Annotated in this window: 109 protein-coding genes and 2 pseudogenes (1 of these 111 running past the window's edge); 44 read left to right on the top strand and 67 right to left on the bottom strand. The window is 60.1% G+C overall.

Annotation, left to right across the window (positions count from 1 at the left end):
• Nucleotides 1-29: 29 nt before the first annotated feature.
• A complete protein-coding gene (locus CRO23_RS08870; RefSeq protein ID WP_016927220.1) occupies nucleotides 30-1319 on the top strand; it encodes an arsenic transporter in 1290 nt (429 codons plus the stop codon).
• A 14-nt stretch (nucleotides 1320-1333) separates the two neighbouring features.
• The gene (gene arsC / locus CRO23_RS08875) at nucleotides 1334-1759 is read left to right on the top strand and encodes a glutaredoxin-dependent arsenate reductase (protein WP_016927221.1); all 426 of its coding nucleotides are present in this window, start codon (nucleotides 1334-1336) and stop codon (nucleotides 1757-1759) included.
• Between the two features lie 32 nt (nucleotides 1760-1791).
• Here the strand turns inward: arsC and CRO23_RS08880 are convergent, their stop codons facing one another.
• Genes CRO23_RS08880 through fdhD form a run of 3 tightly spaced genes read right to left on the bottom strand, consistent with a single transcriptional unit; the run spans nucleotide 1792 to nucleotide 4607 of the window.
• Nucleotides 1792-2754 (bottom strand): Dyp-type peroxidase, encoded by a 963-nt coding sequence (locus CRO23_RS08880; protein ID WP_097101798.1) that lies wholly within the window; start codon nucleotides 2752-2754, stop codon nucleotides 1792-1794.
• 34 nt (nucleotides 2755-2788) lie between these two features.
• Nucleotides 2789-3706 carry a bestrophin family protein gene (locus tag CRO23_RS08885; RefSeq protein WP_016927223.1) on the bottom strand — a complete coding sequence of 306 codons (918 nt, stop codon included), beginning with the start codon at nucleotides 3704-3706 and terminating at the stop codon, nucleotides 2789-2791.
• Nucleotides 3707-3764: 58 nt separating this feature from the next.
• Complete coding sequence (gene fdhD / locus CRO23_RS08890) at nucleotides 3765-4607, bottom strand: formate dehydrogenase accessory sulfurtransferase FdhD (protein WP_097101800.1); 843 nt, start codon at nucleotides 4605-4607, stop codon at nucleotides 3765-3767.
• A 295-nt stretch (nucleotides 4608-4902) separates the two neighbouring features.
• Between fdhD and CRO23_RS25245 the strand changes: the two are divergent.
• The 8 genes and pseudogenes from CRO23_RS25245 to umuC all read left to right on the top strand — a co-directional run.
• A pseudogene (locus CRO23_RS25245) lies at nucleotides 4903-5093 on the top strand (DNA polymerase V); the annotation flags it as partial.
• 14 nt (nucleotides 5094-5107) lie between these two features.
• On the top strand, nucleotides 5108-5353 hold the full coding sequence (locus tag CRO23_RS08900) for a hypothetical protein (protein ID WP_016927225.1): 246 nt from the start codon (nucleotides 5108-5110) through the stop codon (nucleotides 5351-5353).
• A 56-nt stretch (nucleotides 5354-5409) separates the two neighbouring features.
• Nucleotides 5410-5583: a hypothetical protein gene (locus tag CRO23_RS25050; RefSeq protein WP_016927226.1), complete on the top strand. Its 174-nt coding sequence runs from the start codon at nucleotides 5410-5412 to the stop codon at nucleotides 5581-5583.
• 33 nt (nucleotides 5584-5616) lie between these two features.
• On the top strand, nucleotides 5617-6117 hold the full coding sequence (locus CRO23_RS08910) for a recombinase family protein (protein ID WP_079449959.1): 501 nt from the start codon (nucleotides 5617-5619) through the stop codon (nucleotides 6115-6117).
• 74 nt (nucleotides 6118-6191) lie between these two features.
• A complete protein-coding gene (locus CRO23_RS24885) occupies nucleotides 6192-6545 on the top strand; it encodes a hypothetical protein (RefSeq protein ID WP_141398614.1) in 354 nt (117 codons plus the stop codon).
• Nucleotides 6546-6877: 332 nt separating this feature from the next.
• Nucleotides 6878-7057, top strand: a pseudogene (locus CRO23_RS25400) (SOS response-associated peptidase family protein); the annotation flags it as partial.
• Between the two features lie 188 nt (nucleotides 7058-7245).
• Complete coding sequence (gene umuD / locus CRO23_RS08925; RefSeq protein WP_047574693.1) at nucleotides 7246-7680, top strand: translesion error-prone DNA polymerase V autoproteolytic subunit; 435 nt, start codon at nucleotides 7246-7248, stop codon at nucleotides 7678-7680.
• Nucleotides 7681-7682: 2 nt separating this feature from the next.
• Nucleotides 7683-8999, top strand: coding sequence for a translesion error-prone DNA polymerase V subunit UmuC (gene umuC, locus CRO23_RS08930; protein ID WP_049299075.1), 1317 nt, complete (start codon nucleotides 7683-7685; stop codon nucleotides 8997-8999).
• 27 nt (nucleotides 9000-9026) lie between these two features.
• Here the strand turns inward: umuC and aceE are convergent, their stop codons facing one another.
• Complete coding sequence (aceE, locus tag CRO23_RS08935; protein ID WP_097101804.1) at nucleotides 9027-11702, bottom strand: pyruvate dehydrogenase (acetyl-transferring), homodimeric type; 2676 nt, start codon at nucleotides 11700-11702, stop codon at nucleotides 9027-9029.
• Nucleotides 11703-11856: 154 nt separating this feature from the next.
• Between aceE and CRO23_RS08940 the strand changes: the two genes are divergently transcribed.
• The gene (locus CRO23_RS08940) at nucleotides 11857-12294 is read left to right on the top strand and encodes a MarR family winged helix-turn-helix transcriptional regulator (RefSeq protein ID WP_028128123.1); all 438 of its coding nucleotides are present in this window, start codon (nucleotides 11857-11859) and stop codon (nucleotides 12292-12294) included.
• Here CRO23_RS08940 and CRO23_RS08945 read toward each other — a convergent pair whose 3' ends face one another.
• Nucleotides 12295-13374: a transketolase-like TK C-terminal-containing protein gene (locus CRO23_RS08945; RefSeq protein WP_097101806.1), complete on the bottom strand. Its 1080-nt coding sequence runs from the start codon at nucleotides 13372-13374 to the stop codon at nucleotides 12295-12297. It lies immediately after the preceding gene.
• A gap of 305 nt (nucleotides 13375-13679) precedes the next feature.
• On the opposite strand from CRO23_RS08945, the gene CRO23_RS25360 reads away from it, so the two are divergent.
• Nucleotides 13680-15029: a colicin-like pore-forming protein gene (locus tag CRO23_RS25360; RefSeq protein WP_016927233.1), complete on the top strand. Its 1350-nt coding sequence runs from the start codon at nucleotides 13680-13682 to the stop codon at nucleotides 15027-15029.
• Nucleotides 15030-15081: 52 nt separating this feature from the next.
• On the opposite strand, the gene CRO23_RS08955 is transcribed toward CRO23_RS25360, so the two are convergent.
• From CRO23_RS08955 to CRO23_RS08975, 4 genes are all read right to left on the bottom strand, one after another.
• The gene (locus CRO23_RS08955; protein WP_016927234.1) at nucleotides 15082-15498 is read right to left on the bottom strand and encodes an RbsD/FucU domain-containing protein; all 417 of its coding nucleotides are present in this window, start codon (nucleotides 15496-15498) and stop codon (nucleotides 15082-15084) included.
• A gap of 49 nt (nucleotides 15499-15547) precedes the next feature.
• Nucleotides 15548-16312: an SDR family NAD(P)-dependent oxidoreductase gene (locus tag CRO23_RS08960; RefSeq protein WP_097101808.1), complete on the bottom strand. Its 765-nt coding sequence runs from the start codon at nucleotides 16310-16312 to the stop codon at nucleotides 15548-15550.
• A 21-nt stretch (nucleotides 16313-16333) separates the two neighbouring features.
• Nucleotides 16334-17569 carry an MFS transporter gene (locus CRO23_RS08965; RefSeq protein ID WP_016927236.1) on the bottom strand — a complete coding sequence of 412 codons (1236 nt, stop codon included), beginning with the start codon at nucleotides 17567-17569 and terminating at the stop codon, nucleotides 16334-16336.
• 270 nt (nucleotides 17570-17839) lie between these two features.
• Entirely contained in the window at nucleotides 17840-18874 is a 1035-nt protein-coding gene (locus CRO23_RS08975; RefSeq protein ID WP_016927238.1) for a LacI family DNA-binding transcriptional regulator, read from the bottom strand.
• 295 nt (nucleotides 18875-19169) lie between these two features.
• Here CRO23_RS08975 and kynA point away from each other — a divergent pair, with 295 nt between their 5' ends.
• Together kynA and sbmC are read left to right on the top strand one after the other, a co-directional pair.
• Complete coding sequence (kynA, locus tag CRO23_RS08980) at nucleotides 19170-20012, top strand: tryptophan 2,3-dioxygenase (RefSeq protein WP_016927239.1); 843 nt, start codon at nucleotides 19170-19172, stop codon at nucleotides 20010-20012.
• A 23-nt stretch (nucleotides 20013-20035) separates the two neighbouring features.
• On the top strand, nucleotides 20036-20503 hold the full coding sequence (sbmC, locus tag CRO23_RS08985; RefSeq protein ID WP_097101810.1) for a DNA gyrase inhibitor SbmC: 468 nt from the start codon (nucleotides 20036-20038) through the stop codon (nucleotides 20501-20503).
• A 181-nt stretch (nucleotides 20504-20684) separates the two neighbouring features.
• Here sbmC and CRO23_RS08990 read toward each other — a convergent pair whose 3' ends face one another.
• The 35 genes from CRO23_RS08990 to CRO23_RS09165 form a co-directional block, all read right to left on the bottom strand.
• Complete coding sequence (locus CRO23_RS08990; protein ID WP_079449861.1) at nucleotides 20685-21059, bottom strand: hypothetical protein; 375 nt, start codon at nucleotides 21057-21059, stop codon at nucleotides 20685-20687.
• A 6-nt stretch (nucleotides 21060-21065) separates the two neighbouring features.
• Nucleotides 21066-25526, bottom strand: a complete 4461-nt coding sequence (locus CRO23_RS08995; protein ID WP_170913130.1) for a glycohydrolase toxin TNT-related protein — start codon at nucleotides 25524-25526, stop codon at nucleotides 21066-21068.
• 2 nt (nucleotides 25527-25528) lie between these two features.
• Entirely contained in the window at nucleotides 25529-25969 is a 441-nt protein-coding gene (locus CRO23_RS09000; protein WP_016927243.1) for a DcrB-related protein, read from the bottom strand.
• Between the two features lie 55 nt (nucleotides 25970-26024).
• On the bottom strand, nucleotides 26025-27953 hold the full coding sequence (locus CRO23_RS09005) for a type VI secretion system Vgr family protein (protein ID WP_097101812.1): 1929 nt from the start codon (nucleotides 27951-27953) through the stop codon (nucleotides 26025-26027).
• Between the two features lie 143 nt (nucleotides 27954-28096).
• The gene (locus CRO23_RS09010) at nucleotides 28097-29542 is read right to left on the bottom strand and encodes a serine/threonine protein kinase (RefSeq protein WP_028130691.1); all 1446 of its coding nucleotides are present in this window, start codon (nucleotides 29540-29542) and stop codon (nucleotides 28097-28099) included.
• Between the two features lie 49 nt (nucleotides 29543-29591).
• Nucleotides 29592-32246, bottom strand: a complete 2655-nt coding sequence (tssH, locus tag CRO23_RS09015; protein WP_097101814.1) for a type VI secretion system ATPase TssH — start codon at nucleotides 32244-32246, stop codon at nucleotides 29592-29594.
• A 56-nt stretch (nucleotides 32247-32302) separates the two neighbouring features.
• Nucleotides 32303-33373, bottom strand: a complete 1071-nt coding sequence (tssG, locus tag CRO23_RS09020) for a type VI secretion system baseplate subunit TssG (protein WP_016927247.1) — start codon at nucleotides 33371-33373, stop codon at nucleotides 32303-32305.
• The gene (tssF, locus tag CRO23_RS09025) at nucleotides 33370-35256 is read right to left on the bottom strand and encodes a type VI secretion system baseplate subunit TssF (RefSeq protein ID WP_049188373.1); all 1887 of its coding nucleotides are present in this window, start codon (nucleotides 35254-35256) and stop codon (nucleotides 33370-33372) included. Before tssF ends, tssG begins: the two co-directional genes overlap by 4 nt.
• Nucleotides 35257-35260: 4 nt before the next feature.
• Complete coding sequence (locus tag CRO23_RS09030; protein ID WP_049299094.1) at nucleotides 35261-35836, bottom strand: type VI secretion system baseplate subunit TssE; 576 nt, start codon at nucleotides 35834-35836, stop codon at nucleotides 35261-35263.
• 2 nt (nucleotides 35837-35838) lie between these two features.
• Entirely contained in the window at nucleotides 35839-36660 is an 822-nt protein-coding gene (locus tag CRO23_RS09035; protein ID WP_303621657.1) for a type VI secretion system accessory protein TagJ, read from the bottom strand.
• A gap of 15 nt (nucleotides 36661-36675) precedes the next feature.
• Nucleotides 36676-37662: a hypothetical protein gene (locus CRO23_RS09040; RefSeq protein ID WP_049299096.1), complete on the bottom strand. Its 987-nt coding sequence runs from the start codon at nucleotides 37660-37662 to the stop codon at nucleotides 36676-36678.
• A 28-nt stretch (nucleotides 37663-37690) separates the two neighbouring features.
• Nucleotides 37691-38464 (bottom strand): PP2C family protein-serine/threonine phosphatase, encoded by a 774-nt coding sequence (locus CRO23_RS09045; protein WP_015378289.1) that lies wholly within the window; start codon nucleotides 38462-38464, stop codon nucleotides 37691-37693.
• Nucleotides 38464-40194: a type VI secretion system-associated FHA domain protein TagH gene (gene tagH / locus CRO23_RS09050; protein ID WP_097101818.1), complete on the bottom strand. Its 1731-nt coding sequence runs from the start codon at nucleotides 40192-40194 to the stop codon at nucleotides 38464-38466. Before tagH ends, CRO23_RS09045 begins: the two co-directional genes overlap by 1 nt.
• Before the next feature lie 530 nt (nucleotides 40195-40724).
• A complete protein-coding gene (locus CRO23_RS09060) occupies nucleotides 40725-41486 on the bottom strand; it encodes a DUF4225 domain-containing protein (RefSeq protein ID WP_016927255.1) in 762 nt (253 codons plus the stop codon).
• Between the two features lie 61 nt (nucleotides 41487-41547).
• Nucleotides 41548-41901, bottom strand: a complete 354-nt coding sequence (locus CRO23_RS09065; protein ID WP_050487581.1) for a T6SS amidase immunity protein Tai4 family protein — start codon at nucleotides 41899-41901, stop codon at nucleotides 41548-41550.
• A gap of 12 nt (nucleotides 41902-41913) precedes the next feature.
• Nucleotides 41914-42372 carry a T6SS amidase immunity protein Tai4 family protein gene (locus CRO23_RS09070; RefSeq protein WP_016927257.1) on the bottom strand — a complete coding sequence of 153 codons (459 nt, stop codon included), beginning with the start codon at nucleotides 42370-42372 and terminating at the stop codon, nucleotides 41914-41916.
• Nucleotides 42369-42872, bottom strand: a complete 504-nt coding sequence (locus tag CRO23_RS09075) for a type VI secretion system amidase effector protein Tae4 (RefSeq protein WP_071525932.1) — start codon at nucleotides 42870-42872, stop codon at nucleotides 42369-42371. The genes CRO23_RS09070 and CRO23_RS09075 overlap by 4 nt, the downstream gene beginning before the upstream one ends.
• Nucleotides 42873-42922: 50 nt before the next feature.
• Entirely contained in the window at nucleotides 42923-43405 is a 483-nt protein-coding gene (locus tag CRO23_RS09080; protein WP_004961372.1) for an Hcp family type VI secretion system effector, read from the bottom strand.
• 304 nt (nucleotides 43406-43709) lie between these two features.
• Nucleotides 43710-45215, bottom strand: a complete 1506-nt coding sequence (tssC, locus tag CRO23_RS09085) for a type VI secretion system contractile sheath large subunit (RefSeq protein WP_016927259.1) — start codon at nucleotides 45213-45215, stop codon at nucleotides 43710-43712.
• A gap of 3 nt (nucleotides 45216-45218) precedes the next feature.
• Nucleotides 45219-45755 (bottom strand): type VI secretion system contractile sheath small subunit, encoded by a 537-nt coding sequence (tssB, locus tag CRO23_RS09090; RefSeq protein WP_016927260.1) that lies wholly within the window; start codon nucleotides 45753-45755, stop codon nucleotides 45219-45221.
• 121 nt (nucleotides 45756-45876) lie between these two features.
• Nucleotides 45877-46908 carry a type VI secretion system protein TssA gene (gene tssA, locus CRO23_RS09095; protein WP_016927261.1) on the bottom strand — a complete coding sequence of 344 codons (1032 nt, stop codon included), beginning with the start codon at nucleotides 46906-46908 and terminating at the stop codon, nucleotides 45877-45879.
• A 23-nt stretch (nucleotides 46909-46931) separates the two neighbouring features.
• Nucleotides 46932-47651 carry a type VI secretion system-associated protein TagF gene (gene tagF / locus CRO23_RS09100; protein WP_028128112.1) on the bottom strand — a complete coding sequence of 240 codons (720 nt, stop codon included), beginning with the start codon at nucleotides 47649-47651 and terminating at the stop codon, nucleotides 46932-46934.
• 18 nt (nucleotides 47652-47669) lie between these two features.
• Nucleotides 47670-51305, bottom strand: coding sequence for a type VI secretion system membrane subunit TssM (gene tssM, locus CRO23_RS09105; RefSeq protein ID WP_016927263.1), 3636 nt, complete (start codon nucleotides 51303-51305; stop codon nucleotides 47670-47672).
• Nucleotides 51305-52507: a DotU family type VI secretion system protein gene (locus CRO23_RS09110; RefSeq protein ID WP_016927264.1), complete on the bottom strand. Its 1203-nt coding sequence runs from the start codon at nucleotides 52505-52507 to the stop codon at nucleotides 51305-51307. The genes tssM and CRO23_RS09110 overlap by 1 nt, the downstream gene beginning before the upstream one ends.
• 21 nt (nucleotides 52508-52528) lie before the next feature.
• Nucleotides 52529-53875: a type VI secretion system baseplate subunit TssK gene (gene tssK / locus CRO23_RS09115; protein ID WP_028128110.1), complete on the bottom strand. Its 1347-nt coding sequence runs from the start codon at nucleotides 53873-53875 to the stop codon at nucleotides 52529-52531.
• A 40-nt stretch (nucleotides 53876-53915) separates the two neighbouring features.
• Complete coding sequence (gene tssJ / locus CRO23_RS09120; protein WP_042705419.1) at nucleotides 53916-54446, bottom strand: type VI secretion system lipoprotein TssJ; 531 nt, start codon at nucleotides 54444-54446, stop codon at nucleotides 53916-53918.
• A 29-nt stretch (nucleotides 54447-54475) separates the two neighbouring features.
• On the bottom strand, nucleotides 54476-54976 hold the full coding sequence (tagV, locus tag CRO23_RS09125) for a type VI secretion system accessory protein TagV (protein ID WP_016927267.1): 501 nt from the start codon (nucleotides 54974-54976) through the stop codon (nucleotides 54476-54478).
• 48 nt (nucleotides 54977-55024) lie between these two features.
• The gene (locus CRO23_RS09130) at nucleotides 55025-55417 is read right to left on the bottom strand and encodes a DUF4150 domain-containing protein (protein ID WP_004934933.1); all 393 of its coding nucleotides are present in this window, start codon (nucleotides 55415-55417) and stop codon (nucleotides 55025-55027) included.
• A gap of 16 nt (nucleotides 55418-55433) precedes the next feature.
• The gene (locus CRO23_RS09135) at nucleotides 55434-56069 is read right to left on the bottom strand and encodes a DUF3540 domain-containing protein (protein WP_016927268.1); all 636 of its coding nucleotides are present in this window, start codon (nucleotides 56067-56069) and stop codon (nucleotides 55434-55436) included.
• Nucleotides 56070-56099: 30 nt separating this feature from the next.
• Nucleotides 56100-57167: a pentapeptide repeat-containing protein gene (locus tag CRO23_RS09140; RefSeq protein WP_016927269.1), complete on the bottom strand. Its 1068-nt coding sequence runs from the start codon at nucleotides 57165-57167 to the stop codon at nucleotides 56100-56102.
• A complete protein-coding gene (locus CRO23_RS09145; RefSeq protein ID WP_097101820.1) occupies nucleotides 57164-59716 on the bottom strand; it encodes a DUF2169 family type VI secretion system accessory protein in 2553 nt (850 codons plus the stop codon). The genes CRO23_RS09140 and CRO23_RS09145 overlap by 4 nt, the downstream gene beginning before the upstream one ends.
• 171 nt (nucleotides 59717-59887) lie before the next feature.
• The gene (locus CRO23_RS09150; protein ID WP_049299109.1) at nucleotides 59888-60388 is read right to left on the bottom strand and encodes a hypothetical protein; all 501 of its coding nucleotides are present in this window, start codon (nucleotides 60386-60388) and stop codon (nucleotides 59888-59890) included.
• An 86-nt stretch (nucleotides 60389-60474) separates the two neighbouring features.
• Nucleotides 60475-60864 (bottom strand): DUF3592 domain-containing protein, encoded by a 390-nt coding sequence (locus tag CRO23_RS09155; protein ID WP_016927272.1) that lies wholly within the window; start codon nucleotides 60862-60864, stop codon nucleotides 60475-60477.
• A 10-nt stretch (nucleotides 60865-60874) separates the two neighbouring features.
• The gene (locus CRO23_RS09160; RefSeq protein ID WP_016927273.1) at nucleotides 60875-63214 is read right to left on the bottom strand and encodes a type VI secretion system Vgr family protein; all 2340 of its coding nucleotides are present in this window, start codon (nucleotides 63212-63214) and stop codon (nucleotides 60875-60877) included.
• Between the two features lie 512 nt (nucleotides 63215-63726).
• The gene (locus CRO23_RS09165) at nucleotides 63727-64659 is read right to left on the bottom strand and encodes a LysR family transcriptional regulator (RefSeq protein WP_049299114.1); all 933 of its coding nucleotides are present in this window, start codon (nucleotides 64657-64659) and stop codon (nucleotides 63727-63729) included.
• A gap of 97 nt (nucleotides 64660-64756) precedes the next feature.
• Here CRO23_RS09165 and pcp point away from each other — a divergent pair, with 97 nt between their 5' ends.
• Complete coding sequence (pcp, locus tag CRO23_RS09170) at nucleotides 64757-65404, top strand: pyroglutamyl-peptidase I (RefSeq protein WP_079451586.1); 648 nt, start codon at nucleotides 64757-64759, stop codon at nucleotides 65402-65404.
• A gap of 45 nt (nucleotides 65405-65449) precedes the next feature.
• Here the strand turns inward: pcp and CRO23_RS09175 are convergent, their stop codons facing one another.
• The 3 genes from CRO23_RS09175 to ydgT form a co-directional block, all read right to left on the bottom strand.
• Nucleotides 65450-66481, bottom strand: coding sequence for an NADP-dependent oxidoreductase (locus CRO23_RS09175; RefSeq protein WP_016927277.1), 1032 nt, complete (start codon nucleotides 66479-66481; stop codon nucleotides 65450-65452).
• A gap of 84 nt (nucleotides 66482-66565) precedes the next feature.
• Complete coding sequence (uspC, locus tag CRO23_RS09180; protein ID WP_016927278.1) at nucleotides 66566-66985, bottom strand: universal stress protein UspC; 420 nt, start codon at nucleotides 66983-66985, stop codon at nucleotides 66566-66568.
• Nucleotides 66986-67182: 197 nt separating this feature from the next.
• Entirely contained in the window at nucleotides 67183-67398 is a 216-nt protein-coding gene (gene ydgT, locus CRO23_RS09185; RefSeq protein ID WP_004934895.1) for a transcription modulator YdgT, read from the bottom strand.
• Nucleotides 67399-68742: 1344 nt separating this feature from the next.
• Between ydgT and flhD the strand changes: the two genes are divergently transcribed.
• The 15 genes from flhD (at nucleotide 68743) to CRO23_RS09260 (ending at nucleotide 84770) form a co-directional block, all read left to right on the top strand.
• Nucleotides 68743-69093, top strand: a complete 351-nt coding sequence (gene flhD, locus CRO23_RS09190; RefSeq protein WP_004934891.1) for a flagellar transcriptional regulator FlhD — start codon at nucleotides 68743-68745, stop codon at nucleotides 69091-69093.
• Nucleotides 69093-69677 (top strand): flagellar transcriptional regulator FlhC, encoded by a 585-nt coding sequence (flhC, locus tag CRO23_RS09195; RefSeq protein ID WP_016927281.1) that lies wholly within the window; start codon nucleotides 69093-69095, stop codon nucleotides 69675-69677. The genes flhD and flhC overlap by 1 nt, the downstream gene beginning before the upstream one ends.
• Before the next feature lie 145 nt (nucleotides 69678-69822).
• Nucleotides 69823-70713 (top strand): flagellar motor stator protein MotA, encoded by an 891-nt coding sequence (gene motA, locus CRO23_RS09200; protein WP_047730452.1) that lies wholly within the window; start codon nucleotides 69823-69825, stop codon nucleotides 70711-70713.
• The gene (gene motB, locus CRO23_RS09205; RefSeq protein WP_097101822.1) at nucleotides 70710-71774 is read left to right on the top strand and encodes a flagellar motor protein MotB; all 1065 of its coding nucleotides are present in this window, start codon (nucleotides 70710-70712) and stop codon (nucleotides 71772-71774) included. The genes motA and motB overlap by 4 nt, the downstream gene beginning before the upstream one ends.
• The gene (cheA, locus tag CRO23_RS09210) at nucleotides 71771-73780 is read left to right on the top strand and encodes a chemotaxis protein CheA (protein ID WP_097101824.1); all 2010 of its coding nucleotides are present in this window, start codon (nucleotides 71771-71773) and stop codon (nucleotides 73778-73780) included. Before motB ends, cheA begins: the two co-directional genes overlap by 4 nt.
• 32 nt (nucleotides 73781-73812) lie before the next feature.
• Entirely contained in the window at nucleotides 73813-74313 is a 501-nt protein-coding gene (gene cheW, locus CRO23_RS09215; protein ID WP_004934876.1) for a chemotaxis protein CheW, read from the top strand.
• Between the two features lie 195 nt (nucleotides 74314-74508).
• The gene (locus CRO23_RS09220; RefSeq protein WP_004934873.1) at nucleotides 74509-76179 is read left to right on the top strand and encodes a methyl-accepting chemotaxis protein; all 1671 of its coding nucleotides are present in this window, start codon (nucleotides 74509-74511) and stop codon (nucleotides 76177-76179) included.
• Between the two features lie 76 nt (nucleotides 76180-76255).
• Nucleotides 76256-77872 (top strand): methyl-accepting chemotaxis protein, encoded by a 1617-nt coding sequence (locus CRO23_RS09225; RefSeq protein ID WP_097101826.1) that lies wholly within the window; start codon nucleotides 76256-76258, stop codon nucleotides 77870-77872.
• 37 nt (nucleotides 77873-77909) lie between these two features.
• Nucleotides 77910-78782, top strand: a complete 873-nt coding sequence (cheR, locus tag CRO23_RS09230) for a protein-glutamate O-methyltransferase CheR (protein ID WP_025159837.1) — start codon at nucleotides 77910-77912, stop codon at nucleotides 78780-78782.
• Nucleotides 78782-79831, top strand: a complete 1050-nt coding sequence (locus CRO23_RS09235; RefSeq protein WP_016927288.1) for a protein-glutamate methylesterase/protein-glutamine glutaminase — start codon at nucleotides 78782-78784, stop codon at nucleotides 79829-79831. The genes cheR and CRO23_RS09235 overlap by 1 nt, the downstream gene beginning before the upstream one ends.
• A 102-nt stretch (nucleotides 79832-79933) precedes the next feature.
• On the top strand, nucleotides 79934-80323 hold the full coding sequence (gene cheY, locus CRO23_RS09240; protein WP_004934862.1) for a chemotaxis response regulator CheY: 390 nt from the start codon (nucleotides 79934-79936) through the stop codon (nucleotides 80321-80323).
• Nucleotides 80324-80333: 10 nt separating this feature from the next.
• Nucleotides 80334-80978, top strand: a complete 645-nt coding sequence (gene cheZ, locus CRO23_RS09245) for a protein phosphatase CheZ (RefSeq protein WP_004934858.1) — start codon at nucleotides 80334-80336, stop codon at nucleotides 80976-80978.
• Between the two features lie 165 nt (nucleotides 80979-81143).
• Entirely contained in the window at nucleotides 81144-82295 is a 1152-nt protein-coding gene (flhB, locus tag CRO23_RS09250) for a flagellar biosynthesis protein FlhB (protein WP_016927290.1), read from the top strand.
• The gene (gene flhA, locus CRO23_RS09255; protein ID WP_016927291.1) at nucleotides 82288-84366 is read left to right on the top strand and encodes a flagellar biosynthesis protein FlhA; all 2079 of its coding nucleotides are present in this window, start codon (nucleotides 82288-82290) and stop codon (nucleotides 84364-84366) included. The genes flhB and flhA overlap by 8 nt, the downstream gene beginning before the upstream one ends.
• A complete protein-coding gene (locus CRO23_RS09260; protein WP_097101828.1) occupies nucleotides 84366-84770 on the top strand; it encodes a flagellar protein FlhE in 405 nt (134 codons plus the stop codon). The genes flhA and CRO23_RS09260 overlap by 1 nt, the downstream gene beginning before the upstream one ends.
• 2 nt (nucleotides 84771-84772) lie before the next feature.
• Here CRO23_RS09260 and CRO23_RS09265 read toward each other — a convergent pair whose 3' ends face one another.
• The 5 genes from CRO23_RS09265 to flgA form a co-directional block, all read right to left on the bottom strand.
• A complete protein-coding gene (locus CRO23_RS09265; protein ID WP_015378258.1) occupies nucleotides 84773-85075 on the bottom strand; it encodes a helix-turn-helix domain-containing protein in 303 nt (100 codons plus the stop codon).
• A complete protein-coding gene (locus tag CRO23_RS09270; RefSeq protein WP_033640023.1) occupies nucleotides 85068-85442 on the bottom strand; it encodes a type II toxin-antitoxin system RelE/ParE family toxin in 375 nt (124 codons plus the stop codon). Before CRO23_RS09270 ends, CRO23_RS09265 begins: the two co-directional genes overlap by 8 nt.
• 230 nt (nucleotides 85443-85672) lie before the next feature.
• The gene (locus tag CRO23_RS09275; protein ID WP_016927294.1) at nucleotides 85673-86107 is read right to left on the bottom strand and encodes a flagella synthesis protein FlgN; all 435 of its coding nucleotides are present in this window, start codon (nucleotides 86105-86107) and stop codon (nucleotides 85673-85675) included.
• 39 nt (nucleotides 86108-86146) lie between these two features.
• Nucleotides 86147-86458 (bottom strand): flagellar biosynthesis anti-sigma factor FlgM, encoded by a 312-nt coding sequence (gene flgM / locus CRO23_RS09280; protein WP_016927295.1) that lies wholly within the window; start codon nucleotides 86456-86458, stop codon nucleotides 86147-86149.
• A 129-nt stretch (nucleotides 86459-86587) separates the two neighbouring features.
• The gene (gene flgA, locus CRO23_RS09285; RefSeq protein ID WP_048795391.1) at nucleotides 86588-87241 is read right to left on the bottom strand and encodes a flagellar basal body P-ring formation chaperone FlgA; all 654 of its coding nucleotides are present in this window, start codon (nucleotides 87239-87241) and stop codon (nucleotides 86588-86590) included.
• A 160-nt stretch (nucleotides 87242-87401) separates the two neighbouring features.
• Between flgA and flgB the strand changes: the two genes are divergently transcribed.
• The 11 genes from flgB (at nucleotide 87402) to flgL (ending at nucleotide 97557) form a co-directional block, all read left to right on the top strand.
• Nucleotides 87402-87815 carry a flagellar basal body rod protein FlgB gene (flgB, locus tag CRO23_RS09290; RefSeq protein ID WP_015378256.1) on the top strand — a complete coding sequence of 138 codons (414 nt, stop codon included), beginning with the start codon at nucleotides 87402-87404 and terminating at the stop codon, nucleotides 87813-87815.
• Nucleotides 87816-87820: 5 nt separating this feature from the next.
• Nucleotides 87821-88225, top strand: coding sequence for a flagellar basal body rod protein FlgC (flgC, locus tag CRO23_RS09295; protein WP_004934826.1), 405 nt, complete (start codon nucleotides 87821-87823; stop codon nucleotides 88223-88225).
• Nucleotides 88226-88237: 12 nt separating this feature from the next.
• Nucleotides 88238-88915 carry a flagellar hook assembly protein FlgD gene (flgD, locus tag CRO23_RS09300; protein ID WP_016927297.1) on the top strand — a complete coding sequence of 226 codons (678 nt, stop codon included), beginning with the start codon at nucleotides 88238-88240 and terminating at the stop codon, nucleotides 88913-88915.
• A gap of 54 nt (nucleotides 88916-88969) precedes the next feature.
• The gene (gene flgE / locus CRO23_RS09305; RefSeq protein ID WP_016927298.1) at nucleotides 88970-90193 is read left to right on the top strand and encodes a flagellar hook protein FlgE; all 1224 of its coding nucleotides are present in this window, start codon (nucleotides 88970-88972) and stop codon (nucleotides 90191-90193) included.
• A 12-nt stretch (nucleotides 90194-90205) separates the two neighbouring features.
• Nucleotides 90206-90961, top strand: a complete 756-nt coding sequence (locus tag CRO23_RS09310) for a flagellar basal body rod protein FlgF (RefSeq protein WP_016927299.1) — start codon at nucleotides 90206-90208, stop codon at nucleotides 90959-90961.
• An 18-nt stretch (nucleotides 90962-90979) separates the two neighbouring features.
• Nucleotides 90980-91762, top strand: coding sequence for a flagellar basal-body rod protein FlgG (flgG, locus tag CRO23_RS09315; RefSeq protein WP_049299126.1), 783 nt, complete (start codon nucleotides 90980-90982; stop codon nucleotides 91760-91762).
• Between the two features lie 83 nt (nucleotides 91763-91845).
• On the top strand, nucleotides 91846-92547 hold the full coding sequence (gene flgH / locus CRO23_RS09320; protein WP_004934817.1) for a flagellar basal body L-ring protein FlgH: 702 nt from the start codon (nucleotides 91846-91848) through the stop codon (nucleotides 92545-92547).
• Nucleotides 92548-92557: 10 nt separating this feature from the next.
• Nucleotides 92558-93658: a flagellar basal body P-ring protein FlgI gene (locus CRO23_RS09325; protein WP_004934816.1), complete on the top strand. Its 1101-nt coding sequence runs from the start codon at nucleotides 92558-92560 to the stop codon at nucleotides 93656-93658.
• The gene (gene flgJ, locus CRO23_RS09330) at nucleotides 93658-94602 is read left to right on the top strand and encodes a flagellar assembly peptidoglycan hydrolase FlgJ (RefSeq protein WP_049299127.1); all 945 of its coding nucleotides are present in this window, start codon (nucleotides 93658-93660) and stop codon (nucleotides 94600-94602) included. The genes CRO23_RS09325 and flgJ overlap by 1 nt, the downstream gene beginning before the upstream one ends.
• A 286-nt stretch (nucleotides 94603-94888) precedes the next feature.
• Nucleotides 94889-96538: a flagellar hook-associated protein FlgK gene (gene flgK, locus CRO23_RS09340; RefSeq protein ID WP_016927301.1), complete on the top strand. Its 1650-nt coding sequence runs from the start codon at nucleotides 94889-94891 to the stop codon at nucleotides 96536-96538.
• Between the two features lie 59 nt (nucleotides 96539-96597).
• Entirely contained in the window at nucleotides 96598-97557 is a 960-nt protein-coding gene (flgL, locus tag CRO23_RS09345; RefSeq protein WP_016927302.1) for a flagellar hook-associated protein FlgL, read from the top strand.
• 272 nt (nucleotides 97558-97829) lie between these two features.
• On the opposite strand, the gene sra is transcribed toward flgL, so the two are convergent.
• The 14 genes from sra to fliF all read right to left on the bottom strand — a co-directional run bounded on the left by sra (nucleotide 97830) and on the right by fliF (nucleotide 109060).
• On the bottom strand, nucleotides 97830-97964 hold the full coding sequence (gene sra / locus CRO23_RS25055; RefSeq protein WP_087763075.1) for a stationary-phase-induced ribosome-associated protein: 135 nt from the start codon (nucleotides 97962-97964) through the stop codon (nucleotides 97830-97832).
• Nucleotides 97965-98316: 352 nt separating this feature from the next.
• Entirely contained in the window at nucleotides 98317-99099 is a 783-nt protein-coding gene (gene fliR / locus CRO23_RS09355) for a flagellar biosynthetic protein FliR (RefSeq protein WP_033640028.1), read from the bottom strand.
• A gap of 2 nt (nucleotides 99100-99101) precedes the next feature.
• Entirely contained in the window at nucleotides 99102-99371 is a 270-nt protein-coding gene (gene fliQ / locus CRO23_RS09360) for a flagellar biosynthesis protein FliQ (RefSeq protein WP_004934803.1), read from the bottom strand.
• Nucleotides 99372-99392: 21 nt separating this feature from the next.
• Nucleotides 99393-100154 (bottom strand): flagellar type III secretion system pore protein FliP, encoded by a 762-nt coding sequence (gene fliP / locus CRO23_RS09365; protein ID WP_004934802.1) that lies wholly within the window; start codon nucleotides 100152-100154, stop codon nucleotides 99393-99395.
• Nucleotides 100151-100555, bottom strand: coding sequence for a flagellar biosynthetic protein FliO (gene fliO, locus CRO23_RS09370; protein WP_097101832.1), 405 nt, complete (start codon nucleotides 100553-100555; stop codon nucleotides 100151-100153). Before fliO ends, fliP begins: the two co-directional genes overlap by 4 nt.
• Nucleotides 100555-100971 carry a flagellar motor switch protein FliN gene (gene fliN / locus CRO23_RS09375; protein WP_004934799.1) on the bottom strand — a complete coding sequence of 139 codons (417 nt, stop codon included), beginning with the start codon at nucleotides 100969-100971 and terminating at the stop codon, nucleotides 100555-100557. Before fliN ends, fliO begins: the two co-directional genes overlap by 1 nt.
• Complete coding sequence (gene fliM / locus CRO23_RS09380; protein WP_004934798.1) at nucleotides 100964-101968, bottom strand: flagellar motor switch protein FliM; 1005 nt, start codon at nucleotides 101966-101968, stop codon at nucleotides 100964-100966. Before fliM ends, fliN begins: the two co-directional genes overlap by 8 nt.
• Nucleotides 101969-101973: 5 nt before the next feature.
• Nucleotides 101974-102459, bottom strand: a complete 486-nt coding sequence (gene fliL, locus CRO23_RS09385) for a flagellar basal body-associated protein FliL (protein ID WP_016927307.1) — start codon at nucleotides 102457-102459, stop codon at nucleotides 101974-101976.
• Nucleotides 102460-102624: 165 nt separating this feature from the next.
• Nucleotides 102625-103854 (bottom strand): flagellar hook-length control protein FliK, encoded by a 1230-nt coding sequence (locus CRO23_RS09390; RefSeq protein ID WP_016927308.1) that lies wholly within the window; start codon nucleotides 103852-103854, stop codon nucleotides 102625-102627.
• Entirely contained in the window at nucleotides 103851-104297 is a 447-nt protein-coding gene (fliJ, locus tag CRO23_RS09395; protein WP_016927309.1) for a flagellar export protein FliJ, read from the bottom strand. Before fliJ ends, CRO23_RS09390 begins: the two co-directional genes overlap by 4 nt.
• 21 nt (nucleotides 104298-104318) lie before the next feature.
• Nucleotides 104319-105680 (bottom strand): flagellar protein export ATPase FliI, encoded by a 1362-nt coding sequence (gene fliI, locus CRO23_RS09400; protein WP_004934781.1) that lies wholly within the window; start codon nucleotides 105678-105680, stop codon nucleotides 104319-104321.
• Entirely contained in the window at nucleotides 105680-106384 is a 705-nt protein-coding gene (fliH, locus tag CRO23_RS09405; protein WP_097101834.1) for a flagellar assembly protein FliH, read from the bottom strand. Before fliH ends, fliI begins: the two co-directional genes overlap by 1 nt.
• Nucleotides 106377-107369, bottom strand: a complete 993-nt coding sequence (gene fliG / locus CRO23_RS09410) for a flagellar motor switch protein FliG (RefSeq protein WP_004934775.1) — start codon at nucleotides 107367-107369, stop codon at nucleotides 106377-106379. Before fliG ends, fliH begins: the two co-directional genes overlap by 8 nt.
• A complete protein-coding gene (fliF, locus tag CRO23_RS09415; protein ID WP_048794699.1) occupies nucleotides 107366-109060 on the bottom strand; it encodes a flagellar basal-body MS-ring/collar protein FliF in 1695 nt (564 codons plus the stop codon). The genes fliG and fliF overlap by 4 nt, the downstream gene beginning before the upstream one ends.
• Nucleotides 109061-109375: 315 nt before the next feature.
• Here fliF and fliE point away from each other — a divergent pair, with 315 nt between their 5' ends.
• Nucleotides 109376-109690, top strand: a complete 315-nt coding sequence (fliE, locus tag CRO23_RS09420) for a flagellar hook-basal body complex protein FliE (RefSeq protein WP_079449956.1) — start codon at nucleotides 109376-109378, stop codon at nucleotides 109688-109690.
• 318 nt (nucleotides 109691-110008) lie between these two features.
• Nucleotides 110009-112027: a glycosyl hydrolase family 28-related protein gene (locus CRO23_RS24890; protein WP_115436185.1), complete on the top strand. Its 2019-nt coding sequence runs from the start codon at nucleotides 110009-110011 to the stop codon at nucleotides 112025-112027.
• Between the two features lie 50 nt (nucleotides 112028-112077).
• On the opposite strand, the gene CRO23_RS09430 is transcribed toward CRO23_RS24890, so the two are convergent.
• Nucleotides 112078-112677: an FMN-dependent NADH-azoreductase gene (locus tag CRO23_RS09430; RefSeq protein WP_097101836.1), complete on the bottom strand. Its 600-nt coding sequence runs from the start codon at nucleotides 112675-112677 to the stop codon at nucleotides 112078-112080.
• A 128-nt stretch (nucleotides 112678-112805) separates the two neighbouring features.
• Here CRO23_RS09430 and CRO23_RS09435 point away from each other — a divergent pair, with 128 nt between their 5' ends.
• A protein-coding gene (locus tag CRO23_RS09435; RefSeq protein ID WP_079449840.1) for a LysR family transcriptional regulator crosses the window boundary here: on the top strand, nucleotides 112806-113199 show its start. 524 nt of this gene lie beyond the right edge of the window; only the first 394 of its 918 coding nucleotides appear in the window; it begins with the start codon at nucleotides 112806-112808; the stop codon falls past the right edge of the window.

Below are 113199 nucleotides of genomic sequence, written 5' to 3' on the forward strand. Positions count from 1 at the left end.
TGTAAACTTAAAAGGGCGGAAGGGCAGCGATGATAGTGGCAGGGGCGATCTTTATTCTGACGTTGATCTTGGTCATCTGGCAACCGAAAGGGCTGGGTATTGGCTGGAGTGCGTCGATCGGGGCGGGATTGGCATTATTGAGCGGCGTGGTGCACGTCGGCGACATCCCCGTGGTATGGCAGATAGTCTGGAATGCGACTGCGACCTTTATCGCCGTCATCATCATCAGCCTGTTGCTGGATGAAAGCGGCTTTTTCGCCTGGGCCGCCTTGCACGTCGCGCGCTGGGGCAACGGCAGGGGCCGCTGGCTGTTTACCTATATGCTCCTGTTGGGCGCGGCTGTGGCGGCGCTGTTCGCCAATGATGGCGCCGCGTTAATCCTCACGCCGATCGTGATCGCCATGCTGTCGGCGCTCGGTTTTCGTCCTGCTGCGGTGCTGGCTTTCGTCATGGCGGCGGGCTTTATCGCCGATACCGCCAGCCTGCCGCTGGTGGTGTCCAACCTGGTGAATATCGTTTCGGCGGATTTCTTTCACTTGGGCTTTACGGAGTATGCGGCGGTGATGGTGCCGGTCAACCTCGTCGCCGTGGCGGCGACGCTGGTGATGTTGCATCTGTTCTTCCGCAAGGATATTCCGCCGGGCTATGCGCTGACGCGTTTACCGGCGCCGCGGGAAGCGATTCGCGATCGCGCGACGTTTCGAGCCGGTTGGGCGGTATTGGCGCTGTTGCTGATTGGCTTTTTCGCCCTGGAACCGCTCGGCGTGCCGGTGAGTTTGGTCGCCGCCAGCGGCGCGCTGGTGCTGCTGGCGGTTGCGAAACGCGGGCGGGCGATCGATACCGGTAAAGTGCTGCGCGGGGCGCCCTGGCAGATCGTGATTTTCTCGCTGGGCATGTATCTGGTGGTCTATGGGCTGCGCAATGCCGGCTTGACCGATCTGCTGTCCGGCGTGCTGGATGCGCTGGCGCGGCAGGGGCTGTGGGCGGCGACGCTCGGCACCGGCTTCCTGAGTGCGTTTCTCTCTTCCGTCATGAATAACATGCCGACGGTGCTGGTGGGGGCGCTGTCGATCGACGGCAGCGGCGCAGAAGGCGTCATCAGGCAGGCGATGATTTACGCTAACGTCATCGGCAGCGATCTCGGCCCTAAAATCACCCCGATCGGCAGCCTGGCCACGTTGCTGTGGCTGCATGTGTTGGCAAGGAAAAACATCGTCATTACCTGGGGCTATTATTTCCGCGCAGGACTGGTGATGACGCTGCCAATTCTGTTCGTCACCCTGGCAGCGCTGGCGCTGCGGCTGTCCGTTTTATCCTAACCGGAGAAACCGTCATGAGCAGTATCAAGATTTATCACAACCCGGCCTGCGGCACGTCGCGCAATACGTTGGCGCTGATCCGCAACAGCGGCGTTGAGCCGGAGGTGATTCTGTATCTGGAAACGCCTCCCAGCCGCGAACGGTTGATTGCGTTGCTGGCCGACATGAACATGCCGCCGCGCGCGTTGTTGCGAAAAAACGTCGAGCCTTACGCCGAGCTGCAGCTGGACGACAGCGCCTGGAGCGACGAACAACTGATCGACTTCATGGTGCAACAGCCGATCCTGATCAATCGCCCCATCGTGGTGACGCCGCTTGGCACGCGCCTATGCCGTCCGTCGGAGGCGGTGTTGGAGATTCTGCCGGATCCGCAGCGCGGCGCCTTCAGCAAAGAAGACGGCGAGCCGGTGATCGATGCGCAGGGCCGCAGGATAACCTAAGGCTGATCGCTGCGGCCCCGCATTTCGGCCAATCAGTGCAGTTCGGCGCCGCTGCGATCGGCCAGCGCTTCCAGCAGCGGGGCGGAAGGCACGAAGAACAGGGTGCCGGTCACCGCGCGGCTAAAATCGAGCAGCCGATCGTAGTTGCCGGCCGGGCGGCCGATAAACATGTTTTCCAGCATCTGCTCGATCGGCTGCGGGGAGCGCGCATAGCCGATAAAGTAGGTGCCGAACTCGCGCAGGCCGGGGCGGCCGAACGGCATGTTGTCGCGCAGAATTTTCACCTCGTTGCCTTGCTCGTCGGTGATGGTGGTCAGCGAACTGTGCGACGACGACGGTTTGACCGCTTCATCCAGCTCGATGTTGGACTGCTTATGGCGGCCGATGATCTTCTCCTGCGTTTCCACGCTGAGCGAATTCCAGCCCTGCATGTCGTGCAGGTATTTCTGCACCAGCACATAGCTGCCGCCGCTGAACGCCGCGTCTTCGTCGCCGATCACCGTGTAGTCGAAGGCTTCGTGCCCTTCCGGGTTCTCCGTGCCGTCGACGAAGCCGATCATGGCGCGCTGATCGAAGTAACGGAAGCCGTGCACCTCCTCGATCACCGTCACGGCGTCGCCGAGCTTGGCGGTCAACTGAGAGGCCAGTTCAAAACACAGATCCATTTCATCGGCGCGGATATGCAGCAGGATGTCGCCAGGCGTGGCGACGGCGACGCGTTCCCCGCTGCCGATCGGGCTGAACGGATGCAGCTGGCGAGGGCGCGGCGCGCCGAACAGCGTATCCCAGGCCTGGGAGCCGAAGCCGCAGACGCAGGTGAGGTTGCCCGCCGGCGCGCGTTTGCCGACCGAACGCACCACGGCGGCGATGTCGCCGCACCAGGCGCGCACCGCCGCCAGATGGGCGGGAACGGGCGACAGGGTGGCGACGATAAAGATGGCATGGCGCGTCACCGGCGTGAATACGGCTTGCGGCAGGGGGGTATTTGCATTCATTGCATTCGGCTCCAGTGTGTTCGGGTGAAATAGCTCAGATCAAATTAAAGTGCTCGTCGGGTTTCATCGGCGGCGGCAGCGGGCTTTGGTCATTCATTTCCAGCAGGTTGCGCTCGATGGTGTTGCAGATGGCGTTTAACGGCAGATGGTTGGCCGACACGCCAAACGGATCCTCCAGCTCTTCGGCCAGTGAGTCCCAGGATAAGAAGGTATAGGAAATGAACACCGAAACAAACGGTGTCATGTAATGCAGGTCGGTCACCAGGGCAAAAGGCAACAGGCTGCAGAACAGGTAAACGGTGCGCTGCAGGATCAGGGTATAGGCGAACGGCACCGGCGTGCTGGCGAGCCGTTCGCAGCCGCCGAGGGCGTGGGACAGTTCGCTCAGCTTGTTGTCGAGCAGCTCGAAAGTGATGTCGCTCAGCAGCCCCTGTCGGCGCAGCTTGCCGATCTCCTGGCCCAGCATCAGCAGGATGCGGTTGGTCGGCATCGGGCTGGCGATCACCTCGGCCAGCTCTTTGCTGCTGAGATTGTGGTACAGATCGGCGGTGGGATCGGTGGCGCGCAGTTGATGCTTCAGGCTCCAGCTGAAGGCGATCAGCAGCTTGGCGACCTTTTGCTGCACCGCCGGTTCGTCCGGCAGCAGGCTTTTGATCTGTCGCAGCAGGGATCGCTCGGTAATCAGCAACGAGCCCCACAGGTTGCGCGCTTCGACAAAGCGGCTGTAGCCGGCATTATTGCGAAAGCCGAGAAAAATCGCGATGGCGATGCCCAGCAGGCTGAACGGCGCGATGGTTAAATGCACGCCGAGCTGTTCGTACCATTGGTAGCTGATCACCGCCACTATCGACATCAGCACGTTCAGCGACAGACGAAAGGTGATCTTTGACAGCACGGAACCGTGCCAGGCGAACAGGCGAAAAAACCAGTTCTGGTGCGGGCGAATTATCATGAAGTGGATGCTTCCTGGTGTCCTGCTATTGAGAATAGTCGATTCTTATCCGGCGGCGTTAGGCCGCCGTTGTCGATTGCCAGAGCCGCTGCGGGTGCGTATAGACGGTGGCGCGCCCCGGCTTGCTGAAGCCCACCAGCGTCAGGTTGCTGCGCTCGGCCACCTCCACCGCCAGGCGGGTGGCGGCGGAAACGGCGAACAGGATCTCGACGCCGCACATGGCGGATTTTTGCACCATTTCATAGCTGGCGCGGCTCGACACGAGCGCCGCACCCTGCAGCCACGCCTGTTGGCTGCGGTAGCCCAGCAGCTTATCGAGCGCCACGTGGCGGCCGACGTCTTCACATCCGCCGCTGAGCGCGCCGTCCGGCTGGATCCAGGCCGCCGCGTGGGTGCAGCCGGTCAGTTTACCCACCGTTTGCACGTCCTGCAGCTGCGCCAATGCCCGGTCGAGCAGCGCCAAATCGAAACGTTGCGTGAAAGGCAGCGGCGCGATGGGCTGAGCAACCTCCTGCAGCTGTTCCACCCCGCAGACGCCGCAGCCGGTGCGGCCGGCCAGGCTGCGGCGCTTCTCTTTCAGCTGCATAAAGCGGCGGCTCGAGAGTTCCACATGCACTTCAATGCCGTTGCAGGCCGGTTGCTGGCGGATGTCGTAGATGTCGTCGGGGGAGGCGATGATGCCTTCGGACAGCGAAAAACCGATGGCGAAGGCCGCCAGATCTTTTGGCGTCGCCATCATCACCACGTGGGAAATGCCGTTGTACACCAGGGCGACCGGCACTTCTTCCGCCAGCCAATCCTGCTGCGCCTGAGCCAGATCGTTGCGCTGCCAGACCGCGTGGCGCGACAGGCATTCCTGTTTGATATCGTCGGTTTCTGCGAAGAGTAGGTGCTTGTTCATAACGTTCTCGTGACCGTCGGTGACGAGGCGCCGACGAGGATGAATTCTTATTAGCAGGTGTGGGGATTATACAGGATTCTGATCCCGCTCGCGTAGGGAATCACGCCCTGCAGGTTATCCACAGTTTTGGTGGATAACGTGTGTGCAAGGGGCAGTGAAACACTTAGCAGGCGTAAAAAAAAAATCGCTCAGAAAATTATTATATTACGCGACAAAGCGCGATCCGCAGGGGGATAGGGGGTTGCACGCGTTCGCGTTTTGTTTATGCCTTGCTGTATAAATATACAGTTTGGTTATGATTATGCTGAGCAATTCAAGGTTGTATGCTTTTTCACCAGGTGAGCCCCTGACGTTACCGCTGTTTGCCGATCGCGTGGCCTGCAGTTTTCCCTCCCCGGCGCAGGACTATGTCGAGAGCCGGCTGGATATCGGCAAACTGCTGGTGCGGCATCCTAATGCCACTTATTCGTGCGCGCCAGCGGTGAGATGGAGCGAGCAGGATGGATCAGGCACTGAATTTTTCACTCAGCTATGCGCAGCTGATCCGGGAAGCAGAAGATGCGATTAAAAAATGCAATCTGAACCAGGGCGGGATGGGTTACACCCTAGAGTTGGGTAAGGCTTCTGTCATTCTGAGTTTCTGGTACGGTCTGGCGCTGCAGGGCTATCCGGGCACAATAATGGATGAACGTGTTGATGCCGACCGGCTGCGCCTGCATGTCCTCATCTATAAGAGAGAGGAGTGACATCGTGGCAACGGTTAACGTCCGCCGGCCGTCGCCGCTGTAGAGACGGATGCTGATTGTGCTGGCCGAACCTGCGCGCCCCCTGCCTGCTGCTGTGGCGCGCGGACGGAACGTTCATAAAGCTGGAAGGTGACGCGCTGCAGGTCGCCGGCGGGTATCAGGCCGCGTATGATGCCGGACTGCCGGTGCAGATCCAGGTGAATGACGGCCGTATCCGGGCAAAGGAATAGACGCTGGGGTTGGAGCCTGTCCTCATCGGCGCTATGCTGGAGACTGATGCGGAAGTATGCCGCCCCCAAACGGTAACTGATATTTTGCTGGTTGAGCAGATAGACCGCCTGACCCGTCTCAGCAACAGTGACTGGATGACGTTGAAAAAGCAGATTGAGCAGCATGAGTTACGGATTGTCAGCCTGGATGTCCCTACCTCATGGCAGGCGCTGTCAGAGAAAGATCCTTCACAGGCGGACCCGATCACCCGTGCAGTAATAACCGCCATCAATAACATGCTAATCGACCTGATGGCCGCGATGTCACATAAGGACTGGTTGAGTCGCCGCCAACGGCAAAAGCAGGGAATTGAACGGGCGCATACGTTGGGTAGATACCGGGGAAAGCAGGCAGATCAGGAACGACATCAGAAAGTCCTGTACTACCGACAGATTAAGAAACTGAGCATCCGAGAAACAGCAGACGCGACAGGCTACAGTACTTCCCAAGTTTGTCGCATTCAGGCCTTCTATAAAGAAGTTGAGACTGATTAAAAAGCAGCCTTAATGTACAATAATTTTCGATATCCAAACTGACCCATGAACAATCAATGAGTTAGAGGTGAAAGATGATTTCATACAAAAAAATCATACCTGCTCTTGTCATATTCGCTTTATCTAATGCTGTGGCATATGCGAATGATTTCGACAAATCAAATGAAGCGATGGCAATTTCAGCAATAGGTTTTTCTGGCTCAAATGCTCGTGTTGCACATGATGTTTGTGGGGCAACCAATGAGAAAATTGATAAATATAAAAAACAAATAAAAGACTCATTAACTAGAACATTAAAGTATGAACAGTCAGGATTCGATACGCATTGGGATAATGGTTGGAAAAATGCTGATTTTTTGGTTAAGTCATTAAGTAATGATGAAGCCTATAAAAAAAGAATATTGCCGAGAGGTTTTAGATGGAATTAATAATCCGGAAATGAATTAAGGATTATTCCTTATTCGGGGTTCTACGCCGGAACCCCAGATTTTTCCGTCCGCTAAAATTATCCCCGGTTGAGCAGCTTTATACCGTCAGCTCGCAGTGGACCATCAGGGGAAATGTGGCGGTACAGCGTTTGTCGGGTTATCCCAAGCTCCTGGCATAACGTACTGACTTTCGTCTCTGGCCGTCCCATTGATGCCATTGCCAGTCGCAATTTTATTGGCGTCATTTTGTAAGGCCGTCCGCCGTTCCTCCCGTGGGCTCTTGCTGAGGCAAGGCCTGCCGCTGTTCTTTGCGGCGCTGTACGCAGCAGAGACCGACGGCCGCGCGCGACTGGCTCGACACCCGCTTAGCCCCGCCCTCTGGTCAAATGCAGGCTGACGTGTACAGCCTGCAGGCAGAGGATTTCGTCTGGCAACCGGTATCGCCCGCCGTCGGCGCCGTTCGCAATGACAATCCCTCACTCATCCTGCCCATCGATACGCCAACGGTCTGAGTGCCGCATTATCCACAGTTTTGGTGGATATCATGTGTGCAAACACACGTGAAGAACGCCAAAAGCTGCAGGAAAAATCGCTCAGAAAATTATTATATTACGCGGGAAAGCGCGATCCGCAGGGGGATTGGGGGTTGCACACGTTCGCGTTTTGTTTATGCTTAACTGTATAAATATACAGTTTGGTTATGATTATGCTGAGCAATTCAAGGTTGTATGCTTTTTCACCAGGTGAACCCCTAACGTTACCGCTGTTTGCCGATCGCGTGGCCTGCGGCTTTCCTTCCCCGGCGCAGGACTATGTCGAAGGCCGGCTGGACATCGGCAAGCTGTTGGTGCGGCACCCCAACGCCACCTATTTCGTGCGCGCCAGCGGCGAGTCGATGATCGACGGCAATATTCAGGATGGCGATCTGCTGATTGTCGACAGCGCCCTGACGCCGGAGCATGGCAATATCGTGATCGCCGCGGTGGATGGCGAATTCACCGTCAAAAAACTGCAGCGTCACCCCGACGTGCGGCTGTTGCCGATGAACCCCGCCTACGCGCCGATCGTGTTCGACGACGAAGCGCAGCTGGAGATCTTCGGCGTGGTGACCTTTATCGTCTACGCGGCGCTGTAACCATGTTCGCCCTGGTAGACGTCAACAGCTTCTACGCTTCCTGCGAGACCATTTTCCGGCCCGACCTGCGGGGGCGACCGGTGATAGTGCTGTCCAACAACGACGGCTGCGTGATCGCCCGCAGCGCCGAGGCGAAGGCGTTGGGCGTGCCGATGGGCGCGCCTTATTTCAAAATCAAAGAGGAGATGCGCCGTCGCAACGTTGCGGTGTTCTCCTCCAACTACGCGCTGTACGCCGATATGTCCCGCCGGGTGATGGACACGCTGGAGGAGATGGCGCCGGCGGTGGAGATTTATTCGCTGGACGAAGCCTTTCTGCGGCTGGACGGTGTGGCCCACTGCGAGGCGCTGGAGCCGTTCGGCCAGCGGGTGCGCGATCGCATCCGGCGCGAGCTGCATTTGACGGTCGGGGTCGGCATTGCGCCGAGCAAAACGCTGGCCAAGCTGGCCAACTTCGCTGCCAAGAAATGGCGCGGCACCGGCGGCGTGGTGGATTTATCCGATCCGGTGCGCCAGCGTAAACTGCTGGCGCTGCTTCCGGTGGAAGAGGTGTGGGGCGTGGGGCGCCGCCTGACTCGCCAGCTGCAGGCGATGGGTATTCACACCGCGCTACAGCTGGCGGACTGCGATACCCGGCTGGCGCGTAAAACCTTCAGCGTAGTGCTGGAGCGCACGATACGCGAGCTGCGCGGCGAATCGTGCCTGCAGTGGGAAGATGAGGCGGCGGCGAAAGAGCAGATCATCTGTTCCCGTTCGTTCGGCCAGCGGTTGACACATTATCCGCACATGCGCGAGGCGATCTGCAGCTACGCCGAACGCGCCGCCGAAAAGCTGCGGCAGGAAAAGCGCTACTGCCGCAACGTCTCGGTGTTTATCAAAACCAGCCCGCATTCGGCGGGCGAAGGGTATTACAGCAATATGGGCACCGCCCGGCTGCAAACGCCGAGCAACGACAGCCGCGACATCATCGCCATGGCGGTGCGCGCGCTGGAGAGCATCTGGCAGGAAGGGCGGCGTTACCTGAAGGGCGGCGTGGTGCTGGGGGATTTCAGCGCCGCCGCCATGGCGCAGATCGACCTGTTCGACGACTGCCCGCCGCGCCGCAACAGCGAACGGCTGATGGCGACTCTCGATCGCCTGAATCAGGAAGGGCGCGGGCGCGTATGGTTCGCCGGGCAGGGGATCGTCAAGCCGTGGCAAATGAAGCGCGACATGCTGTCGCCGGCCTACACCACCCGGCTGGCGGATATTCCGGTGGCGCGGCTGGGGGAGCGGGCGCCGCGCACCGCTGAATCGAAGGAAGAAAAACGCCGCGGGTGACAACCGGCGGCGTGGGTAGGCCGAGTGTTACTTCACCGTCGCCGGATCCGGCTTATCGGGGGCGATGCCATACAGTACCATGGCGCGGTTGACCTCGCTGCGGGCGATACGGCCTTCGTCAGCCAGCAGCTTCAACGCGGCGAGCGCGATGAAATGGCGGTTGACCTCGAAGAACTCACGCAGCGCCTCGCGGGTGTCCGAGCGACCAAAGCCGTCGGTGCCCAAGGCGATAAAGGTACGGTCGGGCAAGAACGGTTTGATCTGATCGCCGACGATCTTCATATAGTCCGTTACCACCACTACCGGGCCGGGATGCGCCGCCAGCAGGCTCTGAATATAAGGAACTTTCGGCGGATCTTCCGGATGCAGCAGGTTCCAGCGTTCGGCCGCCATGCCGTTGCGGCGCAGCTCGCTCAGGCTGGTGGCGCTCCAGATATCGCTGGCGACGCCAAAGTCCGCCGCCAACAGCTCCGCCGCCGCCAGCGCCTCGCGCATGATGGCGCCGCTGGCGACCAGTTGAGCGCGCGGGCTCTCTTGGTTTGCCGCTTCGTTCCGTTTGAGCAAATAGGCGCCCTGGATAATCCCGTCCTCCACGCCCGCCGGCATCGACGGCTGCGGGTAGCCCTCGTTGAGCAAGGTGATGTAGTAGTAAATATCCTCTTGTTCAACGAACATTCTGCGCATGCCGCTCTGGACGATCACCGCGAGTTCATAGGCATAGGTCGGATCGTAGGAGACGCAGCTGGGGATCACCGAAGACAGCACGTGGCTGTGGCCGTCGTCATGCTGCAAGCCTTCGCCCATCAGGGTGGTTCTGCCGGAGGTGGCGCCGAGCAGGAAACCCTTGGTGCGCGCGTCGGCCGCCGCCCAGGCGAGATCGCCCACCCGCTGCAGCCCGAACATGGAGTAGAAGATATAGAACGGGATCGTCGCGACATCGTGGTTGCTGTAGGCGGTGCCGGCGGCGATCCAGGTCGATATTGCGCCGGATTCGTTGATGCCTTCCTGCAAAATCTGGCCGTCTTTGGCCTCTTTGTAGTAGCTGAGCTGCCCGGCGTCTTGCGGGGTATACAGCTGGCCGAGCCAGGAATGGATGCCAATCTGGCGGAACAGGCCTTCCATGCCGAACGTGCGCGACTCGTCCGGCACGATGGGCACGATCAGTTTGCCGATGTTGGCGTCTTTGAGCAGCACGCCGAGGATATTGACGAAAGCCATGGTGGTCGACATGTTGCGTTCGCCGCTACCCTTCAGGAGGCCGTCGAAGCGCGATAGTTCCGGTATCGCCAGCGGAGCGGATTGGCCGAAGCGGGCAGGGATGTAGCCGCCCAGCGCGGTGCGCGTCGCGGTGATGTACTTCGCCGCCGCGCTGTCGGGTTCGGGCTTCAGGTAAGGGATCTCTGCCAGTTGGGCGTCGGAGATGGTCAGCCCTAAACGGTCGCGGAAGGCTTTCACCGCATCCTGGCTCATTTTTTTCAGCTGGTGGTTGATGTTCTGCCCTTCACCGGCTTCCCCCATGCCAAACCCTTTGACGGTTTTGGCCAGCACCACCGTCGGCCTGCCCGTGGTATGTACCGCCTGATGGTAGGCGGCGTACACCTTTTGCGGATCGTGGCCGCCGCGGTGCAGCGCCCAGATCTCATCGTCGCTCAGGTCGGCGACCAGCTCGAGCAATTCCGGGTACTTGCCGAAGAAATGCTCCCGCACATAGGCGCCGCTTTGCGACTTGAAGGTTTGGTAATCACCGTCGACGCACTCCATCATGCGCTGCATCAGCAATCCGGAGCGGTCTTTTTGCAGCAGTTTGTCCCAGCCGCTGCCCCAAATTACCTTGATCACCTGCCAGCCGGCGGCTTTAAAGGTGCCTTCCAGCTCCTGAATAATCTTGCCGTTGCCGCGCACGGGGCCATCCAGCCGTTGCAGGTTGCAGTTCACGACGAAGATCAGGTTATCGAGTTTTTCTCGCCCGCCCAGCGCAATCGCCGCCAGTGATTCCGGCTGATCCATCTCGCCGTCGCCGAGAAACGCCCACACCTTTCTCCCCTGGTGCGGTTTCAGTTCGCGGTATTCCAAATAGCGCATGTAGCGCGCCTGGTAGGCGGCGGTCAGCGGCCCCAGCCCCATCGAAACGGTGGGATATTGCCAGAAATCCGGCATCAGCCGCGGGTGCGGGTAGGAGGAGAGGCCGCGGCGTGTGGATTCGCGGCGAAAGTTGTCGAGCAGTTCCTCGTCGATGCGGCCTTCGAGATAGGCGCGGCCATAAATGCCGGGGGCGGAGTGGCCCTGGATATACACCATGTCGCCGGCAAACTCATCGGTGCGCCCGCGGAAAAAGTGCGTGAATCCCACATCGTAAAGCACCGCGGCCGACTGATAGGTGGCGATATGCCCGCCGACGTTGGAATGTTTGCCGGCGCGCAGCACCATCGCCATGGCGTTCCAGCGAATAAACGCATTGATGCGCGCTTCAGCGGCCAGATCGCCGGGATACGTCGGTTGCTTATAGGCCGGGATCGTATTCACGTAGGGCGTGGTGACCAGGCTGAAGAAATCACCGTGTTTTCGCTGATCGGCTTCGGCCATTCTTTCCAACAAAAAATGCGCGCGTTCACGGCCGTCGATGTCAGTGACACCTTCAAATGCCTCAAGCCATTCAGCCGTCTCCTGTGGGTCAAGATCTGCTTTTACCGCGGGTTGGTTCATAAAGGCTCCAAATGTACTTACCTGATAAGGCGCTGAGCGATACAGGGATTTAGTGAGTTGCAGGTGCAAGAATTGCAAATGCAACAATGGCGAAAGCCACTCTATCCCTTTACAATTGCAATTGCAACTCACCGGTTTTAACGAGAAAAATGACATGACAGATAAACAACCCGACCTGTGGTTCTCCTTTGTGCGCGCGCATCGGGCGATGATCAGAAAGATAGAGGCGAAGTTGTCGGAGGCGGGGCTGCCGGTTTACGCCTGGTATGACGTGTTATGGGGATTGGAAAGCGGGGAAAACGGCACACGCCGCATGCATGAGCTGGCGGACGTGTTGGTGATTGAGCGTTACAACCTGACCCGCCTGATGGATCGCCTGGAAAAAGAGCGGCTGGTCACGCGTTTTCGATCGGATGACGATCGCCGGGCCTCCTTCGCGACTATCACCGAGGAAGGCAAGGCCCTGCGGAAAAAGATGTGGGAGATCTACCGTTCGGTGGTCAACACCCACTTTCTCAACCAGTTCAGCGAAGAAGAGATCGCACGCTTCTCCGACGCGTTGAACAATGCGATGCAGCTGGCCAGAGAATGATCAGGCATCGGGCGTGATGTGCAGAACGCGCAGCGCATCGGCGATCAGCGCCGAAGGGATTTTCTGCTCGTCGGCCAGCAGTTTGAGGGCGCAGAGCGCAATCCATTCCGCCTGCGGATAGTGAATTTCGCCCCGGGTGCGAGAATCCGAACCCACCGCGGCAAAGCGTGCGGGAATGAACCGCTTGAGCTGGTTGGCGAGCAGATGCGAATAGTCGGTGACGGCGACGACGGGGGCATTCCCGGCGCCCAGACACGTTTTCAGATGGCATTCGCCGCCGCTGTCCTGGCGCTGCATGTCGGCGAGTTCGGCGTCCTGCGCCAACCGCGTGTAGCTGGGGCAGCTCCAGATTTCGGCCGCGATACCCCAATTTTTCAACACCTCAGCCGCCTGCTGAACGCGGGCGAGCGCACGGCCGGCGCCGCACAGGCGAACCTGCAACGGCGAGTCCGCCGCCGCCGCGACACGATACATCCCCTTGAACGCCTGTTCTGCGACAAACGGCTCCCCTGAAGAGAGGGGGCCATTGTCTGCGTTGGTCGCGAGATACACCATCTTCCTCGTTCCCTCCAGATAGAGCGCGCGCAGGGCGTGATGGAGTATCGCGCCGGTTTCTCTTACATTGGCCGGATCGAAAGGCAACCAGCCCGGCATGGCCGTGAGCTGAAGCGGGAACCAGGCCTGAACGCCTTTCGGCAAATCGGCACTGCCGGTATCTGCATCGCTGATGAAAATCCCCTTGCGATTGGTTTCCGGCTCAAGCCCGCGGAGCATGTCCACCGAGGGCGTGTTGACGCAGTAAAACAACGGCTTCTCATAACGCTCTGATTGATGGCCAAACCAGAGCGGCCAGGCGGTGGCGTAGCGGGAACTCGGCGGCTCGGCGCGCCTTCTGCCGTCGATAAGCCAGATGTCGCCGCTGGCGTTGAGTTCGCTCAAGGCTTCCGCCGTCCAGGCGGTGGAAGAGGGAAGCGACGCGCCGGCGTTCTGGCTGACGGAGGCCATCTTGCGGATACAGGCTTCGGCCAGAGTTCTGGTCCTGGCGGAGGCGGCAGGCATTGTTATACGTTGAGGCGACATGCGGAGCATTCCCTTTAAGTTGCAAGTGCGATGATTGTAATTGCAATTCACGGCATGTGCCAATGACTTCTGAACAGGTCGCAGCCATCCAGGCGTGACCCGCGGCGATATATTCAGGTTATGCAGACGCGATCCTATTTGTTTCACCGACCAGACAGCCGCCATCCGTTGTCCTTATTTCTGCGGTTTTTTATAAATGACGGGCAGCTAAAAACGGTTTGCCGATAGGGATAATGCGCGTGTCAATCCGCGTTAAACGAGAATATCGGCATCTTAAAAATAAAACGAAATAAGGATGAAAGCATATGCCTGGATTTAATTATGGTGGTAAAGGAGATGGAACTAACTGGAGTTCTGAACGCGGTACGGGCCCTGAGCCGGGGGGCGGCGATAAAGGCCATTCCGGCGATCGCGATCGCGGCGGCGCCGGCGTTGGCAACAGCCCGGAACAGCAACAGATAGCGGCGATCCAAAACGATCCGGCGCTGCGCATGAAACTGGAGGCGGTGATCAAGGCGGCGCGCAGAATTAACCCGGATGCGAAATTGCATATTGAAAGCGTCAGCCCATCCGGCACGCTGAGCCTTTCCGCCACCGGTTTGACGGCCGATCAGGCGAAGCACATTGGCCTGGGGGGGCTGGTGATGGGGGTCAACGCCAAGGGGGTGACAGTGGCGATCGGGGATATCGAAACCGGCCATGCGCGCAAGCCCTCACCCCCTGGCAAAGGCGGCAACAATGGCCTGAATGCCGGGCAGATCGGCGCCTCTTCCTTAGGCAGTTTCGTGACAGACTCGCATCGCGATCGGCCCGTCAGCGGCTGGCATGGCAACGGCAAAACCGGCGAATTCTCGACGACCCGCACGACCGGGAGTTACTACGGTTTTCATCATTTGAAGGTGGAAAAGCAAGACGGAGTGGCGACCTACAACCTCTACTATAAGGCCAATAAGAACCGGCCCGCGTTTATCGCCGTGGTGAGAGGGGATAACCTGAATGCCATGGAGGTGAAATATGCCAACGGCAAGCCGGTAAAATCGCCCGGCTCGGTAAAAACGATCGTTAAGGAGTTCGTCGAATATCAAAATGCGGAATTAAAAGCCATCAAGGATGGCGTCAGCCTGGCCGCAGGTATCAATAAAGATATCGCGGAAAAGATCGGCGCGAAATACGCCAAACTCGCCAAGGATTTGGAGGCGGGAATTCAAGGAAAATATATCCGCAACGTGCAAGATGCGGAGAAAACCTACGAGCAATTGACGAAGGGCCTGAACAAAAAGCTCAAGGCGCAGGACAAAGCGGCGATTGTCGCCTGGCTGAAAATGATCGATGCGGAACAGTATGCCCGCAATGCGCGGGTATTGGGCAAGGTCTTCACCGGGGTGGACTGGGCGATCAAGGGCGCGGATCTGGTAAACGCCGCGATTGAAGGTTTCTCTACCGGCAACTGGAAAGCGTTCCGCAACCAGCTCGAAGCGCTCGGGTTGTCGATCGGCGCAGGGTATACGCTTTCCGCTATCGCCGCGTTTTTCGCGCCGACGCTGGTGTCGTCGACGGTGGGCATTTTCGCCTTCGCTTACCTGTTTGGCTGGGCCACCAGCTATATCGATGCGGAACGTGCGGGGGAGCTGGAGAAGTGGGTCGCTGACCTGTAACGGCATGAGGGGGCTGGCCCCCTCATTTTATCCCTCACACCCTCTACCTCTTTCACACCACCGGCGCCACCGTCAGCAGCAGGTTGGCGAAACGGCGTTGTTCGCCGGAGGCGATCACCAGCAGCGTCCGATCCGATTTGACCGCGGCGTAAAATGCCTCGCGCGGCAGGTATTCTATCGGGCAATGCTCTGGCAGCAGCTGCCGGTATTCGGCTTCGATGGTGTTGGTGAAGTCCGGCGGGCAGGCCATCAGCGCCGCGCTTTCCACGTTGATGCAGGCCAGCAGTTTTTCCAGGATCGGCGGGGCGGCGAGCGTGCCGGGCGCCAGGTTCAGATAGACCACGGTGGCGTCTTTCGGCGCGTGGGTCACGCAGGCGTAGTTGCCGTCGGCGATCAACACCTGGGTTTTATGCCCGCATTGCGCCAGCGCGGCAAGCAGCGGCGGGTGAGTGATGGCGGATTTGATCATAAAGCGATTCCTGAATGGGCGGGCGGCAAGCGCGCCGCCCGCAGCTGAATTACATGCGGTAGATGCCGCCGTTGATGTCGAGAGTCGCGCCGGAGATGAAGCCGTCGTATTCCGCCGCCAGGAAGGCGATGGCGCGCGCCACGTCGTCCGGTGCGCCTGCGCGGCCCAGCGGGATGGCGCGAACGGTTTCCTCCGCCGATGCCTGGGTAGTGTGGCGATTGTGGAAACGGGTGCCGAGGATCAGGCCGGGCGCGACCGCATTCACCCGGATGCCGTGCTCGCCCAGCTCCGCCGCCAGCGAGCGCGTCCAGGTGAGTACCGCGCCCTTGGTGGCGGAATAGACCAGCGAGCCGGCGTGCCCGCCGGCGCGGCCCGCCTGTGAGGCCAGGTTAACGATGCTGGCGCCGTCCGGCGCCGCTTTCAGATGCGGCAGCGCGCTCTGGGTGACGTTCAGCATGGTGGTCATGTTCACGTCGATCACGGTTTGCCAGAAGGCGCGGTCGATCTCGCCCAGCCATTTGCGCCCGACGATGCCGCCGACGTTATTGATCAGGATATCGATGCCGCCGAGAAACTCGGCGCCGGCCGAGACGCAGCGCTGCGTTTCGTCGGTATCGATGAGATCGGCGTAGCCGTAGGCGGCCTTTTGCCCCAATGAATGGGCCAGCGCCACCAGCGCTTTGGGGCCGCTTTCGTCGCTGTGGTAGTGAAAATAGATGTCGCAACCGGCCTTGATCAGCCGCTCTGCGGTGGCGCGGCCGATGCCCTGTTCCGCCCCGGTGATAAAGACCTTTTTGCCCGCAAGATCGCCCATGATTGACTCCTTATTGGTTCGTTAAGAATTGATGACGCCTTCACGCTGTTTGGCGCAGTAGAAAATGCAGATCAGCCCGGTGGCCAGCAGGCACGAGGCCAGGAAAAACAGCCCCGGCGCGCTGCTGCCGGTCAGATCGTTCAGCACGCCCACCGCATAGGGGGCGACGAAACCGCCGATATTGCCGATGCAGCTGACCACCGCCAGCCCGGCGGCCGCGGCCGCGCCGGTGGAGATATTGGCGGGCATGGATAAAAACGGCGGCACGGCGGTGTAGATGCCGATGGCGGCGATGCACAGGAACGACAGCGCGACGAGCGGGTCGTATTTAAAAAACGTCACCGCCCCCATCAGGCCGATGGCGGCGACCACCATGCTGAGGCCGGCAAACACGCCGAGTTTTTTGGTTTTGCTGGCCCACAGGCTCCACGGATACACCAACAGCGCAGCCAGGCCGTAGGGAATGAGCGCCAGCAGGCTGACGCGGAAGATATCGCCGCCGGAGAGGGCGCTGATGATCGACGGCAGCCAGGTGCCGAAGCCGTAAATGCCGCACACCATGCCGAAGTTGAGCAGCGCGTAGAGCAGGTATTTCTTGTTTTTAATCCCTTTCAGGAAGTCGGCCAGCGTGATTTTAGAGCCGGATTTGGAGCGGCCGGCGTTGCTCATCAGCCAGGCCTTTTCCTCCACGTTCAGATAGCCGACATCTTTGGGCGAGTTCTTGATCAGGAACGGGATCAGCAGGCCGATGACGATCGGCGGCAACCCTTCGAGGATGAACAGCAACTGCCAGGGGGCGAATCCGAACCAGTCATGCTGAATATTGAGAATAAAGCCGGAAATCGGCGAGCCGACGGCGTTGGACAGCGGCTGGACGATGATAAACATGCCGAGAATTTTAGTGCGGTACTTTTCCGGGAAGAAGACCGTGAAGTAATACACCACCGAGGGAAAGAAACCGGCTTCGCACACGCCCAGCATAAAACGGCAAATATACAGCTCCAGCGGCGTGCGCACAAAACCGAGCAGGGTCGCGAAGATGCCCCAGGAAATTAATATTCTGGCGAACCAGATGCGCGGGCCAAATTTAATGGTGCCGGCGTTGCTGGGTATTTCAAACAGGAAATAGCCGATAAAGAAAATTCCGGAGGCGAAGCCGAAAGCCGAGGCGGTCAATCCCAGATTATCTTCCAGCGCTTTGGCGGCGTAGGCCATATTGTTGCGGTCGAGAAAGGCCAGGAAATACAACAATATCATGAGGGGCACAATATGCAGCGTCAATTTCCTGATGGCGCTGCGTTCAATATCCTTTGGCATTGTTTTTTTCATCATGGTTTTTCCCATGTGGTTAATCGGAATAATAGCGTCCCGGCCCAAAGCCATGAGCGGAGAGCTGAATAACAACGTTGCGTGCATAAAAGCGTCGCGCCGTTTATTTATTGCGACGATTCTATTTTTTCTGCTTTTAGCTGTGGCGATCCGGACGATGCCGACTGCGCATCGTCTGGGAAAGTCGTTTTTACCGTATTAACCGGCGGCTTTGACCGAGCGCCGGCTGATGACCGTCGGCGGAAAGAGAAACTCGCCGGGCGGTTTCGAATCATTGTTGATGCGGCCGATCAGGCGTTCGACCATCAGCTGCGCCATCTCCGCCAGCGGCGGGCCAATCGACGTCAACCCCGGTTCGGCCAGGCCGGCCAGCGCGATATTGTCGATGCCGATCACCGAGATGTCTGCGGGCACCTGGACGCCGGCGGCGCGCAGGCCCACCATCAGGCCGATGCCCAACGCATCGTTAATCGCCACGATGCCGTCCGGGCGCGGCGCCAACGCGAGAACGCGCGGCGCCAGCGTCAGCCCCAATTCGAACATTTCCGTGTCGCCGTAGGCGCTGGTGGCTTTGCCTTCGATCACCCGTTGGCGTTCGCTTAGACTGTGCCCCAGCGCGCTCAGAAAACCGTCGATCTTGTGGCTGCGCCCGACGGTCAGCGTCGCTTCGGTGGCGAACACGATGTGTCGGCAGCCGCGCTCGAGCAGGTGCTGCGCGGCCAGGCGCCCGGCGGCGATATTGTCCATCGACACGCTGTCGAACAACCGGGTATCGGTGGCCATCGGCTCGGCGAACGGGCTGTCGTAGCTGACAATCTTCATGCCTCGCTCGGCGGCCCGAACAAAATGAGTCTGGCGAATGTCGCTCGCCGCCACGATGATGCCGCGCACGCCGTGCAGGAACATATCGTCGATAAACGCGGCTTCTTCCTGTTCCTGTCGGTAGGCGTTGCCGAGCAAGACGCGGTAACGGTGAGCCCGCGCCGCGCCGTCGACCGCATGCGCCAGCGCCGAAAAGCTCGGGTTGACGATCGACGGCAGCAGCAGGCCGATGATCTTCGCCTGCGGCGCGGGCGCCGCCGCTCGGGCCGGCCGGTATCCCAGGGTTTCCATCGCCCGTTCGATGCGCTCACGGGTCTGCGCGCTCATCTGGTGGCTGCGATTGTTCAGCAGGTTCGACACGCTGCTGATGGACACGCCGGCCAACCGCGCCACATCACGAATATTTGCCATTTGCCGATACCTTGCTGCCTGCCGTTAGCCTGCAATCTATAAGGGAAGCCGGCCGCAGGCAAGCCGCAACCGGGGCGCTGCGCGCATGGGATTGCGCATTTGTGAGAGTCGTCAGGCGGCAGCCGTGTTGTTTACTAAACAACAAAGGGGCAGGGGGCATGTGTTAACGCAGATGAGTGAGATCTGCGAAGCACCTCTCGTTTATCGTCCTTCGGGGCGGCGGGTTCTGTACTATTGTTTTCTCTTTGCGGCACGTTCCAGGCCGATGGGGCGCTGGGCGCAACGGAGATCACAGATGAACAAACGGGACTTAGAAAGCGCGATTGTTACCGATTTTTCCAAACGCATGAGCTATGGCGACTACCTGTGCCTGGACTCGCTGCTGGACTGCCAGCACCCGCTCTCCAACCCGCCGCATCATGACGAAATGCTGTTCGTGATACAGCACCAAACCTCCGAACTGTGGATGAAGCTGATGCTGCACGAGCTGCAGGCGGCGTTGCGGCTGGTGCAGCAGGACAAACTCAGCCACTGTTTCAAAATCCTCGCGCGCGTCAAACAGATCCAGCGGCTGCTGTTCGAGCAGTGGGCGGTGCTGGAAACGCTGACGCCGTCGGAGTACGTCGAGTTTCGCGACGTGCTGGGCAGCTCATCGGGCTTCCAGTCGCACCAATACCGGTCGATCGAGTTCCTGCTCGGCAACAAGAATGCGGCGATGCTGGCGGTGTTCAGCAACGACGCGGAAAAGCACGCCGCGCTGAAGGCGATCCTCGAAGCGCCGAGCCTGTACGACGAATACTTGCTGTACCTGGCGCGCCACGGCCTGCCGATCCCGCAGGAGTGCCTCAAGCGCGACTGGACGCAGCCCTACCAGCGCAACCCGGATCTGCTGCCGGCGTTTAAAGTGATCTACGACAACCCGCAGACCTACTGGGAAGCCTATGAAATGGCGGAGAAGCTGGTGGATATCGAAGAGAGTTTTCACCTGTGGCGTTTCCGCCATATGAAAACGGTGGAGCGGATCATCGGCTTTAAGTCGGGCACCGGCGGTTCCAGCGGCGTCAGCTTCCTGAAAAAGGCGTTGGATCTGACCTTTTTCCCCGAGCTGCTGGATGTGCGCACCGAAATCGGCGCCTGAGATAACGAAAGAGGATAAGGGCGATGAGCGTGAGGATTATCGATAAGGCGGCGGAGAGGGTGGTGGGTGTCAGAGTCGTGGGGCCGTATCCGCAGACGATCCCGCAGGGCTCGCAGCAACTGCTGGCATGGCTGCAGCGCCACGGCGTGCCGTTTGGCAAATGGCTGGTGCTGTATTGGGACGATCCGGCGGAAGTGGCGCCGGAAAAGCTGCGCGCCGACGTGGTGATGAGCGTGGCGGACGATTTCGCGCTGCCGGCGGGCAGCGAGGGCGTTACCGTGCAGACGCTGCCCGCCGGGCAGTACGCGGTCTACCACGTGCGCATCAGCGATGGCGATTTCGAGCGGGTGTGGGGCGAGTTCTATCAGAAGCTGCTGCCGGCCAGCGGCTACCAGCCGGTTGAGGGGGTGAGCTACGAACACTATCTAAACGACTGCGAGGCCGACGGCTATTTCGACCTCGAGATTTACCAGACGGTGAAGAAGTGGTGAAGGGGCTAACGGCGCGGTAGCGTATCAAAAGGCTCTTTGGGAGCCTTTTGATGGGGTATTTAAAGACTCATTTAAAAGTGGAAAGGTCATAAGAATAATTATTCCATGTCTATATCATGGAATGTATGTTTAAGGTTTTTTATAAAATCTATTGTTTGCAGTAAGCGAACTTAATAGAGTGCTAGTGAAAAATGAAACCCAGCAACTTTATCTTATATCTTGCTGGTTGTGATTCACCCGTCGCCGTGATTATTGTTATTCTTTTTTTGTGCATGTCCGACTCTACTGGTTGAACATAGATATCCAGATTTTCATTTTTATATGAAGGTATTGGGTCATATGGATACTCTATGACTTTTATTCCGCTTATTTTTTCTGCGATCGCCTTCCTGATGTTTTCATCTATATCCCATATGGGTATCGCAGAGCTGTTATCATAAAGTACTTTTTCGTTAGAGTTAGGGATGGATACTTCTTTTTTAAATAAGTGAAACTGCTCTTCGTTACCATCAAACAGTTGCTTATCTTTCTTCACGCTAACGTATTTTTCGCTCATAATTCCTCAAATTGGCCGGATTCGGCCTTCTGCAAGAAGTTGACTGATGGATTTGGACAGTTCAAATTGTGTTCCTCCACCAGCTTGGTTAAACCACGGTATAGCAGGCCCCATATCTGCTTGGATTGGTTTAACCACCTCATATACTCGATACGGTTTTTCCAGTGTATCTAACGGTAATGCCCGGCTGCCAAAAGAGGCTCCAGCAGGAGAGACAAAGGTACCTCGGTCGTTGAATACGCCATTATTTGTCCAGCCACCGTATCTATCAATTTTTGCTCCAGGCATAAGAGTAGTAGGCGTTGCTTGTACAAAACCTCTATTGGGAGGCCATGAGCCATGCCCCATGAATTTTTCTAAGGCCGCCCAATCTTGTTTTTTCCACAGATTATAAGCTTTAGATGCCTGGCTTCTGGATGCAAAAACACCTTTCGACTTCGATTGAAAATTATTCCAGGAATTGCCGCAACTCAACCCCAACGGATCCACCCAACCCAGCGGGTTCGGCGCGTATTGGTACAGGTTGATCCCACCGGCCAAACCTATCGGATCGTGCTGGGTAAATCTGCCGATATCCGGATCGTAATAGCGGAACAAATTGTAGTGCAATCCCGTTTCCCGATCCAGGTATTGACCCTGCAGGCGCAGGTTTTGGGAGTAATCCAGATCTTGCTGATTTTCCTCATACTTTATGCGGCCCCAGGCGCTGCTGTGGCTCTGCCAGCGTAGCGTTCCGTCGCTGTCGGTCAGGCTTTCCGGTTCGCCGTTCGGCGCCGTGTGGAAGTAAAATACTTGGGCCGGCGCGTGGCCGTCGATGCGCGCCAAAGGTTCATAGCTGCCCTGATCGGCATAGACATAGGTGAGGGGCATGCCGTCGCGAGTTTCCTGCAGCAGCCGGAAACCTTCCCACAAAAACGTGGTGGTTTGGCATTTGCCGGCCGGTTGGCGCAGATCCTGACTTTGCTGCCACACCCGCTTTTGCGTGCGCCGCCCGAGCGGATCATAGTGGAACTGCACATGCTGCTGTGCTTCGCTGCGATGCTGGCTGTAGCGCACCACCTCGCAGAGGCGATGATCGGCGTCGTAGAGATATTGCCAACGGTAGTGGCCTTTGCGTTTTTCCACCGTGCGGCCAAAGACATCGTACCGATAATCAACGCCCTGATAATGCAGTACGCGGTTGTGCCGCTGGCGGAATTGCCCCTCATCCAGCAGGTTGGATGCCGGATCGTACCGGTAGCGCTCGGTATCCGGCAGCGTGCCGTCCCGGTTCAGCAATCGACCGGAGGCATCGTACTGATAACGCTGGTAGGAGAACGGGTTGGCGTTGTGTTCTTCGCGCGTCAGGTTGTTTTGATAGTCGTAGGTCCATTGGCGCGAGCTGCTGGCCGGCGCCGGGCGCTGGCGGTTGTCATTGAAGATCTCCCGCCGGTCTTTGCGCCCCAGCCGGTCATAATGCACTCGGCTGGTCAGGCGACCCTGCGTACGGCTCAGCTCGCGGTGCAGATTGTCGCGTTCGAACTCGCTGAGGGTGATATCGTCCAGCGCCAGCTGCAGCAGGTGGCCGCTGCCATAGTACAGCGCGCGCAGCGCGCGTCCGTCGGGCAATGTGGTTTGCGTGCGGTTACCCATCGGATCGTAATCATAGCGCAGCGTACCGTTGGCACCTTGTTCACGGGTTACCCGCCCCAGCAAGTCATAGTCAAAACTGACCTCGCTCTGAGCCGTTGTCGGCTCGTCATGCCATGCGTTGCCGCGGTCACTGGCGGCATGCAGCAGTTGGCCGATCGGGCTGTAGCGGTAGCGGGTTTCTCCATCGGGCGTTTGTTTGCTCACCAGTTGGCCGGCGGCGTCATGGCTGAAATAGTGCGAGAAGGAGGCGGAGGTATTGGCGGCGAAGCGGCGCTCGACGACCCGGCGGCATTCGTCGTAACGATAACGGGTGCTGACGCCGTCCAATCCGATTTCTTCCTGCAACAAGTTGCAGGCCGTCCAATGGAACAGGTAGCTTTCGGCATTCTCGTTGCGCAGCGCCGTTAATCTGCCGCGGGCGTCGTAGTGGCGCACCACCTCGCCATCGAGCGGATTGCGCGTGGCCAGCAGGCGGCCGGCTGCGTCATAGCGATAATGCGTCAGGCGCCCATTGGCCCCCTGATAGCGATCCAACTGGCCCTGCGCGTTCCAGCTCAGCGTCTCTTGCCAGCCCTCGGCGCGCTGCAGCTGTGTCAGGCGACCGGCGGCATCGTAGCGGTAATGAACGCGTTCGCCGGCGGCGTCGGTTACCTCGCTGAGCCAGCCTTGAGCCGTATATTTGTAGAGGGTTTGTTTGCCGGAGCAATCGCGGGCGCGCAATAATTGCCCGTGCTCATCATAAGCGAAATGGCTGATGCCGCCGTTGGCGTCGACGGCTTGCACCACCTGGCCATAGCCATCGCGCAGGTAGCGCTGGGTATGGCCGAGCGCATCGATCTCGGCAATCAAGGCATGGCGCTCGTCGTAGTAGAAATGCTGTGTGGCGCCGTTGGGCTCCTTGACGCTGATCGGCAGCGCGCGCTGCGGTAGCCAACCGGTGAGGCGAATATGGCCGAGCGGGTCCTCTTCCTCGACCAGATTGCCGGCTTCATCGTAGCGGAAATGCCAGCCGTGGCCGAGCGGATCGCGCGTGGCGATCAGCATGTCTTCGTCATTCCATTGATAATGCCAGACCTCACCACGCTCGTCGGTATATTCGACGATCAGCCGTTGGGCGTTCCAGCGGTGCTGGTGCCGCAAGCCGTCATACTCGGTGACCGTCGTTAACCCGGTGGCCAAATCGTAGTCGATTGTGCAGCCGCCGCCGGCGCTGTCGCGGTGTTCCACCACGCGCCAGTCGTCGAACATCGCCCAGCGATACTCGAAGCTGGGCCCACCGGCCTGTTGGTGGCGGGTCAACAGATGTTGGGCGTTATAGTGAAATTCACGCGTGACCAAGCCGCCGGCGTCGATCACCTGATGCAGATCGCCGCCGTCGTCATAACGGTAGCGTACGCGTGCTTCGTCGTTATGCCGCAAGGCGGTGACGCGATCGTCGAAGCGCGGATCGCCGTATTCCAGCCGCAATGTCATGGCGCCGGCGCTATCGGTGATACTGCTCAGGCGCTGTCGTTCGTCGTAGTTCAGCAGCAGCGCGTTATCGTACTCATCGCTCAACGACACTAGCCGCAGGCGGGAAGGGTTCTGCGGCAGCGGCACGAACAGGCGCCAGACGCTGCCGTCGGTGTCGGCGATCAGCAGCTGTCCCGCTTCACCGCGGCGGAACATCAGCCCTTCACCGGCGCTGAAGCTCGGCTGGTTCACCTCAGGCAGCGGGAAGCGTAGCTCACGACCGGTTTCATCATGCAGGCAACACTCAACGACGCCGTCCCGGTCGTTAAGATCGACCCAAATTTCAAAAGGCGTGCGCCAGCCGTGGCCAAACAGTCCCTGATAGCCATTGCGGCTGTTGTAATTGCGCTGCCAGACCAGCGGAAAGCGCGCCGGCAGCAACAGGTCCAGATCTTCTTCGCCGTTCAATACCTTGGCGCCGGTGGCGGCATGCACCGGGTTAAAGGCGGCGTGGATCGCTTCGCCGAGGGCGTTAACGCCCGCCGCCGCCAGACCGCCGCCGATCATGCAAGGCAGGTTCTTAACCAGCTTGGCCGGATTACCGAGCAGCAGCGGCAGCACGGTCAGCGCCAAACCGATACCCGGCAGCTTGCCGCTCTTGATGTCGCGTACCACCGCCGTGCCGCCGCCGATCTGCACATTTTTGGAGACGTCGGTCGAGACTTTCGCCTCGCAGGTTGAACGGTCATTGCTGCGTACGGCCGGTTGGCCGTTGATAAATACTTTACGGGAGCCTTCCGCCAGGTATTGCGGAAGCGGGTGTTTGTCGCAGCTGATTTTATCTTCTTCCAGCGGTTGGCTGGGCTGGCTGGGGCCGGCGACACCGGGCTGCCATAGCTGCGAGAGGATATTACCGCCGGCGGCCAGCAGCTCGGCGCCATAATCCCAGAAGCTTTGCGGCGGCTGTGGCGCCGGTAACGCTTTGATCTCTGCGGGCGTGAGTAAGCGACCGGCGGCGCGTGCCGCCGGTTTGGCGTTGGTGAAGACGTTGGGGGAGCCCGTGAGAATGACGCCGGAGACGGAAGGCGGGAAGAGCCAGTTGGCCACGGCGTCGCAGCCGTTGCTGATATGTTCTCCGACGCCGGTCAGGCTGGTGGCAAAACCGACGATTAGCCCGGCGCCGACGCAGCCGGAGGCCGCCGTCGCCGCTGCGCCGAGCACCGCCACCCCTGCCAATGCCGGCGCTGCGGCGGCTGCTGCTGCGGACACGGCGGCGGTCGCTACCGCATATACCGCGACTTCCGCGACGGCGCTGGCGATGTCCGCCAACGCGCTGGTGTGGATCAGTTCGTCATCCTTTCTTGCTGCCCAGATCTCAGCCATGGCTATCGTTCACTGTGTTCGGTCAAGACCAGCGACGCTTTCACCTGCTGCCAGTGAGCGTCATCCTCGGGGGTGAAGGGGCGCATGGCGGCATAGGTGACGATCAGTAACGTCTGGCTCTCGTCCGGCTGCACCGTCAACTGATGCTGATGATGGTGGTGTCCGGCGCGGATAAAGCGACTGGTGACTTCAATCGCCTTGAGATGGCCCTGCGGCCCGGCGCTGATGCGCCGGCGCGGCGACTGTTGCAAATCGCTGATCTGTGGCAGCAGTGCTTGCCACTGCTTCTCGAATTCGTCCTCCAGCGTGGCACCTTGTGGAATGATGCCGCGGGTGATGACCAGCGAGGCGCCGGTTTGCGGGTTTTTGAGAATATTGACCGTGCAGTCCTGCCAGGCGATGGCGGGTAGGGTGAAATAGCCTTCCTGGAAAAGGTAATCCATGGATGTCCTTGCAAGTAATCAGGGGGAAAGGACGCGGCGCAGGGCCGCGTCGGCATCAGGATTTCGGGAACAGCTGATCGACGGCGCTCTGGATTGCCGCCTGATGGCCGCCACCCGGTGCGGCGGTGCGCGCGGCGCCGCCAGGCTGGTTGAGATCCAGCTGGCCGCCGGTGTTGATCTCCCCGTCCTCTTTCACCGTGATATTGAAGCTGGTGCCGGTGATGTTGATTTGGCCGTTCGCCAGTAGCTCGATCACGCTTTCGCCGCACTCCAGCCGCAGCGATTCGCCGGAGCCGAGGGTAAAGGCGTTGACTACGGCGTCGCTGCGCGTTTTGCCGGTCAGCGCGGAGGATTCGCCTTTGACGCCGGTCGCCTGATTGAGCACCACCCGTTTGATCTGGTTACCGCCCACCAGATGCGTGTGGTCGTTAGCGATGGTGTGGCTTTCATCGTTTTTCACCTGGGTGTCCATGTTGCGTTCCGCCTGGATCCACACCTGTTCGGCGCCGGCCTTGTCTTCGAAACGCAGGGCGTTGGCGTTGTCGGCTGTGCCGTCCTTGGTGCGGCTCATAAAGCCCATCTGGGTGGCGGCGGCCGGCAGCGCCCACGGCGGCATGCTGGCTTCGTTATAGACGCGCCCGGTGACGATCGGCCGATCCGGATCGCCGTTGATAAAGTCCACCACCACTTCGTCGTTGACGCGCGGGATCTGCACGCCGCCGTAGCCCTGGCCAGCCCAGGCGCTGGAGACACGCACCCAGCAGGAGCTGCCGTCGTCTTTCGGTCCGAAGCGATCCCAGTGGAATTTCACCTTGATGCGGCCGTATTTATCGGTCCAGATCGATTCGCCGGCCGGACCGACCACCCGGGCGGTCTGCGGCCCGTGGGTTTTCGGCCAGCTGGCCTGCTGCGGCGGGTGCCAGGGCACGTCCGCCGGCAGCACGGTGAAGTCAATGCGGTGTTCACTGCTCTGATCGTCGCCGCTGGCGTAGCGGTTCTCTTTCAGATGGTAGTTGGCCTGCAGCGTCAGGTACTCGCGGTTGTCGTCGGCGTGCGGGGCGTTATACAACGTAAAGGTGCTGCCGGGAGCGATGCCCAACGCGGTGGCGGTGCCCCGGATCTGCTGATGCTCGGCCTGCCAGGCCTCCTGGCGCACGCGGGCGTAGAACTCCCCCTGCTGATGCTCGGTGTAGCGGCCTGGCCAGTCGTAAACGTCGATCTGCCCCGGCGTGGGGGAGACCGGGTTTTGCCGCGCCTGGAACAGCCAGGCGTTCGGTTTGCGAAAATCGTAGTCGTCCAGGCTGTAGATGCCCGGCGTGACGCGATCGGACAACGTCCACTGGCTGATGCCTTCCTCGCTGGTGCTGCCGCCGGACGGCGTCAGGTGGTAGGGGATCATCTCGTAGCCGGGATAGGGCTGGTGGTGGTGGGGCGCATCCCCGAGCACCAGCGTGTGTTTGCCCATCTCGTGTTTGAAATAGTAATAGATGCCCTCCAGCTCCATCAGGCGGCTGATGAAGTTGAAGCTGCTTTCGTTGTACTGCACGCAGTAGCCCCACAGGCGATAGTCGCCGGTCAGCTGATCTTCCAGCTGCACGTTGTGCTCCGCCAGCAGGGTCTTGACGATCTGCGGCACCGTCTGTTCCTGGAAGATGCGGAAGTTGCGGTCTTTGGTCATCGGCCACAGATCCGGCTGCACGTGCAGGTTATACACCGCGTAGCGCGTGCCGCCGATCTCTTCGCTGCTGACGGCGATGGCGGTGATCTTGCCGTTCAGGTAGCGCGGGGCGCCGAGAAAGCCCTGGGTCGGGATCTCCAGCGTCAGCGGTTGGCCGAGCAGCGCTTTGCGATCGAGCCGCGCGTCGGTGCTCAGCAATTCAATAGAGAAGTCGAAAGGAGTGGAAAGCGCTTCGATGCCGTCCAGCGAGCGGAACAGCAGTTGCTCCTGGCCCAGCGGCGTGTGCGCAATAATGCGATCCAACATGAGAACGTCCTCTGTGATTGACGTCATGCCCTGCATACTCCGGCGTTGCAGCGGCTTTGCCGTGCGGCCAATGAGGATGGGCAGTGGTGCGCCAGTCTCATGAAATAGGGAAAACCCCGCCGCGGCGGCGTTTAAGAACGGGATTAACCGGCGGTGGCCGGGTTGACCAGCCAGGTTCCGGCGGTGTCGATGCTGAGCTGTTGGCGGCGCAGCCGATCGTTGTGGCGGATCTCCAACTGATAACGGCCCGGCGCCAGGTTCAGGCTGGCAAAGCCATTTTCGCCCGCAGTGACCTGCTGCGGTTTGCCGTCGAGGCTGACCTGCTCACCCGGTTGCAGTTTGAAGTACACCAGCGCCACCGGCTGCGGTGGCGGCGCCGCTTTTTCAGGTTCCGCCGCGGCAGGCTGCGCGGCTTGCGGCGCGCTCGGCTGCTCCGTCAGGGTTTTCTGCGCCGGTGACGCCACGGTGTTTTGGGCGACGGCCTGGGCGTCGTCCTTGCCGCCGCTCAGCCAGGCGACGGCGCCGATCACCAGCAGCGCCGCGACGCCTGCGCCGGCCATCATCGGGCGCGAGAATTGGGTGCCGCGCGCGGTAACGGCGCCGGCGGCGGCCGCAGCGGCGGCCGGGTTGGCGGCGACCAACAAGTTCTCCGGCGCGGCGGCCGGGGTGCTGATGATTTCGTTTTCATCGGCGATCGGCAGATGCAACAGCTCGGCCATTTCATCGATGGTCTGCGGGCGGTCTTCCGGCTTCAGCGCCAGCGCGCGATCGACGGTGCGCAACAGCTCCGGCGAGTAGCCGGCGGGGCGGCGCTCGGCCAGCGGCTGGTAGCTGTCTTCGATGCTGCGCACCACGCTGACCGGCGGCGGCGAACCGACGATCAGCGTGTGCAGCACGGCGCCCAGCGCATAGATATCGGTCCACGGCCCCTGTTCGCCGTCGCTGTTCTCGGTGTACTGCTCGATCGGCGCGAAGCCCGGTTTGAGCATGATTTCCGTTTCGTCCGACAGGTTGCCGATCTCTTTGCGCGCCGATCCAAAGTCCAGCAGCACCGGCAGCTGGCTCTCCTGGATCTGGATGTTATCCAGCGAAATGTCGCGGTGCAGATAGCCTTCCTGATGGATGGTGTTGATGGCGCTGAACAGCGGCGGCAGCAGCCGCCGGATCCACGCCTCGTCGATTTTCTCCGGCTGCTGCGCCTGCAGGTTTTTCAGCGTGGTGCCGCTGTAAAACTGGGTGCCCATGTAGGCGGTGCCGTTCTCTTCCCAGAAGCGCAACACGTGCAGCAGGCCGGGATGCGAGAAGCGCGCCAGCAGACGCGCCTCCTGAATAAAGCTGTTCAGCCCGGCCTGGAAGGTTTTGCCGAAGCGCTCGCCGCGCAGCCCGATGCTGAGATCGTCGTTGCGTTTCGCCAGCGAGGTCGGCATGTACTCCTTGATGGCGATGGTGCGTTCCAGTTGGTGATCGTAGGCGCGGTAGACGATGCCGAAGCCGCCTTCGCCGATCGCTTCCTGGATCTCGAATTCGTTGAATCGATAGCCGCTCGGCAGGCTGTTCGAATTCGGTTTGGTTATCCCGGTTCCCGACATAGTGATGACTCTCTGTATTCAAAGGGCCGCCGTCTCGGCGGCCGCGGCGTTATGCCTGAAATTGACAAATGAATTCGTGGTTCTGCAGCGCGATGTGCAGCTGGCGATAGCGCTGGTCGTTGGCGCTGCCGGTCAGCAGGGTGTGGCTGATCTGCGGCAGCAGGGTGTTGGTCAGGATGGCGTCGACCATGCGGCCGCCGGACTCCACTTCGGTGCAGCGGCTGACGATCTGCTCGATGACCGCGTCGTCGAAGGTGCAGACGATGTCGTGATTCTCCGCCAGGCGACGCTGGATGCGGCCCAGCTGCAGGCGCACGATGTTGCCCAGCGTGGCGTCGGTCAGCGGGTAATACGGCACCACCAGCAGACGGCCGAGCAAGGCGGCCGGAAACACCGACAGCAGCGGCTGGCGCAGCGCGCCGCTCAGCGCCTCCGGCTCCGGCAGCAGCTCCGGATCGCTGCACAGCCCGGCGATCAGATCGGTGCCGACGTTGGAGGTCAGGATGATGATGGTGTTGCGGAAATCGATATGGCGGCCTTCGCCGTCCTCCATCCAGCCCTTGTCGAACACCTGGAAGAAGATTTCATGCACGTCCGGGTGCGCCTTCTCGATCTCGTCCAACAGCACCACGCTGTATGGACGGCGGCGCACCGCCTCGGTCAGCACGCCGCCTTCGCCGTAGCCGACATAGCCGGGGGGCGCGCCTTTCAGCGTCGAAACGGTGTGCGACTCCTGGAATTCGCTCATGTTGATGGTGATGACGTTCTGCTCGCCGCCGTACAGGGTTTCCGCCAGCGCCAGCGCGGTTTCGGTCTTGCCGACGCCGGATGGCCCGGCCAGCAGGAACACCCCGACCGGCTTGTTCGGATCGTCCAGCCGCGCCCGCGAAGTGCGCACCCGACGGGCGATCAGATCCAGCGCATGGCGTTGGCCGATGACGCGCTGATTCAGGGTGTCGGAGAGCTGCAGCACCGCTTCAATCTCGTTTTTCACCATGCGGCCCAGCGGGATGCCGGTCCAGTCGGCCACCACCGCCGCCACGATGTTGGCGTCGACGGCGGCGAAGATCAGCGGCGCTTCGCCCTGCAGCGCGCTCAGCTGCTGCTGCAGTTCGCCCAGCTGGGTGCGCAGCGCGTCGGCGTCAGGGGCTGCCTCCGTTTCTTCGCCGGCAGGCTCCGCTTCCTGCTGGTGCAACTGCGCGCGCAGCGTGATGATCTCTTGGATCAGCGCCAGCTCCTGCTGCCAGCGGTCGGTCAACTGTTCCAACTCCTGGCGCAGCGCGGTCAGCTGGGTTTCAATCTCCTGCGGGCGCAGGGGATCGCCAATGCCGACCTTGGCTTCGCGGCGGGCGATATCCAATTCGATCTGCAGCGCATCGATGCGGTGGCGGCAGTCTTCGACCTGGGCGGGCTCGGCGTGTTGGCTGACCGCCACGCGCGCACAGGCGGTATCCAGCAGCGCTACCGCCTTGTCCGGCAACTGGCGGGCTGGAATATAGCGATGGGACAGCCGCACCGCGGCGTCCACCGCTTCATCCAGCAGCAGCACGCGGTGGTGTTGCTCCAGCGGGCTGACGGTGCTGCGCAGCATCAACAGCGCTTTGTCTTCGCTCGGTTCGTGTACCTGCACCACCTGGAAACGGCGGGTGAGCGCCGGGTCTTTCTCGATGTATTTCTTGTATTCCGACCAGGTGGTGGCGCCAATGGTGCGCAGTTGGCCACGCGCCAGCGCCGGTTTCAGCAGGTTGGCCGCGTCGCCGGTGCCCTGGGCGCCGCCGGCGCCGATCAGGGTGTGAATTTCGTCGATAAATAGGATGATTGGCGTCGGGCTGGACTGCACTTCGTCGATCACCGCCTGCAGCCGTTTTTCAAACTCGCCCTTAACGCCGGCGCCGGCCTGCAGCATGCCGATGTCCAGCAGGCACAGCTTCACGTCGCGCAGCTGCGGCGGCACGTCGCCGGCCACGATGCGCAGCGCCAGGCCTTCCACCACCGCGGTTTTGCCGACGCCGGCCTCGCCGGTCAGCAGCGGGTTGTTCTGGCGGCGGCGCATCAGGATATCGATGATTTGCCGGATCTCCTCATCGCGGCCGGCCACCGGGTCGATCTCGCCGTCGCGCGCTCTGGCGGTCAGATCCTGGGCATACTGCGCCAGCACGCTTTCACCGCTGCGCGCCGCGCCGGAGGCGTTCTCGGCGCGGCTTTCCGCCGGCGCATCCTGGGCGTTTTCCGCCGAGTGAGCGGTAATGGCGGCGAACTGCTCCATCAACAGATCGGCGTTGATGCGCTCGAACTGCGGGGAAATGGCCTTCAGCAGATGGCGCAGGCTGTAGGTTTTCAGAATGCCGAGCAGCAGGTGGCCGCCGCGGATGCGCGACGCGCCGAATTTCAATGAGCCATAGACCCAGGCGCGCTCTACCGCGCTGTCGATGTGCTCGGACAGATCGGAGATGGCGCTGGCGCCGCGCGGCAGGCGATCGAGCGCCTCGACGATGTCGCGCGCCAGCTGCGCCTCGTCCAACGCGAAGTGGCGAACGATCTGCTGCAGATCGCCGTCCGGCGATTGCATCAGCTGATGCAGCCAGTGCGCCAATTCGACGTAGGGGTTACCGCGCAGCTTGCAAAACGCCGTCGCACTTTCCAGAGAGGTGAATAACAGGCTATCCAGTTTGCCAAATAATACCGAGCGGCTGATTTCAGACATGGTTTTCCTCAGGTCTCAGGGTGGCCTGACGCCACGGGGCGTCGGCCGAAATAGGGTCAGAACGGATTTTCCAGCGGTTCAGGGCTGAAGATCAGATCGTCGAGATCGCGCTGTCGCCGATGGTTGGCCAGCCAACTGCTCAGGCCCAATCGCTGCGCGCCGCCGAGCTGAGTTCCGTGCGCCTGTTCCTTCGCCAGGATCAGGCGCACTTCCCAGACGAACTCGATGCCCAGATATTGGCGCACCCAGTCGCGCAGTTGCCGGCACAGGTCTGCGCCCGGCAAGAAACGGTCATAGTCCTGCTGCGGCATCGGCCCCAGCTCGATGCGGAATTTGTGCTGAATATCGCGCACCGCGATGCCGAGAAAGGCCGACTCGCCGAGCCGCGGCGCACCGCGCCCGGCCTTGAGCCGCGCCTGCTCGCGCGGCTCCACCCGCAGCCAGTGCGGCACGTTTTCGACGATGCGCACCGGCACCTTGAAATACTGCTGCAAAATTTTGCTCAGGCCTTCCGGATCGCGGCTGTGGCGAATCAGATGACCGGCCATAAAATGCTTGGCGTGGGCGTTGATGCTGTCGCGCTCCTGCTGCGCCGGCTGGCCGATGCCGATCAGGCTCGACAGGTACTCGTCGAAGCGCCGGTTGTCCGGGCGATCCAGCGATACCGTCGGCTGTGCGTCGGCCCAGGCGCGATAAAACAGCAGCGTCAGGCGGTGATGGAACAGGTTGGTGAACGCCAGCAGGGTGGTGTCCTGATGGTGGTATACCCGTTCGCGCACGTATTCGGTCAGGTGCAGCGGCAGCGGCCCGTTGGGGCCGAACAGGCCGAAACTGAAGATCGAAACGTCGTGCAGCGGGCCGTTGGCGCGCGGCGTCACCTGCGCCAGCGTGGAGGGCGCGAACGACAGCGACGGCTCCTGGCCCAGGCGCAGCATCTCGTGGCGCGGCAGCGGCGCGCGCCCCAGCAGGTAGGGCTGGCCGCCCTGGGCGTCGATGCGGCGCAGCAGCTGAAACAGATCGTGCTTGTAAGGCGCGCTGCGCAGCCGCGGCCAGAAGTCGTCCGGCAGGCGATACAGCGCGTTGATCTGCGGCGGCGCCAGTTCGGTGGCGATCATCTCCGCGCTCATATCAGCGTCCTTTTGCCCATGCGCGCCTGCCAGTGGGCGATCTCGCCGCGCTGCTGGCTGGAGAGCGTCATCTCGGTGAAGGTGTTCATCGCCACCAGGCGCGAGAACAGGCGCTCCAGCACGCTGCCGAGCAGGTAAGGGCTGTTGCCGGAGAACGCCTGCTCATCGACCGTCAGATCGATGGCGATGCCGCGCGCGAATACGATGGGGCCGGGTTCAGGCACTCGCCGATAGACCGGCCGCAGGTTGCAGTGGCGCACGCCCTGGATCTGTTTGGCGATCGCCGGCTCGCTCAGGTTGCCGTACAGCCCCAGCAGCTGGCGCAGGCTGGCGGCGCCCTGTTCCGGATCGCCGTCCATCATGCTGAGGTAATTCAGCTGCAGCTGACTGATCAACCGCCAGGTGATCATCCCTTCGGCCAGCGCCGGGCGTGGCGGGGTGGGGCCTTTGCGCAGTGAGACCTGCTTGATCGGGATCGAATCGGGCATCACGAAGTTGCCCTGATCCTGCTGCAGCAACATCAATGGCAGGTCGCGGCTGGTGCACAGCACGTCGGCGGTGAGGTATTTCAGATCGCTGTGCCACGGCGATTGCCGCTCGTCCACCAGCGACACGAACACTTCCGAACCGGCGTAGCCGGTGCGGGTGCCGTAGCGGCGGGCGTGCTCCGACAGCGTGCGCTGTTCGCGCCGCAGCGAGAAGTAGGCGCCATAGTTGCCGTCGTCCGCGCTCAGGGTGCTGTAAAACGGCCGAAACTCTTGCTCGTAGCGTTTTTCGCTGGCGCTGCCGCCGAGCCGCTGCACTGAAAACACTTCGTAATCCAGCGGCCGGATATTGTCGACCACCAGATGGTATTCGTGGTTTTTTTCGTTGATCGCGATGCGTTCGGCGACCTTCGGAAACAGGTTGATCACCGGCGTGCAGTGCAGCGCCAAATGGGCGGCGTCGACCACCCGTTCCAGCGCGGCGTCGTGTCGATCCAGCAGCACCACGATCTCGAACTGGCGCAGCCCCTTTTTCCCTTCGCGCACGCTCTGCAGCAGCGGACGCAGGCCGTTGACGCTGAAGAACTGGAAGCGCGCCGGGAAGGCGAAATACTCCTGCAGCAGCCGGTAGCCTTCGAAGTTGCGCAGATCGTTGGGCAGCAGCGCCTGATCGGCAGCGAAGCCCTCCTGTCGCAGCCCGTCCAACGCCAGCGCCCGCCGCTGCGGCTGAGCCTCCACCGTTTGGCAGACAAGCCCGACGCTGTGCTGCATCAGCAACTCCAGCAGCTGCTGCGCCTGCATGTCCGGCCCGGCCAGGTAAAACATCAATTGATCCAGCTGCAGATTGTTGAGCGTCACGCTTTCGTAGCACTCAAGACGAATGCGCAGCGCGCTGACGCAGCCGCTGTGCTGCAGCCCCAGCGAGGCCAGCGGGATATCGGCCGGAATGCCGCCCAGCTCGACGCCGGCGATGCGCACCGGCTGCAGCGTGACGTCATGCGCCGTGGTGTAACTGCAGGTGATGCCGCTTTTCTTCAGCGTCTGGCTGTCCATCATGGTACCGCGCGGCACTACGAAGCCGTTGCTGATGTCGCCTTTGCTGCTGTCCGGCTGCAGCTCGGCGATCGCCATCGACGGCGTCGGTGACAGGTAGTTGGGGTAGATGATCTCCAGCAAGCGCTGAGAAAAGCGCGGGAACTCGGCGTCCATTTTCAGCTGCACGCGCGAGGTGAGGAAGGCAAAGCCTTCCATCAGGCGCTCGATATAAGGGTCCGCCACGTCGATGCCGCGCATGCCGAGGCGGCCCGCAACCTTCGGGTACTGTTCGGCGAACTCGGCGCCCATCTCACGCAGATAGGCCAGCTCGCGGTTGTAATAATCTAACAGTTTACTGTCCATCGCCTTACCCTATGTCTTTCAGATCGAAGTGGCCATTTTCCAGATCCACGTCGGTACGGAACAGAAACTCCAGCGGATAGGGCACGCACCACAGGCGGCCCTTGATTTCGATCGACAGCACGTTGTGCAGCTCCAGCGAGCCGGTATCCGAGATGCAGCGCACCTGGAGCCCCTCGGGCAAAATGCGCGGCTCGAAATGCAGAATGGATTCGGTCAGCGCGCGCTGAATGTCGAGCCATTCGATGTCCGACATGCGCTTGCCCGCCAGCGAGGCGATGCCGTAATTCAGGGTGGAGCGCCGCACCTGCGGAAAATCGCCGAGATCCAGATTGGATTCGCTGTTGACGCAGTTGAACAGCCACTGCAGATCGCGCAATACCCGGCGGCGCAGCTCGCTGTGCGACACCAGGTTGCGCGCCTGCGCCTCCTGCTTTTTCTGCGGTTCGTCGTCGGTCAGCATATCGAGCAGCACCGGCTGCATTTTGTCGCGCGAGGTCAGGCGTTCGCTGTCCTGACGATAGCGATAGCCCTGGTGGCGTAGATCGCTGCCGTCGTAGTGGGGTGGGCGCTTATCGTTCATGGTCAGGCGCTCGCGTCGAAGCTCAACTGCCGCAGGCTGTGCAGTGGGAATTCATCGCTTTCGCTGAGCCAGGTTTTCAGGCCCAGCCCCGCATAGTGGGTGCCGTCGCCCAGCGGTTGCCATTCGGTGCGCTTGCCGAGCAGCAGCGCGTCGTCGCTGCCTTCTGCCAGCGGATAACGGGCGGGCAGTTGGCACACCTGTTCGCGGCCATCGGTCAGGCGCACCAGCGCATGGCTCCACACCAGGTCGATGGCGCTCTGCGGCGCCTGGAATTGGATCGCGGCGATGTCGGCAAACGGCAGCCAGTAGTAAACGCCGTTCAGCGCCAGTTCGCATACCGGCCCGAGGCGGCCGTCACCGTCGGTCAGCCAGTCGAAACGCAGCTGCCGTTCTTGGTCGCCTTCGGCCAGCGTTAACTGCCCGGCGCCGGCCGGGGCGGCCTCCAGCGCGTCATCGCGCAGCGCCTGGGCCTGTTCGGCCGCCCCTTGCGCATCCTGATGCAGCGCCTGCACCATCAGTTTCAGCCAAGGCTGATCCTGCCGCAGCAGCGCCGGCGCGGCCGTGCCGGCAAACACCGCCTGGCGTTGCAGCTCGGCGTTGACTGACTGCATCAGCAGCAGCGTGGTCGGTTGGGCGATCGGTTTCAGCGCCTGCCAGGATTTCAGCTGCGCGTTGGCGCGCGTCCAGTTGCCGCTCAGGCACAGCAGTTGCACCAGCGCGGCGCGCAGGTCGGCATCCGCCGGTTTCGCCTTGATATCGTTTTCGACGGTGGTGATGGCCGCGCCGATCGACTGGCCTTGCAGCATGCTTGCTAATGATTTCACAGGCTTTCCTTATAATCAGTGAGGGGCGCCGTTAACCGACAGGTAGCTGCCGCTGGCGGGATCAACGCGGTCTGTGGCCAGCTTTTCCACCAGCTTGAAAGTCAGCGGGGCGGGGGCGCTCAGCAGCGGCTGCCAGGCGGTTTGCGCCTGCTGCACGCGCTGTTTGATCTTGTTCTCATCGGCGGCGTCGACGCGCGGCATTTCAACGATCGCTTCACCGTTGAACGCCCAGGCGTGCAGCTTCGGTTCGAAGCTCAGCAGCAGGAAGCTGCCCGGAGCCTGCGGGTTGCCGCCCAGAACCAGCCGTTGGGCGTTGGCGCTGACGACGGTCAGCGCGCGATCGCCGCCGTTAACCTGCGCCAGCGGGTAACCTTGCAGGAACCACAGCGTCGGCGAGAGGGTTTGGCCGCCTTGTTGCAACGTGACCGCGCTGCGGCCCTGCAGCCAGCCGTCCTCGCCGCAGCGCAGCGCAGCGCCGGCGGGAATGAACAGCGCGCCGCCGTTGGCCTCGTCACTCCAGTAGGTGCGGAAGTGGCAGCCCTGCGGCAGGCTGAAACGCTGAGCCGGCGCGCTGTCCGCCTGCGGAGACGTCACGGCCACCGCCGCAGGGATCGCCGGTTGCGGTGGGGTTTCCGGCGGCTCGGAGGCCTCTTGTTTGACCACCGGTTTCCAGCCGCGCGCTTTGGCGGCTTCGCCGCTGGCCAGTTTCTCTCCGCGCTTGTCGGTCAGCGTCCAGGGCAGGTGGCCGGCTTTCGGACACTGCTTTTCCAACAGATTGCCGACGCGCGGCAGAAAGTCGTTCAGCACCGCCGGATCCTGGCTTTGCGCCGAGACGATACGCAGCGGGATGCTTTTGCCGCACCAGCTTGCCGGATTGCTGTTTTTGACGTCATCGATAAACACTTCCAGCTTCTGGCTGGGGGAGTAAACCAGGCGATAGTTCATCGCCTGCGCGGTCGGTACCGCCATCAGGGCGACGAGCCCCGGCATCCAATATTTCATAGTGAACCTTGCTGTGAATGTGCGCTGCTCAGTCGCGGCTCAGAAACCGCTCCGCATCCGCCAGCGAATGCAGCAGGGTGGTTTCCTGCGGTGAGCCAATCCAGACGGCGATAGCGCTGTAGTTATCGCTGTTATTGTTTTTCTTCCATGCCTGTTGCATCAGGGCGATCCACTCGCTGGGGGAGTTGACCATATGCAGCGACTGTTCCAGTTCGGCCTGGCTGAAGCTGTGCCAGAAGCCGTCGGTGCACAGCAGGAAAACGTCGCCGTCCTCCAGCTGCAGCACGTCGCTGTAGGTGGCGTCGCGCTCTTCGTTGAGCCCCAGCGCGAAATACAGCAGGTTGCTGTTGATGCCGTTGGTCTGATAGCCGGCGTCCTGCATCTGTTGGATCAGGCTGTGGTCGGTGGTGACAGCATGCAGGTAGCCGCGGCGGAACAGGTACAGGCGGCTGTCGCCGGCGTGCGCCCAGTAGGCCAGCTGATAATCGCGATCGATAAACAGACTGACCAGCGTGGTGCCCATCTTGCTGTATTCGTCCGACTGCCGCTGCTGCTGGTGGATGGCGGCGTTGGCGCGCGTGATGTGCTGACGAATGCTCTGGGCGTTCAGGTGCTTTTCGCCGTCAAAGTTTTGCAAAATGGTGTCGCGCGCCAGTTTGGCGGCGATATCGCCGCCCGGAAAACCGGCGATGCCGTCGCACACCACGAAGCAGGCGGCGCGGTTGCCGAGCACCTCGCCGGTCTGATCCTGGTTGGAGGCGCGGCCGCCCTGGTTGGAAGTAGAGGCTATGGTGATATTCATTACGCGTCCGGTTTGGTCTGTGAGTCTTTGTATTGATTCACTTCAACGTCATAGGCGTGCAGGAAGGCTTCGCCAAACAGGGTGTGGAAATCGTCCTCGATCTCGCCGGAGGTTTGCTGATAGTTCTTCACGAAGTAGTCCCACAGCGCAGCCTTGCGGTTGGCGGGCAGCGACAGGCGCGGCGCCACGCCTTCCTTGCGCGCTTCCTCTTCGAGGCGCTCCGGGTTGAACGACTGCAGCATGGCGGCGATGATGGCGCGAATACCGGCGATCATCCCAAGCTGGTGCGCCTGCAGGTCGATCAGCGCGTCGCGCACCGCTTGCTCCGGCGGCATAAAGCCCGGCATCTGGCTGCCGAACATCTGCATCAGCACCGTTTTTCCCGAAGGCAGCAGCTTGAACGGGTTGTTGGCTTCGTCGAGGATCATGGTCATCTCGGCCTTCACGCCGCGCTTGAGGATCGAGCGGGATGAGAGCAGGGCGACGGTGCCTTGCGAGAACAGGCTCAGCAGGCGACCGGCCAGGCGGATCTGCTGTTCGTCAAAGTGCGGCTGCGGTTGCAGATCGTCGAGACCGATGCCTTGCAGCAGCGCCGCCAGCAACGGCCCCTCCAATGCGTCGCCACTCGGCGCGGCGGCGTGCTGCCGCTGAGCGGACTGATAGGCGACCGGATCGATGCCCAGGCGGTTGCCCTGGCGCGGGCGCGGCGGCTGCGCAGGCGGCTCCTGCGGGCTGAACTGCGGTGCAGGTTGGGGCTGTGGCTCAGGCGTCTGCACGGGTGGCGGCGTCGGCTGCGGGCGCGGTGCTTGCGGTTGTGCGGCCATCGGTGGCGGAGACGGCGGCGCGGGCGGCTGTACCGGCTCCTCCGGCTGGGCCAGCGGCACGGCGCCGCCCATCAGCAGACCCAGCGGATCGTTGCTGTTTAACGTCTCTGGCGAAGCGGGCGCGGATGAACCGCCGAACAGCGCCAGTGGATCCAACTCCTGCTCCGGTTGCTGCGCATTCCGGGCCGGAGTTGCCGGACGCGGCGGCGCAGCCTGCTCCGCCAGCAGCGCGCTGGGGGTGGTATCGGCCAGAATGTGTTCGCGTTCAAAAGTGGTGTCGGTGTTGAACAGCGCCGCCGGATCGGTTTGTTGCTGTTGCAGCTGGCGCAGATCGACCTCGCCCGCCAGCTGCGCCAGCGGATCGGCCGGGTTCAGCTCGCGAGCGGGGGTGTCCAACAGCGGATGGCTGTCTGGATTGGCGGCCGGTGGCGGCGTGACGGCGGCCGGCGGGTTCGGCGTGAATTCTTCCACCAGGCTGTCCCAGATTTCGTTGGGGATTGGCGCGGCGGATTTTTCTTTGGCGGCGGCAGCAGGGGGCGTAGCAGCGGCAACAGCCTTGGCCACCGGTTGAGCCTGTGGCGCGGCGTGCTGTTGCAGCGCGCTGACTTCAATCTGGTAATCGTCGATGCCGAGCACGTCGCCGTCCTGCAGTTCAACCTGGCGGCCACGCTCCAGCGGAATGTCGTTCAGCAGCACGCGGGTAACGTTGCCGCGGTTGGTGATGCGGCATTCGCCGTCAGCGGAAATATGCACAATCGCCTGCAGGCGGGAAATGGCGCGCTCTTCGTCCGGCAGCACCAGGTTGTTGTCCACGCTGCGGCCGATGGTGCCGCCCGGCGGCAGAAAATCGCAACTGCTCTGCGGCGGAACCTGACCGCTTTTGTTTTTTACAATGGAAAATCGCATAAGGCATTCCTGCTGATAAGATCTTATGGCTAGACAGTGGAACTCAATAACGGGATGAATTCGACTTTATTTCTTTCCTAAGAGAGATCTTTGAACGTGAGTGACTAAATTTTTTTGGTTAACGCATTATATGGTCGAAAACTTCAATGTAATAACGTGAGGCTGTATGTGTCAGGTGATGCCTTTGCTATTGCTATCATTATTCTTACCCTTTTTCTTGTAATAGAGATTAGTCGGTAGTTGAGACAAGTAAATTAGGGCAAATATAATGCTGGCGTACCATACCTCGTCATAATCTTGGAATTTTATATTGAGCATTGAATCCAGTATCTCAGAACCATAGTTAAATATTAAACCTTGGGTGATGCTTGAAAATAGATTTACTATGGTAACTATCACAAAAAGAGAGTAAGATTTTTTATTGTTAACTTTCTGTTTTAGGTGATACAGCCCGACAAAAACTACAACTGACAGGAAAAAGTATAAAAACACAAATGAGTAAGAGTAGGTGGAAAGCGTGACGTCATCGCTCACTGTTTTGTTTCCTCATCGATTAATTTGTAAATTCCATAGCCGGTTATGGCATTGGAAAAAACCTCTGTGCCTAATGGAACCGTGCCAAGCTTTTTCCATCCAATAATATAATCGCTATTTATGTGTTTAAACAACCGCCAAGAGTCTGGTCTTAATGACTTGCTAAATATACCGTACCCAGATAGTGAGATGTCAACGGAACTATAAACGATGTCAGCTTCATTTTTATTATAGCCTAGATAGTTAGCCGCGTAGTGGTATGCCTCTCTTATACTGCCAACCTTATCTTTTCTGAAAAGTAAATAATAGCCACTTTCGTAAAAATTATTTGCTCCTTGAGCCATTAACGGTACGCCAACGCCCCCGCAGGCCATGCCTGCAGAAAGTGCACAGGTTCCGATTCCGGCAAATATCTGAGAGCCGCCACTGACAAAACCAACTTGTTTCATCACCAGGTTTGAAAATCTTTCTCTTTTTTCTTTTTTTATTGCGACAAAGAGCTTGGCTTTACCTGTATTAATGTTGAATTCTTGTTTTTTGAGGTTGTTGATTTCTTCTTCGATTATACTGATTGCCCCAGCGTAGGATGTGCAGTGTATACTGATATCCCTTTTTGCAAACTGAATAAGTTGGTCTATTTCCAGTGAGAAATTAGCTCTTGATTCGTTGGTGTATAGATACTGTCGTGAAAACGTTCTTGATAGTTTTTTGAGTTCATCGATAGATCTATCCAGATCTACTTTTGTTTTGTATTGCATAAGGATTCCTTTCCTATTCTTTATACCAACATTTACCCTGTGAAGGGATACGGATTTACTCTCAGTTATCGTCTTTCCCTTGGTACTTCTTGATGATGGCTTGTAACGCTTGGCTATGTACAAGATCGATGCACTTTGCCATCGTCATCGGCTCCCCAGACATGCTGTCATAGTGCTTTGCCAGAAATTCTTTTGCCAGCGCCCTGACAGCGGTATGCGCTTCCAGAGAATAATCGCCGAACTCCATGTAACCCCTGGCGGTGGCGGTGGCATCGTTTTTGACTTCTTTTGCTGAGTACCCCTCGGCGATACAAACGCTAAGCGCGTAGTTTTTGAGGTACTCGGCAGGGGAATAGTCAATTTCTGTCGCTGCATTGACGTTCAACGTTGCGGCGATGGCCACAGTCAGTGAGATTTTTTTCACTGATTATTTCCGAGGAGGATTTTCATTTACTCTGTCCGGATTGTCTTTCACCCAATTATCATTAGGGCGCTGTACATAATCTTTCGCAAGTTTATCAAGCTCTTCACTATGGTACATATCCATGCACTTCATTAAATCTAAGCGGCTTTTCCCATCCTTAGCATTGTAATTCTTTTGCAAATACTGCTTTGTCAGCTTGATGATAGGGGATTCTTCATCACGAATTGCATAGTATGACCAAGCATCGATACCATTCGATGAGGCAATTGCATCTTTGCTAGCCTCTGGTGATGTCTTATAAGCGACGGAAATGCAGTAGGTCAGAGCAATATCCTTGTAGTTTTGCAAATAGTTTCGGTACGCCGCTTGCGGTGGCCACTTTTCAATGGGTTCTTCTTGGTTTTTCTGTGCTATAGCACAAGTAGCATATATACAAAGAAAAGAGATAAGGATTTTTTTCATCTCAATACCCAAAAGTTAGCGTAATTTGTTGTATAGCGAGCTTCTGGTTCATTGAAATAACAATGATCATAACAATCGCCGTTCCCATTCCAAAGCGTAGCATGTCCTCCAGCATCGCTCCAACCTGCAATTTCAAACAGTATGATCCCTTTCTTTCCGGCTAATTCACCACCACCTGGAGGAGGGAATTTGACTCGAAGGTCGGGTTTGCCCCAGATCTTTGTCAGATAAGCGATAAGATCTTTAACTCTAAAAAAATACCATTGACGATCGGCGCCTGATACGGTCTGATCTTTTACATAAGGAATGGGGAAGCCAGATTTATTCAAGATGTAGCTCATACGCACAGCGCAGGTGTTTTCCCACTTTCCATTGGGCGCAATATTCATGGCGACACGCCCGCCGATAATCTTGGCAACATTTTGAGCTGAATATTGCGCGTTATATATTTTAGTGCTTGCAGCCCATGCTGCTGAAAAAATGGGGCGATTATTATTCATTGTTATTTCCCTATATTAATCCCCCCGGCCGTAACCGGGGGGCATGCAGATTAAGCTTCGCGGTTTTCCTTGATGTTCCAACCTGCGCTGCTTTCGGCGCCTTTGCCGCCTTTATCGCTCTGCTCCCAGTACTGCTGTTTCACTTTCGCCGCCTGGAAGGAGTAGGTGACGCCCACGGTGTCTTCGCCGCCTGCACCAGTGTACTGCACGGCGGTGACCAGCACGTCGTCCAGGGTGATTTTAACGTACTCAACCTGAGTACCGCCCGCCTTGCAGACAGACAACTCAACCTTGGTCAGGTGCTTACCGCTGGAGCAGTGCTTCAGCAGCGCCGGGGTTGACTTGTCGACCAGCGCGTTGACGTGCAGATCGTTGAAGCACACTTTACCGGCGCCGCCGCCGCCGCCAACGCCCATATTGCCCGGTTGAGAAGCGCCCCAGGAGAAAGAAGTAATGTCGGTCCAGCCTTTGTGATTCGAATCTTTAGATTCGCCGCTGGCACCTTCAACTTTCAGGAACATATCAATAGCCATAGTTTCTTCACTCTTTATTAAGGGTTAACAGTAGTATTAACGTTACGTTGAAAAACTCAGGTAATAGCAGCAGGAATTGCAAGTGTGGTAATGCATTACCAATTTATATCCTTGTGCCATGCACCTTCTTAAATACCGAAAACTATCGGTACGGGTTACCGAGCCACTATTAAGTGCTAATGGCTCAATGCTTAATTATTTCGCGTTATCTTGATTCCACGTGCGATCCGGGTTTTCTGCGATAGGCTGACGATGAGGTTGATGTATCAGCCAGGCCGCACTATCGCGGCCTGACTTCAGCCCATCAGGACGCGTCGTTTTGTTTCAGCGAAGGCAGTTTCGACACCAGGCGCAGGGAGACGGTCAGACCTTCCAGCTGGTAGTGCGGGCGCAGGAAGAACTTGGCGCTGTAATAGCCTGGGTTGTCTTCGATCTCTTCCACCTGCACTTCCGCCGCGGCCAGCGGTTTGCGCGACTTGGTTTCCTGCGAGGAGTTGGCCGGATCGCCGTCCACGTAGTTCATGATCCAGTCGTTCAGCCAGCGCTCCATGTCGTCGCGCTCGCGGAAGGAACCAATTTTGTCGCGCACGATGCACTTCAGGTAATGCGCGAAGCGGCAGCAGGCGAACAGATACGGCAGGCGCGCGGAAAGCTGGGCGTTGGCGGAGGCGTCGGCGTCGTAGTATTCCGCCGGCTTCTGCAGCGACTGTGCGCCGATAAAGGCGGCGAAGTCGGAGTTTTTGCGGTGCACCAGCGGCATAAAGCCGTTTTTGGCCAGCTCGGCTTCGCGGCGGTCGCTGATGGCGATCTCGGTCGGGCACTTCATGTCCACGCCGCCGTCGTCGCTCGGGAAGGTGTGGCACGGCAGGTTTTCCACCGCGCCGCCGGACTCCACCCCGCGAATGGCGGTGCACCAGCCGAACTCTTTGAACGAACGGTTGATGTTGGCGGCCATGGCGTAGGCGGCGTTGGTCCAGGTGTAGTTGCCGTGGGTCGCGCCGTCGGTGTCTTCTTCGAAGTCAAACTCGTCCACCGGGTTGGTGCGGATGCCGTACGGCAGGCGCGCCAGGAAGCGCGGCATCACCAGCCCCAGGTAGCGCGCGTCTTCCGACTCACGCAGGCTGCGCCAGGCGGCGTACTCGGTGTTCTGGAAAATCTTGGTCAGATCGCGCGGGTTGGAGAGCTCCTGCCAGGACTCCATCTGCATCACGCTCGGCGCGGTGCCGGCGATGAACGGGCAGTGCGAGGCGGCGCCGATCTTGGCCATTTCGCCCAGCAGCTCCACGTCCTGCGGGCTGTGATCGAAGTAGTAGTCGCCCACCAGGCAGCCGAAGGGCTCGCCGCCGAACTGGCCATACTCTTCTTCGTAGACTTTCTTGAAGATCGGGCTCTGATCCCAGCCCACACCTTTATAGCGCTTCAGCGTGCGGCCCAGCTCCTGCTTGGAAATGCTCATGAAGCGGATCTTCAGCATCTCGTCGGTTTCAGAGTTGTTGACCAGGTAGTGCAGGCCGTGCCACGCGCCTTCCAGCTTCTGGAAATCGTCGTGGTGAATGATCTGGTTGATCTGCTGCGACAGCTTTTCGTCGATTTCCGCGATCAGCGCCTGGATGGTGCGGTAGGCGTCGGAAGAAACGGTGACGGTATTTTCCAGCGCCTGCTGCGCCAGGGTTTTCACCGCGTTCTCGACGGCTTCTTTGGCCTGATCGGTCTTTGGCCGGAACTCTTTGTTCAACAGCGCGCTGAATTCATCGCTGGAAAAAGTCTCGGTGGTTTGCAACGCATTCTGTTGCTGAGGCGAGTTGCTCATCGATTAATCCTCACGCTCGTTGTTGTCATCGTTAACCGCCGGCTTCGGCGCGTCGGTCAGGGATTGCAGCAGCGCCGGGTTTTGCAGGATCTTGGAGATCAGCTCTTCGGCGCCGTTCTTGCCGTCCATGTAGGACAGCAGGTTGGAAAGCTGGGTGCGCGCATCCAGCAGATTGTCCAGCGCGTCGACCTTGCGGGCGATAGCGGCGGGGGAGAAGTCTTCCATGCTTTCGAAGGTCAGATCGATGTTCAGCTTGCCTTCGCCGGTCAGGGTATTGTCAACCTGGTAAGCGACGCGCGGTTTCAGCGACTTCATACGCTCGTCGAAGTTGTCGACGTCGATTTCCATGAATTTGCGTTCTTCCACGCTGGCTTGCGGATCGACCGCTTTCCCCACCAGATCCGCCATCACGCCCATTACGAACGGCAGCTGGATTTTGCGCTCTGCGCCATAAATTTCGACATCGTATTCAATCTGTACGCGCGGCGCGCGGTTGCGGGCGATGAATTTCTGCCCGCTGCGGGATTTCGAGTTTGACATGATTTACTCCATCTAATGGCGATTGGGAACGCGCCTCGTCCGGCTGGGAGAGTCAGGTTCTGATTCGGGTCTGCGCAGGGGCAGACGGTATCGGATGCGTCAAGAGAACAAAGGTCGGCGGCTAGCTGTTCTCCTCGTTGTCGGGGCGACCGAGAATGGTCTCCAGTTGGTTAAGCCCATCGGGCGCCAAATCGCGGACGATTTGCATAAAGTCCAGCGTAATCAACCGCTGGACCCGATCGATCATCAGCGGCGCCGGGTGGCTCGGCTCATGAAGACGAAAATAATTTTTCACCTTATCCAGCATCAACTGGGCATCGTCGCGCGACTGGATCTGCGCGCTGCGCCAGTTGAGCGGGGCAGTGGCGCTCTGTACGGAGGCCGGTTGCTGCATGGCCGCCGTTTCAGGCGTCGCGTCCGCTTCGGCGGCGGCGGGCACCTCGCTCTGGCCGGCGAGCGCCACCAGAGAAAACACCTTGGTCAGCGCGCTCATTTCTGGCAGCGCGCTTTCCCCCAGATGGCGGGTCACTTCGCTGCGGATGGCGCTCAGGGTGTTGGCGATGCGCGTCACCAAGGCGCCCTCGGGGCGATCCTGCTGCGCCAGTTCATCCTGCAGCCGCGCGCGGCCGCCGGGAAAGTTGGGGCACTCCTGCTTGCTGCCGTCGAGCAGGGCGCCGGCATCGCGCAGCGAGATTTCTCCGGCGGCGCTTTTCAGCAGCGGGGCGGCGCGCACGCTGGCGGCCAGCGCGGCCTTGTCGCCAAGGTCGGCCAGCGCGTTGATGCGAAACAGCGGGTCGGCTTCCCCATCGAACTCCAGCGGCGGCTGCAGGGTGTCCCAGTAACGGGTCATCGACTGGTGGACCAGCGTCAGCCCGTCGGCGTAGCCCGGCAACCCGCGCAGCTGGGTCCAGGCGCGGGTGAGATACAGCATGACGCGCAGGTCTTTGGTGCGCGTCAGCAGCGAGGTCGCGAGGCGCTCGACCTGCACCCAGTCCGGCGCTTCTTCCGGAATGATGGTGCTGCCGAACTGTTGTTCGGCCTTGCCGGTGGCGGCTTGTTCCATCGCCAGAAAGTCGGCGTCGTATTCCAGGTTGTCGCCGCAGGGATTGTCCGCGTCAACCGGGGCCAGCAGGGTATCGGTATCGATAGCCATAAAATTTCCTTCAACGAACGATGTTAATCAAACATTTGCGGGTACTGGCCGCCGCGGCCGGGGCGCGCCCAGCCGTTGGGCTCGAACAGCAGTGAAAACAGCTGCACGGTGAGGTTGCCGCTGTGCACGTGGGTGTAGAGCGGGTGTCCGTCTGCCTGATTGGTCCACCAGAAGCTGGTGTACTGCGCCGGATCGAAGCAGTCGGCGGCCTGTTGCCAGCCGAGGCCCGGCACGTCCGGATGCTGGAAACCGATAATCGACAATATTTCGGAATCCGCTTCCGCCGGCGGGCTGGGCAGCGCCGGGATCGCCTGCAACGCGCGGTCAATTTGCTCGGCGGAGAAACCGTTGCGCACGCCGTTCAGCAGGGTATGACCGAGCTGTTGGTACCAACTCGCCGCCATGTTCAACTGTTGCGATCGCCAATCCTGCTGGCTGAACAGGCGCAGCGCGCAGATCGGGTAGCGCCGCCCGACGCGGTCGCGCGCCGGCAACAGGCAGCCCATCTGCACGTACTGGCTGCCGAGCGTGGCGGGGATCACGAAGTTCCACACCGGCGCGTTGCTGAATGGGTGATCGTTAGGCCCTTGCGCATCGCGCTGCAAATTCACCAGCCCGTTATGGAACCAGTGGGCCCAGTTGTTGACCACCGGATCGGGCAAGCGGCGTTGCAGGAAATCGCCGGCGGAGGGGAGTTTGCCGTACCAGCCAATGCTCGTCGGGGCGCTTGAATCAGTGCTCATGGTCATGTCCTTTCGGGGCTACGGGCACGAGAAGGCCGGCAGTTGGAACGGATTGCGGATGCTGTTGGGCGTAAACTCCAGCGTGACGCGGTGGCCGTCGAGATTGAAGGTCGCCTGACGGCCGAGGCCGGCGGTGCCCGACGATTGCGCCATGTCCACCAGACGGTTCAGCGCCCACGGCCCGCTGGTCACCAGACTGGCCGTGGTGCCGTTGGCCAGCGCCAGCTGCAGATGCACCTGGTTGGTATTGCGGGTGCCCGGCCAACTGACCACCAGCGGCACCTGTGGGCCGTGGCTGTATTTGAACAGCTGCCCGTCGATATCCAGCGTCAGGTTGAGGATGTCGTTATCCATCCGCACCGGCCGCACGGTCACGCGGTAAGAGGGCGTCGCGGTGCCGTTGGCGAAAAAGGCGTCGCGGATGCGCTGCGCCTGCTGGAACGAGCGCAGGATACCTTCGCCACCGGGCAGCGTCTTGCCGTCCACGCCGGGGGTGAAACGCCAGTTGGCGCGGGTGGTGTCGACCTTGCCCTGCAGGTTGTCGCGGAAGAAGCTGTCCATCAGCCCGCTGTTCGGTGCGAACATGCGCGCCAGATCGTCCGGCGTCACTTCCTGGCGCGCCCGGGCCACCAGCGGATAACGCCCGGCGATCGCCTGGCGGCAGAAGCTGCCGACCTCGAAGCTGATGCGTTTTTTCACGTTCTCCATCTCTTTGCGCTGGGTGTCGCTGCTGGCGCCGATCGCCAGCGACAGCAGCATCTGTTTGAACGGCACCGGCAAGCGGCCGGACTCGGCCTGCAGGCGCGGGATGATGTCGCTCGGCGGCGCCGACATGCCGCTGTTGGCCGCGCCCTGAACCGCCGTCAGATAGCTGTACAGCTCATCGACCTGCTTCAGCACGCTGTCGAAAGGGATCGCCTTATTGCCTTCGCCCTGGCTTTGCGCCAGCTCCAGCAGCGGCGCGAAGTGCGCCATCACCAGCTGTTCCGGCTGGGCCGACACGTCGCCGTCGGCGTTGGCCGGCCGGTTGGTGAACAGCGCCTCCAGCGTGCGGTTGGCGTTTTGGTTCAGCCTGTCTTCGGTTTTGGCCAGCAGCGAGCGGGAGTCGGCGTCGCTTTTCTCGTCGCGCAGGGTGACGTTTTTGCTGACGTTGACCAGCAGGTTGCGCATCGGCGACGGATTGCCGGACAACAGGCGCGCGCTGCTGATGCGCTGGGTCAGGTTGCCGATGTTGGCCAGTTGGATATCCCCCAGCAGCTCATCCCAGGCGCTGATGAAGTCCTGCATGTACAGCTGGCGGATGGTCTTGGTCAAATCGGCGCTCTTCTGCTCCGGCGTCTGGCTGTTCAACACCCAGACGTCTTCCTTACGCAGGGTGTCGGTCACCGGGTCGATGTTGTCGTTGAACGCTTTCCAGTACCCTTGTGAGGTGAACAGGCCCGGCACGCCGTCGGTGACCGGTTTGCCGCTTTTGCGGCTGAACGCCAGCTCGGTTTGCGGGCCGGCCAAATCGACCAGGCTGACCGGCTTGATGTCGGTCTGTTTCAGCAGCAGGCGCTTGAGGCGGCCATAGACGCGCTGCGACAGCGGCGCCCGGTTGATGGCGGCCTGCGCCTGCGCCACCAGCTGTTCGTCTTTGGCGTAGGGCGAGGCCTGGATCTGCGCATCCAGCAGTTGGCTCAGGTGCCATTCGATCTGTTGCAGCTGTTTTTGGGTGCTGCCCTGCGGCAGGTTGCGCTGCAGGTTGAGCATCACCCAGGCGCGCAGGAATTTGCCGTCGTACTGCTTCGGCAGATACAGCATCTGGTAGGCCTTCAATGCTTCATAGCTGAAGTCCGCGTCGCCGTGGTTATCGTTGCGCAGCGTGGTGGCGATCTGTTGCGCCACCTGCGGCAGCAGCAGCTCTTTCAGCGCTTTTTGGTACAGGGCATTGCCGGCGTCACCGACCTGATCGCCGCGGAACAGCCCCATGCGGTAGGTGAACGGCGGATCGTCCAGCGAAAAGTTCTGGCTGTCCGGCAGGTGCAGCAGGCTGTTGAGGAACGGCAGCAGCGAGAACATGTCGCCGTTGCCCACCTGCGTCAGGCTTTGCCCCTGGCGCTCGACGCCGGGCACCTTGGCGGCCACTTCCGCCAGATAGGCCTTGTTGTTGCCATAGCTGGTGAACCAGAGCATCGCCAGCACCGCCAGGACCACCGCCAGCGCGATGTAACCCGCCCAGTGCAGGGCGCGGTTGCGATATTCCCACCAGCGGTTGCTGCCCGCCAGCCCGGACTCCTGGAAGACCACCGATTCCAGCGTCTCTTTCAGGAAGAAGCTCTGGCCCTTGGCCGCCGGGATTGGCGTTTCTTGGCCCACGCTGTCCCAGGCGGTGTTGGTCTGCGCCCCTGAGTTTGCCGTTGGCAGCTGCAGGTAGCGGTTCAGCTCGCCCATCACTCGGTCGAACGGCAGGCCTTCCTGGGTGCCGCTGGTGAAATAGATGCCGCGCGGGGTAAAGCGGGTTTCAAAACTGGAGGTAGCGAACACCTGATCCAGATAGTGGCTCAGCAGCGGGCGCAGCGCGGCGAATTCTTGCGGGAACAGGTAGCTTTCGGCGCGCTGGCGCGCGTCGTGTTCCATCAGCAGCGTATCCGGCAGCGCCGCGTCCAACCGCTGTTGCAACAGGGCGTAGTGCTGTTCGAAGGCGGCGTTCAGGTTGAAGTCCGGCTGCCGCGAGCGCTCGTAAGGGAAGGTGAACCCCCAGATCTGGTCGCGCTGCGCTTTGTCGAAGCTGCCGAAATAGGCCATAAAGCCGTTGAGCAGGTCGGTTTTGGTCACCAGCACATAGACCGGGAAGTGAATGCCCAGCTGTTCATGCAGTTCGATCAGGCGTTTGCGCAGCGCGCTGGCCTGGGCGGCGCGCGCTTCGGCGCTGTCGCTCAGCAGATCGGCGACGCTGATGGTGACCATCACGCCGTTGATTGGCTGGCGGGTGCGATATTTTTTCAGCAGCGCGACAAAGCTTTGCCATTCGCCGGCGTCTTCTTCGCGCTGGCTTTCCTGGGTGGTGTAGCGGCCGGCGGTGTCGAGCAGCACGGCGTCGTTGGTAAACCACCAGTCGCAGTTGCGGGTGCCGCCCACGCCGCGCAGCGCGGATTTGCCGAAGCGATCCGCCAGCGGGAAGTGCAGGCCGGAATTGACCAGCGCGGTGGTTTTGCCGGCGCCGGGCGCGCCGATGATCACATACCACGGCAGCTGGTAGAGGTATTGGCGGCTAAAGCGGGTCATCCAGCGGTGTTTGCCGTCGCCCTGGCCCGGTGCGAAGCGCGCCTTTTTCAGCAGCTGCGCCGCTTCATCGAAGCGCTGCGCCAGCTGATCGTCTTGTTTAACCTCGGGCTTGCCGTCTTCCGCCGGCACCGTTTCGGCGGTGCGCAGGTTGCTCAGCAGGCGGCTGTTGAACCAGGCGCTGTAGAGGCGCGGGATCAGGCGGCACAGGAACCAGATCAGGTAGATGACGCCAATGGCGATCTGGCGGTTGAGTTCCGGCTCCAGCGGGCGATAGTCGCCGATGGCCACCAGCGGGCCGATCATCCAGATGATGAACGCCAGCGCGGTAATGCCGACAAAGCCCCACAGCAGGCGGCTGGTGATGATGGAGAATAACGTACTGAGCATTACTTTCCGGTTCCTTGCGGCAAGCCGTTGATTTCCGCCTGGGTGTTTTCCGGGGCGACCAACAGCGTAATTTCTACCCGGCGGTTCAACGCGCGGTTCACTTTGTTATCGTTCGGCGCGACGGGGTTGCTCTCGCCGCGGCCCTCGGCCTTGACCCGCTGCGGGTTGGCGAGGTGTTTTTGCAAGCGGGCGCTGACCGCTTCGGCGCGCGCCAGCGACAGCTCCCAGTTGGAGGCGAAACGGGCGCTGCGGATCGGCACGTTGTCGCTGTAGCCGGTGACCAGGATTTTGCCGCTGACGCCGTTCATGGCGGCGGCGATGCGGTCGATGACCGGGATATAGTTGGCGCGCACCGTGGTGGCGGCGGAGTCGAACAGCCCGTCGCCTTTGAGGATCACCACGCTTTGCTGCGCTTCGTCGCGCACCACCACCAATCCTTCGGCGATCTCCTTGCGCAGGAAGCTTTTCAGGCTCAGCGTCGGCGGCGCGGCCGGCGCCGGGTTACCGATCGCCACCTGCGGCAGATTGGTTTGGTAAATCGCCGCCAGCACCGGGCTGGTGTTGTCGCCCAGCCGCCAGTTGAGGGCGATAAACAGCAGCGAAGCCAGGAAGCCGGTCAGCGCCACGCAGGCCCACAGCGGCACCAGCGGGCGCCACAGTTTTTGCTGTACCGGCAGATCCAGCGCATGAGGCGACAGGGGAGGGGCGTAGCCGCCGCGCACCGTCCGGATCAGCTGCAGCAGACGCTGTTTCATGGTTTCCAGCTGAGAACGGCCGTTTTCCATGACCCGATAGCGGCCTTCAAAGCCCAGCAGCAGGCAATAATTGATCAGCTCCAGCAGGTTGATGTGCTCACGCGGGCTCTGCGACAGCTTGGCCAGCAGCTGGAAAAACTTTTCGCCGCCCCAGGTTTCGTTATGGAAGGTCACCAGCAGCCCGCTGCCGGACCACACGCTGTTGCTGCCCCACGGGGTCAGCGCCGCCGCTTCATCCAGCGCGGTGCACAGGCAATAACGCGCGCCGATGATCACTTCGTACGGCAGATTGGCGCGTTGGCCGCGGATCTCGAAGCGGCGCATTTCGTCGATCAGCTGTTGGCGCAGCTGCGCCGGGTTGGCGTGCGTAGCCGACTGGCGGATCTGCGAAATGGCGTTCAGCAGCGGGTTGGCGGCGTCCACCAGCGGATTGGCCGCCGGCGCCATGCTATTTTCCTGAGTCATAGGTTACCGGTCCGTATGGCTGCGAATCGCCCAAAATTCCATGTCCAGCCCCGGGAACTCGCCGGCCAGGTGCAGGGCGAAGGCGCTGGATTTTTCCATCTGTTTCCACAGGTCGCCGCCTTTTTCCAGCTCGAAATAGGTGTAGCCGGCGTGATAGGGGATCTGACGCGGCGCGGCGGGCATGGTGCGCAGGCCGATGCCCGGCAGCTGCAGCTGCACCAGATCGCGGATGCGCGTGACCGGGGCGATCTTCATCTGCGCCGGGAAGTGGGTCAGCAACACCTCGGCGGCCACGTCGGCGCGCACCGCCAACACGAAGCCGAAGTCGCGCATCATTTTGGCGTCCTGCACGGTGGCGACGTTCAGCCCGTGGGATCGTTCGACCAGGGTCAACTGAATGGCGTTGTCTTCCAGCACCACCGACAATCCTTGACGCAGCAACAGCATCAGCTTGCCGAAGCACAGCGCCAGGTTGTCGTGGTCGTACACCGGCAGGCGGCCTTCCGGGGTACGCTGCGCCGAGAAGCTGGCGAGCTCGGTGGCGAACTGCAGCCAATCGGCGAACAGGCGCTCCGGGTGCAGATGATCGAGGTGATAGGCGTGACTCACCTGGCCGAGATGGCGGTTGATCAGCTGCAGCAGCATGAAATCGACCATTTCGGAACTGCCGCCGCGCCCCGGCTGCAGCAGGCGCTGGCTCATCTGCTGGCTGCGCTGTTGCAGCAGGCCCTGCAGATCGTTGATGAAGGTCTTCAGTACCGGGTTGCCCTGGCAGTTCAGCATCGGCGGGATCTGTGCGGTATCGAGACGCAGGCTGTTGTCGCCGCGCTTTTCCAGCACGCGGGTAACGCCGAGCGCCGTCCATTCGGCGTTGAGTTCACTCTCCAGCATCAGCCGCAGGCGCAGGCGGCCAAATTGCAGCGCCGCGCTGCCCACCGAGACGGCATTAAGATCGTCGACTTCGTTCTCGTAAGCCAGATAGCGCGCCAGCGCCTCCGGGCTTTCCTGAAAGATCACGTCTTCACGCCCTGCGCGGTAAGTCGGCAGGGCCAGCACCACGTTTTCACCGGTCTTGTTTTCGGCGATGCTCAGCGGCGCGGGCGCCTGCTGGGCGCCGGCAAAGCGAAACGGCGTGCCGTCCGGCATGATGCCGCTGGCTGCGTTGAGCGCAATCTTGCCCTGGCGCAGCAGCGTTTGGTCCAGATCCAGGGTGAGGAACCCCCAGAAACAGCCGCTGTGGGCCTGACCCCAGTTGCGCATATAGCCTTCGAGATAGTTTTCCGCCTGCTGGAAATGGTGAGGGCGCAAAAACATCCCCTCAGTCCAGACAACCTTATGAGCATCTTTCATCATCACACCTATAGTTACTTCGCTTCAGCGCAGCGGTAGGTCAGTCGACCTTTTTTACGGGACGCAGGCCATTCACGCCCGCGACGATATGCGCTTCCAGCTCATCCGGCGAGAATTGCCATACCTTGTAGAAATTGGTTTCGGTGGGCTCCGGCAGCGGCAGCGAAATGCGCCAGGTCTTGCCGTCCAGGTTTTGATACTCGGCGATTACGCCGATGTAACGTGCGTCCAACGCGCTTTGCCCGCCGAGCGTCTTGCCGGTCTGGCCCGGCGTCAGGAAGAACTGATCGCTGTCCAGCAGGCTATTGCCGAGCACGCTTTTGGCGTCGTTTTGCAGACTGAAGAAGTCGGCATCCATGAATTCCGCATCCGAACGCAGCAGCAGCACGCGAATTTTTATCGGCGCCGGTTGCGCGCCGGCGGCGGCGTTGACCTGGCGATCGGCATCGAACACCAGGCTGTAGCGCGACGGCACGCTTTTGGCGGAAGACATGCAGCCGCCGAGCGCCAACGCGCCCAGCAGCAGAAACAGCATCCCGCACCAGCGGGAAGCGATAGGGGTCGTCATCATGGGAATCTCGTCGCCCGCAGGCGTACTGACTACTGGAGGATCCAGGTGGCTGAGCCGGCGTTTTTACACGCCTTGCTGTCGCCGCCGACTTTGACGCAGTCCTGTTTGGCGGCGCGCGCGCGGCGCGGCAGATCTTTGCGCAGCGTCGATTTGTAGCGCGCTTCCGGCACGCCGGCGTTGGCCTGGATATAACCCACCAGATCGCCGCCGCGGATGGCGGAGATCGCCAGCCAATTGTTTTCCACTTCGCCCAGCGCGTAGAACGCGGCGGCGTTGTCCAGGCTGCCGACGGCGGTGCCGGTATAATCGGGGCTGCTCATGATGCTGGCGGCGTACAGGCTGCGGTATTCCTCACCGAGCGGTTTGAACTGTTTCGGCGCGCTCACCGCGGCGCGGTGCTTTAGCGTGACGCCATTGACTTCACTGCTGACGATGGCGTCGTTATTGAGCGCCGGCGGCGGTGGCGGCGGGGTGGAGCAACCGGCAAGCGTCAGGGCGGTCAGCAGCGTCAGGGTAATCCGTGTTTTCACAATGTCCTCTTCTTCTTGATTGAATGGCTGTGTAATAAGGCGCCGTCATCAGGGCGCAAGCAGCAACACTTTTAATTGGCTCGGCACGATGCGCATGCCGAGCGCGTTGGTGGAATTCTGCAGGCTGAGGCTGGTCAGCCGGGTGGCCGGGGTGCCTTTGAGCAGCACGGTAAAGGCGCCGGTCAGGTGGCGGGACGGCCCCATCACCGTCCCGGAAGCGACCCCGGTGGCCACGCCGGGGTTGTCGCCGTTGGTCAGCGGCGTCACCGTCGCCATGTTGTGCGCCGGGGTGCCGACGAACAGAATATTGAATGCGTTCGGGATGGCGGTCGGCGCGAGGGCGATATCCGGGTAGGGCACGGGCACCGGCGCCGGGCTTGGCGTCAGACAGACGTCGGGAAACGCCAGGTCCACGCCGATCATTTGGCTGTTGGCAAACATAAAAGGCCTCCGCAGGTTATCCGACGTGGATTTGTTCCGAATCCAGCTTGGTGATGTCTTTCGAGGTAATCAGCGTGTTGCGGGCATGAATGCGGGCGTAATCTTCCGCCTGGTAATCCAGCTGCCCGGCGCGCACGTGCTCGGTTTGGCGCACTTTGCGGAACAGCGAATGGCTGATCTGGCTGACTGAATGCCACAGCGACTCGCAGCGTTTGCCGACCAGGCGGCTGAGGCTGACGAAGGCCGACAGCTCTTCGCCGCTGTATTTCATCTTGTCGACGTGGCAGTCGCCGCTGTTCGCCTGCAGCGTCATGGCGTCGCCGCTCAGGTTCAGCGCCTGCGCGCCGTGCAGCGACAGCGAACCGTTCGGCGTTTCAATCTGCAGATCGCCTGCGACGCAGAGCCGCGCCGCGTTTTGCGGTTCCGCACGTTCGAGGACGGCGATCGCCCACAGCTGGTGGCCGCAGCCGGCGACCAGCACGTTATCGCCGAGGGCCGGCGTCAGCAGGCAGCTCGCCGCCCGGCGGCAATGCCAGCCGCGGCCTTCGCACTCCACCACCAGGCTGCCGTCCGGCAACAGATTGACGATCTGGCCGGCGGCCTGCTGGGGCGGTGCGATGTTGACGGCGCGAGTTGTGTTGGCAACGCTCATGGTGATCCCCTCGTGAAGTGGTCAATGCATTCAGATTCGGCTCTGGCGCTGTGCGCTCCAGGTTTCAGCGGCGTACAGCTCTTCGTCGCTCTCGAGGATCCCGCTGCGATCGCCCCAGCGTGTTTGCTGCTGGTGGGCGCGGTGCATGCGGGTGCGCATAAAACGCGCACGCCGGAAATCGGCGGCGCCGATGTCGGCGTAACAGAAGTCGGCGTAGGTCAGGTCGCTGTCGCTGAAATCACAGCGCGCCGCGCGGCTGCGCTGGAACACGCATTGATACAGGCGCGCCTGGCTAAAGTTGGCGGCGTCCAGCGTCGCTTCGCTGAAGATCGCCTGATCGAACTGCCCGCTGCGGCACTGCGCGTGGCTCAGATTGGCCTCCAGCCACAGTGACTGCTGCGCTTGCACACCCGTCAGGTTGGCGCGCCGCAGCGAAGCGCCCTTGAAATTGCTCTGGCGCAACGTCGCCTGGCTGAAATCGACGTCGTCCAGTTGGTTATCGGTAAACTGGCAGGCGATGAGGCGCTGCCCGGCGTAACTTTTGCCGCGGTGGTCACATTCGAAAAACGTGACGCGGTCGAAATCAACCCCTTCAAGCCTTGTTTCACAGAGATTTAATCGAAAGAATGTGACAAGTGACAGCCTCGTATGGCTTAAATCTGCACCGTCGAGCGGGCTTTCGTAAAAGGTGGTGCGATCGTGCTGAGTGGCGGAAAAATTCGCGCCGGCCAATTGGCATGACATCCAGTGGCTTTGGTTGAGCGACAGCCGGCTGAAGTCGCTCTGTTCGAGCCGGCAGTCGTTGAACATCGTCAGTTCGATATGGCTCTCGCTGAAGCGGCCGCCCGCCATGACGCACTGATTGAAGGCCGTTTGCTTCAGGTTCGCCCGCGCAAATTGAGCGTGTTCGAGCCGGCAATCGCTGAAGACGCTGTCGCGCAGATCGCAATCGGAGAAGTTCACGCCGTTCAGGTTCAGTTCGTTGAACATGCCGCCGGCCAAATCCATACCGGCGAATGACAGGCCGTGCAAATCCTCACCGGCAATCAGCTCGCCGCGTTTCACGCGCTGGCGTATCTGCTCAGGTTTTGACGTCATACTTCCTTCCCGTTATGGCGAGGCAATGTTTTCACCCTGGCGGTATAGGCACCGTCGAGCCGTGTCGCCTGATCCACTTGCGACTGCGACAAATCGGCCCGGAACAGATTGGCGCCCTGCAGGTCGGCGCCTGACAGCACGCATTTTTGCAGGATCGCCGCGATGAAATTGGCGTCGCGCAGGTTGGCCTGGGACAGATCGCAGCGAATGAACAGGCTGCCGCTGCCGTTGGCCTGACGGAAATCGGCCTCGTTCAGCCGGGCTTCCGACAGGTCGCAGTTGTCGAGGCGCGCGCGGTTGAAATTCGCCCGCTGCAACGGCATCTGGCGCAAATTGCACTGATTCAGCGTCGCGTCGCTGAAATCCGCCTGCGGCAACAGCGTCTTGGCCGCGAAGGCGCAGGCGGTGAGGCGTGCGGCGCGGAAGCTGAGGCTTTGCGTCTCGGTATCAACCCAGGCGCAGCTCTCTAGCCGCGCCCGATCGAAGTTCACCGCCAGCAGCCGGCATTTGACGAAGCTGACTTTGTCGAGCCGGGCGTGGCTGAATGTCAGCTGCTCCAGTTGCAGCTCCATCAGCGTAATGTTGGCCAGCGTGGCGCGGTTGAAGTCACACTGCCCGAGCAGGGTTTCGTATCCCAGCAAGTCGCGTAACGACGCCATCGTGAAATCGCAGCGTTGAAACAACGTTTGCTGAATGTTGGTTTCGTGCAACTGCGCGCCGCCGAAATCCGTCGCTTCGCATTTCGCCAGGGCCAAGGAGGCGTGGCTCAAATCGGCCTGCTGTAAGACGGCGCCGCTGAGATCGGCGCGCGCCAACATCGCCTCGCGAAGATCGCAACCCACCAATTGGGTTTGGCGCAGATCGGCGTTTTCCAGCAAAGCGCCGCGCAAGTTAGCCTGGCAGAGATCCATGCCGGACAGATCGGCGCCGGTGAGATCAAGACCGCTGAGATCTTTATCGCGCAGCATGGCGGCGGCGACGCGTTGGCGAATGATTTGCGCCAGATCGCCACGCAAACGCAGTGCAGGGCTTTGCGCCTGCGCCGACATTAAATACATTTGATGCAGCGCGCGCTCGCTTTCCCCACGCTGTTTAGCGCTAAACGCGTCGGGATGGCGGCGCGCCTCCTGGAACAGCAGATCGCGTTGCTGCTGGTAGCTTTCCGCACCGGATGGCGGCACGTGATCCCCACCGGGGTTGAGCGGGTCGATGCCCTCGGCTTGCGTCAGCTTGAGCATGTCCTGATACTGCGCCTCGGCCTGGTTTTCCAGACGCTCGACGAATTCGGCGAGCTGGTCAAGCTTCGGCGGCGCCTCTTGCGACGGGCGCGGGAAAAGTTCATCGATGTCTTGCCCCTCGCGCAGCAGACGCTGGCGATGCTCTTCGCGTTGCTGGTGCTCGTAGGCGGCGATATTTTCCGCCATCGGGCTTTGCTGCGTCGGCGTTTCCGTATCCAGCCAGGCGCCGATGCACGCCTCCGGCAGCAACTCTTGTTCACGAAAAGCGTGCAGAGCACCCCGTTCTTTATCCAGCCGCTGGGCCAACACCTGCCGATAATGCGCGGCGGAGCGGGGCTCGCCTTCGGTTTCCAGGGCCGGCATCAGCTGCATCACGTCGGCGGCATCGTCTTCATTGATGCGTGTGCTGCCCTGATAAATCAGCAGCATCTGTTCCCGATGTGGGAAGAACCAGACGGTGGTGTGGCGCATCGCGATCTCTTCGAAATGCGTTTCGCCGCCGCGCAGCCGGTTGATGAAGCAGCGCGCGCGCCACGGCGGCAAATGCCCTTGCTGCACCGGTTCTGAAGGGTGCATGTTCCAAATCCGATAGGCGGCCCGGGGCGGCAAGCTGTCGCGTTGAGGAAACTGCTGATCGCTTTCCGCCATGTTGAACAGGCGCCAGTCGATATCGTTGGCGAAGCCGGGAAAGCCGTTTTTCAACCAGTCGGCGTCGTAGTTTTTGCCGATGCGGGAGAAGCGGCGCGGCCAGGTGATATCCAACGCGTCAAAGCTTGCCGGTTGCGCGCTTTGCCGAGAAGACGCAAGGCGCCCCTGCAGGGGTTCAACATTGGGTAGGCGATGGATGCGGCCTTGCGGAAATGTTTCTGGGGTGGCGCCGATGCCGTGCGGATTATCGGCGAACTGTGCGCCGCCGTAAGCCCGGCGCCAGTCCAGACGCATCTCTGCAAAAGGGAGGGGAGTAGAGGGGCGATCGTTGATCCAATGGCGATCGCCGAAAACCACCAGCGTTTTTTCCAGCGAATCAAGCTGGATCTTCACGGCGCAAGCGGTTTTGTCTTGTTGATGATGGGTGTAGGCGTTGCCGGTGGCGAGAAACTCCGCGCAGGCTTTTGGGATAGCCAAATCGAGCACGCCGCCGCTCAACGTGAGTTCGTCGGCGGCCAACTGCCACAACTCCGGTTCGGGACGCAGGCGCGGGGCTGCCCCCATGTCGGCCAAGGCCAAAACGGAAACGCCCAGATGGTTTTGCCCTTGCCAAGAGAAGGGTCGATGAAGCGCGCTGAGGCGCAGAGGTTTTACGACTTTCATTGTGTGTGTAAAGCTTCCTGTGGATATCAGCCGGCAGCCAGGCTGCTTGCTCAAAAACAATCCGTTTTTCGGTTTAATAGATATCAGGCTATGTCACAACAGATGAAGAAAACGATGCGGCGTTCAGAGCCGATCGCCAATGCGGGGAGCGCCCCGCTTCGAAATGGATGATCAAGAGGACAGTGCGTTGTCCTTTCCGCTTATTCCACGAGCCAGCAGCACGGCCGCCACGGACAACGCCGCGGCGATCGCCTTGGCGATCAATTGGCCGGCGCTCTCCAGGTGATAGGGCGCAAAGAAGCCGACGTCGGCGGTGCCCAGGATCAGCAGCGCGGCGAGCGCCGCAAAACAGGGCAGCTCTATCGCCAGCGCCAGGCGGCCGGTGGGCGCCGCACCCAGGTAACTCATCAAAAAGCCGGGAAAAATCAGCAATCCGATCAGTTCTGCGGGGGCATTCACCGCAGACATCACCTGCTGGTTGTATTTCAGGAGCGCCAGCATCAGCGCGACAAAGATCAGCAGCCGCAAAGGCAACGTGACCGCTCGGTTGGCCGACAAGAAGGTTTTGCCGATCGCAGCGAGCAATACGCAGCCAACCAGGATGCCAAAGAAGGTAAACAGGATTTGTCCCCAGAGGCTGTCCTGCGTCGAAAAGGCAATGAACGTGCCCATCGTGACACTTCCTTATGCAAGGTGATTTCGCGAACTGATGAACGATAAGCCGTTTCGGATCGCGTGATTGAAGGGATGCTTTTCGCTCAAAGCCGGGAAAGCTCTTCGATCACCGCTTTTTTGGGATTCTTCGGATCGTACTTTATCGCGATGAAATGGCCCGGCTGATAACGCGGCAGATCCACGACGCTGATCGGGCCTTTCGCCACGGCCGTACGGTTTTTCCCGTCTTGGGCGATGTACTTGACTTCGACTTCGCAGACCGGCCGATTCCCGTCCCACAGGTTGGTCTGGCGAATGCTGACGATTTGCCCTGAGGCGGAAATACCGTTCTCCATCACGCTGAGGGAAGAACCGATATGTTTGAAATAACCCCAGATATCGACCGTGATGAATTTGAAAAAGCCCACCAGGCTGAGAATGGGAGCCAATAAAATCAAACCGATAACGGTGAAAACATTTTTGGCCTTCGACATGGGTGTCCCTTTACAAGAAGATCGCCAGCGCCTTGGTGCTCAATCGTAAGGCACCGTTGGTCACCAGCGCGCCAAGCTGTGTGAACGTCATGGGATCATTACTGAGCTTGAAATTGGTTTTGCTGATCGACAGCGGGTTATGCGAAATATCGAGCATCGTGTGTTTCAGGCTGGCCCCTGTCAACGCAAGATTTGAACCGTAAAAGGCGAAGTTGGCCCCGGTCGCCACCCATTTCAAGCCGTGGCAGTTGTCTTTCCAGCTCGGTGTTTGCACCGATACGCCGTCGCTGCTGGTGATATTGATCGTTTTCGCTTTGATGGTCAGCGTGCCGGTGATCGTTGTGCTCTGATCGTTTTTGTAGGTCTCGGTGACATTCCCGGTTACGGTGGCGGTTTGGCCGCCGCCTTTAATCGTCAATTCCTGCCCGCCGGCGGAGATGGTGGTGTGCTGCCCGCCGGAAGTGATGTTGACCGTTTGCCCTTGTTTGATGGTGCTGGTTTGTTGCCCCTCGGTAATGTCGAGGGTCTGGTTGCCTTTGACCGTGACATGCTGGGTTTGCGTAATGTTTTGCGTCTGCGCGCCGTCGAGCTTGAAGGACTGATTGCCGGTGATGTCGATTTTATCGCCGCCGTCGATAATCGTCAGGTCGCGGCCGCCTTTGATGTTCACCGTCTGATGAGCGTTCAGGTTGGCGGTTTCCAGCCCATTGACCGTCGTGGTGCGTTTCGCTTTGTACAGGAACGTGGCGTCGCCGGTGACGGTGTCGTCCTGCTGGCGACCGATGATGGTGGTGCGACTGCCGTCAATATTGACGTTCTTGTCGTTTTCCACCGTCATGTTCATGTTGCGTTCGGCGTGCATGTCGAAAGATTCGTTGCCGGGCGCATCTTCCAGGAACAGGAAGCTGGCATTGTCGGCGCCGCCGCCTTTACTGCGGCTCATAAAGCCCATTTTGGTGGCGTCGCCGGGCAGATCCCACGGTGGCATGCTGTCTTCGTTGTAAACGCGGCCGGTGATGATGGGGCGATCCGGATCGCCGTTGATAAAGTCGACCACCACTTCTTCACCGACGCGCGGGATCTGGATCCCGCCGTATTTCCAGCCGGCCCAGGCGCTGGAGACGCGCACCCAGCAGGAGCTGGTTTCGTTGCCGCTGCCGTGGCGATCCCAACGGAACTTGAGTTTCACCCGGCCATATTTATCGGTCCAGATGCTTTCGCCTTCCGGGCCCACCACTTCGGCAGTTTGCGGGCCATGGGTTTTCGGCCAGGGCGTGGTGCGCGCCGGGCGCCAATTGATGTCCGCCGGAACGACCTGAAATTCGGTTCGCTGCTCGCCGACGTCGTTATCGTTGCTGGCGTAGCTGTTTTCCTGCATGAAGTAATGCGCGCTGACCACCAGGTAGGCGCGGTTGTCTTCCATACGCGGCGCCTGGGTCAGTTGAAAACGGTAGCCGGGCGCAATGCCCTGCGAATTGCCTTCGCCGCTCATCTGCTCATGCTGCGCTTCGAACTCCTGTTGGCGAACCTTGACGTAAAACTGGCCATGGGCGTGATCGGTATAACGGCCGGGCCAGTCGAACACCTCGGCTTTGTCCTGCGCGAACGAGGCGGGATTTTGCCGGGCTTCCAGCAACCGCGCGCGCGGCTTGCGAAAATCGTAGTCATCCAGGCTATACAGGCTGGGCGTGATGGCGTCAGAAACGCTCCAGCTATTGATGCTGTCTTTGTTTTCCACCAGGCCGCCTTCCGCGAGCTGATAGGGAATGCTGGCGTAGCCGGCGAGTTCCTGATGCGCCGCCGGCGCGTCAGCCAGCACCAGCGTATGGCCGTCTTGCTGGTGCGTGAAATAGTAATAGATGCCTTCGTGTTCCATCAGACGGCTGATGAAATCGAAATCGCTCTCCTGGTACTGCACGCAGTACCCCCAGATGCGGTAGTCGTAACTCAGGCGGTTATCGATTTTCACCTGATACTGCCCCAGCACCTGAGTCAGGATGTCGGGAACGGTCTTTTCCTGGTAGATGCGAAAATCGCGGTTTTGCGTCAGATACCACAGCGTGGGGCGCAGCACGGCGCGGTAGATATAGTAACGGTTGCCGCCGGCTTCTCGTCCGGAGAGGGTCATGCGCGTGATATTGCCGTTGAGATAACGCGGCGCCAACGGATTGCCCCGCAGCTCCAGCGTGATTTTTTGTCCCAGCAGCGCTTTCAGATCGAGCCGATTGTCGGGGCTGAGCAGCTCGACGTCGAATTCGAACAGGCCGGCCAGTTTTTCCTCACCGGAAAGGCTTCTGAACAACAGCTGATGGGCGGGCAAAGGCGTGTGCGCAATGATAAGACGATCCATACTATTCCCCGGTTTAGGCATAGCTACCGCACGAGAATTGACGCGCGATCCCGATGGCGTATCTGTCACGAATGGAGACAGGAACTGACGAAAGATTTAACAAAGTTTACACAAAGGCACGATTTGTGCAGTCTACAATAGAGCACTGCATTTGCAAAATAGCCTTGTGGATCAATGCTCAATTCGTTAACTTGCTCACGATCTTGTTTTTTATCATTTAAAACATATGGATGCGGGTAGATCATTTTTTATCTCAAATTATTGGGTAATTGGTCATACCAAAAAATAAATGTGTAACACATAAGTCAACGTGCTTATAAAACAACTCTTTTTTTACGTAAAAAAAGTCACTGACTGTTTTTTATCCTTACCATTTGCCAGTTAAAGATGATCAAATATATAAATTTGGCGAATGTTAATTCGGATGATTCCTATTTGGTGGGCGTCCCAGGGCCCGCCGACGGGCCTGGGAACATGCGTTTGAACGGTTGAAAATGCAGCGAATGCCGCCGTTAGCGTGGAGAGGAGGCGAAGGAGAGTTGACCGATCAGCTCGCAGAGCCAGATTAAAGCCGGGTCGCGTTGCGCCTGCCGGCCGGCGATCAGCTCAATGGGGAAAGGCGCGATGGCCAACTCGTCAGGCAGCGGGAGAATGCGTACGCGTTGCGGATCGGAAAAATGCCGGGCCGCGCTGGCGGCCAGCGTGGCGATCAGATCGCTGTCGGCGACCACGGCCGGCAGAGCGGCAATGTGTGAAAAGGTCACGGCAACGCGCCGTTGGCCGCCGATTTCCGCCAGACGCCGGTCGACCAACCCTCTGGCAGAGCCGTCGTCTGCCGGTGCGTACAGCCCATGCGGCAGGCTGAGGTAGCGCGCCAGATCCCAGCGGCCGTCCGCCAGCTGTGGGTGTGAACGGCTGGCGATACACACCAGATGTTCTTCAAACAACGTGCGCACATAGTGGCTTTCCGCACCGGAAAGGTGCCCTCCCAGCGCGATATCCACCTCGCCGCGATCCAGCTGCCGGTAAATATTGTGGCGATCCAGGCGCGAAACGCGAATATCGATGCCGGGTGCAGTCTGACGCAATCGACTGATGATGGCGGGCAGCAGCAAGATATCGGCATAGTCGCCGGCCGCCAGCGTAAAACGCCGCTGCCCGGCGGTGGCCGGGTCGAAACGGGCAGGGGGCGCCAACGCCAGATGGATCTGTTCAAGCACCCGCTGTATTTGCGGCATCAGCTGGTGGGCGCGCGGCGTGGGCGCCATGGCGCCGCCGCTGCGAATAAACAGCGGATCGTTCAGAAGAATGCGCAGCCGTGCCAATGCATTGCTGACGGAAGGTTGCGCGCGGTTAAGACGCCGGCCTGCGGCGGTGACGTTGCGCGTCTGATACAACGCCTCAAACACCACCAGCAAGTTGAGATCGACGCTGGATAAATTCATTTTATGAATACCCTATATAAAGATAATCCATTTCCAGAATCATACTGCGTTCTTTAGGCTGGAAGTACACGAATTTAGCCTTCAATCAGGGGAAATGATGAACAAAGTCTTGATCACCGGCATTGAGCCGTTCGATGGTGATGCGGTGAATCCTTCCTGGCAGATTGCGCAGGCGTTGGCCGGTGAACATATTGCCGGCGCGGAGATTGTGGTGCTCGAGCTGCCCTGCGTATTGGGCGTGGCCAATCAGCAGTTGATCGCGGCGATTGAGGCATTGCAGCCGCTGGCGGTGATTTGTCTGGGGCTGGCCGGCGGCCGAGCCGAGATATCCCTGGAACGGGTGGCCATCAATCTGATCGATGCCCGCATTCCCGACAATGCCGGTAAACAGCCGATTGACGTGCCGGTGGTGGCCGGCGGGCCGGTGGGCTATTTCAGTACGCTGCCCGTCAAGGCCGCGGTGCAGCAACTGCGCCGGCAGGGGATCCCCGCGGCGGTCTCTTATACGGCAGGCACCTACAACTGCAACCATATTTTTTATGGTCTGCGTCACTATCTGGAGACGCATCATTCGCGGGTCAAGGGCGGGTTCGTGCATATTCCGTACAGCCATGAACTGGCGGCAGCGCACCCGGGCAAGCCGAGCATGGCGCTGGTGACGATGGTGGAAGCGGTGCGCACTGTCGTGCAGGTGACGCTGACGGTAGAGGAAGATGTGCGATTCGGCGATGGTGCCGTACATTAGCCGTACATTAAAAGCAGGGCGTGGCGTACCACGCCCTGCTGCGGGTTATTCGTCGGCGACGCGGATCACCAGTTTGCCGAAATTTTTGCCCTGCAGCAGGCCGATAAACGCCTGCGGCGCCTGCTCCAGCCCGTCGACGATGTCTTCGCGGAACTTGATTTTCCCCTGTTCGACCCAACTGCTCATTTGTTGCAAGAACTCGTCAAAGCGAGCGCCGTAGTCGTCAAAGATGATAAAGCCCTGCATGCGGATGCGTTTGCGCAGGATCAGCCCCTCCAGCAGCGGCAAGCGGTCCGGCCCCGCGGGTAATCCGGTGGCATTGTAATGGGCGATGATGCCGCATACCGGAATGCGCGCTTTGGTGTTCAACAGCGGCAGTACGGCGTCGAACACCGCCCCGCCGACATTCTCGTAATAGATGTCGATACCCTGTGGGCAGACAGCGGCCAACCGTTCGGCAAAGTCTGGGGCGCGGTGATCGATACAGGCGTCGAAACCCAACTCTTCCACCACATAGCGGCATTTTTCCGCACCGCCGGCGACGCCGACGACGCGGCAGCCTTTCAGTTTGCCGATTTGGCCGACCACCGAACCAACCGCACCGCTGGCGGCGGCCACCACCAGCGTTTCACCCGCCTGCGGTTGGCCGATGTCGAGCAGCCCCATGTATGCGGTAAATCCCGGCATGCCGAGCACGCCCAGCAGGCGGGAAGGGTGCGGCAAATGCGGACCGAGGTTGCGCAGGCCGCTGCCGTCGGACAGCGCATATTCCTGCCAGCCGTCATATCCCAACACCCAATCGCCGACGTTGAAATCGGGATGCTGTGAGGCCGCCACGCGCGATACCGTACCGCCCACCATCACCTGACCGATCTCCACCGGCGGCGCATAGGAGGGGGCATCGCTCATGCGTCCGCGCATATAAGGATCCAACGACAGATAGACGGTGCGCAGCAGCAGTTGGCCGGCACCGGGTTGCGGTGCGGGGACGGTATCGAGACGGAAGTTCGCCGCCGTCGGTTCGCCGTGCGGACGCGAGGCCAGCAGGAAGCGGCGGTTCTGTTGAGAAGGGGACATCGAAAGCTCCTTTGTGTTGCGGCAAACAAGGTCCGTTAAGCCTAGTCCAGGGGCGCTAAGGGGACGTGACCGAATGTGCTTAGCTCAGAGCGGAACGATCAGCACGTCGATATGACTGATATTGATAAAGCGGGCGGCGGAACAGGAGACTTTGTTCATCATGCTGTCTCGGTGATTGCCGCAGAGCAGCAGGTCAAACGGCTGACGGCGGCTGGCGAATGCCAGGCTGTCACCCAGCTCGCCATGCACGATCAGCGTATCGGCGATAGGGTAGCCGGCGCGTTGGCGCAGTTCTTCCATAAACAGCCGGGTTTCCTCTTCCATCAGCGAGCGCAAATCGCCCAGCATCGGTCCGGCGAAATTATTGTACATTTCCGGATTGGCGAGGGTGCTTAACAGGGTGATGCTGCCGCCGTAAGGGCGAACGATGGAGACGGCCTTTTCCACCAGGCGGTGGCTGTCAGGGGCAACGGCGACGGTGACCAGAACGTTTTGATACCCCATATCCGACTCCTTGTTGTATCCATCGTGTTTCAGGCTGCCGCATCGGCGGCCTTGGTGGAAGCACTGCGTCGGATAAAGGGTAGAACCTGGTGAGCCTAATAAATGTGTTTCATATCACGCGCGGCAATAAAAGCTGAATTTGCCCCGGTTATATAGCAATAAAAGATAAAACCGTTGCCGCACGTAATTTCACTGAATTAAAGCACCTGTGCCCACAGCGTTTTCGGCACCTTGCCCAGATCGAACAATTTACCGGCAACCAGCTCGGCGCGACGGTGGTCGGCGGCACGGTACATATTGCTCATTTCCGTATCGTTTTCAATGGAGTAGTTCAGTTTGTCGTACACCTTCTCCAGGCTGTCCAAAGAGGAGCATTTACGAAATGTCAGCAGATATTCGAGCGTATCGGTCATGATTAAAATATAGCCTGTTAATAGTTAAAGCCGGGTGAATAACACATGGCGACTCACGGCGACGCCGTCGAGGCAGCGATGTACGACCTGACAAAAATCATTTCAATTAGATAAATTGCACTGGGTAATGATGTCACGCCGCCCGTAGCGGCGCTTTGATAAATCATAATATGCCAGTGCGCCGTCAGCAATCTCAGCCTGCTGATTAATGGAGAAATAGGGAAAGTCTCAGGGCGGTTGACGGCCGACGCGTCGTCATTCGTGCTGTGCACCAGCGCGCGGTGCCGTGCCGGGCCTCTTTTGCGGTGATTTTTTCACCCGGCCGTGGCGCCGTCGCGCCATTGGGCGGTGTTTGTCGCCACTGCCTGCGTTGAAAAACCGTTTTTTCGATGACGAAATATCAACAGTAAAACAAAACTGCGTTTTATTTTATGACAATGAAGTGATGAAAGCCAAAGCCATGTAAATAATCTGTGGGGTGAGGGGGAATTATCTCGGCGTCAGAAAAAGAAATAAAAAGCATTAAAGTTTTATGAATTGCCGCCGATATAACGTTTTGGGGAAATTTAACTCAAAAAAAGCATTCTTGCATCGTGCTAATACGGAAACATATCGTTACGTCTGTTAGCTTGTTCACTACGCCTGCGAATCATTGATAAGCCATAATCACCTGATGTTGAAAATTAGAACAGCCTCAGGCGGAGGGCTTAAGTCAAATCCGATAGCTAATAACCTTATAGTTTACATTGGTTATTTTTCAGCTTGGATATTTTTTAGTAACTCAAATGGTTATTTATACTGAGTTTGTTGCCTATATGCAGATTTTTGTTCTGTTATTTTGGTTTGGTGATGCTTTTGTTCGAATTGATCTAAAAAAGATAATTTTTTGGCGGATAAACATTGTTTTTAAGACGTTTTTTTACCTATGGCTGTTTTATGAGCAAATTGGCGGTCAATAAATGAACGTATTTGGGTGTATTTGGCTTAATTATTTTTTATTTTTGTGATCTATGTCACATTGTATTTAAAATTGCCTCTCACTTACATTGTGTGTGCTAATGGTTCGGGGGTAGAGTTGCGCTGCTTTAGGAATAATCTTATTAAATTTGTAAAAATAGTTTCATGGTGACTAAACACTATCGAAGCAGAATGCTGTACATCCATACACGTTGGTTTACGCTCGTAGCAAATACTGAACAGTGGTCGAATTTAGCGATTGTCGAAAATTATAGCAGTCGTTTTTGAGAGATTAATTTGCCAACTTTGGGAAACAACCCAAGTCACGGGCGATAAAATTTATCACCCAGCGTATGTTTTTAAACATAGTCTGTCGGGATGGGGAATATGGGTACGTCTGAATTACTTAAGCATATTTATGACATCAATCTGTCATATTTACTTTTAGCACAGCGTTTGATCAACGATGAAAAAGCGTCCGCAATGTTTCGCCTGGGTATTGATGAAACCATGGCCGATGCGCTGGCGCAGCTGACTTTGCCGCAAATGGTTAAACTGGCCGAGACCAACCAGCTGGTTTGCCACTTCCGCTTTAACGAAAGCCAGACCATCGAACGCCTGACCAAAGAGTCGCGCGTCGACGATCTGCAACAAATCCATACCGGCATTTTGCTATCAAGCCATTTACTGCAAGAGCTATCGAGTAAAGACGCTAGCCCGACGAAGAAAAGAGCCTGATGATGGTTGAGAAAAGTATCGTTCAAGAAGCCAAGGACATTCAGCTCGCCATGGAGCTGATTTCGCTGGGAGCCCGATTGCAGATGCTGGAGAGTGAAACCCAGCTCAGCCGCGGGCGCTTGATTAAACTTTACAAGGAGTTACGCGGCAGCCCGCCGCCAAAAGGAATGTTACCGTTCTCAACCGACTGGTTTATGACCTGGGAACAAAATATTCACTCGTCGATGTTTTACAACGCTTACCTGTTTTTGATGAAAAGCGGGCAGTGCAGCGGGGTGGAGGCGGTGATCAAAGCCTATCGCCTCTATCTCGAGCAGTGTCCGCAGCAGGCCGGCGAGGCGCCGTTGCTGGCGCTGACCCGTGCCTGGACGCTGGTGCGCTTCGTCGATAGCGGCATGTTGCAGCTTTCCGCCTGCAGCTGCTGCGGCGGCGCATTTATCACCCACGCGCACCAGCCACTGAATGGTTTCATCTGCAGTTTATGCCAACCCCCATCCCGCGCCGTAAAAAGACGTAAACTTTCGCCGCAACTGGCCGATATTATTCCTCAACTGCTGGACGAGCAGGTCAAACGCGCCATTTGAGCCGCCACATTGCCGGCTCTCGGCAATGAATACCGACGTGTGATACGCAGGGGCGGCATGCCGCCCCCAGACATGCAGCCTGGTCTGTCGCGCCAGGGCGCGTTTGCCCCACCTTCCATCCACATTGTTAATTTAAGGAATGCGTGTGCTAGTTATTTTGGGTTATCTCGTGGTATTGGGTGCGGTGTTTGGCGGCTACCTGATCGTGGGCGGTCATCTCGGTGCGCTCTATCAGCCGGCGGAGTTTCTGATTATCGGCGGGGCGGGGGTCGGCGCTTTCATCGTCGGCAACAACGGCAAAGCGATCAAAGCCACGCTGCGCGCCCTGCCGCGCCTGATGCGCCGTTCCAAATACAACAAAGATCTGTATATGGATCTGATGGCGTTGCTGTTCCGTCTGCTGGCCAAATCGCGTCAGCAGGGCATGCTGTCGCTCGAGTTCGATATCGATAATCCGCAAGAAAGTGAAATTTTCTCTAATTATCCGCGCATCCTTGCCGATAACACCCTGGTGGAGTTCATTACCGACTATTTACGGCTGATGGTGAGCGGCAATATGAATGCGTTCGAGATCGAAGCGCTGATGGACGAAGAGATCGAAACCTACGAGCAGGAAAGCGAAGTGCCCGCCGGCAGTCTGGCGATGGTGGGCGACTCCTTGCCGGCGTTCGGCATCGTCGCGGCGGTGATGGGGGTGGTGCACGCCCTGGCTTCGGCTGACCGTCCGGCCGCTGAACTGGGCGCGCTGATCGCTAACGCCATGGTCGGTACTTTCCTCGGCATTTTGTTGGCCTACGGCTTCATCTCGCCGCTGGCGACGTTGCTGCGCCAGAAGAGCGCCGAAAACGTCAAGATGATGCAATGCATCAAGGTCACGCTGTTGTCGAGTCTGAACGGTTACGCGCCGCAGATCGCAGTCGAGTTTGGCCGCAAAACGCTGTATACCACCGAACGTCCTTCTTTCGTTGAGCTGGAAGAACACGTGCGCCGCGTGAAAGCGCCGGTGCAGCAGGCGACGGAAGAAGAAGAAGCATGAAACAGAATCATCCGGTCGTTCTGGTCAGAAAGCGCAAATCGCATCATGCTGCTCATCACGGCGGCTCCTGGAAGATCGCTTATGCCGACTTTATGACGGCGATGATGGCGTTCTTCCTGGTGATGTGGCTGCTGGCGATCGCCAGCCCGCAGGAGCTGACGCAAATCGCCGAATATTTCCGTACGCCGCTCAAGGTCGCCCTGACCAGCGGCGACAAGAGCAGCTCCGAGAGCAGCCCAATCCCGGGCGGCGGCGACGATCCCACGCAGCAGCACGGCCTGGTGAGAAAACAGGTCGATTCGCCGGACGCGCGCGCCGAAGAGCTGCGCCTGAACAAGCTGCGCGAAAAGCTGGATGAGTTGATTGAGTCCGATCCGCGCCTGAAGGCGCTGCGCCCGCATCTGCTGATCAACATGATGGACGAGGGGTTGCGCATTCAGATTATCGATAGCCAAAACCGGCCGATGTTCAAAACCGGCAGCGCGCAGGTCGAGAGCTATATGCGCGATATTCTGCGGGCGATAGCGCCGATCCTCAACGACTTGCCGAACAAGATCAGCCTGTCCGGTCACACCGATGATATCCCTTACGCTACCGGCGAGCGCGGCTACAGCAACTGGGAACTGTCGGCCGATCGCGCCAACGCCTCCCGACGCGAGCTGATCGCCGGCGGCCTGGCGGAAGGCAAGGTGCTGCGGGTGGTGGGCATGGCGGCCACCATGAGCCTGAAACAGCATGGCGCCGATGACGCGATTAACCGACGCATCACCGTGTTGGTGCTGAACAAGCAAACGCAAGAGGGCATCGAGCACGAAAATGCCGAAAGCAACGCGCTGGATATCGCCCAACCGGACAGTCTGAAGCAGCTGGCGCCGTCGGCGACCGCACCGGCCAGCCAAACGCCGGAACCCTCGGCGACAGCCCCGGAACCGGCGGTGCCAACGCCAAGCGCTCCACCGCAGGCATCCCCGGCGATAGCACCGGCCGATCAGGCGCCGGAACAACCGGCTTCCGCACCCGCACCGACTAACCGCGACTCACAGCCAGAGGTGACCCCGTGAGCATGGACATTAGCGATTTTTATCAGACCTTCTTTGATGAGGCAGACGAGTTGCTGGCCGACATGGAGCAACACCTGCTGGAGCTGGATCCGCTGGCCCCCGATATCGAGCCGTTGAACGCCATCTTCCGCGCGGCGCATTCGATCAAGGGCGGCGCGGCGACCTTTGGTTTTTCGGTGCTGCAGGAAACCACCCACCTGCTGGAGAACCTGCTGGACGGTGCAAGACGCCAGGAAATGAGCCTGAGCACCGAGATTATCAACCTGTTTCTGGAAACCAAAGACATTATGCAGGAGCAACTGGACGCCTATAAAACCTCGCAACAGCCTGACGCTGAAAGCTTTGAATACATTTGTCAGGCGCTGCGCCAGCTGGCGTTGGAAGCGCAACAGCAGCAGGAGGCGCCTGCGGCTCAACCGGCCGTTCAGCAGCCTGTCGTTAAGCCATCGGCCGCGCCGGCGGCGATCGAGGGCGGCATGCGCATCAGCCTGAACGGGCTGAAAGCCAGTGAAATCCCCTTGATGTTGGAAGAGCTGGGCAACCTCGGCGAGGTTAAAGATCCGCATCAGACGGAACACAGTCTGGACGTGACGTTGCTCACCTCCGCCAGCGAAGACGACATCAGCGCCGTGTTGTGCTTCGTGCTGGAACCGGAACAAATCAGCTTCTCGACGCCGCCCCAGAGCGAACCGGCCATCGCAGAAGCGAGCTTACCGGAAGCGGTCGCCGTGCCGGAGCCTGCGCCTGCGGCGGTCGCGAACGCCGCGCCGCCTGCCGCCAAACCGACCGAAGCGCCAAAAGCGCGCGCCAAGGCGAGCGAGTCCACCAGCATTCGCGTGGCGGTGGAAAAGGTGGATCAGCTGATCAACCTGGTGGGCGAGCTGGTGATCACCCAGTCGATGCTGGCGCAACGCTCCGGCACGCTCGATCCGGTGAACCACGGCGATCTGCTGAACAGCATGAGCCAGCTGGAGCGTAACGCGCGCGATCTGCAGGAGTCGGTGATGTCGATCCGCATGATGCCGATGGAATACGTCTTCAGCCGCTATCCACGCCTGGTGCGCGATCTGGCCGGCAAGCTGAACAAGCAGGTGGAGTTGACGCTGCAAGGCAGTTCCACCGAACTGGACAAGAGCCTGATCGAACGCATTATCGATCCGTTGACCCACCTGGTGCGCAACAGCCTCGATCACGGCATCGAAGAGCCGGCCACCCGCATCGCCGCCGGCAAGTCGGCGGTGGGCAATCTGGTGCTGTCGGCCGAACACCAGGGCGGCAACATTTGTATTGAAGTCATCGACGACGGCGCCGGCCTGAACCGCGAAAAAATTCTCGCCAAGGCGGCTTCGCAAGGGCTGGCGGTCAGCGACAGCATGAGCGACGAAGAGGTCGGCATGCTGATCTTTGCGCCGGGCTTCTCTACCGCCGAACAGGTGACCGACGTTTCCGGCCGCGGCGTCGGCATGGACGTGGTGAAAAGGAATATTCAGGAGATGGGGGGCCACGTCGAGATCCGTTCGCAGGCCGGTAAAGGCACCACCATCCGCATCCTGTTGCCGCTGACGCTGGCGATCCTCGACGGCATGTCGGTCAAGGTGAACGACGAAGTCTTTATCCTGCCGCTGAACGCGGTGATGGAATCGCTGCAGCCGCAGGCGGAAGATCTGCATCCGTTGGCCGGGGGTGAACGCGTGCTGCAGGTGCGCGGCGAATACCTGCCGCTGGTGGAGCTGTATCGGGTATTCGAAGTGGACGGCGCCAAAACCGACGCCACGCAGGGCATCGTGGTGATCCTGCAAAGCGCCGGCCGCCGCTATGCGTTGCTGGTAGATCAACTGATTGGCCAGCATCAGGTGGTGGTGAAGAACCTGGAAAGCAACTACCGCAAAGTGCCGGGCATCTCCGCCGCGACCATTCTGGGCGACGGCAGCGTGGCCTTGATCGTCGATGTCTCGGCGTTGCAAACCTTGAACCGTGAAAAGCGTCTGACGGACGCCGCCGCATAATAATGAGTTTATTGATTTAAAAGGTGAATGATATGGCAGGATTGGCAGCCGTCAGCAAATTGGCTGGCGAAACGGTAGGGCAAGAGTTTCTGATTTTTACCCTGGGCAACGAGGAGTATGGCATCGATATCCTCAAGGTGCAGGAAATTCGCGGCTACGATCAGGTGACCCGCATCGCCAACACCCCGGCGTTCATCAAGGGCGTCACCAACCTGCGCGGCGTGATTGTTCCCATCATCGATCTGCGGGTGAAGTTTTCGCAGCAGAGTGTTTCCTACGATGAGAACACCGTGGTGATCGTGTTGAACTTTGGCCAGCGCGTGGTGGGCATCGTGGTTGACGGCGTCTCCGACGTGCTGTCGCTCACCGCCGATCAGATCCGTCCGGCGCCGGAGTTCGCGGTGACGCTGGCGACCGAATATCTCACCGGCCTCGGTTCGCTGGGCGAGCGCATGCTGATCCTGGTGGATATCGAAAAGCTGCTGAGCAGCGAAGAGATGTCGCTGGTCGACAGCGTGGCGAAAAGCGTCTGATTTCAGACTCAAGGGGCGGGGCGCCGCCCCCTTTAACCTTCACTTTCCCTTGATCTGTCGCGATGGCCTCAGCCGCGCCCGGAACCCCCACTAAAAATAGTTACTTTCCCGCATAAAGTTTTGCCGCACGGCGCCGATAACTCTCACATTCAACGTCATCAGAGCCTGTCTGCGCGGGCTTCAACAAGGGAAATCATGTTAAATCGTATGAAGGTGGTCACCAGCCTGTTGCTGGTGTTGGTGCTGTTTGGCGCCTTGCAGTTGATTTCGGGCGGACTGTTTTTCTCCTCGCTGAAAAGCGATAAGGAAAACTTTACCGTCCTGCAAACGATCCGCCAGCAGCAGCTGCAGCTGAGTGAAAGCCGCGTTGACCTGCTGCAGGCGCGTAACTCCCTGAACCGCGCCGGTATTCGCTACATGATGGATACCAACAAGATCGGCAGCGGCGCCACCATTGATGAACTGCTGGCCAAAGCGAAGGAAGAGCTGGGTGAAGCGGAAAGACACTACGCCGCGTACGAGAAAATTCCTCAGGACCCGCGCCAGGATCCTCAGTCGGCGGAACGCCTCAAGCAGCAGTACGATGTGCTGTACGGCGCGCTCTCCGAGCTGATCCAACTGCTGGGCGAAGGCAAAATCAACGCTTTCTTCGATCAGCCTACGCAGAGTTACCAGGACAACTTTGAGCAGAGCTACAACGTTTATCTGGAGCAAAACGGCAAGCTGTACCAAATCGCGGTCGACGGCAGCAACAGCTCCTACAACTCGGCCATTTGGACGCTGATCGTGGTGCTGGTGGTGGTGCTGGCGGTGATCGTACTGGTCTGGACCGGTATCCATCACATCCTGGTGCGCCCGCTGAACCGCATGATCGACCACATCAAACAGATCGCCGCCGGCGACCTGACTCAGCAGATCGTCGTCAACAGCCGCAACGAAATGGGCGTGCTGGCGGCCAGCCTGAAACACATGCAAAGCGAACTGATCGAAACCGTCAGCGGCGTGCGTCAGGGCGCGGACGCCATCTACAGCGGCGCGTCAGAAATCGCCGCGGGCAACAACGATCTCTCCTCCCGCACCGAGCAGCAGGCCGCGTCGCTGGAAGAGACCGCCGCCAGCATGGAACAGCTGACCGCGACGGTGAAACAGAACGCCGAAAACGCCCGTCAGGCTTCACAGCTGGCGCTGAGCGCCTCCGAAACCGCGCAGAAAGGCGGCAAGGTGGTGGCCAACGTGGTGCAGACCATGCACGACATCGCCGGCAGTTCGCAGAAGATCGCCGATATTACCGGCGTGATCGACGGCATCGCCTTCCAGACCAACATCCTGGCGTTGAACGCCGCAGTGGAAGCGGCGCGCGCCGGCGAACAGGGCCGCGGCTTCGCGGTGGTGGCCGGTGAAGTGCGCAACCTGGCGCAGCGCAGCGCACAGGCGGCGAAAGAGATCAAAGGCCTGATCGAAGACTCGGTCAGCCGCGTCGATATGGGCTCCGTGCTGGTGGAAAGCGCCGGGGAAACCATGGGCGACATCGTCAACGCCGTCACCCGCGTGACCGACATCATGGGCGAAATCGCCTCGGCTTCGGACGAGCAGAGCCGCGGCATCGATCAGGTTGGCCAGGCGGTAGCGGAAATGGACCGCGTCACCCAGCAGAACGCCTCGTTGGTGGAAGAATCCGCCTCGGCGGCGGCGGCGCTGGAAGAACAGGCCAGCATGCTGACCCAGTCGGTAGCGGTATTCCGCTTGAGGTCGGAAGGCCAGGAAGAGTTTAAGGCGCCTGTCACCAGCAAGGCGCCGGTAACACCGGTAATCAATCATAAGAAAATGAACGCCAGCGATCTGCAGGATAACTGGGAAACGTTCTGACCGGTATCGGGCCTCTCTCGCAGAGGCCCTTTTCCCTACGTAGGCCGGTCGCCGGCCGGCTGCAAGGAGGTTCACAGTGTTTAACCGAATCCGTATCTCTACCAGCTTGTTCCTGTTGTTGATGACCTTCTGCGTTCTGCAATTGGCCAGCAGCGGCCTGTCGTATTCCGCGTTTCGCTCCGATAACCACAACCTCGACATCATCACCCTCGGCAGCCAGCAGCGCGATTCGCTCAGCCTGAGCTGGGTGTCGCTGTTGCAGGCCCGCAATACGCTGAACCGCGCCGGCACCCGCGCGGCGTTGAAACTGCCGCAGGAGCAGGTGAACGAATTGATGAGCAGCGCCCGCAGTTCGCTGCAGAAGGCCGACCTCTATTTCAATCAGTTCATGGCGGTTGAACGCAGCAGTGAACAGCAGAACCAGCAGACGGCCACCACCAAGGCCAGCTACGAGCGGCTGCGCGGCGCGCTGCGTGAACTGATCGGTTTCCTGGAAAAGGGCGAGCTGCAGGCGTTTATGGATCAGCCGACGCAGAAAACCCAGGACCTGTTTGAGGCTGACTTCGTGCAGTATTTGCAGTTGGTCAATGGCGACATCAGCGAGGCTCGAGACGCCAACCAATTCTCCTTCACGCTGGCGGGCCTGATGCTGGCGGGGGCGGTCTTGATGCTGATCGTGGTGACCGGCAGCGCCATGTGGTGGTTGCGCACCATGTTGGTACAGCCGCTGAACCAAATCCGCAGCCACTTTGAACGCATCGCCGCCGGCGATTTGGCGACGCCGATTCAAGTGTATGGCCGCAATGAAATCAGCATGTTGTTCGCCAGCCTGCAACGCACGCAGCAGTCGCTGATCGGTACCGTCGGCGCGGTGCGCGACGGTGCGGAGTCGATTCTGATCGGCCTGCAGGAGATCGCCGAAGGCAATAACGATCTCTCTTCCCGTACCGAGCAGCAGGCCGCTTCGCTGGAAGAAACCGCCGCCAGCATGGAACAGCTAACCGCGACGGTGAAGCAGAACGCCGACAATGCGCGGCAGGCCTCTCAGCTGGCGCGCGACGCTTCGGCCACCGCGGGCAAGGGCGGCGAACTGGCCGGGGACGTGGTCACCACCATGCACGATATCGCCAACAGTTCGCAGAAAATCGGCGCCATCACCAGCGTGATCGACGGCATCGCCTTCCAGACCAACATTCTGGCGCTCAATGCGGCGGTGGAAGCGGCGCGTGCCGGCGAACAGGGGCGGGGTTTCGCCGTGGTCGCCGGCGAGGTGCGCAACCTGGCGAGCCGCAGCGCGCAGGCGGCGAAAGAGATCAAGGTGCTGATCGACGAATCGGTCAGCCGCGTCAAACACGGCTCGGTGCTGGTGGAAAATTCCGGCGCCACCATGCAGGACATCGTGCGTTCGGTGACGCGCGTAACCGACATCATGGGCGAGATCGCCTCGGCATCGGATGAACAGAGCCGCGGCATCGAGCAGGTGACGCAGGCGGTGACCCAGATGGATCAGGTCACCCAGCAGAACGCCGCGCTGGTGGAAGAATCCGCTTCTGCCGCCACCGCGCTGGAAGAGCAGGCCATTACCCTGGCCGACGCGGTCGCGGTATTCCGTCTGGCGGACGATAACGTCGTCGCGTCAGGTAACAGCAGCAACGCAGTTTCACCCGTGGTAAAGGAAGCCCAAGATTGTTAAACCGCATAAGCAGCACGTTTTTCTCCGGTGAGGCGGCATGAAACAGGCGCCGTCAACTTCTAACCGGGATACAGCGTCGATGTTGACGCAAATGGTGCAGCGTCTGCCGCTGTCGGACGTGCATTTTCGCCGTATCAGCCAGTTGATTTATCAACGCGCCGGCATCGTGCTGGCGGAGCATAAGCGCGAGATGGTTTACAACCGCCTGGTGCGCCGGCTGCGGCTGTTGGGATTGCACGATTTCGGCGACTACCTGGCGCTGCTGGAAAGCGATCCGAACAGCGCGGAATGGCAGGCGTTCATCAACGCGCTGACCACCAACCTGACGGCATTTTTCCGCGAGGCGCATCACTTCCCGATCCTGGCGGAACATGCGCGCTCGCGGCCGAACGGCTACAGCGTCTGGAGCACTGCGGCCTCGACCGGCGAAGAGCCGTATTCGATCGCCATCACGCTGAGCGATGCATTGGGTCAGCGGGCCGGCAGTTGCCAGGTCTGGGCCAGCGACATCGATACGCAGGTGCTGGAAAAAGCGGAGGCGGGCGTTTACCGCCAGGAAGATCTGCGCACCCTGACGCCGACCCAAATGCAGCGCTATTTTCTGCGCGGCACCGGGCCGCATCAGGGTTTGGTGCGCGTGCGGCCGGAGTTGGCGGCGCGAGTGAACTTTCAGCCGCTGAATCTGCTGGCGCCGGAGTGGGCGCTGCCGGGGCAATTCGACGCCATTTTTTGCCGCAACGTCATGATCTATTTCGATAAGGCGACGCAGGAGCGCATCCTGCGCCGCTTCGTTCCCTTGCTTAAGCCGGGGGGGCTGATGTTCGCCGGCCACTCCGAGAATTTCAGCCAGATCAGCCGGGATTTCTACTTGCGTGGGCAGACCGTGTATGGGCTGACCAAGGAGAGGTAATGAGTAAAATCAGAGTGTTATGCGTAGACGATTCGGCACTGATGCGCCAGCTGATGACGGAAATCGTGAACGGCCATGCCGACATGGAAATGGTGGCGACCGCGCCGGATCCGCTGGTGGCGCGCGATCTGATCAAAAAATTTAATCCTCAGGTGCTGACGCTGGACGTCGAGATGCCGCGCATGGATGGGCTGGATTTCCTCGAGAAGCTGATGCGCCTGCGGCCGATGCCGGTGGTGATGGTCTCTTCGCTGACCGGCAAAGGCTCGGAAATCACGCTGCGCGCGCTGGAGCTGGGCGCGGTGGACTTCGTCACCAAACCGCAGCTCGGCATTCGCGAGGGCATGTTGGCCTACAGCGAGCTGATTGCCGAGAAGATCCGCACCGCTGCCAGAGCGCGCCTGCCGCAGCGCTCCAGCAGCCCGGCGCCGGCGATCCTCAGCCATGCGCCGCTGCTGAGCAGTGAAAAACTGATCGCCATCGGCGCTTCCACCGGCGGCACCGAAGCGATTCGCCAAGTGCTGCAGCCGCTGCCGGCCACCAGCCCGGCGCTGTTGATCACTCAACACATGCCGCCGGGATTCACCCGTTCGTTCGCCGAGCGGCTGAACAAGCTGTGCCAGATCACGGTGAAAGAAGCGGAGGACGGCGAGCGCGTGCTGCCGGGCCACGCTTACATCGCCCCGGGGGATCGCCACCTGGAGCTGGCGCGCAGCGGCGCCAACTATCAGGTGAAGCTGCATGACGGCCCGGCGGTTAACCGCCATCGTCCGTCGGTCGACGTGCTGTTCCGCTCGGTGGCGCAATACGCCGGCCGCAATGCGGTGGGGGTGATCCTCACCGGCATGGGCAACGACGGGGCGGCGGGGATGCTGGAGATGCACCGCGCCGGGGCCTATACCCTGGCGCAGAACGAGGCGAGCTGCGTGGTGTTCGGCATGCCGCGCGAGGCGATCGCCAGCGGCGGCGTCAGCGAAGTGGTCGAGCTGGACAGAATGAGCCAGCGCATGCTGGCGCAGATCGCCGGCGGCCAGGCATTGCGCATTTGATTTTAGTCCGCAGGGTCTACCCGGCGGCGATATGACCCAGGTTCTCCGCGCGGTGGCCTGCGGTGTTGCATCATTAAACGGTTAACTATTTCAGGAGTAATAATGGCAGACAAAAACCTCAGATTTCTGGTTGTGGACGACTTCTCCACCATGCGCCGCATCGTCAGAAATCTGCTCAAAGAGTTGGGCTTCAACAACGTCGAAGAGGCTGAAGACGGCGCGGATGCGCTGAACAAGCTGCGCGCCGGCGGTTTCGACTTCGTGGTGTCCGATTGGAACATGCCGAACATGGACGGACTTGAGCTGTTGCAAACCATCCGCGCCGACAGCGCGCTGGCCGCGATGCCGGTACTGATGGTGACGGCGGAAGCCAAGAAAGAAAATATCATCGCGGCGGCGCAGGCCGGCGCCAGCGGTTATGTAGTGAAACCATTTACGGCGGCGACGCTGGAAGAAAAGCTCAACAAGATTTTTGAAAAATTGGGCATGTAAGGAGAGGGCGATGAGAGACATTCCAATGCCTGCCAGCGATGCAGCGACCGCGGGAGAGATCATCTCCCGCATCGGCCAACTGACCCGAATGCTGCGCGACAGCATGCGCGAACTGGGGCTCGATCAGGCGATCGCCCAGGCGGCAGAGGCGATCCCGGATGCGCGCGACCGTCTTGACTATGTCGTAACCATGACGGCGCAGGCGGCGGAACGGGCGTTGAACTGCGTGGAGGCGGCGCAACCGCGCCAGGCGGAGCTGGAATCCGGCGCCAACGCGTTGAAAGGGCGCTGGGACGAGTGGTTCGCCAATCCCATCGAACTGGACGACGCGCGTTCTCTGGTCAACGACACGCGTCAGTATCTGGATCAGGTGCCGGGCCATACGGCCTTCACCAACGCCCAGCTGCTGGAAATCATGATGGCGCAGGACTTCCAGGATCTGACCGGTCAGGTGATCAAGCGCATGATGGACGTGGTGCAGGAGATCGAAAAGCAGCTGCTGATGGTGCTGATGGAAAACATGCCGGAGCAGCCGGTGAAGGAAAAACGGCCGAACGACAGCCTGCTGAACGGCCCGCAGCTCGACCAGAACGGCGTCGGCGTGATCGCCAACCAGGCGCAGGTCGACGATCTGCTCGACAGCCTCGGTTTCTGAGGCCTTTCGGGGCGCGCGACGGCGCGCCCCGACAACAAGCCACGCAGTTTTCGTCTCATCCCCTAAATAACCCGCCTTTTTCCCCGTTGTTCCGCCAATGACATCGCCAATTTTTTGGCATGCTGACCGCCATTCTTTACCCTCCCGATACAGGAACGGCGTTTCGTGGCTGAAGACAGCGATCTGGAAAAAAGCGAGGCCCCCACGCCCCACAGGCTGGAGAAGGCGCGTGAAGACGGCCAGATCCCGCGCTCCCGCGAGCTGACCTCGGTACTGATGCTGCTCTCGGGCCTGGCGATTATCCTGATGTCCGGCAGCAACATGGCGCAACAGCTGGCGGCGATGCTCACGCAAGGGCTGAACTTTGACCACGGCATGGTCAGTAACGACAAGCAGATGCTTCGCCAGCTCGGCATGCTGTTGCGACAGGCGGTGCTGGCGCTGCTGCCGATCATGGCGGGATTGGTGCTGGTGGCGCTCGCCGCGCCAATGCTGTTGGGGGGAATTCTGTTCAGCGGCAAGTCGATTAAATTCGACGTGAAGCGGCTGAACCCGCTGTCCGGGTTGAAGCGCATCTTTTCCAGCCAGGTGTTGGCCGAGCTGCTGAAAGGGATCCTGAAAGCGACGTTGGTCGGCTGGGTGACCGGCCTCTATCTGTGGCACAACTGGGCGGCGATGCTGCATCTGATGACCCAGCAGCCGCTCGATGCGTTGGGCAATGCGCTGCAGATGATCCTGTTCTGCGGTTTTCTGGTGGTGCTTGGGCTGACGCCGATGGTGGCGTTCGACGTGTTCTATCAGCTGTGGAGCCACTTCAAAAAGCTGAAGATGACCAAGCAGGATATCCGCGACGAATTCAAGGATCAGGAAGGGGACCCGCACGTCAAGGGACGCATTCGCCAGCAGCAGCGGGCGATCGCCCGGCGCCGCATGATGGCCGACGTGCCTAAGGCGGACGTGATCGTCACCAACCCTACGCACTACGCCGTCGCGTTGCAGTACAACGACAAGAAAATGAGTGCGCCGAAGGTGCTGGCCAAGGGGGCCGGCGAAATCGCCTTGCGCATTCGTGAGCTCGGTGCGGAGCACCGCATTCCTATGCTGGAAGCGCCGCCGCTGGCGCGTGCGCTGTATCGGCACAGCGAGATCGGCCAGCATATTCCGGCCACCCTGTATGCCGCGGTCGCCGAAGTGTTGGCCTGGGTATACCAGCTGCGCCGCTGGCGGCGCGAGGGCGGCCTGATCCCGAAAAAACCTGAACGTTTACCGGTGCCGGAAGCACTGGATTTTGCAAGAGAGAGTGACTCTGATGGCTAATTTGGCCTCCCTGCTTCGTTTGCCGGGCAATTTTAAAGATACGCAGTGGCAGGTGCTGGCCGGCCCGGTGCTGATCCTGCTGATTCTGTCGATGATGGTGTTGCCGTTGCCGGCGTTTATCCTCGACCTGCTGTTTACCTTCAACATTGCGCTGTCGATCATGGTGCTGCTGGTGGCGATGTTCACCCAGCGCACGCTCGAATTCGCCGCTTTCCCGACCATCCTGCTGTTCTCCACGTTGCTGCGTTTGTCGCTCAACGTCGCGTCGACGCGCATCATCTTGCTGGAGGGGCATACCGGTTCCGCCGCCGCCGGCCGCGTGGTGGAAGCCTTCGGCCACTTCCTGGTGGGCGGCAACTTCGCCATCGGCATCGTGGTGTTCATCATCCTGGTGTTAATCAACTTCATGGTGATCACCAAGGGGGCGGGGCGTATCGCCGAAGTGGGCGCGCGTTTCGTCCTGGACGGCATGCCGGGTAAACAGATGGCGATCGACGCCGATCTGAACGCCGGCCTGATCGGTGAAGACGAAGCGAAGAAACGCCGCGCCGAAGTGACCCAGGAGGCCGACTTTTACGGCTCGATGGACGGCGCCAGTAAATTCGTGCGCGGCGACGCCATCGCCGGCCTGATGATCATGGTGCTGAACGTGGTTGGCGGCCTGTTGGTCGGCGTCGTGCAACACGGCATGGAACTGGGAGCGGCGGCGGAAAGCTATACGCTGCTGACCATCGGTGACGGCCTGGTGGCGCAGATCCCGGCGTTGGTGATCTCCACCGCCGCCGGCGTTATCGTCACCCGCGTCGCGACCGATCAGGATGTCGGCGAGCAGATGGTGGGCCAACTGTTCAATAATCCGCGCGTGATGCTGCTGAGCGCTGGGGTGCTGGGGCTGCTGGGCCTGGTGCCGGGCATGCCGAATCTGGTGTTCCTGCTGTTTACCGCGGCTCTGCTGGGCCTGGCCTGGTGGCTGCGCGGCCGTGAGCAACAGGCGCCGAAAACGGTGGAGGATCCGGTGATGCCTGAGAATCCGCAGGCCGCCGAGGCCAGCTGGGCCGACGTGCAGTTGGAAGATCCGCTGGGGATGGAAGTGGGCTACCGGTTGATTCCGATGGTCGACTTTCAACAGAACGGCGAGCTGCTGGGGCGTATCCGCGGGATCCGCAAGAAATTCGCCCAGGACATGGGTTATCTGCCGCCGGTGGTGCACATTCGCGACAACCTGGAACTGCCGCCAGCCAGCTATCGCATCCTGATGAAAGGCGTCGAGATCGGCAGCGGTGAAGCGCAGCCGGGCCGGTGGCTGGCGATCAACCCCGGCAATGCCGTTGGGGAGCTGGCGGGAGACAAAACCGTCGATCCGGCCTTTGGGCTCGAGGCTGTGTGGATCGACAGCGCCTTGCGCGAGCAGGCGCAGATCCAGGGCTTTACTGTGGTGGAGGCCAGCACCGTGGTGGCGACACACCTCAATCACCTGATCGGCCAGTTCGCCAGCGAGCTGTTCGGCCGCCAGGAGACCCAGCAGTTGCTGGATCGCGTGTCGCAGGAGATGCCTAAACTGACCGAAGACTTCGTGCCGGGCGTGGTGTCGCTGACGACGCTGCACAAGGTGCTGCAAAACCTGCTCGCAGAGCGCGTCTCTATCCGCGATATGCGCACCATCGTCGAAACGCTGGCGGAACATGCCCCGGCGCAGAGCGATCCTTATGAGCTGACGACCGTGGTGCGGGTGGCGCTGGGCCGGGCGATCACGCAGCAGTGGTTCCCGGGCAACGGCGAAATTCAGGTTATCGGGCTGGATACCCAGTTGGAGCGCTTGTTGTTGCAGGCGTTGCAGGGCGGCGGTGGCCTGGAGCCGGGGCTGGCCGATCGCTTGCTGGATCAGGCGCGCCAGGCGCTGCAGCGGCAAGAGATGCTCAGCGCGCCGCCGGTGCTGTTGGTTAACCATGCGTTGCGTCCTTTACTGGCGCGCTTCCTGCGTCGCAGCCTGCCGCAGCTCGTGGTGCTGTCCAACCTGGAGATTAACGACGATCGCCAGATTCGCATGACCTCGACCATTGGAGCCGCCTGATGAGACGCTGTCTGTTCGTATTTTGTTTGCTGGCGCCGCTCGCCGCCTATGCGGTGTCCGGCTCCTGGGTGGCCGAAGGGGCGGGCGTGACGCTGGAACAGGGCGGCATGCGTGATGAATCCGCCGCTTTGCGGCCGCCGAACGCGCTGCCGGATGCCCATGCGCGCATCACCCGCGTCAGCTGGCGCTACCGTTTGCTGGGGCCGGAGCCCGTGGGGCTGCAGGCGCAGCTCTGCACGGTGAACCGCTGCATTCCACTGGGCGGCGGCAGCGGCAGCAGTGACGGTCTGCAGGGCGAGCCGGCCAATGCGGAATTGCGCTTTATCTATTACGTGCAGTCGCAAGGCGGGTTGAACCCGCCGCTGCGGGTGATTGGCAATCAGGTGATCGTCAATTATCAGTAACATCAGGCCAGAATTTGCAGGCCGTTGCGTTCCACCAGCGTCAGCAGTTTCATCGCGGCGGAGTTCGGTTGCGCTTCGCCGCGCTCCCATTTCTGCACCGCCTTTTTGCTGACGTTGAGATACAGCGCAAACACCGGCTGACTGACGTTTTCCCGTTCGCGCAGCGCGCGGATCTCGGCCGGCCCGAACTGCTTCACCGGCCGCAGGCACAGCATGTCGAAGGTGCGCATGGTCACGTCGTCGACGAAACCGGCGCGGTGCAGGCCCTGAACTTCCTGGTGGATCTCGGCAAGAATTTTACTCATCGCTTAGCCTCCGTAACTCCCTGTTGTTGACCAGCTGGTAGAGTCTGAATGGCGAATAATCCAGATATAGCGCAGCCAGATGTTTCAATCCCTGTAACTCATCCGTACTGATGTTTTCTCTCTCACTTTTGGCAAAGCCGCGCATAAAAAACAGGCGTTCTTCATCGCGAAAAACGATCAGTACCCGATAGCCGCCACGTTTGCCCGCACCAGCCCGAGCGATGCGCTTTTTGTATACGCAACCGCCAAGATTGGCGTCGTACAGCTGATGTTGCATCTCTCGCGCCGCTTTCACTATCGTGGCATCACTGATGCGCTCGCGTGCGGCAAAACCCTGAAAGGTTTTGGTGAGATAAATGTCGACCATTCGCTCTCCCTGCGAATCTATACCCGTTAAGGGTATATTTCAAGTGGTTTAAAAATAACCACAGGGTGACAAGCGGCTAAAGGGAAAGAAACAGCCAAATTCACGCCATGCGCAGCCTGGCGCAAAGTCTTAAGTGAACTCAAAGAGTGATAGGGAGAAAATGCGACGGGATGCGCAGAAGCCGGTTAACGCATGCCCGGTGATAGGCTCACCGGGCGAAATGAGTCAGGTCAGACGCCGATTTTTCTGCCGAGCAGGCTGCCGGCGTGCGACTGGCCATCTGGGCCATACAGCGATTTGTTGTTTTTGCTGAGGATGGCCAGCGCCTGCGCGTTATGGTCGATCTGCTGATTGAGCAGCAGACCGTTGTGCTGGTTCTTTTCGCGCAGCGTTTGGCTCAGCAACTGAACGCGCTGCCAACGATCGGCCAGGGGCGCTTGGCTGGCATAGGGGGCGCGTTGCCCGCAGGTTTTTTCCTGCCCCAGGCGCTGTTGCTCGAGGTAAGCGACCGTCGCCAGCAGTTGGCTTTTGGCATCGGTGACGCGCTGCAAGGCCACGCCCGGCAACTGGCCGGAACACAGCAAGTCGTGCTCTTCCTCCAGCACGCCGTTGAGCGCCTGCAGCGTTTCCAACAGTTTGTCCAGCAGTTGTGCCAGGTTTTCCATAGTAATGACTTATCCTTTACCGCTACTCGCCGCGCGCTGTCAGTCGCGTCCGGCGATCCATTGAACATCGCTCTGCGCGTCTTGCAGCAGCGCATCGGCGATTTTGCCGGCGTCCATCTTCAGTTCGCCGTTGCGGATCGCCTGCTTGATGGCCTCGACCCGACCCATATCGATATCCTGGGTGCCCGGCTGCATCAGGCGCGCCTGCGCCTCGCTCAGTTTGACCTGCGTGCCGCTGACGGCGGTTTCCGCCACGGCGGCCTTGCGCGATTGGAGCGGGTTGTCGGCCGGGGTTTCTCGCGGTTGCACAGTGGAAACCGGCTGTAACCGCTGGGTGCGATCGATACTCATGGTCCATCTCCGTTTACGCCGTGACCGCTCGCGGGCGACGACGCTGCAATGAAAGTTTTGCGGCCCTGGTGGCCAATAAAATGCTGCTTGATTTGTCTTATCGGCAAGGTTTGCGGAACCTTTACTTTTTTATAACGTAATGCGGATCGCGCCGTCGTCCCCGACCACGCCGCTGACGATCTGCCCGGAGGCCATGCGCACCCGCACGCTGTCTTCGGCGGCGGCGTTGTTCATCGCCTTGCCCGCACCGCTGATGCTGAATCCTTCGCCCTGTGCGTTGACCTGCACCGGTTGCCCTGCCTTGATAATCCAGGCGCGGCGCAGCATGGCGAGGGTCAGCGGCTGACCGGGGCTGATGTTGCGCAGGCTGACGGCGCCCAACGCTTTGCCCGCTTCGGTCAGCGCGCGCGGCGGCAGGGTATCGAGCCGGCCTGCTTTCAACGCCAGATCCGCCGCCGTCAAGCGGCTGCCGGCGCTGATGCCGCGCGCCGAAACGAGATAGCGGCCGAACACCTGCACCTGCGTCTGGATAAAACGCCGCTCCTGCCCACAGCGCGCCGAAATGCTGACGTTGCCGCCGATCCGCGCGTTGGGTGGCAGCGACAGCTGCGGCAGTTCGCAAGCGGGCCATTGGTTCGGCGGCGTGCGCACCCGCACTTTTACCTGTACCGGTTCACCGCTGAACTTGCCCTGGATGAAGCTTTCGATTTGCGTCGCCAGATCGTCGGCGCGCGCGTTCAGACTGCACAGCAGGCCGATAAGCAGCAGCATTTTACCTTTCATCGTCATCTTCTCAAGCTTCATCGGGATACGCGTAAGTGTACCCGCAGCGCGCGCAGGCTAAGCAGATAAATAGCGCCCCATTTTGCGTTTATTCCCGCGATAGGGTGGCGCAGGGGGCGTTTATGCTGTCGACTCCAAATTCTAACCTCGCGGAGGGAGCATGCTCGACAAACTGGACGCGGCTCTGCGCTTTGGCCAAGAGGCGCTGAACTTGCGCGCCCAGCGGCAGGAAATTCTGGCCGCCAACATCGCCAACGCAGACACGCCGGGTTATCAGGCGCGGGATATCGATTTCGCCAGCCAATTGAACAAGGTGCTGGAGCAGGGGCGCGTCAGCGGCAACGGCATGGCGCTCAACCTGACGGCGGCGCGCCACATCCCGGCGCAGACCCTGCAGCCGCCACAGCTCGATCTGCTGTTCCGAGTGCCGGACCAGCCGTCGATGGACGGCAACACGGTGGACATGGATCGCGAACGCACCAACTTTGCCGATAACAGCCTGAAATATCAGACCGACCTGACGCTGCTCAATGGGCAGATCAAAGGGATGATGTCCGTGCTGCAACAAGGATAAGGCACATGTCTTTACTGAATATTTTTGATATCTCCGGCTCGGCGTTATCGGCGCAATCCCAGCGCATGAACGTCAGCGCCAGCAACATGGCCAATGCCGACAGCGTGACCGGCCCGGACGGCGAACCTTACCGCGCCAAGCAGGTGGTGTTCCAGGTCGCGGCGGCGCCGGGGCAACCGACCGGCGGCGTGCGCGTCGCCCAGGTGGTGGACGATCCGGCGCCCGAGCGTCTGGTGTATCAGCCGGGCAACCCGCTGGCGGACGCCAAGGGGTATGTGCGCATGCCGAATGTCGACGTGGTAGGGGAAATGGTCAACACCATCTCCGCTTCCCGCAGCTACCAGGCCAACGTCGAGGTGCTCAACACCACCAAGTCGATGATGATGAAGACCCTGACGCTGGGTCAGTAACCGGAGCTTCCCATGGCTATTGCCGCAACCACCAACGAGTCGTTGGATAACACCGTCATCGGTAACAACAGCAAAAATACCAACAGCCAGGATCTGCACAACAGCTTCCTGACGCTGCTGGTGGCGCAGTTGAAAAACCAGGATCCGACCAATCCGATGCAGAACAACGAGCTGACGTCGCAGCTGGCGCAGATCAACACCGTTCAGGGTATCGAAAAGCTTAACACCACGCTGGGGTCGATCTCCGGCCAGATCAACAGCAACCAGTCGCTGCAAGCCACCGCGCTGATCGGTCATGGCGTGATGGTGCCAGGCAACAACATTCTGGTCGGCAGCAAGGATGGCAAGGTCAGCACCACGCCGTTCGGCGTGGAACTGGAGCGCGCCGCCGATCAGGTGACAGCCACCATCACCAACGCCAGCGGGCAGGTGGTGCGCACCATTGAAATCGGCGGCCTGACCGCCGGCGTGCACGCCTTCACCTGGGACGGCTCGCTGGATGACGGCTCCACCGCGCCCGACGGCGCCTACAAAGTGGCGATTAACGCCAAAGGCAACGGCGAGCAACTGGTGGCGCGCAGCCTGCACTTCGGGCTGGTGAACGGCGTGATCCGCGACGGCAACGGCGCCAAGCTGGATCTCGGCCTGGCGGGCAACGCCACCCTGGAAGACGTGCGACAGATCTTATAACCCCAAGCATCAGGCTCAATCGGACGATAGCCTGACCACTATTCGGAGAATAACATGGCCTTTTCTCAGGCAGTCAGCGGCTTGAACGCGGCAGCAACCAACCTGGACGTGATCGGTAACAACATCGCCAACTCCGCGACTGCGGGCTTCAAATCCGGCAGCGTCTCCTTCGCCGACATGTTCGCCGGTTCGCAGGTCGGGCTGGGCGTCAAAGTGTCCGGCATCACCCAGAACTTCAAGGGCGGCACCACCACCGGCACCAGCCGCGCGCTGGATGTGGCCATCAACGGCAACGGCTTTTTCCGCATGCAGGATAAAGATGGCGGCATCTTCTATACCCGCAACGGCCAGTTCAAGCTGGACGAGAACCGCAACCTGACCAACATGCAGGGCCTGCAGCTGACCGGCTACCCGGCGGCCGGCTCTCCGCCGACCATCCAGCAGGGCGCCAACCCGGTGCCGCTGAGCATTCCTGAAGGCATGATGAACGCCAAGGCGTCCACCTCCGGCGAGATGGTGGCCAACCTGAAGTCCACCCATAAAGTGCCGGAGAACAAGACCTTCGATCCGACCAAACAGGACAGCTACAACTACGTCAACACCATCACCGCCTACGACTCGCTGGGCAACGCGCACAACATCAACGCCTACTTCGTGAAGACCGAAGACAACAAGTGGCAGGTCTACACCCAGGACGGCAGCGCGGCTCCGGTGGATGCCGGCACCATGGAGTTCAGCACCAGCGGCAACCTGGTCAAAACCACCAGCACCAACGGCGCGCCGGGCGAGTTCAGCATGGTGATCCCGATGGCCGCCAAAGACGGCGCGCCGGCGCAAAACTTCACCCTGAGCTTCGCCGGCAGCATGCAGCAGAACGTGGGCAGCGACTCGGTGAGCAAAGTGGCGCAGGACGGCTATGCCGCCGGTGAATACACCAACTTCCAGATCAACAACGACGGCACAGTGGTGGGTATCTATTCCAACCAGCAGACTCAAGTGCTGGGCCAGATCGTCATGGCCAACTTCTCCAACCCGGAAGGGCTGGCGTCGCAGGGCGATAACGTGTGGCAGGAAACCGGCGCGTCCGGTCAGCCGCGCGTCGGTCTGTCGGGCGGCGGCGGCTTCGGTAAGCTGACCAGCGGCGCGCTGGAGTCTTCCAACGTCGATCTGAGCCAGGAGCTGGTGAACATGATCGTCGCACAGCGTAACTACCAGTCCAACGCCCAGACCATCAAGACGCAGGACTCCATCCTGCAGACGCTGGTTAGCCTGCGCTGATAGGGCCGAGTTATGGATCACGCGATTTATACCGCGATGGGCGCGGCGCGCCAAACGCTGGAACAGCAGTCCATTACCGCCAACAACCTGGCCAATGCGTCGACGCCGGGCTTTCGCGCCCAGCTCGCCGCATTGCGCGCGGTGCCGGTCGACGGGCCGAGCCTGGCGACACGCACATTGGTAACCGCGTCGACGCCGGGCGCCGACATGAGCCAGGGGGCGCTGAACTACACGGCGCGCCCGCTGGACGTGGCGCTGCAGCAGGACGGTTTCCTGGCGGTGAGCCTGCCGGGCGGCGGTGAGGCCTATACCCGCAACGGCAACATTCAGATTTCCTCCACCGGGCAGTTGACGGTGCAGGGGATGCCGGTGATGGGCGACGGCGGCCCAATCGAGGTGCCGCCGTCGGCGGAGATCACCATCGCGGCCGACGGCACCATTTCGGCGCTGAACGCCGGCGATCCGCCGAACACCATCGCGCAGATCGGCCGCCTGAAGCTGGTGAAGGCCGATGCGCGCGAAGTGATGCGCGGTGACGACGGACTGTTCCGCCTGACGCCGGAAACCCAACAGCAGCGCGGCAATCAGTTGCAAAACGATCCGCAGGTGCGGGTGATGCCCGGGGTGCTGGAAGGCAGCAACGTCAAGCCGATGGAGACCATGGTCGACATGATCGCCAACGCCCGCCGTTTTGAAATGCAAATGAAGGTCATCCACAGCGTGGATGAAAACGAACAGCGTGCCAACTCACTGCTCTCAGTGAGCTAAGCAGCAAGGAAATAACCGATGATTCCATCCTTATGGATTGCCAAAACCGGTCTGGACGCGCAGCAGACCAACATGGACGTGATCGCCAACAACCTGGCGAACGTCAGCACCAACGGCTTCAAGCGCCAGCGTGCGGTATTTGAAGATCTGCTGTACCAGACCATGCGTCAGCCGGGCGCGCAGTCCTCCGAGCAGACTACGCTGCCTTCCGGTCTGCAGATCGGCACCGGCGTGCGTCCGGTGGCGACCGAGCGGTTGCACAGCCAGGGCAACCTGTCGCAGACCAACAACAGCAAAGACGTCGCCATCAAGGGGCAGGGTTTCTTCCAGGTGATGCTGCCGGATGGCACCCAGGCCTACACCCGCGACGGGTCGTTCCAGATCGATCAGAACGGCCAGTTGGTCACCTCCAGCGGTTTCCAGGTGCAGCCGGCGATCACCATTCCGGCGAACGCGCTGTCCATCACCGTCGGCCGCGACGGCATCGTCAGCGTCACCCAGCAAGGGCAAACCACCGCCCAGCAGGTGGGCCAACTGACGCTGACGACCTTTGTCAACGACAGCGGTCTGGAGAGCGTGGGCGAGAATCTGTATCAGGAAACCGAAAGCTCGGGCGCGCCGAACGAGAGCACGCCGGGGCTGAACGGCGCCGGTCTGCTGTATCAGGGCTACGTGGAAACCTCCAACGTCAACGTGGCGGAAGAGCTGGTCAACATGATCCAGACTCAGCGCGCTTATGAGATCAACAGCAAAGCGGTATCGACCTCCGATCAGATGCTGCAAAAGCTGACGCAACTGTAATCTGTCCTTGACGGGCCCGGCATGCCGCGCCCGTCATTCTCTTTCGTGAAACAAAGGCGATACCCGTGGTAACCACATATTCGATGGCAATCCTGCCGCGGCAGGGACAACGCTGGCTGGCGGGAATGGTGATGCTGACGCTGAGCGGCTGCGCTTATATTCCGCACAAACCGCTGGTGGACGGCGCGACCACGGCGCAACCCGCGCCGGCCAGCGCGCCGATGCCGAACGGCTCGATCTTCCAGACGGTGCAGCCGATGAACTACGGCTATCAGCCGCTGTTCGAAGACCGCCGGCCGCGCAACGTCGGCGACACCCTGACCATCGTGCTGCAGGAAAACGTCAGCGCCAGCAAAAGCTCCTCCGCCAATGCCAGCCGCAACGGCGCCAGCAAGTTCGGCGTCGCCACCTCGCCGCGTTACCTCGACGGCCTGTTGGGCAATGCGCGTGCCGATATGGACATTTCCGGCGACAGCACCTTCGGCGGCAAGGGCGGCGCCAACGCCAACAACACCTTCAACGGCACCATCACGGTGACGGTCAACCAGGTGCTGGCCAACGGCAACCTGCACGTGGTGGGGGAAAAGCAGATCGCCATCAACCAGGGCACCGAATTCATCCGCTTCTCCGGCGTCGTCAACCCGCGCACCATCAGCGGCAACAACTCGGTGACCTCGACGCAGGTGGCGGACGCGCGTATCGAATACGTCGGCAATGGCTATATCAACGAAGCGCAGACCATGGGCTGGCTGCAGCGCTTCTTCTTAAATGTTTCACCGTTCTAAGGATTGACTGATGCTGAAAAAATGGTTTATCGCGCTGTGCGTCGGGCTGGTGTGCTTGCCGGCGGCGGCGGAGCGCATCCGCGATCTGGTGACGGTGCAGGGCGTGCGAGACAACGCCCTGATCGGCTACGGCCTGGTGGTGGGGCTGGACGGCTCCGGCGACCAGACCATGCAGACGCCGTTCACCACCCAAAGCTTGAGCAACATGCTGTCGCAGCTGGGCATCACCGTGCCGCCGGGCACCAACATGCAGCTGAAAAACGTGGCGGCGGTGATGGTGACCGCCAAACTGCCGCCGTTCTCACGCGCCGGGCAGAACATCGACGTGGTGGTTTCTTCGATGGGCAACGCCAAGAGCCTGCGCGGCGGCACCTTGCTGATGACGCCGCTCAAAGGCGTGGATAATCAGGTCTATGCCCTGGCGCAGGGCAACGTGCTGGTCGGCGGCGCGGGCGCGGCGGCCGGCGGCAGCAGCGTGCAGGTCAACCAGCTGGCGGGCGGGCGCATCAGCAACGGTGCCACCATCGAGCGCGAGCTGCCGACCACCTTCGGCAGCGGCGGCGTTCTCAACCTTCAGCTGAACGACGAGGATTTCACGCTGGCGCAGCAGATCAGCGATGCCATCAACCGCCAACGCGGCGGCGGCACCGCGACGCCGCTCGACGCCCGCACGATCCAGGTGCTGGTGCCGCAGGGCAATAGCTCTCAGGTGCGCTTCCTGGCGGAGATTCAAAACATCACCGTCAACGTCGGGGCGATGGACGCTAAAGTGATCATCAACTCGCGCACCGGTTCGGTGGTGATGAACCGCGATGTGATCCTCGATTCTTGCGCCGTCGCCCAGGGCAACCTGTCGGTGGTGGTCGATCGGCAGAACACCGTCAGCCAACCGACGACGCCGTTCGGCGGCGGCCAGACGGTGGTGACGCCTAACACCCAGATCTCGGTGCAACAGCAGGGCGGATCGCTGCAGAAAGTGAACGCCAGCGCCAACCTGAACAACGTGATCCGGGCACTGAACGCGCTGGGCGCCACGCCGATCGATCTGATGTCGATCTTGCAGGCGATGCAGAGCGCCGGCTGCCTGCGCGCCAAGCTGGAAATCATCTGATGGCCGGCGATCTGATGGCGATGTCGGGCGCGGCCTATGACGCCCAGGCGCTGAACGGCCTGAAGCGCGACGCGGCGGCCGACCCGCAGGGCAACCTCAAGCAGGTGGCGCAGCAGGTAGAAGGCATGTTCGTGCAGATGATGCTGAAAAGCATGCGTTCCGCCTTGCCGCAGGACGGGGTGTTGAGCAGCGACCAAACGCGGCTGTATACCTCGATGTACGACCAGCAAATCGCCCAGCAGATGTCGCAAAAAGGGCTGGGGCTGGCCGACATGATGGTCAAGCAGATGAGCAACGCCAACGCGGTGCCGAGCGAAACGGCGGGCCTGTCGCCGATGGCGCTGGACAACGAGGTGCTGCAAACGCTGCCGAACCAGGCGCTGGAGCAAATGGTGCGCCGGGCGATGCCGAAGGCCCCGCCGGCCGCCGCGCCGCTGTCGCTCAACAACGGCAACTTCGTCGCTCGCCTGTCGATACCGGCGAAGGTCGCCAGCCAGCAGAGCGGCATTCCGCATCAGCTGATCGTCGCGCAGGCGGCGCTGGAGTCCGGTTGGGGGCAGCGCGAAATCCCGACATCAGACGGCACGCCGAGCTACAACCTGTTCGGCATCAAGGCCGGCGGCAGCTGGAGCGGACCGGTGACGGAGATCACCACCACCGAGTTCGAACAGGGTGCGGCGAAGAAGGTGAAGGCGAAGTTCCGCGTCTACGGTTCCTATGTGGAAGCGATCGCCGATTACGTCAAGCTGTTGACCAACAACCCGCGCTACGCCGATGTGGCCGCTGCGCGCAGCCCGGAGCAGGCGGCGCATGCGCTGCAACGCGCCGGGTACGCCACCGACCCGCAGTACGCCAGCAAACTGGTCAGCGTGATTCAGCAGATGAAGAACGCGGGGGAGCAGGCGGTGAAAGCCTATACCCACGATCTGAACGATTTGTTCTAAATCCCCCGTCATTCTTGACGCTGCAGCGGCGTTGATTGCACAAGCTCGCCCCGGTCACTTGGCTTAATCAAGCTCCCGGGGGCTCCCTTGCTTGTCGTCTTGCTGCGGCGCCAATTATTTAGGGGATAGGCGGTAATGGAGGCTCGCTGGATGCTGACCGCATTGCCGCTTTTTTTCCTCAAGTTCTTCTCATTTTTGCCGATAACCGAAACAGGCTGAGCGAACAGGCTCGGCAGCTCAATTAAGAACCCTGTGGGCCACCGGCGCCGCAGCATAAGGAATTCCGATGTCCAATAGCTTAATCAATACCGCGATGAGCGGGCTGAATGCGGCTCAGGTGGCGCTCAGTACCGTCAGCAACAACATCTCCAACTACAACGTGGCGGGCTATAACCGTCAGACCGCGATCCTGGCGCAGAATGGCGGCATGGCCACCATGAGCGGCTTTATCGGCAACGGCGTGACCGTCACCAGCGTCAACCGCGAATACAACCAGTTCATCACCAACCAGCTGCGCGGCGCACAAAGCGCGTTCGGGGCGCAAAACGCCTATTACGAGAAGATTTCACAGATCGACAACCTGTTGGCGAGCAAGACCAACCCGCTGTCGACCAACATGCAGGACTTCTTCACCAACCTGCAGAACCTGGTGAGCAACGCCGGTGACGACGCCGCGCGCCAGACGGTGCTGGGCAAGGCTAACGGCCTGGTGAACCAGTTCAACAACACCGATAAATTCCTGCGCGATATGGATAACGGCGTTAATCAGCAGATCAGCGATACGGCGCAGCAGATCAACAGCTACGGCCAACAGATCGCCAAGCTGAACGACGAGATCACCCGTTTGCGCGGCAGCGCCGCCGGCGAGCCGAATGCGTTGCTGGATCAGCGCGATCAGCTGGTCACAGAATTGAACCAGCTGGTGGGCGTACAGGTCACGCAGCAGGACGGCGACGCCTATACCGTCTCCTTCGCCAACGGCTTGACGCTGGTGCAGGGCAGCAACACCTATCAGGTGGAAGCCGTGCCTTCCAGCAGCGATCCTTCCCGTCTGACCATCGGCTATAACCGCGGCAACGGCGCCAGCGAAGTGCCGGAAGGCCAGATCACCAGCGGCACGCTGAGCGGCGTGCTGAAATTCCGCAGCGAAACGCTGGACGGCGTGCGCAATCAACTGGGCCAGTTGGCGCTGGCGATGGCGGACAGCTTTAACCAACAGCATCGCGCCGGCTTCGATCTGAACGGCGATGCGGGCGGCGACTTCTTCAGCTTCAGCGGCGGCCGGGTGGTGGATAACACCCGCAACACCGGCGACGCGTCGCTGTCGGTCGCTTACACCGATACCGGCAAGGTGAAAGCCAACGATTATCGCGTCGAGTTCGACGGCAGCAACTGGCAGGTCAGCCGCCTGCCGGACAACGTGAAAGTCAACGCGACGCCGGGCACCAGCGCCGACGGCAAACCGACGCTGAACTTCGACGGGTTGGAAGTGAGCATCGACGGCAATGCGCAAGCCAAAGACAGCTTTACCGTGAAGCCGGTCAGCGACGTGGCGGGCAACCTGAAAGTGGCCATCACCGATTCGTCCAAGATCGCCGCCGCCGGTAAAGACGACAGCGGGCGCGGCGATAACGAAAACGCCAAGAAGCTGCTGGATCTGCAGACCAAAAACCTGGTGGACGGCAAGGCGACCCTGAGCGGCGCTTACGCCGGCATCGTCAGCGGCGTCGGCAACCAGACCGCTGCCGCCAAGGCCATCGCCACGTCGCAGGCCAAGATCGTCACGCAACTGGGCGCGCAACAGCAGTCGATGTCCGGCGTCAACCTTGACGAAGAGTATGGCGAGCTGCTGCGTTTCCAGCAGTACTACATGGCCAACGCGCAGGTGATTCAGACCGCCAGCTCGCTGTTCGACGCGCTGCTGAATATTCGTTGATTTCATTGTTAATCGGCGCCGATAACGGCGCCGGTCGCTCAGAGTAAGGAACCCACAGCATGCGCATGAGCACCAGCATGATGTACCAACAGAACATGAACGGCATCACGGGCAACCAGTCGCTGTTCATGAAGGCGGCCGAGCAGCTTTCTTCGGGCAAGCGGGTGATCAACCCGTCCGACGATCCGCTGGCGGCGTCGCGCGCGGTGATGTTGTCGCAATCGCAGGCGGAAAACAGCCAGTACACGCTGGCGCGCACCTTCGCTCGTCAGAACGTGTCGATGGAAGAAACGGTATTGGCCGGCGCGACCTCCACCATCGCGGACATGAAGGCGCTGATCGTCAACGCTGGCGGCACCGAAAGCGATAACGATCGCCAGTCGCTGGCCACCCAGCTGCAGGGGCTGAAAGATCAGCTGCTGAATCAGGCCAACAGCACCGACGGCAACGGCCGCTATATGTTCGGCGGGTATGTGAACGACAAGGCGCCGTTCGTCGATAACGGCGGCACCGTCAGCTATCAGGGCGGCGACAAGACGGTTCAGCAGAAAGTGGACGCCAACCGCACCATGACCATCGGCCATACCGGCAACGCGGTGTTCATGTCGTTGACCAGCAACCCTAAGCCCGAGCCGGACGGCAGCGCGCCGGTCAGCAACGTATTCGAGAGCATCGATATCGCGCTGAACGCGCTGAAAACCCCGCTGCAGGGCGCCGACGAGGCCACCAAGCAGCAGGTGAACGATGCGCTGGCGAAAGCCAACCGCGGCCTGGACAACTCCTACAACAACGTGCTGAGCGTGCGCGCCGAGCTGGGCAGCCAGCTGCAGGAGATGGATCAGCTGGACAGCATCGGTAAAGAGCGTGACATGACCAACCAGATCCAGATGAGCGCGTTGACGGATGCCGACCTGGCCGAGTCTATCTCGTCTTATTTCATGCAGCAGGCGGCGCTGCAGGCGTCGTATAAAACCTTCAGCGATATGCAGGGCATGTCGCTGTTCCAGATGAATCGTTAAGAGCAATACCCCGTTGCCTGACCGCGACGGGTTTCCCTTTAGTGCGCTTAGAAAACGCCTTCTCCGCCCCGCGGGGAGGGAGGCTTCTTGAAACCGGGCGCACTCGTTTGGCGCGTCACTCGTTCTCCCACTACTGACTGAGTGACGCGCCTTTTTTTCATCAGGAAAGTAATAATAAGATTGTCACCCCTGTTTAATGCGTAACGGCATTATTGAAATCAGTGGCGGAAAAATCGCGATAGATATTATTTCCCTGACGATAAATAGCGCTGCTATTTCTTTTTCTTCTCCACTTTCCATTTTCCGCCGTCGGCCGTCTCGGTAAACGAAACTCTAAACTTGTTGCTTTTCCAGTGGGTCAAACCAAATAACCGGCGTGCTTTTCGGTTGCTTTTCGCTTTAATCATGAATTCGCTCCTGTGGTTAGCAAAGGTCGATGCTGCGCCCTGCAGCCGGCGGGCGCCGGACGCATTTATTCAGGGTGTAAGTTATCTGTCGCGCATTTAACTCTGCGTGACTGCGTTATTTTTTATTTTCACTTGGGAGTCAACGTTTTTATCGCCGCTGATGGCTAGCGTGGTACAAGCGATATTTCTGTTGCCGGGTCTATTCTAGGTCGGGGTTTTATTTATTCAAGCCGCCGGAGACATTTGAACCTTAATCCGGATAAAAGCCGTTTCTCAGGCTTTTGTCCCAAGAAAGCGTTTTTATTGCCATTTTGTCTTAGGCGGAAGAGGGGGAAGGAAGGGGCCGCCGGATTCAGAAGGTCATGCCGCCGATCACCGCCGCCAATCGATCGAACACTTCGCCGAACAGGTGTTCGCAGAACGGCGCCAGCATCGGCATCATCATGCCCAGCGTCATGATGCCGAAGGTCATGGTGACCGGGAAGCCGATCACGAAGACCGACAGCTGCGGCGTCATGCGGTTGAGCAGGCCGAGCGCCATGTTGAGCGTCAGCAGCAGGCAGATCAGCGGCAGCGCCAGCATCATGCCGTTGATGAAGATCAGCGAGCCGACCTGAGTCAGCACCAGGAAGCCGTTGCCGTTCAGCGGCTGCGTTTGGACAGGCAGGGTGTGGAAACTGTCCGCCAGCAGCGAAATCAGCCACAGATGGCCGTCAAAGCTGAGGAACAGCAGCATCGCCAGCAGGTTGAGCAGGCGCGCCAGCACCGGCATGTTCGGGCCGCCGCTGGGATCGAAGAAGGTGGCGAACGACAGGCCCATCTGCATGCCGATCACTTCGCCCGCCAGGCGCACCGCCGCGAAGGCGAACTGCATGGTCAATCCCAGCGCCACGCCGATCAGAATCTGTTGGATCGCCAGCCACAGGCCGGCGGCGGAGAAGATCGGGATATTGCTGGCGGGCAGCGTCGGCGCGATCAGGATGACGATCAGCCCGCCAAGGCCGATTTTGACCTTTTTGCTGATCTGCTTTTCGCTGAATATCGGCGCGGTGCCGATCAGCGCCAGAATGCGCAGTAGCGGCCAAAAATAGTGGCTGAGCCAAACGGTGAGTTGGGCGCTGTCGAAGGCGAGCACGGTCAGCCGATCAGGGTTGGCAGGTTGCTGAACAGGGTGCGCATGTAGTCCAGCAGCAGGTTCAACATCCAGGGGCCGGCGATGATGATGGTGGCCACCACCGCCAGAATTTTAGGGATGAACGACAGCGTCATTTCGTTGATCTGGGTGGCGGCCTGCAGCAGGCTGACGACCAGACCGCTGATCAGCGCCGCCAGCAGCAGCGGGGCGGCCAGCGCCAGCGCGACTTTCATCGCCTCGGTGCCGAGCGCCATAACCGATTCAGGTGTCATCTCGCGTTCTCCGGTCAGGGGTTACGAATAGAAACTCTGCGCCAGCGAGCCGAGCAGCAGCTGCCAGCCATCGACCAGCACGAACAGCATCAGCTTGAACGGCAGCGAGATAGTGGCCGGCGGCACCATCATCATCCCCAGCGCCATCAGCACGCTGGCGACCACCAGGTCGATGATCAAGAACGGAATAAACACCGTAAAGCCGATCTGGAAGGCGGTTTTCAGTTCACTGGTGACGTAGGCGGGCAGCAGTATGCGCATCGGCACCGCTTCCGGGCCGGCCAGCGGCGGCTGATTGGCCAGTCTGGCGTACAGCGCCAGGTCGGTTTCGCGCGTTTGCCGCAGCATGAATTCGCGCAGCGGCTGCGCGCCTTTATCCAGTGCGACCTCCAGCCCGATCTTGTCCTGGCTGAACGGCAGATAGGCGTCCTGATAAACCTTGTCGAACACCGGCGACATGATGAAGAAGGTCAGGAACAGCGCCAGCCCCAGCATCACCTGGTTCGGCGGCGCCGAAGGCGTGCCCAGCGCGTTGCGCAGCAGGCCGAGCACGATGATGATGCGGGTGAAGCTGGTCATCATCAGCAGCATGGCCGGCAGGAAGGTCAGTGAAGTCAACAGCACCAGCGTCTGCACCGGCAGCGACCAGCTTTGGCCGCCATTGGCCAGCGGTTGGCTGATCAGCCCCGGCAGTTGTGCAAAAGCCGCCGGGCTGATCAGCAGCAGGGCGGCGGGGAGCCAAACCGCCGGGCGGCGGACGAGGGTATGAAGAGTCGAGGTCATGCCGATTTTTCCGGGCGTTTCATAACTTTTTGCATCAGTTGACGGAAGTCCGCCGGTGTCGCCGCGTCGGCCGCGCCCTCGTCTTTCGGCGGGGCGGGCAGGGTGTGCAGCGGGGTGATCTGCTGGGCGGTGACGCCCAATACCAGCAAGGTGTCGTCGACTTCCACCACCACCACGCGTTCACGCTGCCCGACCTGGCAACTGGCGCGCAGGTTGAGCAGTTTGTTGTTGCGCGCCTGCGGGGCGAAACCCAGCCGACGGAACAGCCAACCGGCCAGCAGGATCAGCAGCAGAATGCCGCCGAGCGCGCTGCTGACCTGCATCAACACCGAACCGGCCGGCAAGGCCGGCGCGGCGGGGGGGTGGGTGCTTTGGACGGTAACGGGTGCCGCGGCGGTCATCAGCGGCTCAGTCGACGCATGCGTTCGGAGGGGGTGATGATGTCGGTGATGCGCACGCCGAACTTGTCGGCCACCACCACCACTTCACCTTGCGCGATCAGGTAACCGTTGATCAGGATATCCAGCGGTTCGCCGGCCAGGCCGTCCAGCGCCACCACCGAGCCTTGCGACAGGCGCAGCAGCTCTTTGATGGTCATCTTGGTGCGCCCCAGTTCCACGGTCAGCTTGACCGGAATATCCAGGATCAGGTCGATATCCTGCAGGCTGCCGAGCGCATCCTGAGCTTCCAGCGACTTGAACACCCCTTCGGTGCTCGCGCCGGATTTCTCTGAAGACTGCTGCTCGTTAAACGCATCAGCCCACAGATCGTCTACGGATTCCTTTCCTTCGCCAGACGGTTGCTTAGGATCACTCATTGGGCTGTTCCTCACTCAGAGCATTCAAAATAGGGTTAATCAAATGTTCAACACGCAGGGCGTATTGCCCGTTCAACGTGCCGTATTGGCTGGTCAGAACCGGTACGCCGTCCACATGGGCGATCAGGCGTTCCGGCTTGTCTATCGGTAATACATCGCCCGGTTGCAGCTTCAGGACTTTCGACAGCCGCATCGGGATATCGACGAAGTTGGCGATCAGTTCCAGTTCGGAATGCTGCACCTGCTTCACCAGGGTTTCGCGCCAGTGGCTGTCTTCCTGCCGCGAGTTTTCCAGCGGCGGGTTGGTCAACAGCTCGCGCAGCGGTTCGATCATCGCGAACGGAATGCAGATGTTGAACTCGCCGGTCAGCGCGCCGATCTCCACCTGGAACGGCGTGGTGACCACGATGTCGTTCGGCGAGGTGGTGATGTTGGTGAACTTCACCTGCATTTCGGCGCGCACGTATTCCACGTCGATTTTGTAGATGGCGCTCCAGGCGTCGCCATAGGCGTCCAACGCCAGGCGCAGCATGCGTTTGATCACCCGCTGTTCGGTCGGAGTGAATTCGCGGCCTTCGACCTTAGTCGGGAAGCGGCCGTCGCCGCCGAACAGGTTGTCGACGGCGATGAACACCAGACTCGGCGCGAACACGAACAGGGCAGTGCCGCGCAGCGGATTCAGATGCACCAGGTTCAGGTTGGTCGGCACCGGCAGGTTGCGGGCGAACTCGTGATACGGCTGGATTTTGATCGGGCCGACGGTAATGTCCGGGCTGCGGCGCAGCAGGTTGAACAACCCCATGCGGAACTGCCGGGCAAAACGTTCGTTGATGATTTCCAGCGCGTGCAGACGCTCGCGCACCACGCGGCGCTGGGTGTTCGGATCGTAAGGCTTGACCTCGCTCTCTTTGCCGACCACCGCCTCGGGTTCATCACCCGCGCTGTCGCCGTTGAGCAAGGCGTCGATCTCTGCCTGTGAAAGAATGCTATCGCCCATAGTGATTACCGCAGTATGAAGGCGGTGAACAGCACGTCGCTGACCACCTGCTTCGGTTGTCCCTTAACCAGCGGCGGGCTGAGCACGTCCTTAATCTGCGCCACCAGCTGTTGCTTCCCTTGTTCATTGGCCAACTGGCTCGCTTCCTGGCGGGAGAGCAGCATCAGCAAGCGGCTGCGCACTTCTGGCAGAAAATCGTTCAGCTGACGGCGGGTACTTTCGTCCGGCAGACGCAGCGTGAGGCCGATGTACAGCACGCGATCCGGGTTGTTGTCCGGCGTCACCAGGTTGACGGTAAAGGTGTCGAGCGGCATGAACACCGGCGCGGCCGGCGGTTGCTGTTTGGCGGCGGCCGGTTCGGCGCCGTTTTTATGCTGTTGCAGCAGCCACCAGCTGTAGCCCGCGGCGCCACAGGCGACGACGCTGATCAACACCAGCAGGATGACCAGAAGGGAGCGTTTCGGTGCTGCCGGAAGGGTGTTCTGAGACATAGCCAAATCTAATTCCTGTTGTTCCACCCGCGGCCGGCGAGGCGGCGGGCATGGCGCGCGGCAAAGCCGCACGCATGACATGTAAAGGTATTATCGCGTCTATCGCGGCGTGCAATAGCCTGAATAGACGCGCAAATGGGTGCCAGCTTGGGCGTTTGCGGCGGCTCAGGCGAAAATATCGACGCCGTTGACCGCGCTGGCCATGCGCTGCAGCGCCATCGGCGCGCTGACGCCATCGGCGGCCGCAGCCTCATCGCCAGGGTGTTCCGCATAGCTGGAACGCCCCTGGCTGTTGGAGGCCTGCTGCTGCGCCTGTTGCCATTGTGGCGTGGACTCGCCGCCCACGCTGCTCTGCCCCAGGTTGATGCCGCTCTCCGCCAGCGCGTGGCGCAGCTGCGGCATCGCCGCTTCCACCGCCGCGCGCACCTGGCCGTGAGCGGAGGCGATGTGCAGTTGCGCCTGCTGATCGTCCAGTTTCAACGTGATCTGCAAGGCGCCCAGCTCCTGCGGATGCAGACGCAGCTCGGCGCTTTGCTGGCCGTTGCGATGGAACATCAGCACCTGTTGGTTCAACGCCTGCTGCCATTCCGGGCTACCCAACTGCGCGTTTAACTGCGGCGTAGGCGGCGCCGTCACCAGTGAGCCGGCCGGGGCGGCCGTTTGCGTTGGGCTGGCGGCGGCCAGGGCGACGGCGTGATTGAGCGTCGGCTGCTGCTGGGTATCGCCCGCCGGCAGCGGCTGTGCGGCACTTGCGCGCTCGCCGCTGGTCGATTGCGGGAGCGCCGCCGTGGCATTATCGCCATCGGCTGCAGGCGTTTTCGTGCCTGTTCCTGTCGGAGCAGGGGATGCCGATGAACGCGCGGCGGTGTTATCACCGGCCGCCGCAATGTTCAGCAGGCCATTGCCGGTCTGCAGCGCGGCCGCATCGTCAGCGTTTTCCACCGGCAGCGGCCGTTGGCCATCGGCTGGCTGAGGCTGGGCGACGATCGCGGCCGGCAGCATGGCATACAGCGCCTGCAGCGTCGCGGCATCCAGCTCTTTGGCGGCGGCGATCGGCGGCTGCGCCGGTTTATCGCCGGCCACGAGCGTCTCGCTCTCGGCGCCTTCAGGTGAAAGCGCGTCGGCTGGGGTTGCCAGACCCGGCAGCAGGCCGCCGCGCTCGCCGAAGGTGGCCAGCAGTTGATTGAGCTGATTGCGGCTCAGGGCCGGGGCGCGTTCATCGTCCGCGCTCAGCGCGACCGGCGGCTGTTTGCCGTCGGCGGCGGGCGCAAAACGTGCGCCGAGCAGTTGGGCGAAAGCGGATGACAGCTGGCTCTCATCCAGCGCCGACGTCAGTTCGGCCAGACCGCCGGCATCGCCGGGTAAGGCCAGGCCGGGCAGGGCGTTCAGATTCATGGGTTGATATTCCTTTGTGCACTGCGTTGAGCGAACTCATCCATCAGTTTTTGATCCCGTTTATTCTCCTGCTGCTGCTCCGCATTTATGGCGCGGGTATGCAGAGTCTCGAAAGCATTCAGCCGCTGTTGTTTGTCTTGCCATTGCTTCACCGCATGATCCACTTTCTGCCCCCACTGCAGCAGCTGCTGGCGGTGCTGGTCGATGGCCTGTTCCAGCGTGCCGATAAACTGCTGGTAGTTTTGCCAGCGAGAGCTGTCCATGCCGTCGCAAAGCGTATGATTCAGCTTCTGGCGATATTCGTCCTGATAGTTGAGCAGCATCGACAGCTGTTGCTCCGCCGCCTGCTGCGCCTGCCGCACCTGGCCAAGCTGTTGCGCGGCCTGTTCCACCGCATCCTGCGCCAGATCGCGCAGGGTAATCAGGGGGGATTGTGATTTCATCGCTGTGCGCCTCTGGTGACGTTAAACAATCAACTGCTGCAGCTGTTGACAGGCTTCATCGTAGCCGCTGCGTTCAAAGATGCCCTGTTGCAGGTACGCTTCCATCTGCGGGTACAGCGTCATCGCTTTGTCCAGCAACGGATCGCTGCCCGCCGCGTAGGCGCCGACGCTGATCAGATCGCGGTTGCGCTGATAGCTGGCCAGCATCTGCTTGAAGGTGCGTACCCGGCGGTAATGCTCTTCGTCGATCAGCGATGTCATGGCGCGGCTGATTGACGCTTCGATGTCGATCGCCGGGTAGTGGCCGGCCTCCGCCAGCCGCCGCGACAGCACCACGTGGCCGTCGAGGATGGCGCGCGCCGAGTCGGCGATCGGATCTTGCTGATCGTCCCCTTCGGTCAACACGGTGTAGAAGGCGGTGATGGAGCCGCCGCCGCTGATGCCGTTGCCCGCGCGTTCCACCAGCGCAGGCAGCTTGGCGAAGACCGAGGGCGGATAGCCTTTGGTCGCCGGCGGTTCGCCGATGGCCAGGGCGATCTCACGCTGCGCCATGGCGTAGCGGGTAAGGGAGTCCATGATCAGCAACACGTGCTGCCCGCGATCGCGGAAATCTTCGGCGATGCGGGTGGCGTAGGCCGCCCCCTGCATGCGTAGCAGCGGCGACACGTCCGCCGGCGCAGCGATCACCACCGAGCGCGCCCGGCCTTCGGCGCCGAGAATGTTCTCGATAAAGTCTTTGACCTCGCGGCCGCGCTCGCCGATCAGGCCAACGACGATCACATCCGCCTGGGTATAACGGGCCATCATGCCGAGCAACACGCTCTTGCCGACGCCGGAGCCGGCGAACAGGCCCATGCGCTGGCCGCGACCGACGGTCAGCAGACCGTTGATGGTGCGCACCCCCACGTCCAGCACCTGCTCGATCGGCGTGCGCTGCAAGGGGTTGAACGGCGCGGTGATCAGCGGCGCGCGGTAACCGGTTTCCGGCGAAGGCAGGCCGTCGAGCGGTTTGGCGCTGCCGTCCAGCACGCGCCCCAGCAGCGCCGGGCCGAGCGGCAGCTGTTTGCCGGCGCTTTGGCCTTCCGGCGCGATGCGGGCGTAAACCCGCGCGCCCGGCACGATGCCTTCGACTTCTTCCAGCGGCATCAGGAACAGCCGTTGGCCGTTGAAGCCGACCACTTCGCTTTCCACTTCCTGCACCTCACCGGCGTCGTGCCGTTCGATGAGGCAGGTCGCCCCGAGCGGCAGCTGCAGGCCGGTAGCCTCCAGCACCAACCCGGTGGCGCGGGTCAGGCGACCGTAGCGGCGCACCGTCGGCGCGCGGGCGATGCGTTTTTCCAGCGTATCCAGAGAACTCAGCCAGCGGCCGAGACGCGCGGTCATCAGACTTCTCCCGGTGCCGCCAGGCGGCACAGTTCATGCCAGCGCGTCGCCAGGCTGGCGTCAAGATCGCCTTCCTCGGCGCTGACCTTGCAGCCGCCCGGATGCAGTTTGCCGTCCGCCAACAGGCGCCAGCCGTGCAGGCTGAGGGTAACCCCCAACTGCTGCTCGACGCGTGGATAGTCGTCCGGGTGGACCCGCAGCTGCGGCTTGCCGTTGAACATCGGCTCCTGTTGAATCAGCTGTTGGATCTGCGCGAGCAGGGCGGTGCCGTCGCACACCGGCGGCTGGCCCAGCACCTGTTTGGCGGCGGTCAATGCCAGTTGCATCAGCCGCGAAGCGATCACGCTGTCGAGCGCGTCCAGCGTGTGCTGGAATTCAGTAACCAACTGCTGCCAGTGGGCGGTCAGCGGCTGTTGCTGCTGCTGCGCTTCCAACAGCCCTTGCTGACGGCCTTCTTCCAGACCGGACTGAAAACCGGCTTCATAGCCTTTTTGCTGGCCGTCGGCATAGCCCAACTGCTGGCCCTGTTGCTCGGCCTGCAGCCGCAGCGTCGCCAACTGCTGCTGCAATTCGGCCTGCGCGTCCGGCGACGGATCGCTTTGTTCGAGATCCGGCAGCGGCGGCAGTTCGAACGCCGGTTTCTGTTCGCCCAAATCGTTGAGCGACCAGGGCTGCCAGGGCAGGGTGTTAATGCGATCAGACATAGGTGTCCTCGCCGCCGCCGATGATCATTTCGCCGGTTTCCGCCAGGCGTCTTACCACCAACAGGATGGCTTTCTGCTCGTTCTCCACCTGCGACATGCGCACCGGCCCACGGTTGGCCAGATCGTCGCGCAGGATGTCGGCGGCGCGTTGCGACATGTTCTTGAGGAACTTCTCGCGCAGCGGCTGTTCGGCGCCTTTCAACGCGATCAGCAGCGACTCGCCTTCCACTTCCTGCAGCAGGCGCTGGATGCTGCGATCGTCGACTTCCACCAGGTTTTCGAACAGGAACATCTCGTCGATGATCTTCTGCGCCAGCTCGCCGTCGTATTCGCGCATCGCGTCGATGACCGCTTCTTCCTGCTGGGTTTTCATCAGGTTGATGATCTCGGCGGCGGTGCGCACCCCGCCCATTTTGCTGCGCTTGAGGTTCTGGCCGTCGAGCAGGTTGTTCAGCACTTCGGTCAGCTCTGCCAACGCCGCCGGCTGCACGCCGCCGAAGGTGGCGATACGCAGCATCACGTCGTTGCGCAGGCGCTCGTCGAACAGGGCCAGGATGTCCGCCGCCTGGCCGCGTTTGAGGTGCACCAAAATAGTGGCGATGATCTGCGGGTGTTCGTCGCGGATCAGATCGGCGGCGCTCTGCGGCTCCATAAAGTTGAGCGTTTCCATGCCGGTGGTGGTCTCGCGCGATTCGAGAATGTCTTCCAGCAGGCTGGCGGCGCGCTCTTCGCCCAGCGCCTTGACCAGCACCGAGCGCAGGTAGTCGCTGGCGTTGACGCTCAGCGCCGCGTATTGCTCGGCGTCGTCTTCAAACTCGGTCAGTATTTCGCCGAGCTGTTTGTGTGAAACCTGGCTCATGCCGGCCATGGTGCCGCTCAGCAGCTGTACTTCGCGCGAGGAGAGGTGTTTGAACACCTCCGCCGCGCGATCTTCACCCAGCGTCATCAGCAAGATGGCGCTTTTGTCGGTTCCGGTCAGGCTCATATCTCGTTACTCATCCATTGGCGGATTACCAGAGCGACCACGCGCGGGTCTTTGTCAGCCAGATCGCGGATCCGCTGGCTCTGGACTTCTGCGCTGACGCGCTGCTGCGATTTGCGACGCTGCGCCAGCTCCTCGTTGCTCGGTTTGTTGCTGTCGACCGCTTTGGCGGCAGGGGCGTTGGCGGCGGCGATGGCGGCCTGTTGCGCAGCCTGGCGCTGTTGCAGCTGCGGCCGCACCAGTTTGCGCCACAGCAGCCAGGCCACCAGCAGCACCAGCAGATAGCGGCCCGCGTCGATCAGGCGATCGATAAACGACTGGCTTTGCCAGAACGGCAGTTCGCCACCGGTCACCTGAGTGTCGGTAAACGGCGTATTGACCACGTTCAGGGTATCGCCACGGCTGCTGGAGTAGCCCATCGCTTCACGCACCAGCGCTTCGATCTGCGCCAACTGCTCTTTGCCCATCGGCTGCGGTTTGCCGTCTTTACCGGTGCCCAGGTAGTTGACCACCACGGCGACCGACAGACGCTGCACGGTGCCGGCTTTGTGCTGGGTATGGCGGATGGTGCGATCGAGCTCGTAGTTGGTGGTCGCGTCGCGTCGGGTATTTTGCGGCACGCCGCTGGCCGCCGCGCTGCGGGTGGTTGCGGCGTTTTGCGCGGTGGCGTTGGCATTGTTGCCTGCCGCGGGCTTGGCGGTTTCAATCGGCGCGGTGGCCGGCGCGCTCGGTTGGTTGGACAGCGCGCCTGGCACGCCACCCACCTGCGGCCCGCCGATCTGTTCGCTCAGGCTGGTTTGCTGGGAGCGGATAGCGGCTTTGTCCGGCTGCTGGTTCGGCTGGTATTGTTCATCGGTTTGCTCGCGCGTGGCGAAGTCGATCTGCGCTGTGACCTGCGCACGCACGTTGGCGCTGCCGACCACCGGAGCGAGGATCGCTTCGATGCGGCGCTGGAAGCCGTTTTCCACTTCGTTGGCGTATTTCAGCTGCGAAGCGTTGAGATCGCGCCCGGTGCCGTCGGACTGGGTCAGCAGGCGGCCGGCCTGATCGACCACGGTTACGTTGCCCGGCGGCAGGCCGGCGACGCTGCTCGACACCATATAAACGATGGCGTTGATCTGGCCGTCGTCCAGCGCACGGCCGGGTTGCAGGGTGAGCGTTACCGAGGCGGAAGGGGATTTCTGTTCGCGCACGAACAGCGAAGGTTTAGGCAGCGCCAGGTGAACGCGGGCGTTTTGCACCGGCCCCAGCGATTCGATGGTGCGCGACAGCTCGCCCTCGAGGGCGCGCTGATAGTTAATCTGCTCGCTGAACTGGCTGATGCCGAATTTTTCCTGGTCCAGCAGTTCGAAGCCGACGGCGCCGCCTTTCGGCAGCCCTTGCTGCGCCAGACGCAGACGGGTTTCATGCACCTTTTCCGCCGGGATCAGCAGCGCCGCGCCATTCTCGGCAAAGCGGTAAGGGATGTTCATCTGCGTCAGTTGGGTGACGATGGCGCCGCCGTCGCGGTCGTTCAGATTGCTGTACAGCACGCGGTAGTCGGGGCTTTTCACCCACAACAGCAGCGCGACGACGATCGCGATCGCGGCGGAAGCGGCGACCAGCAACGGAATTTTCGGGTTGGCGCGCAGACGGTTCCAGATGGCCTGCAGGCCGTTGTCGCGGCTTTCGCCGGCGGTTATCGAAGCACTCATTTTAGGTCTCGTCCTTCAATGGCGCTCACGATCCCGTACGGGCCGCTGAGCAGCTCCCTGCCAGGCTGATGAACGGTATGGTTAGCGTTGTGTGACAAAACAGACTCCCTGATACACATATCTTCTAAATAGCGGCGCTCCCATTTCTGGGCAGGCCATTATTCGCCTTATCAGACAATTCCGATTGCCCGATAAGCCGGGTTTTTTGCAGTTAATTAACCGCTTTAGGTCCGAAAACGCTGTGCTAGGGTGTGCATCATTGGAGAAGTGCAGGGTGAAAACGTCACCCGGCGAGACGAGATGATTGAGGACCAGATGGCGATTCAGGGCATTGAAGGGGTGCTGCAGCAGATGCAGACCATGGCGGTTCAGGCCGGCAAGATGGGGCAGAATGCGGCGCCGCAGGGCGTCAGCTTCGCCAGCGAACTGACCGCGGCGCTCGGCAAAATCAGCGAGACCCAGCAATCGGCGCGCAAGCAGGCGCAGGATTTCGAGCTGGGCGCGCCAGGCATCAGCCTGAACGATGTGATGGTCGATCTGCAGAAATCGTCGGTGTCTTTGCAGCTGGGCGTGCAGGTGCGCAACAAGCTGGTGGCGGCCTACCAGGATATTATGAATATGCCGGTGTGATACTACGCGACATCAGCGTGGTTTCTCACCTGCTGAAAGCGGCCTGACTGGGAGGTGGTAGGCCGCTTTATGGCTTTAACCCTTTCTTATCTGTGCTTACACCTCTCTGTATATAGCGATATAGCGCTCCCCATTTTTATCGTAAACACCCATTATTCGGTCAATAGCGGATTTCCCCGTTTGGCAGCGGTCCTGTAGTACCTGAAACAGCGGTTATAACTCTGTGACTCTGAGAATTCTTGATACGTTCATAATACGGCACGCTGCCGTAGTCTGCGCTCGTTATTTCCATTCTTCTGAATCTACACCGAGGTGTTTATGAATAATTTAAGTGCCGCTGCCACCGTAATTAATGATACTGATGTAACTTCGCAATTAGGCAGCATTAATAATGGCTATACCAATGTGCATGCGCAACTTGGCGTGACGCTATCGCGATTCGGAGCCGATCCTACGGGCAATACCGATTGTCGTGAAATATTTCAGCAGGCATTGGATTATGCGGCGACAACGCAGCATAAAACCGTCTGGATCGATGGAACCTTTCTTATTACCGGCGATGTTTCGTTAAAAGTGCCTGTTGGGGTCACCGTCAGAGGTTATCGAACTGGGCGAAATCAAAGCATAATGACAGCTGGTTTTAATCCTAAAGCTGAACCTTCGGTGTTGTTAGTGCGTACAAAGCCAGCAACACAGGGGGAACCAGGAACTAATCTATTCGAATGTACAATCAGTCCTTCATTTGATGGCTTCGTGATCTATTACGATGAACAGCCAAAGAATATCACCGATCCGGCAATGTTTATTCAGTATGGTTATACTTTTCACACCGTAGGGCGTTCATGTTCAGTTACTAACATTCTATATGCTGGTGCCTGGAATTTTTTCTCGCAGCAAGGTGAGGCGCCGTTCTGCCAAAACATTTATGGTTTTGCTTATGGCATCGATTTTCATGTGGAGAAGTGCGCCGATGTAGGGGTTTTTGATAATATTCATTGCAATCCGAATGTTGTTCGGCCTAATTTTAGTACTATCACCGCAGCGGCTAAGCTGGAAACAAGCATTATGTTTGATTTTTCAGAGCATGACGGCATGATGCTGAGCAATATTCATGGTTTTGGTAAAGGAGTTGTGTTCAACAATGATCAAAAAGGGACCACGCGGCTAATGACCCTGTCAGGTAGCAATTTTCTTTTTGATAAATGTGGCACTCTCGTGAATTCGAATGCTTCTGGTGCAAGAATTGTGGACTTCTTTGGCGGAACATTCATTCATGACTATGCACGCTTAAAGGGCATGATGACGCTAAGTAACTCGACCCAAACACAGATAGCGCAATATTATCTCAATGGATGGAAATTCCAACTGGGTTCTCCCTTACTGGGGGAAAGCACTGACACCTTCTTTTACTTTGCTGACCCTGCGGGTTGCAGCTTGATTCTGAACTCAGCGATTTTGCCATCAAAGGGAACATTAGAATTAAATAACCCATTAAAAAGCAATATGATGAATGGTGACATTACCATCGGAAGTCGGCGGATTAATCTTGAAAGAACCTATGGTAATTATATTCCCAATTCCCGCTTGCTGACTGTTGACCAGAATAACGGGATGCCTGTGGGTTTTAATATTTCCGGTAACGGTGTTAAGGTTGTTGCGCAAGAGGTGACAAGCAGTAATACTGCGACGTCCTATTATTCCGGATTATTAAATAGGACCTTTGATGTCAACCAGACCGGTACGATGACCGTTATGGCTTATGCAACTGCTATCGGCGATTCTCCGGGTATCCGGGTGACGGCAACCGATGATAACTATACTGAGGCGACAAAAATAGAGAAGAAAATCCCGTGGACGATTGAAGGTGGCTATTATGTGGCGCGTATTACCATTGAAAGCACCCCTCTTTATTCTATTTGGGATATCTGCTGTGCAGCGCCATCGATATCGGGCGGCGCATTGCGGATGCATAGTGTGTCGTTGATACCTTCACCGGTATTTAACTACTCGTCTGAATTGAGAGAGCCGCCTTTATTAAAGTCACAGGTGGGTAGTATGGCAACAACGATGTTGCTTCAAGCGAACACGCCTACGATGCTTCAACGTTCAGTGTGGGGGAAAACAAGTGGAGTAGCCAGAGTTTATTTAAAAACTGACACCACGGTTGCGATATTTACATTATATAAATTGAAAGATAGTGAACCTGTCACTGTCGTTAAAGATGTTTACTATCAAGGTGGTGATGATGTTTTAAATCTTACGTGGCCCACTGGCGGCCGCTTAACACTTTCAAGCAGCGCCGGTGGGAATATACAAATACGCATTGATGGCGCTTAGGAAAATAAATTAGGCAATGGACTGCCTTTCATCCTATTGATATTTTTGCGTCAGCCCACTAACTCCACGATCCGCTGGTGGGCATTCGCCAGCCCCTGCGCGAGGCCGTGCGGTCTCATATCCAGCCCTTCGGCATAGATAAATTGCACGTCGCCGATCCCCATCAACCCCAGCACCGAACGCAGGTAGGGCGTTACGGCATCGGTCGGATGCCCGGCGTGCATGCCGCCGCGTGAACTGAATACCAGCGCATTGACGCCTTCCACCAGCCCCACCGGGTAGGTGGCGGTATAGTTGAAGGTCATCCGGGCGCGGGCCACCAGATCGAACCAGTTTTTCAGCTGGGTCGGGACGTTGAGGTTGTACATTGGCGCGCCGAGCAGCAGCAGATCGCTCTCTTTCAGTTCGGCAATCAGCCGGTCGGAGAGCGCCACCGCCGCTTTGGCGCGTGGGCTGATGTTTTCCGCGCCGCGCAGCGCACCGAACAGCTCGCCGTCCAATACCGGCAGAGCCAACGCCGTCAGATCGTGTTCGACGATCCGATCTTCGTGTCCTTTCGCCTTACGCGCCGCCAGATAGCGGTCAATCAGGTTATTGGTCTGCGAGTCATTTCCCATAATGCTGGATTTGAGTACCAGTATTTTTTTCATGCTGTTGTCCTCTGACGGTCATCTGTGGTTTTCACCGGGGATTCGGAATGACTGCAGGTTATCATTGCTTGATGTTCACCAGTGGTGATAGGTTTTCACTAAATTGATTCCAATTTGGATGCATTAAGATGAAAAGCGATCTCAGCGCACTGCCGGCGTTTGTCGCCGTGGCGGAAGGCGGCAGTTTCGCCGCCGCCGCAGAGAAACTGCATTTGACGCGCTCTGCGGTCAGCAAAATCGTATCGCGTCTCGAGGCTCGGCTTGGCGTGATGTTGTTTATGCGCACCACGCGCAGCCTGAGCCTGACGGATGAAGGGGCGCTGTACTATGAGCACTGCCGGCAGGCGTTGGCAAACGTTCAGGCGGCGGAAAACCAGCTCGACAGCGGCAAGATGCAGGTCAGCGGCCGGCTCAGAGTCTCGGTGCCGGTGCTGTTCGGCCATTTGTGCATTGCGCCCGTGTTGACGGCGCTGGCGAATGAACATCCCTTGCTGACGCTGGAAATTTCATTCAGCGACCGCA

Source organism: Serratia sp. JKS296 (assembly GCF_900215445.1).
Taxonomy (GTDB): Bacteria; Pseudomonadota; Gammaproteobacteria; order Enterobacterales; family Enterobacteriaceae; genus Serratia; species Serratia marcescens.

What these genes read in the sequence shown, in the direction of transcription:
- CRO23_RS08870 (WP_016927220.1), top strand. Translation starts at nt 30, where the DNA reads ATGATAGTGGCAGGGGCGATCTTTATTCTGACGTTGATCTTGGTCATC.
- arsC (WP_016927221.1), top strand. Translation starts at nt 1,334, where the DNA reads ATGAGCAGTATCAAGATTTATCACAACCCGGCCTGCGGCACGTCGCGC.
- CRO23_RS08880 (WP_097101798.1), bottom strand. Translation starts at nt 2,754, where the DNA reads ATGAATGCAAATACCCCCCTGCCGCAAGCCGTATTCACGCCGGTGACG.
- CRO23_RS08885 (WP_016927223.1), bottom strand. Translation starts at nt 3,706, where the DNA reads ATGATAATTCGCCCGCACCAGAACTGGTTTTTTCGCCTGTTCGCCTGG.
- fdhD (WP_097101800.1), bottom strand. Translation starts at nt 4,607, where the DNA reads ATGAACAAGCACCTACTCTTCGCAGAAACCGACGATATCAAACAGGAA.
- CRO23_RS08900 (WP_016927225.1), top strand. Translation starts at nt 5,108, where the DNA reads ATGGATCAGGCACTGAATTTTTCACTCAGCTATGCGCAGCTGATCCGG.
- CRO23_RS08910 (WP_079449959.1), top strand. Translation starts at nt 5,617, where the DNA reads ATGCTGGAGACTGATGCGGAAGTATGCCGCCCCCAAACGGTAACTGAT.
- CRO23_RS24885 (WP_141398614.1), top strand. Translation starts at nt 6,192, where the DNA reads ATGATTTCATACAAAAAAATCATACCTGCTCTTGTCATATTCGCTTTA.
- umuD (WP_047574693.1), top strand. Translation starts at nt 7,246, where the DNA reads ATGATTATGCTGAGCAATTCAAGGTTGTATGCTTTTTCACCAGGTGAA.
- umuC (WP_049299075.1), top strand. Translation starts at nt 7,683, where the DNA reads ATGTTCGCCCTGGTAGACGTCAACAGCTTCTACGCTTCCTGCGAGACC.
- aceE (WP_097101804.1), bottom strand. Translation starts at nt 11,702, where the DNA reads ATGAACCAACCCGCGGTAAAAGCAGATCTTGACCCACAGGAGACGGCT.
- CRO23_RS08940 (WP_028128123.1), top strand. Translation starts at nt 11,857, where the DNA reads ATGACAGATAAACAACCCGACCTGTGGTTCTCCTTTGTGCGCGCGCAT.
- CRO23_RS08945 (WP_097101806.1), bottom strand. Translation starts at nt 13,374, where the DNA reads ATGTCGCCTCAACGTATAACAATGCCTGCCGCCTCCGCCAGGACCAGA.
- CRO23_RS25360 (WP_016927233.1), top strand. Translation starts at nt 13,680, where the DNA reads ATGCCTGGATTTAATTATGGTGGTAAAGGAGATGGAACTAACTGGAGT.
- CRO23_RS08955 (WP_016927234.1), bottom strand. Translation starts at nt 15,498, where the DNA reads ATGATCAAATCCGCCATCACTCACCCGCCGCTGCTTGCCGCGCTGGCG.
- CRO23_RS08960 (WP_097101808.1), bottom strand. Translation starts at nt 16,312, where the DNA reads ATGGGCGATCTTGCGGGCAAAAAGGTCTTTATCACCGGGGCGGAACAG.
- CRO23_RS08965 (WP_016927236.1), bottom strand. Translation starts at nt 17,569, where the DNA reads ATGATATTGTTGTATTTCCTGGCCTTTCTCGACCGCAACAATATGGCC.
- CRO23_RS08975 (WP_016927238.1), bottom strand. Translation starts at nt 18,874, where the DNA reads ATGGCAAATATTCGTGATGTGGCGCGGTTGGCCGGCGTGTCCATCAGC.
- kynA (WP_016927239.1), top strand. Translation starts at nt 19,170, where the DNA reads ATGAACAAACGGGACTTAGAAAGCGCGATTGTTACCGATTTTTCCAAA.
- sbmC (WP_097101810.1), top strand. Translation starts at nt 20,036, where the DNA reads ATGAGCGTGAGGATTATCGATAAGGCGGCGGAGAGGGTGGTGGGTGTC.
- CRO23_RS08990 (WP_079449861.1), bottom strand. Translation starts at nt 21,059, where the DNA reads ATGAGCGAAAAATACGTTAGCGTGAAGAAAGATAAGCAACTGTTTGAT.
- CRO23_RS08995 (WP_170913130.1), bottom strand. Translation starts at nt 25,526, where the DNA reads ATGGCTGAGATCTGGGCAGCAAGAAAGGATGACGAACTGATCCACACC.
- CRO23_RS09000 (WP_016927243.1), bottom strand. Translation starts at nt 25,969, where the DNA reads ATGGATTACCTTTTCCAGGAAGGCTATTTCACCCTACCCGCCATCGCC.
- CRO23_RS09005 (WP_097101812.1), bottom strand. Translation starts at nt 27,953, where the DNA reads ATGTTGGATCGCATTATTGCGCACACGCCGCTGGGCCAGGAGCAACTG.
- CRO23_RS09010 (WP_028130691.1), bottom strand. Translation starts at nt 29,542, where the DNA reads ATGTCGGGAACCGGGATAACCAAACCGAATTCGAACAGCCTGCCGAGC.
- tssH (WP_097101814.1), bottom strand. Translation starts at nt 32,246, where the DNA reads ATGTCTGAAATCAGCCGCTCGGTATTATTTGGCAAACTGGATAGCCTG.
- tssG (WP_016927247.1), bottom strand. Translation starts at nt 33,373, where the DNA reads ATGAGCGCGGAGATGATCGCCACCGAACTGGCGCCGCCGCAGATCAAC.
- tssF (WP_049188373.1), bottom strand. Translation starts at nt 35,256, where the DNA reads ATGGACAGTAAACTGTTAGATTATTACAACCGCGAGCTGGCCTATCTG.
- CRO23_RS09030 (WP_049299094.1), bottom strand. Translation starts at nt 35,836, where the DNA reads ATGAACGATAAGCGCCCACCCCACTACGACGGCAGCGATCTACGCCAC.
- CRO23_RS09040 (WP_049299096.1), bottom strand. Translation starts at nt 37,662, where the DNA reads ATGAAATATTGGATGCCGGGGCTCGTCGCCCTGATGGCGGTACCGACC.
- CRO23_RS09045 (WP_015378289.1), bottom strand. Translation starts at nt 38,464, where the DNA reads ATGAATATCACCATAGCCTCTACTTCCAACCAGGGCGGCCGCGCCTCC.
- tagH (WP_097101818.1), bottom strand. Translation starts at nt 40,194, where the DNA reads ATGCGATTTTCCATTGTAAAAAACAAAAGCGGTCAGGTTCCGCCGCAG.
- CRO23_RS09060 (WP_016927255.1), bottom strand. Translation starts at nt 41,486, where the DNA reads ATGCAATACAAAACAAAAGTAGATCTGGATAGATCTATCGATGAACTC.
- CRO23_RS09070 (WP_016927257.1), bottom strand. Translation starts at nt 42,372, where the DNA reads ATGAAAAAAATCCTTATCTCTTTTCTTTGTATATATGCTACTTGTGCT.
- CRO23_RS09075 (WP_071525932.1), bottom strand. Translation starts at nt 42,872, where the DNA reads ATGAATAATAATCGCCCCATTTTTTCAGCAGCATGGGCTGCAAGCACT.
- CRO23_RS09080 (WP_004961372.1), bottom strand. Translation starts at nt 43,405, where the DNA reads ATGGCTATTGATATGTTCCTGAAAGTTGAAGGTGCCAGCGGCGAATCT.
- tssC (WP_016927259.1), bottom strand. Translation starts at nt 45,215, where the DNA reads ATGAGCAACTCGCCTCAGCAACAGAATGCGTTGCAAACCACCGAGACT.
- tssB (WP_016927260.1), bottom strand. Translation starts at nt 45,755, where the DNA reads ATGTCAAACTCGAAATCCCGCAGCGGGCAGAAATTCATCGCCCGCAAC.
- tssA (WP_016927261.1), bottom strand. Translation starts at nt 46,908, where the DNA reads ATGGCTATCGATACCGATACCCTGCTGGCCCCGGTTGACGCGGACAAT.
- tagF (WP_028128112.1), bottom strand. Translation starts at nt 47,651, where the DNA reads ATGAGCACTGATTCAAGCGCCCCGACGAGCATTGGCTGGTACGGCAAA.
- tssM (WP_016927263.1), bottom strand. Translation starts at nt 51,305, where the DNA reads ATGCTCAGTACGTTATTCTCCATCATCACCAGCCGCCTGCTGTGGGGC.
- CRO23_RS09110 (WP_016927264.1), bottom strand. Translation starts at nt 52,507, where the DNA reads ATGGCGCCGGCGGCCAATCCGCTGGTGGACGCCGCCAACCCGCTGCTG.
- tssK (WP_028128110.1), bottom strand. Translation starts at nt 53,875, where the DNA reads ATGAAAGATGCTCATAAGGTTGTCTGGACTGAGGGGATGTTTTTGCGC.
- tssJ (WP_042705419.1), bottom strand. Translation starts at nt 54,446, where the DNA reads ATGATGACGACCCCTATCGCTTCCCGCTGGTGCGGGATGCTGTTTCTG.
- CRO23_RS09130 (WP_004934933.1), bottom strand. Translation starts at nt 55,417, where the DNA reads ATGTTTGCCAACAGCCAAATGATCGGCGTGGACCTGGCGTTTCCCGAC.
- CRO23_RS09135 (WP_016927268.1), bottom strand. Translation starts at nt 56,069, where the DNA reads ATGAGCGTTGCCAACACAACTCGCGCCGTCAACATCGCACCGCCCCAG.
- CRO23_RS09140 (WP_016927269.1), bottom strand. Translation starts at nt 57,167, where the DNA reads ATGACGTCAAAACCTGAGCAGATACGCCAGCGCGTGAAACGCGGCGAG.
- CRO23_RS09145 (WP_097101820.1), bottom strand. Translation starts at nt 59,716, where the DNA reads ATGAAAGTCGTAAAACCTCTGCGCCTCAGCGCGCTTCATCGACCCTTC.
- CRO23_RS09150 (WP_049299109.1), bottom strand. Translation starts at nt 60,388, where the DNA reads ATGGGCACGTTCATTGCCTTTTCGACGCAGGACAGCCTCTGGGGACAA.
- CRO23_RS09155 (WP_016927272.1), bottom strand. Translation starts at nt 60,864, where the DNA reads ATGTCGAAGGCCAAAAATGTTTTCACCGTTATCGGTTTGATTTTATTG.
- CRO23_RS09160 (WP_016927273.1), bottom strand. Translation starts at nt 63,214, where the DNA reads ATGGATCGTCTTATCATTGCGCACACGCCTTTGCCCGCCCATCAGCTG.
- CRO23_RS09165 (WP_049299114.1), bottom strand. Translation starts at nt 64,659, where the DNA reads ATGAATTTATCCAGCGTCGATCTCAACTTGCTGGTGGTGTTTGAGGCG.
- pcp (WP_079451586.1), top strand. Translation starts at nt 64,757, where the DNA reads ATGAACAAAGTCTTGATCACCGGCATTGAGCCGTTCGATGGTGATGCG.
- CRO23_RS09175 (WP_016927277.1), bottom strand. Translation starts at nt 66,481, where the DNA reads ATGTCCCCTTCTCAACAGAACCGCCGCTTCCTGCTGGCCTCGCGTCCG.
- uspC (WP_016927278.1), bottom strand. Translation starts at nt 66,985, where the DNA reads ATGGGGTATCAAAACGTTCTGGTCACCGTCGCCGTTGCCCCTGACAGC.
- ydgT (WP_004934895.1), bottom strand. Translation starts at nt 67,398, where the DNA reads ATGACCGATACGCTCGAATATCTGCTGACATTTCGTAAATGCTCCTCT.
- flhD (WP_004934891.1), top strand. Translation starts at nt 68,743, where the DNA reads ATGGGTACGTCTGAATTACTTAAGCATATTTATGACATCAATCTGTCA.
- flhC (WP_016927281.1), top strand. Translation starts at nt 69,093, where the DNA reads ATGATGGTTGAGAAAAGTATCGTTCAAGAAGCCAAGGACATTCAGCTC.
- motB (WP_097101822.1), top strand. Translation starts at nt 70,710, where the DNA reads ATGAAACAGAATCATCCGGTCGTTCTGGTCAGAAAGCGCAAATCGCAT.
- cheW (WP_004934876.1), top strand. Translation starts at nt 73,813, where the DNA reads ATGGCAGGATTGGCAGCCGTCAGCAAATTGGCTGGCGAAACGGTAGGG.
- CRO23_RS09220 (WP_004934873.1), top strand. Translation starts at nt 74,509, where the DNA reads ATGTTAAATCGTATGAAGGTGGTCACCAGCCTGTTGCTGGTGTTGGTG.
- cheR (WP_025159837.1), top strand. Translation starts at nt 77,910, where the DNA reads ATGAAACAGGCGCCGTCAACTTCTAACCGGGATACAGCGTCGATGTTG.
- CRO23_RS09235 (WP_016927288.1), top strand. Translation starts at nt 78,782, where the DNA reads ATGAGTAAAATCAGAGTGTTATGCGTAGACGATTCGGCACTGATGCGC.
- cheY (WP_004934862.1), top strand. Translation starts at nt 79,934, where the DNA reads ATGGCAGACAAAAACCTCAGATTTCTGGTTGTGGACGACTTCTCCACC.
- cheZ (WP_004934858.1), top strand. Translation starts at nt 80,334, where the DNA reads ATGAGAGACATTCCAATGCCTGCCAGCGATGCAGCGACCGCGGGAGAG.
- flhA (WP_016927291.1), top strand. Translation starts at nt 82,288, where the DNA reads ATGGCTAATTTGGCCTCCCTGCTTCGTTTGCCGGGCAATTTTAAAGAT.
- CRO23_RS09260 (WP_097101828.1), top strand. Translation starts at nt 84,366, where the DNA reads ATGAGACGCTGTCTGTTCGTATTTTGTTTGCTGGCGCCGCTCGCCGCC.
- CRO23_RS09265 (WP_015378258.1), bottom strand. Translation starts at nt 85,075, where the DNA reads ATGAGTAAAATTCTTGCCGAGATCCACCAGGAAGTTCAGGGCCTGCAC.
- CRO23_RS09270 (WP_033640023.1), bottom strand. Translation starts at nt 85,442, where the DNA reads ATGGTCGACATTTATCTCACCAAAACCTTTCAGGGTTTTGCCGCACGC.
- CRO23_RS09275 (WP_016927294.1), bottom strand. Translation starts at nt 86,107, where the DNA reads ATGGAAAACCTGGCACAACTGCTGGACAAACTGTTGGAAACGCTGCAG.
- flgM (WP_016927295.1), bottom strand. Translation starts at nt 86,458, where the DNA reads ATGAGTATCGATCGCACCCAGCGGTTACAGCCGGTTTCCACTGTGCAA.
- flgA (WP_048795391.1), bottom strand. Translation starts at nt 87,241, where the DNA reads ATGAAAGGTAAAATGCTGCTGCTTATCGGCCTGCTGTGCAGTCTGAAC.
- flgB (WP_015378256.1), top strand. Translation starts at nt 87,402, where the DNA reads ATGCTCGACAAACTGGACGCGGCTCTGCGCTTTGGCCAAGAGGCGCTG.
- flgC (WP_004934826.1), top strand. Translation starts at nt 87,821, where the DNA reads ATGTCTTTACTGAATATTTTTGATATCTCCGGCTCGGCGTTATCGGCG.
- flgD (WP_016927297.1), top strand. Translation starts at nt 88,238, where the DNA reads ATGGCTATTGCCGCAACCACCAACGAGTCGTTGGATAACACCGTCATC.
- flgE (WP_016927298.1), top strand. Translation starts at nt 88,970, where the DNA reads ATGGCCTTTTCTCAGGCAGTCAGCGGCTTGAACGCGGCAGCAACCAAC.
- CRO23_RS09310 (WP_016927299.1), top strand. Translation starts at nt 90,206, where the DNA reads ATGGATCACGCGATTTATACCGCGATGGGCGCGGCGCGCCAAACGCTG.
- flgG (WP_049299126.1), top strand. Translation starts at nt 90,980, where the DNA reads ATGATTCCATCCTTATGGATTGCCAAAACCGGTCTGGACGCGCAGCAG.
- flgH (WP_004934817.1), top strand. Translation starts at nt 91,846, where the DNA reads ATGGCAATCCTGCCGCGGCAGGGACAACGCTGGCTGGCGGGAATGGTG.
- CRO23_RS09325 (WP_004934816.1), top strand. Translation starts at nt 92,558, where the DNA reads ATGCTGAAAAAATGGTTTATCGCGCTGTGCGTCGGGCTGGTGTGCTTG.
- flgJ (WP_049299127.1), top strand. Translation starts at nt 93,658, where the DNA reads ATGGCCGGCGATCTGATGGCGATGTCGGGCGCGGCCTATGACGCCCAG.
- flgK (WP_016927301.1), top strand. Translation starts at nt 94,889, where the DNA reads ATGTCCAATAGCTTAATCAATACCGCGATGAGCGGGCTGAATGCGGCT.
- flgL (WP_016927302.1), top strand. Translation starts at nt 96,598, where the DNA reads ATGCGCATGAGCACCAGCATGATGTACCAACAGAACATGAACGGCATC.
- sra (WP_087763075.1), bottom strand. Translation starts at nt 97,964, where the DNA reads ATGATTAAAGCGAAAAGCAACCGAAAAGCACGCCGGTTATTTGGTTTG.
- fliQ (WP_004934803.1), bottom strand. Translation starts at nt 99,371, where the DNA reads ATGACACCTGAATCGGTTATGGCGCTCGGCACCGAGGCGATGAAAGTC.
- fliP (WP_004934802.1), bottom strand. Translation starts at nt 100,154, where the DNA reads ATGACCTCGACTCTTCATACCCTCGTCCGCCGCCCGGCGGTTTGGCTC.
- fliO (WP_097101832.1), bottom strand. Translation starts at nt 100,555, where the DNA reads ATGACCGCCGCGGCACCCGTTACCGTCCAAAGCACCCACCCCCCCGCC.
- fliN (WP_004934799.1), bottom strand. Translation starts at nt 100,971, where the DNA reads ATGAGTGATCCTAAGCAACCGTCTGGCGAAGGAAAGGAATCCGTAGAC.
- fliM (WP_004934798.1), bottom strand. Translation starts at nt 101,968, where the DNA reads ATGGGCGATAGCATTCTTTCACAGGCAGAGATCGACGCCTTGCTCAAC.
- fliL (WP_016927307.1), bottom strand. Translation starts at nt 102,459, where the DNA reads ATGTCTCAGAACACCCTTCCGGCAGCACCGAAACGCTCCCTTCTGGTC.
- CRO23_RS09390 (WP_016927308.1), bottom strand. Translation starts at nt 103,854, where the DNA reads ATGAATCTGAACGCCCTGCCCGGCCTGGCCTTACCCGGCGATGCCGGC.
- fliJ (WP_016927309.1), bottom strand. Translation starts at nt 104,297, where the DNA reads ATGAAATCACAATCCCCCCTGATTACCCTGCGCGATCTGGCGCAGGAT.
- fliI (WP_004934781.1), bottom strand. Translation starts at nt 105,680, where the DNA reads ATGACCGCGCGTCTCGGCCGCTGGCTGAGTTCTCTGGATACGCTGGAA.
- fliH (WP_097101834.1), bottom strand. Translation starts at nt 106,384, where the DNA reads ATGTCTGATCGCATTAACACCCTGCCCTGGCAGCCCTGGTCGCTCAAC.
- fliG (WP_004934775.1), bottom strand. Translation starts at nt 107,369, where the DNA reads ATGAGCCTGACCGGAACCGACAAAAGCGCCATCTTGCTGATGACGCTG.
- fliF (WP_048794699.1), bottom strand. Translation starts at nt 109,060, where the DNA reads ATGAGTGCTTCGATAACCGCCGGCGAAAGCCGCGACAACGGCCTGCAG.
- fliE (WP_079449956.1), top strand. Translation starts at nt 109,376, where the DNA reads ATGGCGATTCAGGGCATTGAAGGGGTGCTGCAGCAGATGCAGACCATG.
- CRO23_RS24890 (WP_115436185.1), top strand. Translation starts at nt 110,009, where the DNA reads ATGAATAATTTAAGTGCCGCTGCCACCGTAATTAATGATACTGATGTA.
- CRO23_RS09430 (WP_097101836.1), bottom strand. Translation starts at nt 112,677, where the DNA reads ATGAAAAAAATACTGGTACTCAAATCCAGCATTATGGGAAATGACTCG.